Below are 114,305 nucleotides of genomic sequence, written 5' to 3'. Positions count from 1 at the left end.
GGGCCGGTCAGCGGCACGTTGCTGGTGCTCTACCCGCTCTTCGACGTGGCCGCGATCGTGGTCGACAGCCGGACTTCGCACGGCGGAGCTTCTCTCGCGCTCTACGCCAACATCGCGGTCAGCACGCTCGCGGTGGCCGGGCTGGCGTTCGCTGTCACGTCCGGGATTCCGGCGGTGTTGCAGGTGTGGGGTGCTTGGGCCGTGGTGTCCGGGGTGGCTCAGCTGGCCGTGGGGGTGGTGCGGCGGAGCCTTGGTGGGCAGTGGCCGATGATTCTCAGCGGCGGCATTTCGACGCTCGCCGGTACGTCGTTCGTGCTGCAGGCCGGGGCGGAAGGGGCGACGTTGAGCAACCTGGCCGGGTATGCGGCGATCGGCGGCGTCTTCTTTCTGGTGTCGGCGCTGCGGCTGCGTCGCAGTGCCGGATGAGAAAAGCGGACGGGTCGCACACCCGTCCGCTTTTCTCATGTCAGTCCCAGTCGTAGTCCATCGCTTCTGGGACAAATCCTCGGATGGCCCGGAGCGCCTCGCTCAACACTTCACTCAGCCGCTCCGCTCCCCTCCGATCTCGTCGACGTCGTGGCCAGACACGCTGGTGCAGCGTCGCCCCATCTCACCGGCGAATACCTCGCGTGCTGCCAAGCAGTCCCCCGGCTGCGTCATACGAATCAGGGTGAAGCCGGGTCGGTGAATCGCAGCAAGTCAGAACGATGACCGGTCAGTGGCAGATGGGTTACCCCGGTGGTCCTGGTCGTCTGCTCAGGTGACTTAGGTGGGCTGCAAACACGAACGGTCCCTCCGACGGCGCCGGAGGGACCGTTCAGTGAGTGACTCGGATCAGAAGTCGACGGGCGCCGCGTCCTCAAAGCCCTGCTGTTCCCGATGGCGCCGACAGACCTGATCGACCGCGTCCTGGCCGAGCTCTGGCGCCACCCAGTCGTGGACGGCCATCCGCGCGAGGAACTCGGCAGGCAACTCCACGTGGTACTTCGTCACATAGTGCGCCAGTGAGTTGGGCCAGATCCATTCCCCATCGGTTCGGAGTGCGACCTGGGCGATCGGCCCAGCCCACTCGTCGAGGAGGTCGTCCTCCCAACCGGAAGAAGCCAGGAAGATCTGCCCCTGCTCCAGATAACGAACCGCGGATGACGCCCACTCCGGCGCTGCGGACCGGCTCGTGGCCGCCACGTCATCCGCCGTCTCGAAGAATCCGGCTTCCTTCAACGGGCCGCCCCGTGTCACCTGCCACCTCCCGGCTTGAAGCCCCGCCAGCTGCCACCTCTGTCGCCCATCTTGCGGACGGGGGCACCGTCACGTCCGATATTGTGGCCGCCGTCCTGCCACGCGTACAGGTAGCCCTCCGGTGCCAGCACATTCTGACCCAGCTTGTTCGCAAGGTCCTGGGCGAACGACCCCGAGACTGAGCCGGTGTTGCAGGAGCAGAGCCGGACCGGCCCGCCTGGATAGTTCGGCGAGTTCTGGATCATCCGGGAGAGCGTCCGGTGATCGATCAGATCCGTGCCACCCTCGGCCGCGTCGTAGTCCGGGGCGACACCACCTGGCGACCCGTGGATCCAGACATCGTGGTAGTCCTCGAATCCCCTGAGCGACTTCTGTCTGGGGATGCTCTTCTGGACTGGGTCGTCCGCCAGCATGAAGACCGTCGGGCCACACGGGTTGCCGTCAGGCTTCTTACTGCCCTCGTTGTGAACGAGGAGCGGGGCGGCCTCCTGGGAGCTCGCCACGTAGTAGGTGTGCAGGCCGTCGACCGTGAAGTTGTGGACCTTCTCGATCCCGCTCCACGTCCGAATGCCCGTGACCTCGGCCGAGCGGTTGTCGGCGGTGAGGAACCGGTACGTGGGCTTGACGTCGATCGCCTTGACCCAGCGCTTCTCCGACTCGACCCAGAACGGGTGCTCGTCGGTGGCCTTGATCTTGCCGCCCGTGGTGTCGGTCAGCTCGACCATGACCCGCTCGGAGGTCTTGGTGCGGACCTCGGTGACCTCACGCGGACCGGACGTGCCGGTAGTCGGGTCGGTGGCCAGGACGTACTCGCCGGCTCGTAGGTCCTCGATCTTCTTGTAGGAGCCGTCGGCCATCAGGACGAGCGTGCCGGGCACGAAGCTGTTCGACGCCTCCCACGGCACCGGGCAGGAGCCGCCGGAGGCAGCGCTCTGCTTGGCGTCCTTGCCCTTGTCGCCGGTGCGTTTCTTCTTCTTTCCGCCGCCCGCGATGTCGAGGATGTCCTCGGCGTACGGAACACCCAAGGTTGCGAGGGTTTCCGCGACTTGGGCCTGGGCCGCCTCCTGGATGACCTCCTTGCCGACACCCAGGATCGCGGTCTTGATCGTCTCGTAGACCTTGTTGAGGTCCTGGACGTTCGTCACCGCGGTCTGGACGATGCGCGCCGGGGCGTTCGGCACCGCCGAGATGATGTTCTTGGCGTTGGCGATGCGCGGCTTCAGCGCCGCCTTGAGCGTCGGGATCGGGTTGGACTTGACCGCCCGAGCCACCGCGGCCTTCGCGGCTGCTGTTCTGCGGACCGCTGCCGCGTAGGCGGCTGCGGCTGCCGCCGCTCTTCGTGCTGCCGCTTGCGCCGCCAGCTTTCTTGGGTCTGGCAACGACTTGGCGGCGTTCGGAACGTCCGGCTTCTTCGGCATGCCGTCGGGGCCCTTGCCGGCGTTGGGGCCGTCGGGGCGACGGGGGTTTGGTGCGTCCGGGCTGCGCGGGGTCGGCACGTTGTCCGCGCCACGCATCGAGTCGTAGCCGCGGTTGCCCCACTTCGCCGCCGTGGCGCCCCAGCCGCCGAACGGGATCATGCCCGCTGCTGAGAGAGCCGCGTCGGTGTAGTTGCCCTCGGCGAGGTACCAGACGGCGTTGATGCCGTCCGCGATCTCACCCAGGCCGGGAACCAGGCCGGCCACGTCGAGGACGGTGTGGCCGATGGTGGAGATGTTGTCGCCCACCCAGGACACGGCGTCGCTGAACCAGTTGTGGCCGTTGGGGTCGAAGCCGTTGACCGGGGAGCCGGGCTGCCGGTCGCTGTCACGTCCGGGACTCCGTCGGTGTTGCAGGTGTGGGGTGCTTGAGCCGTGGTGTCCGGGGGCTCAGCTCGCAGTCGGGCTGGTGCGGCGGAGTCTTGGCGGGCAGTGGCCGATGATTCTGAGCGGCGGCACTTCCACGCTCGCCGGAACGTCGTTCATCCTTCAGGCTGGGACGGAAGGAGCGACGTTGAGGGACCTCGCCGGGTATGCGGCGATCGGCGGCGTCCAGTCCGCGCATCCCATCTCGAAGTGCTTCCACTCCTCGCCACGCGCCTCATTAACCAGCACCGTCCACTGGCGAGGGGCGCTGTCCGGCCGTGCCAGCCAGCAGAGACACTCGCCGTTGTCGGTCGAACCCACGCGATCGCTCGCACTCCCGACGCGTCGAGCAGTGCAGGCTTGGCCTCTCCCATGTTCCAGAGGTACTCGAGCGCGTCCTCCCGCTCCTCCGCTGTCTCGGCAAGGTCGTAGACGCTGTCAGACGCGGGTTCCAACAGCCACAAGTACTGGTCGAACTGACCGACTCCGTAGCGCTCGATCAGTTGGACGTAGTCGGTGGCAGGGCCGTCCGCAGTGCGCGGGCGCCCTCCCAGTCCACCGCTGTCCCTGCCGGTGCCGGCGGCGGGACGATCTCCGTCAGGCGATCGGCTGCGTTGTCCACGATTTTCTACCGTTTGTACATCGGGATGGTTCACGGGCTCTCCTGGGGCGGTGCTGAACAAGTTCAACATCGTCGAGGTCGTCGCCCGCGACACCACCGGTCAGATCTACTGCGGTGGCCAGACCGCGCCGAACTTCACGACCTGGCGGCTGTGGTCCGACACTGGGGGTCGCCGTACAACGTGACGTTCGCCTCGGATGCGAACACCGAGCAGCGGGTCCTCACCAACGGCGGCGCCATGTCCGCGGACGCGGCGACCTCGATGGAGAAGTCGAGGAGGACGGTCCCCGCCAAGGCGACCAAGCAGAAGCTGCCCGAGTAGCACTGCGCTGAACTGAGAAAGGGGGCTGCCCACCTGGGCAGCTCCCTTTCTTTCGTGCTCTTGAGCCTCAGGCCCTGGGCTCCGCGATGCGGACCAGGATCGCGCCGCACTCCTCGCAGCGCACGACCTCGTCCGCCGCCGCTTCCTTCAGCTTGGACACCGCGCCGCGGTCCAGCTCGATCCGGCACGCTCCACACCGGCGCGACTGGAACGGCGCGGCGCCGATGCCGCGCTGCTCGCGCTGACGGTCGTAGGCCTTCAGCAGGTCGTCCGGGAAGCCCTTGGCCATCGCCAAACGGTCGGCGGTGCGGCGGCTCTCGGTCGCTTCGAGGTCGGCGAGGGCCTGGTCGCGGCGGCCGGCGGCGTCTTTCAGGGTCGCGCGGGCCTTGTCGAGTTCCACGCGTGCGAAGGACGCGTCGGCGTCGACGGCCTCGCGGCGTTCCATCAGCTCCAGCAGGTCGTCCTCGAGGATGCCCTGGCGGCGCTGGATGGTGGCGAGTTCGTGTTCGAGGTCGGTGAGCTGCTTGGCGCCGACCGAACCGGACTGCAACAGCTTGCGGTCGCGCTCACCACGGGCGCGGACCTGGTCGATCTCGGTCTCCTGGCGCTTCACGTCGCGGTCGAGGTCGGTGAGCATCGTCTCTACGGCCACCAGCGCGTCCTGCTTGGCGCGCACCTGCTGCTCGGCCTCGGTGATCTCCGCGATCTCGGGCAGCGTGCGGCGACGGTGGGTGACACGCGCCAGTTCGGCATCGACCGTGGCCAGGTCGAGCAGCCTGCGCTGCACTGCGGGATCGGCTTTCACGCATGTCCTCCTACTGCTGTGCTCGTCGCACCGACGGTCCACGGGTCGGTCCGGCGGGTGGAGACGAGTACGTCGACCCTACCGCCGAAGGCCGCCCGCAGAATCTCCGCCGCCTGCTCGCACCACGGCCACTCGCTGGCCCAGTGCGCGACGTCGACCAACGCGGGCCCGCCGGACTCGATGTGCTCGCTCACCGGGTGGTGCCGCAGGTCTGCCGTGACGTAGGCGTCGACGCCCGCGCGCTTGACCGCGTCCAGGAAGCTGTCGCCCGCGCCGCCGCACACCGCGACCCGTCTGATCAGGTGTTCCGGGTCTCCCGCCGCCCGCACGCCCTGCACGGTGGCGGGCAGCGCGGCGGCCACCCGCTGGGCGAACGCCCTGAGCGGCTCGGGTTCCGCGAGCTCCCCTACGCGGCCGAGGCCCGTGCCCTCGGGCTCGGCCGGTTCGAGCGGACCGGTGACGGTGAGCCCGATGGCCTTCGCGAGCGCGTCCGAGACACCCGGCGACGCGCTGTCCGCGTTGGTGTGCGCGCAGTACAGGGCGGCGCCGTTGCGGATCAGCTTGTGCACCAACGCACCCTTCGGGTCGTCGGCCGGAACACCGTTGACGCCCTTGAGGAGCAGCGGGTGGTGCGCGAGCACGAGCTGCGCGCCCCGTTCGACCGCCTCGTCCACAGTGGACGACGTCGGGTCGACGCAGACCAGGACCCTGGTGACCTCCTCCTGCGGATCACCGCAGACCAGGCCGACCGCGTCCCACGTCTCCGCGGTCTTCGGCGGATACGCGGACTCCAGGACCGCGATCACGTCGGCGAGCTTCACGCCAGTTCCTCCATCACGACGCGCAACGCGTCCACGAACACCGCGAACTCCTCCGGCGGCCGGATCGCCACGCGCAGGTACGTGTCATCGAGCCCTGGGAACGTGTCGCAGCGCCGCACCGCGATCCCCTTGTCCCGCAACGCCCGCCGCGCGCCTCGCGGTGCCCTGATCAGCAGGAACGGCCCTTTCGGCGCAACGACGACGAGGTCTTGGAGCTGCTCCAACGCATGCGCGGCGTACTGCTCGGCCGCCAGCGCGAACCGCGCGGACTGTTCGAGCGCCTCCGGTTCGCAGCACGCCGTGATCGCTTCCAGCGTGAGACTGCCCACGGGCCAGTGCGGGCGGCCGTGCGCGAGCCTCGCGAGAGTCTCCGGGTCGCCGAGGAAGTAGCCGGCGCGCAGCCCCGCGAGGCCCCAGGTCTTGGTCAGGCTGCGCAGCACCAGCACGTCAGGGTCGTGCGCGAGCGACTCGGGCTCGCCGGCGACGGCGTCCATGAACGCCTCGTCGACGACCACCCGGCCGGGCAGTGCCTTGAGCGCGGCGGCCTCGTGCAGCACGGACGTCGGGTTCGTGGGGTTGCCGATGACGGTGAGGTCGGCGTCCGAAGTCACGTCCCGCAGGCGGAAGTCGCCGTCGAGCAGCACGTGGTCGACCGGAATTCCGGCATCGCGAAAGGCCACCTCGGGCTCGGTGAACCCGGGGTGGACGATCGCGGCACGGCGCGGCGAGAGCTTCGGCAGCAGCGCGAAGCCCTCAGCGGCACCGTTGAGCAGCAGAACCTCGTCCGGAGAGCGCCCGTGCCGGCGTGCGACGGCCTCACGAGCACGTTCTTCGGCGAGTTTCGAGGGGTAACGGCCGAGTTCGCCGAGCGCCGCGGCCAGCCGGTCGCGCAGCCAATCGGGCGGGTGCGGCACCCGCACGTTGACGGCGAAGTCGGCGAGGCCTGGTGCGGCGTCGACGTCACCGTGGTGGCGCAGGTCTGGGCTGGTCATCGCCGGAATTCTAGGCGACCGGCTCAGACAGGCACGTCACTGCATGTAGCGGCGGAGCTCGGTGAGGTGGCTGATCAGCTCATCCAGCTGGAACGCGTCGAGCTGCGCGGACTCACCGGGCGGGGTGCGGAAGCAGACGCGACCCTTCTCGTTGAGGTACACCTCGAACGCACGACGGCGCCCGAGGGCGTCGGTGCACCCGATGATCTCCCGTTGCGGGGGCACGTCGGTACCTGTCTGCATGGGCGGCCTCCATGTCGTTTGTCCATACATCTTGCGACAGCGCTTGAGCGTTACCGTGCGGCGGCACCACATAGGCTGCGCGACATGCACGTCTCGTTCGTCTGCACCGGCAACATCTGCCGGTCCCCCGTGGCAGCGCTCGTGTTCCGAGAGTGGCTGTCCCGGGAAGGATTGTCCTCGAAGGTCCAGGTGTCCAGTGCCGGAACCGGTGGATGGCACGTCGGCGACCCGGCCGACCCGCGTTCACTGAAGACGTTGGCGGACAACGGGTATCCCGTCGACCACGTGGCCGCGCAGGTCGGCGCCGAGCACCTGGACGCCGATCTGCTGGTGGCACTCGACTCCGGTCACGCCCGCGCGTTGCGCCGGATGGTCGATCCCGGCCGTGTGCGGCTGCTCCGTTCGTTTGATCCGGACGCCGACGACGTGGACGTGCCGGATCCGTACTACGGCGACGACGCCGGGTTCACCGAGGTGCTGGTGATGGTCGAGGCGGCGATGCCCGGGTTGGTCGGTTGGGTCCGCGAGCGGCTCTGAGGACGGAGCTGTTCTTCAGGAAGCCGTGACCTTGGGCTCTCTGTGATCCGATGCACCAACAGCACGTTGCGTTTGCTTCGAATACTGCGGATACTTCGATCAGGGAGGTGTGTGCAGATGAGTGCAGCACTGCAGCCGGTGCAGCCTGACAGTGGGGACGTCGTCACGGCCGATGCGGCATTGCCCACGGTCAAGGCGTACCTGAGCCTCCACCGGGAGGACGACGACGCGGACCTGGTCCGGGTGCGGACCGAGGATGACGACGAAGTGCTGACGCTGCCGCGAGCAGCCGTCGAGGTCTTCACGCAGGTGCTCGCCTACATGGCCGCAGGACACGGGGTGGTCGTGGTCCCCGTGGACGCGGAGCTGACCACTCAGCAGGCGGCCGACCTGCTCAACGTCTCGCGGCCGTACCTGATCGGTCTGCTCGACGCCGGTGCGATCGAGTACCGGAAAGTAGGCAAGCATCGCCGGATCAAGGCCGCGTCCCTGACGGAATATCTGCGAAACGACGATCAGCGCAGGCGGCAGGCTGCGGACGAGTTGTCGTCGCTCACGCAAGAGATGGGCATGGCCTGAGTGAGCCTCGTCGTCCTCTACGACGCGAACGTCCTCTACCCGAGCACGCTTCGAGACCTGCTCATCCGAATCGCGGCAGCTGGTCTCGTCCAGGCGAAGTGGACAGACCAGATCCTGGACGAGGTCTTCAGGAACGTCCGCAAGAACCGGCCCGGTGCAGCGGACGACCTGCTCGACCGCACGCGAGTCCTGATGGTGAGAGCCGTCCGCGACTGCTTGGTCGACGGGTACGAACCGCTGATCCACACGCTGGACCTACCGGACCCCGACGACCGTCATGTACTCGCTGCCGCGATCCGGGCCCGTGCTCAGGTGATCGTGACCGACAACCTCAAGGACTTCCCGGAAGAGATTCTGCGACAGTGGGACATCGAGCCCGTGTCCGCGGACGACTTCGTCAGCGACCAGATCGGCCTCGACGCCAAGGTCGTGTGGAGCTGCGTCCAGCAGATCGCGAACTCGTGGCGCAATCCTCCGGGCACGCTCGGGGACGTCCTCGCGTCGCTGGAACGCTGCGGGTTGGTGCAGTCAGTGGCCGCGCTCAGGGCCCTCTGACCGGTCATCTACCGTGAAGACGTGCGGTTCAAGTTCCTCCTCAAGCCGGGCTGGCTGGCGCTGACCCTGGCCGTCTGGGTGTTCGCGGGTGCCTGCGTCTACCTCCTGTCGCCGTGGCAGTTCGGACGCAACGACGAACGCCAGGAGCAGAACGCCGCCATCACCAGGTCGCTGAAGAGCGAGCCCGCCCAGTTCGGCGCGAAGCACGACGAGTGGCAGAAGGTCGAGATCCGGGGCCGCTACCTGCCGGAACTGGAAGCGCTCGCGCGGCTGCGCACCGTCCAGGGCGAGGCGGCGTTCGAGGTCATCACGCCGTTCGAGACCACGACGGGTCACAAGATCCTGATCGACCGCGGGTACGTGCGGCCGATCAACGGCATCAAGCCGCCGGGCTTCGACGCACCGCCCAACGGCGAGGTCACGCTCATCGGGCTCGCCAGGCTCAACGAGTCGAACGACCAGCCCGCGTTCGAGCAGGACGGCCGCAAGCAGATCTACTCGATCAACAACAACGCGGTCGGCGAGAACATCGAGCCCGGCTACTACCAGCTGATCGAGGACCAGCCGGGTGCGCTGGACACGTTGCCGCTGCCCCGGATCGAGTCCGGGCCGTTCTTCTCCTACGCGCTGCAGTGGATCGCGTTCGGTGTGATGGCGGTCGGCGGCTGGCTGTACTTCACGATCCGTGAGGCGCGGCCGGGTGGCGTGCTCTACGAGGGCAGGAAAAAGAAGAAGTCGATCGCCGAGCTACTTGCGGAAGAGGGCGATGACGGCGCTGACGAAGCCGGCGCCGAAGCCCACGACCCGGGACAGCTCCACGGCACGCGTCACGTGCCCTGAGTCCGGGCTGCGGCCGTGGCCGAGGACCGGGCGCTCTTCCACGCCGTGCGAGTAGACGGTGCGGCCGCCCAGCCTGACCTCCAGGGCGCCCGCGAAGGCCGCCTCCACCTGGCCCGCGTTGGGCGACGGGTGCGCTGACGCGTCACGGCGCCAGGTCTCCAGTGCCTGCGAGGCCGAGCCGCCGACGACGGGTGCGCCGCCGACCGTCAGCAGGGCCGCGAGACGCGAAGGCACCAGGTTCAGCAGGTCGTCCAGGCGGGCCGAGGCCCAGCCGAACCGCAGGTAGCGCAGGGACCGGTGGCCGACCATCGCGTCCAGGGTGTTGGCCGCGCGGTAGCCCAGCAGGCCGGGCACGCCGGCGACCGCGCCCCAGAACAGCGGCGCCACGACGGCGTCCGAGGTGTTCTCGGCCACGGACTCCACGGTCGCGCGTGCCAGGCCCGTGGTGTCGAGCCGGGTCGCGTCACGGCCGCACAGGCTCGGCAGCCTCGTCCGGGCCGCGTCGAGGTCTCCGTCGGCCAGTTCCCGGCCCATCGACGTGCCCTCGGTGGCCAGCGAGTTGCCGCCGAGCACGGTCCAGGTCGCCAGCGCCGTGGTCGCCGTCTGCAGCAGCCAGTGCTTGCGCGAGGCCCGTTCCACCGCCACTCCGAGAGCCACGGTGCCGCCGACCAGCACGGCGGAATAGACGGCTCCGGCGGCCTGCGAGTCGGCGTACAGCCGCTTCTCGAGGGCCGCGGCGGACGAACCGAATGCCGCTACCGGGTGAAATCGGCGTGGATCACCGAACACCGCGTCCGCGGCCACGCCCAGCAACAACCCCAACGCGCGCCCCGCACCCACGGCATCCTCCCCAGCTCGTCGAAGGCACGGTAGCGCCGCGTCGGACGAGCGCGCGCATTAGGGTGGCCGGTCGTGGAGCACAAGCGGCTGAAGCTGTACGCCTATCTGGACGCGCGCGATCACCAGCGCACGTACCTGGCGATCATGCGGCTGTTCACCTCCACGCTGCTGGCGGACCTGAGCGCGGGGGAGGTCGCGGGCGCGCTGGCCGGGCAGGAGCGCGAGGGCCGCGTCGAGCAGGGCGAGAGCCGCATCGAGAACGTCATCAACCGCCTCAAGCAGCTCGTCGAGTGGGGCAATCTCGTCCAGGGCCGGCGTGAGGTCGTCGCGGCCAGCATCGCCGAGTTCCAGCACGGCAGCGTGCGCTACCAGGTCTCGAAGCTGGCCGTCCGCGTCCAGCGCGACGTCGACGAGCTGCTGCGGGTCCCCGAGGGCGCGCGCGAGGTCTCCCGCGAACTGCTCCCCGCGATCGAACGCGGCCTCAACGAACTGGGCGGATCGCTGTCCGTCGCCCTGCTCAACGAGGGCGACCGGACCAAGGAGCTGCTGGCCGAACGCGTCACGACGCTGTTCCTGCAGCACGCCGAACTCGCCGCGACGGTCCGCGACTTCTACGCCTACCTCGGCCAGGTCGTCACGAGGAACCACCTGGCGCCCGAGGAGATCGCGGGCTTCCGGAACCTGCTGGTCGAGTACATCCAGCGGGTCGTCGAGGACGTCCTGAAGTACACGCCCCCGATCGCGGAGGCGCTGGCCGGCCTCACGAAGGCCCGTACCGAACTCCTGCGGCTCCTCGGCACCGACCTCGGCCACAACGTCGAACGCGCCCGCGGCCGTACGCCGGAGGACTGGCAGGAGCTGACGGACTGGTTCGTCGACCGGCCGGGCCGTCCGAGCCAGGTCACGGCCCTGCGCGAAGCCACGGCCCGCGCCATCGGCAGCCTCCTGGCCAGCGTGAAGCGCGCGACGTCCGGCGGCGGGCTCCTCCCGGGACGCCGTGCCGAACTGCTCAAGCTCGCGAAGTGGTTCGACACCTCGTCAAGAGAACAAGCCCACGAGATCTACGCCTCCGCGTTCGGTCTCTACAGCGCCCGCCACCTCTCCCCCGCGCCCGAGCACGACTCGGACAACGAGCGCACGCCGTGGCGCGACGGCCCGGTCTGCGACGTCACCGTGAGCGTCCGGACCCGAGGCGACCGGGGCGGGCGCGGCAGGCCGTCCAGGATCCTCGACGACCCGATGACCGAGCAGTCGCTGCTGGCGGAGGCACGCGAGGCGGACGAGATCCGCGCGAGGCACGTCGCCGAGCTCACCACGGCCGCCGGAAACCTGGAGAACACGACGCTCACGCACGGTGCGTTGGAGGTCTTCTGCGAGCTGTTGACGCTCGCGATGGCCCAGCGCGACTCCCCGAACGACAGCGGCTCGGCCAGCGACCCCGTGCGCGGCCTCGAACTGGAGATCGCCCGCGGCACGACGACCCGGATCAGGTCGGCCGCCGGGACGCTCACCCTGCACGACGCGACGGTGGCACTGAAGCGATGAACCACTTGGACAACCTCTCCGACATCGACGCCGCCAACGTGGTGCGGTGCGCGCGAACGTTGCTGCGCAGGCCTTTGCTGCGCACCGACGGCCCGGACGGCGAGCTGCTCAGCCTCGTCTACCGGCACCGCGCGACCCTCCAGGACCTGTTCGCGGGGCTGCTGGGCTACCGGCTGGTCGTGGAACGCCGGTTCGCGCGCCTGTACAAGTCCGGTCCCGGCAACGACGACACGCGTGGCGTGCTCAGCATGTCCCCGCGCGGGTACGCCTACCTGGCGCTGACGCTCGCCGTGCTCACCGGCATCGGCCGGCAGACGCTGCTGTCCCGCCTGGTTGCTGACATCCGTTCCGCCGCAGTGGAAGCGGGCATCGACGCACCGGACGACGTCACCGAACGGCGTGCGCTCACCGCGGCCCTGCGCCACCTCGTGTCTCTCGGCGTGCTGCACGAGACCGAGGGTTCGGTCGCGCAGGACGTGCTGCCCCAGGAAGCGTTGATCACGATCGACACCGACCTGCTGGGCCAGCTCGTGACGGGTCCGGTCGGTGAGGCCCAGAGCCCGGCCCACCTGGTCGAACTGTCGGCGCGTCCCGGTCCGCGCGGCATCGAGCACGCCGTGCGGCGCAGGCTGGTCGAGACACCGCTGGTGCTCTACGCGGACCTGCCGGCCGAGCAGGCGGAGTGGCTGCGCCGCAACCAGCGCAAGGAGACCGCGCTGCTCGAGCAGGCTTTCGGCCTGCACACCGAGTGCCGGGTCGAGGGCGTGCTCGCCGCCGACCCCGAGGACTTCCTGACCGACCTGTCGTTCCCGGGCGTCTCGACGGTCGCGCGCATCACGCTGCTGGCTCTGCCCGACCTGCTCGACGGCGAGGAGGAGGACGCGCCCGCACGGCACGTCGTCACCGCCGAACGCCTCCGCGAGGTCTGCGCCGGTCTGGTCGAGGACTACCCCGCGGCGTGGTCGAAGCAGTTCACCGACGACCTCGACCGGCTGGTCGCCGAGGTGACGGAGCTGTTGCGCCGCATGGGTCTGGCCGCCCAGGAAGAGAACGGCGCGTGGTCGATCAGCGCGGCCGCGCACCGCTGGCTGCCGTCCCCCGACGGCGACCCGGAACGAGAACAACAACCGGAACCCGTTGTGGTGCACGAAGTACCGAGCTGGTCCCTGTTCGACGAGGAGAACGCTTCATGAGCAGGTGGCGGCTGCACCGCGGCGGCGTGGTCAACATCTGGCAGTACACCGAGCAGACCTTCGACTTCTCCGGTGGCCGCGCGATCTTCCAGGGCACCAACGGGTCCGGCAAGTCCCGCACGCTGGAGCTGCTGCTCCCGCTGTGTCTGGACGGCGACCTGCGCCAGGTCGGTTCCAAGGGCTTCGACACGGTAAGCCTGCGGCGCCTCATGCTGGACGACTACGACGGCGGCCCGAACCGCATCGGCTACACGTGGGTCGAGCTGATCCGCGAGGCCGCAGACCACTCCGGCAACGAGTACCTGACGTGCGGTCTGGGCGTGAAGGCGTCGAAGACATCGCAGGCGATCACGGACTCGTGGCGCTTCGTCACGCCGATGCGCGTCGGCACGGAACTGCAGCTCGCGGGCGCCGAGCGCGTTCCGCACGGCCCGGCGCAGCTGCGCGATCTCATCGGCGCGGACTGCATGTTCGAGGAGCCGGCGTTCCGCGCGAAGATCGCCGAGACCGTCTACGGCGTGCCGGCGGCGCGGTACGGCGACCTGCTGCACCTGCAGCGGACGCTGCGCAACCCGGACGTCGGCCTGAAGGTGCTGGAGGGTCAGCTCGAACAGATCCTGAGCGACGCCCTGCCGCCGCTGGACCAGGTGATGGTCGAGCAGCTCGCGACGTCGTTCGACGACCTGGAGTCGATCCGCGAGAACATCGTGCGACTGTCCTCCGCGGACAGTGCGCTCGGCACGTTCCTGAAGACCTACAGCGACTACGCGTTCGGCGGGCTGCGGTCCGCGGCCGAACGGCTGGAGGCCGCCGAGAAGTCGGTGGCCAAGCTGCGGCGTGAGCAGTCGAAGCTCACGCAGGAGCTGGACCTCACACGGATGGAGCGGGCGGCGGCCGAGCAGGCGCTGACCGACATGGAGACCGGCGAGCAGCAGGCCGAGGAGACCATCGCGGCGCTGAAGGAGCTGCCGGCGTTCCGCGACCTGCAGGACCTCAAGACGCGCGAGAACCTGGTGGCGGAGAAGCGTTCGTCCGCCGTCGCCGCCCTCGAGACGGCCCACCGCCAGCGCGCCCAGGAGGAGGCGGCCGTCGACAACGTGCTGCGCCTGCTGCGCCGCCTCGCGGAGGACCTCCAGGCCGCCGACGCGCTGAGCGAGCCGTTGCGCGAGAACCTGCGCCTCGCGGGCATGGACCCGGACCTCGCGCCGGAGGTGCCGCAGGTCCCGGCCGCCGAGGCAGGCGTGACCACGGCCTCGGTGCGGGCCAAGCCGGACCCCGAGGCCGGACCGCTGCCGATCGAACGCCGCGTGCCCCCGGCCGCCGCGACCGAGGACGTGCTGGCCGCGCTGACGTCGGTGATCGACCAGACCTCGGGCATCGCTTCCCTTGCGCGCCAGCGGGGTGCTCTCGCCCTGGCCCTGCACGAGCAGGCACTGGCCCTCGACTCGCAGCAACGCGAGGTGGAGTCGTTGCGACAGAAGGCCCGCGACGCCCAGCTCGGTGCGGCCGATGCGACCTCGTTGCGCAACCAGGAGATGCAGGAGCTGGCCGAGGTCGTGCAGGCCTGGCTGGAGCAGGTCGAGGTGTGGACGTCGAGCGGCCCGTTGCTCGACGAACGCCCTGCCGCGGCGTTGAAACTGCCGCAGACCGCCGATCCGGCCGCCGCGAGGACGCTGAGCACGACGGCCCGCGAATGGGCGGCACCGCTCGTGCAGACGGCTCGCGACGCCGCGCACGCGTTCACCCAGCAGCGCGCCGAACTGCGGGCGAGGCTCGACACGCTCGACGAGGAGCTCGTCGGCCTGCGTTCGGGCGACGAGCGCGTGCCGGTGCCCGGCCAGTACACCTCGGCAGACCGCGATTCCGCTGCTGGAGCGCCCTTCTACCGGCTGGTCGACTTCGTGCCGACGCTGACCGATGACGAACGGGCCGGGCTGGAGGCGGCGTTGCAGGCGAGTGGCCTGCTGGACGCCTGGGTGACCCCGGCCGACGCCGACCTGAGCGACGTCCTGGCCGTTCCGAGGCCCGCCGTCGACGGCCGTTCCCTGGCCGACTACCTCGTGCCGGCGGTCGAGGGCTCGCCGGTACCGGAGACCTTCGTCGGCGACCTGCTCACAGCGGTGTCGCTGGACGACATGACCACCACCGGCGACTGGCGCACGGGCGTGCTGACCGGACGCTGGACCAAGCCCGAGGCCGAGTTCATCGGCGCGGGCGCGCGGGAAGCCGCCCGCGGCCGTCGTATCGCCGCCCTGGAAGAGGAACTCGCCGACCTGCGCGGCCGGCTCGGCACCGCCGAGGACGAACTGGCCCGCGCCCACGAGCACGTCGCCACCTGGGAGGCGCACCTCGCGGCGTTCCCCGGCGACGGCGAGCTGATCGCGAAGCACAGCCGCGTCCAGGCCGCCGAGGAGTCGGCCGCACGGGCCCAGCAACGCACGTTCGAGCTGCGGGAAGCCCTGGAGAACGCCAACTCCCGGCTCGAAGCGGCACGCGGTGAGCTGACCCGGCAGGCGGGCGACGCCGACCTGTCGTCCGGCACCGAGGCGCTGCGCCAGGCCCAGGCGGCGGCTGCGGAGGCCCAGCGGACCGCGGACCTGCTCGGTGACGCGGTGAAGAGGCGTTGCCAGGGCACGATCTCCGACCTCACCGACGCCTCGCACCGCTACCACGAGGCCGTCGCCGACCGGCAGACCGCGGAGGCCGACGCCGACAGTCGTTGCGTCGACCACGCGGCCCAGGCCGGGACGCTGGCCGAGCTGACGGACGCGGTCGGCGGTGAGGCCAAGGAGATCAGCGAGCAGCTCACGCAGCTGGAGAGGTCGCGCAAGAAGATGCGCACGGACCTCAAGGGCGTGCGCGAGGGCATCACGACCGCGCGTGAGCAGGCCGCGAAGCTGGAAGCGTTGCTGGAGAACAACTCCACGCAGGTCCTCGACGCCTCCGAGGCACTCGAACGGGCCGCGGGGAACTTCCGGGCGACCGTCCGCGCCCCCGGTCTGCTGGCCGCCGCCTTCCCCGAGGCACCCGAGGAAGCCCTGGTGCGCCAGGCCATCGCCGAGACCCCGGACCGGCGGGGCGGCACCGAGGCGACCGTGATCGCGAAGCTGCAGGCGTTGCAGACGTCACTGGCCGGCAGCCACGACATCGCCGCCGAACAGCACGCCGGTCTGCTGACCGTCACCGTGACCGGCGAGGAGGGCGCGAAGCCCGTCGCCGTCGCCGCCCGCCAGGTCACCACGAAGCTGGCCGAGCAGCGCGGGTTCCTCGACGAGCGGTACCAGGGCATCTTCGCCGACTACCTGATCCGCGACCTGGCCGAGTGGCTGCGCAACCAGATCACCGTCGCCGAGGACCTGACCAGGCGCATGAACGAGGTGCTCGGCCAGGCCCGGTCCAGCCAGGGCGTGCACGTCAAGCTGGCCTGGAAGTCGTCCAGTGCCCTCGACGACGCGACGCGGCAAGCGCTTGCGCTGGTGCGGCTGCCGTTCGGCGAACGCACGCCCGAGCAGGACGCCACGCTGCGTCGCGTCTTCACCGAACGCATCGAGAACGAGCGCGACACGCACACCGGTGGCTACGCCGAGATCCTGTCGCGCGCCCTCGACTACCGCACGTGGCACCAGTTCACCGTGACCGTCGCCGACACCGGCCCGGACGGCAACCCGCGCGAACGGCGCCTGCGGCAGCTCTCGTCCGGCGAGACCCGCCTGATCTCGTACGTGACGCTGTTCGCGGCCGCCGCGAGCTTCTACGACGCGGTCAGCGACGAGTTCGACCCGCTGCGCCTGGTGCTGCTCGACGAGGCCTTCGAACGACTCGACGACCCGACCATCGCGCGCATGCTGGGCCTGCTGGTCGACCTCGACATGGACTGGGTGATCACCTGGCCGAGCGGCTGGGGCGTGTCGGACAGGATCCCGCGCATGCACATCTTCGACGTGCTGCGGCCCAAGAACGGCCGGGGCGTCGCGTGCACGCAGACCACGTGGGACGGCGCGGCCCTGGACCGGGTCGATCCCTAGCAGGGCACCTCGGTGGCCGGCGGGGAGAACCGGCATCGGTGCACGGCGAACTAGGGTGGTGGCGTGAACATGGACCAGCCCGAGCTCGCGGAGTTCTGGCGTCTCGCGCGCGAGACGATGGAGGGCGGCGGCCGGTCGGCGTTCAGCTTCCGCGTCGAGGACGCGAGCACCGCCGCCGTCCTGGGTGAGCTCCTGCGCAAGCCGATCGCCCACCCGGCCCGCCGGCAGATCTCGCTGGCACGCCTGGACGAACACGTCCGCGCGCACGGGAGCTCGCTGCCCGAGGTCCTGGAAGCGGTGCACGGCAGGCCACTCGGCATGTCGGCGGCCGAGGAGTCCTCGACCGCGGCCGCCGTCCTCAAGTTCGCGTTGCGCGAGCACGGTCTGCTGTCGCGTCCGTGGGCCGCCGAGTGGGTCGAGCACGTCCGCAGGTACGGCAAGATCCCGCAGCCGGCGTTGCCGATGATCGCGAACCAGGCCGCGGCGATCCTCGCGAAGCTCAGTCCCGAACCGCGCCAGTGGACCACGCGGTTCGCCTTGGCGGGCAACGACTTGGACGAGGGCCGCCCGTTGACCCGCATCGTCGGCAGGGCCCTGCAGCTGGCCGGTACCGACTGGGAACGTGTGGGCGTCCTGCCCGACGCCTACAGCGGTCCCGTCCTCACCTCACAGGGCTACCTGACGCTCAACGACACCCTTGACGCCCAGGCGGTCACCGTCGTCCGGTCGCCGCGCCTGCTCGAATCCGACGTGCCCGGCCCGTTGGTGGTGCTCCCGGACGGCCTGACGCCGCAGGCGAAGCACCACCTCGACGGCAGGACCGTCCGGTGCCACCACGACTTCACGCCCGACGGCATCCGCACCACGAACGAGATCCTCGCCTGGACCGGCGGAACGGCGTGGCGCATGTCCGCAGCCGACTACCGCGAGGCCGTCGCCACGCTGATCGCGCGCGGCGTCGAACTGCCGACGCTCAGCAGCAGGCCGGAAACCGCGAGCTGGGACCCCGACCTGGCCGGCACGATGGCGACCACGGGCCTGATGGTCACCGAGGAGCACGTGCTGCCGTCACTCCTCTGAAGCGGCGCCCGACCAGCTCTGCAGCATCCGGAACGCGATCGACGCGCCACCGGCGAGGCCGAGTCCGGGAACGCTGCCCGGCTCCTCGATCGCCTTGCGGACGTCGGCCCGCGACACCCACTTGGCCTCGGCGATCTCGCCCTCGGCGAGCCGCAACGGCTCGGCGGGATCGGCCACGGCCTCGAACCCGATCATCAACGACCGCGGGAACGGCCAGGGCTGGGACCCGAGGTACCGGATGTCGCGCACCGAGATGCCGACCTCCTCGGCGATCTCCCGCGCCACGCAGCCTTCCAGCGACTCGCCGGCCTCGACGAACCCTGCCAGCACGGAGAAGCGGCCCTCCGGCCACTCCGGCCCGCGAGCGACGAGGACCTGGTCGGCGCCGTCGTGGACGAGGCAGATCACCGCCGAGTCGGTGCGCGGGTACTCCTCCCGCTCGCAGCCGGAACAGACCGACGTCCAGCCGGACTTCTCCAGCACCGTCCTGGCGCCGCACTTGGCGCAGTACTTGCCGAGCCGGTGCCACTGGAACAACGCGGCGGCCGTGGTGAACAGCCCGGCCGACATGTCGTCGAGGGTCGCGCCGGCCTGCCGCAGGTCGAGCCACTGCGGGTCGTCCGTGAGTTCCGGCAGGCCCCAGGCACGGCTGGGCGGCACGGGCTCGTCGTCCTCGGCGGGCATCAGCACGGCGAACCAGGCCACGCCGTCCTGCTCACCGAGCAGGACGGCGTTCACGGGCGGCTGGTCACCGAACTCCAGGGCCGGCCGGTCGGCCAGCCGCGTGCCGCGATCGGCGACCAGCGTGCGGCCGCGCGTGTCCACCACGATCATCCGGGCCTTGGGCCAGAGCGCGGCGAGCTTCTCCTCGTCGCCGCGCAACGGCTCGCCCCGGTCGACCGCGAACCGCGACAGCGCGGGCAGACCGACTAGTTCGAAACTCACTGGAACGAGACCCCGCCCAACGCGGCCAGCTTCGGCTTGAGCGTCTCGGCGTCACCGACGAGCACGCCGGTGAAGTTGCCGGGAGCGAAGAACTCCAGCGCGGCCGCGGCCACCTGCTCCGGCGTGACGGCCGCGAGGCGCTGCGGGTGCGCCACGAGCCAGTCGAGGCCGAGACCGAGTGCGACGAGGTTCACCAGGAACGACGCCAGGCCGCCCTGCGACGACGTGCTGGTGAGCAGCGTGCCGACGGCGTAGCTGCGCGCGGTGTCCACTTCGGACTCCGACGGCGGCACGAGGCCGAGGCGCGCCAGTTCGTAACGGGTCTCCAGCAGCGCCGCCGCCGTCACGTCCGAGGCCGTGTCGGCGTCGATCAGCAACGTCGCGCCGTGCACGGTGAACTCGGGGTGCGACCGGGCGCTGTAGGTGTAGCCCTTGTCCTCGCGGATGTTCTCGACCAGGCGCGACGAGAAGAACCCGCCGTAGACCAGGTTCGCGAGCTGCAGCGCCGGGTAGCGCTCGTCGGTGCGCGGGATCGCCTGCGCCGCAAGGCGGATCTGCGACTGCACGGCACCGGCGCGGTGCACGAGCACCAGGTCACCACCGGACACCTTCGGCAGCGGCGGCAGCTGGACGGCCTCGCCGTCGCCCTGCCACGCCCCCAGCGCCTCGCCGATCTGGGCCACGGCGTCGGCCGGCTCGACGTCGCCGACGACGACGAGGACCGAGCCGCGCGGCAGCAAGGCCTTGCCGTGCAACGCCACCACGGCGTCGCGGGTGACGGCGGCGACCTCGTCGGCCTCCGGCATCTCCTTCGCGTACGGGTGGTCGCCGTACAGGACCTTCTGCAACGCCTCACGCGCGATGACGCTCGGCTGCGAGCGGGCGATCGTGATGCGCTCGACCAGGCGGGCGCCCTCGCGCTCCAGTTCCTCGGCCGGGTAGGAGGCGCCGGTCAGGACGTCGGCCAGCACCTCCAGCACCGTGCCGAGGCCCGAGGCCAGGGCGTTGCCGGTGAAGCTCAGGCGCTCCGGGTCGACCATGGCGTCGAGCTCGCCGCCGACCAGCGCCAGTTCGGTGTCGATCTGCACGCGCGAACGCTTCTCGGTGCCCGTCAGCACGGTGTTCGCGAGGATCTCGGCCACCGCGGCGTGCTGGGAGCCGACGCTGCTGCCGGCCGGGTCCGCGAACGGGACGCGCAGCCGCACCTCGACCATCGGCACCGTGGCGCGGCGCACGGCGATGACACGCAGGCCGTTCGGCAGCGTGGTGTCCACAGTGGACAGCTCTACGGCCACCTTCTGCGATCCCAGCTCCGGCAGCGGACGGGGACCGGCCTCGGTACGGCCGATCTCGTCTGCCGAGCGATGGGTCTTGGCGGCGGTCACTGAGCTCCTCCGGTGGGCTTGACGAACAGAAGGGCGCGGGAGTCGGGACGCAGCGCCTTGGCCGCGGCCGACACCTCGTCGACGGTCACCGACGCGATCCGCTCGGGCAGTTCGTAGATCAGCTCGGCGCGGCCGAACAGCAGCTCCGCCGAGCCGAGGCCCAGCGTGCGGTTCGTGAGCCGGTCGTGCTCCTTGTGCATGGTCGACGCCCAGCGGGCGGTGACCTTCGCGAGCTCCTCGGCCGACGGCGGCTCCTGGGCGAGCTTCTGCAGTTCCTCGTCGATGGCCGCGACGACCTGGTCGGCGGAGACCTCGGCGGCGTGGATCGCGGTGATGCTGAACGTGTCCGGGTCGCGGGCCTCGAGCGGACCGAACAGGCCGCAGCCGGCGTTCAGGTCGATCACGATGCCCTCCTGGTGCACCAGGCGCTGCTGCAGGCGCGAGCCGTCGCCGTCCGCCAGCACACCGGCGAGGACGAGGTAGGAGAGGTAGCCGTCGATGTCGGTGACCGGGTCGGGGACGCGGTAGCCGATCGCGATCGCGGGCAGCGGGGCCAGCGCGTCGCCGTGCTCATGCCGCACCTCGCCCTGCGGGGCGGGCTCGGCGAACGAGGGACGCTCCGGGCGCGGCCGCGCGGGCACGTCACCGAAGTGCTTCTCCACCAATGCCTTCGTGGTCTCGACGTCGAGGTCGCCCGCCACCGTCAGCACCGCGTTCGCCGGGCTGTAGTAGGTGTCGAAGAACTCCGCGCAGTTGTCGACCGTCGCGCTTTCCAGGTCGACGAAGTCGCCGTAACCGTTGTGCGCGTTGGCGAACGTGTTGAACAGCACCGCGGGCAGGAGGATCCAGGGGAACCCGCCGTACGGGCGGTTCAGCACGTTGAGCCGGATCTCCTCCTTCACCACGTCGATCTGGTTGCGGAGGTTCTCCTCGGTGAGCTTCGGCGCGCGCATGCGGTCCGCCTCGAGGAACAGCGCCCGCTCCAGGGCCGCGGACGGCAGCACCTGGTAGTAGTCGGTGTAGTCGGGGTGCGTGGACCCGTTGAACGTGCCGCCCGACGACTGCACGTGCCGGAAGTGGGCGAGCTTCTCCAGACTCTCGCTGCCCTGGAACATCAGATGCTCGAACAGGTGCGCGAACCCGGTGCGCCCCTCCGGCTCGGAACGGAAGCCGACGTCGTAGTGCACGCTGACGCCGACGACCGGTGCGCTGGCGTCGGGGGCGAGCACCACCCGCAGGCCGTTGGGCAACGTGAACCTGTGCAGTTCGGGTGAGGCCATGGCGCAAGACTACGGGTTCGGCGTCCGGAGCGATCGCAGGTGGCCCGCCTGGGCGAGCACGCCGTCGAGAGCCCCGAGGAACGCCGGGAAGCTGCGCCGGAAGTCCGAGCCGGTTCCCGAGTTGCCGTACCAGTAGAGGTCCTGCTGACCGAACGTGCCGATCCAGCGGTCGGTCTCGCCGAGCACCACCGCGTACGGCAGCGACCGGGAGAACACGAGCTCGCGGTCGGCCTCGGGAACGTCCTCCGGCGTCACCCCGGCGAGGTAGCCGCGCAGGCCGCGGACGTGCTCCAGCAACTCGCTGCCGCGCTTGGTGCGGGCGGGCATCGACCGTGCGCCGAACGCCAGCGCGACACCGCCGGCCGCGACGACGAGCCCGAACAGCGCGTTGCCGATCGTCAGCGCCAGCACGACCGTGGCGGCCACGCCGAGCACCGCGACCACGATGCCGGCCCACCAGAACAGGTTCCGCTCGGCGTCCGGGCGGCGCACGAACCAGCGCTTCTCCACGACGTCGGAGTAGAGGCGGTCACGCACATGCGCGAGGTCGATCTGCCGGCCGCGCAGCGCGGACACGCTCACCGCGTCCGCGCCCTGGGGCAGCAGCGCCTCGCAGACTGCCTTCTCGTAGCCGGACAACGAGTCGTCCACCGGGTTCCGGCGCACGATCTGCCAGTCGTGGCCGTCGGTTTCGGTGATCCACAGGTAGTTGCGCACGGCGAGGTCGATGACCGTGGCGGTCACGTCGACGACGTCCACGTGCTCGTCGACGACGGTGCCGACCTGACCGGGCAGCACGCCGTCCGGAGAGGCGAAGGCGACCCGGTTGTCCTGGTCGCGGACCAGCACGGAGACCGCGCCGACCTCGCTCGCGAGCGCCGCCGCGTCCCGGCCGCGCAGGTACCAGAGCAGCGTGACACCGCCGAGCAGCAACACCAGCAGCCCGCCGAGCGCGGCACCGCTGGCCGGCGTGAGCGCGAACGCGGCCGCGAGACCGGACTGCTCGACCACCACGGCGTTCGGGGGCACGACCCCGGCGGACAGTCCAATCGCGACGTCGACGCGTTCGCCGGCGCCGAGCTTGATCTCCTGCGCCCGCACGCCCTTGCCGTCCGCGAGGTCCGCGCTCGTGCACGGCTGCGACGAGCCGACCGGGCCCGCGAGGCAGTTGACCGACGTCGGCGAGTCGGGTGCGGAGAAGGAGACGGCGACCTTGTCCAGCTCGGTGTCCCAGCCGCCCGCGACCTGCCAGCGGACCTCCAGCGCGTCACCGACGGGGGCGACGGCGCCGACGACCGTGTAGGTCAGCGTGGACTGGCCGCCCTCGAGCGTGACGGAGAAGCTGTCGTCGTCGGTGGAGGTGCTGCCCTTGCCCTCGACCTTGGCGTCGGTGACCCGGTACTGGCGCTCCAGATCGTCACCGGCCGCGAGTCGCAAGGGGACGGTGCGCTTGACGATCTTGCCATCCGGCACCTGGACGGTCTCGGTGACGGAGAGCCGGGCGTCGCGCTCCAGCTTCATCCGCACCTCGGTGCTGACGGTGCCGGGAAGCGGCTGCGCGTGCGCGCCGGCCGCCGTCCCGAGAGACGTGACGGACGTCAGCGCGACGGCGACGAAGATCGCCGCACCCCAGTTCTTCAACACGGCTGCGGACAATAGCGGAGTCCTCATATGCTCCGGCGGACTTTCGAACAGACGCCATCTGGGGGATCTTCGGCGATGACACAACCACCGCCGCCAGGCAATCGGCCGCCGCCACGCCCGGTGGGCCCGCCGCCTGTGCCCGCCGCACCGCCGTACGGTCCGCCGATGCCTCCCCGCCCCGGTCAGGGGCCTCCGCCCGGTGCGCGTCCACCGATGGGACCGCCGCCTCCGATGGGGCCGCCGCACGGTGCGCGTCCGCCGGTGGGACCGCCACCTCCTTACGGCCCACCCATGGGCTCGCCTCCTCCGTACGGCCCGCCGCCCGGCCGCATGCCACTCCCACCACCGCGGCCGATGATGCCGCCGCCGCGTCCGGTGATGCCTCCACCGCAACCGACGTGGGGCCACCCGCACCCCGGCGCGTTCGCACCACCGCCCTACCCGATGGCGCCACCCCGCAGGAGCAACAGCGGCCCGGTCCTGGCGCTCGTCCTCGGCGGCGTCGTGATCCTCGGCCTGGGCGCGATCGGCATCTTCTCGGCGGCGCTGAACAACAAGGTGAAGGACACGGGCTACTCGAACTACACGACCTACAGCCCGACCTACACGTCGGCTACGACGACGACAACGACCACCACGACGGCGTCCACACGCACCTCGTCGACCCGCACGCCGAGCACGCAGCAGACCCCGGTGGGCCCGAAAGCGGTCTACAAGCTCGCCGACCACCCGATCTTCAGCACCAACATCGGCGCGAACGACTTCGACTCGTGCCCGTTGCCGCGGATGGAATACAGCCCCGCGGGCGAGAAGCGGTTCCTCGAAGCCGCGCTGCCGTGCATCGAGAAGGCGTGGCAGCCGGCGCTCAAGGCCGCCAACCTGCCGTACCAGCCGGCCGAGCTGCAGGTGTTCACCGGCACCACGCAGACGCCATGCGGTTCGCGCCAGAACAACGCGACGGCGATGTTCTGCCGCGGCGTCATCTACTGGCCCGGCAACTACTACGCGAACGAGGGCGGCACGACGGTCCGGCACCCCGGCGTCTACCTCGGCCAGCTCAGCCACGAGTACGGCCACCACGTCCAGTGGCTGACCGGCATGCTGCGCGCCGCCGACCAGGCCCAGTACGACGTCGGCGGTTTCGACACCCCGAAGGGCCTGGAGCTCAACCGCAGGCTGGAGCTGCAGGCCACCTGCCTCGGCGGCATGACGCTGGCGCCGTTCTCGCACAAGAACGTCGTGCCGATGGAGGTCGTGAACACCGGGTTGAGCGACGCGGGCAAGCGCGGTGACTACAACCGCAGGCCGGACCACGGCAGCGCGCCGAACAACGACCGCTGGGTGATGCACGGCCACAAGAAGAACAAGATCAACGCGTGCAACACGTGGGCGGCGAGCTCCGCGGACGTCTCGTGAACCGATCCCCCGGCCCGTGCGTCCCAAGGAGGTGGACGGGACGCGTCAGCCCGGCGTGATCCCGGTCCGCCTATGCTCGTACCCGACCCAGGATGACCATTGGGGGGACCTCAGGCGATGACGCAACCACCGCCACCGGGCAACTGGCCGCCGCCGCGCCCGGTAGGCCCGCCACCGATGCCCGCACCGCTCGGGCAGCGTCCGCCACAGGGCCCACCGCCTCCGTACGGCCCGCCGCAGGGTCCGCCGCCCGGCTACTACGGCCCGCCGCCCCCGCACGGCCAGGTCATGCCGCCGCCGCAGCCGTCGTGGGGCCCGCCTCCCGGCTACGGCCCGTACCCGCCGATGCCGCCGCGCCGCAGGAGCAACGGCCCGGTGATCGCCCTGATCCTGGGCGGTGTCGTGGTCCTCGGCCTCGGCGCGGTCGGTGTCTTCGCGGCGACCCTGAACAAGAAGGTGGAGGACGCGGGCTACTCGAACTACACGACGTACAGCCCGACGTTCACCCTCCCGACCACGACGGAGGCCCCAGCGACGACGAGCAGCGCACCGCGCGCGTCGGCGTCGCGCACCCCGTCCGCACCGGCGACCCCGGCGGGCCCGAAGGCCGTCTACGCGCTGGCGGACCACCCGTTCCTCAAGCCGGGCTTCGGCGCGAACACGGTGTCCGGCTGCGCGCTGCCGGCGATGGACTACTCCCCGGCCGGCCAGGACCGCTTCCTGCGCGCCGCGCTGCCGTGCATCGAGAGCATGTGGAAGCCGGCGCTGAACGCCGCGAACCTGCCGTACCAGCCGGTCGAGCTGCACGTCATCACCGAGACCGCGCAGTACCCGTGCGGCACGGTCCGCCCGGACCAGACGGCGCGGTACTGCCAGGGCGGCATCTACTGGACGGCGAACGCCTACGCGGCCGAACGCAACCCGAAGAACCCGAACCACCCCGGCAAGTACCTGGGCCAGCTCGCCCACGAGTACGGCCACCACATCCAGTGGCTGACCGGAATGCTCAAAGCCTCGGACCGCGCGCAGTACGACGCGGGCGGGTGGGATACTCCGAAGGGCCTCGACCTGAACCGCCGGATGGAGCTGCAGGCGACCTGCTTCGGAGGCATGTCGCTGGCCCCGTTGTCGCACGGAGCGATTCCGATCGAGGTGATCCGGGTGGCGCTGACCGACGCGGGCAGCCGGGGCGACTACGACATCTACCCGACGAAGGACCACGGCAGCCCGGAGAACAACGCGACCTGGGTCGACCGTGGTTACAGGTCGAACAAGGCATCCGACTGCAACACCTGGGCAGCCGATCCCGGCGCCGTCTCCTAAGAAGGGGAGCACGTGACCCAACCGGCCAAGAACAACCCGGTCCTGTTCGCGGGAGTGTTCGTGCTGGTGGTCGCGTTCGTCCTCGGAATCGGTCAACTGAGCCGTCCCAGAGTGGTCGCCGGCCACGCCCTGGCCAGTTCGCGCCCGGCGTCGACTCCCCCGACGGAGCCGTCGACGCCGATCCGGCCGCGGGCGGTCTTCCGCCTGGCCGACCACCCGTTGCTGGTGAAGCCGGTCTCGCTGAACCCGGTGACCTGCGCGTTGCCCCAGTTCGGCACCTCGGACAGGCAGCTGGCGGCCTACTACGCGGCCGGCGTCGAGTGCCTGGACACCGCCTGGGGCCCGCTGCTGAAGGCGGCGAACCTGCCGTTCGACAGGCCGGAGCTGGACGCGTCGCCGGTCCTGAAGGACGGCCCGTGCGGCCAGGCCCCGGAGTCCGATCACGCGGTGGCCTACTACTGCGGCCGCAACCGCACGATCTACATGCCGACGTCCCGCCTGCGCGACAACGGCGGCGGCGACGCCCCCGCGACGCACCTGGCCACGCTGTCGCACGAGTACGGCCACCACGTCCAGGCGCTGACGGGCCTGCTGCGGGCGGCGGACCTGAAGATCACCGACGCGGGCGAGAAGACCCCGGCGGGCCTGGAGATGTCGCGGCGGATCGAACTGCAGGCGAACTGCTTCGCGGGCATGTTCCTGAGCTCGGCGGCCGGTCGTGGTTCGCTGACGGCGGGTCTCGCGCGGCAGGCGCAGGAGGACTTCCAGTTCGCGATCGAGGAGAAGCCCGAGAACAACGCGCACGGTTCCGCCAAGAACCAGGCGCACTGGGCGGCCGCGGGCTTCAAGGCGAACTCGACGGACGCCTGCAACACCTTCGCGGCCTCCCCGGCCCAGGTCGGCTAACGCGGATCGGTCTGCTGGTCGACGGGCAGCACCACGCGGAACACCGCGCCCTGCTCGGAGGGTTCGCAGGTCAGGTCCCCACCGTGAGCGCGAATCACGCCACGGGCGATGGCCAGGCCCAGCCCGGAGCCGCCCGAACGCCGGTCGCGCGCGTAGTCGAGCCGCACCAGCCGGTCGAAGATCCGCTCGCGTTCGGCCTCGGGCACGCCCGGCCCGTTGTCGGACACGGTGAACCCGGTCAGGTCGACCCGGATCCGGACGGTCCCCTGTGGACCGGTCGCCTGCCGGGCGTTGTCGACGAGGTTCGCGAGCACCTGCGCGAGCCGTTGCCCGTCCCCGACCACCGCGACCGAGACGCCCTCGGCCGCGATGTCGAAGTCCGGCGCCACGAAGCGGGTCCTGGACACCTCGGCCTCGGCGAGGCCCAGCAGGTCCACCGACTCGCGTTGCATCTCGTACCCGGCGTCGAGCTGGGCGAGGGCGAGCAGGTCGTCCACCAGCCGTCCGGCTCTTCTCGCTTCCCTGACCAGCAGGAACGACATCTGGTCGCGATCGGGCGAGTCGACAGGAGCCTGCACGAGCGCCTCGGCCACGGCCTGCACGCCGGTGATAGGCGTCCTCAGCTCGTGCGCGGCGTCGGCGACGAACCGCCGTGTTCGCTGTTCGGAGCCCTCCAGCGAGTCGAGCATGCCGTCGAACGCGGCCGCGGTCCGTCCCAGCTCGGTGTCGGTCCTGGACGGGTTGAGCCGTCCGCCCCGATGCCCGGCGGCGATGGCCTGGGCCAGCGAGGTCATGGCGTCCAGCGGCGCCAGCGCCCTGCGTACCACCACGACGATCAGCGCGCCGGTGATGCCGATCGCCGCGAGTCCCAGGATCAGCAGCAGTTTCCGCAGCCTGTGCTGGGCCTGCGAGATCGCTTCGGTGTCGGCGTAGAGGGTGACCTTGTTGCGCTGGACGTTGCGGACCTGGCGCTCGAACTGCCCCTCTACGGGCGCGCTGCCGACGGTCGTGCCGTTGGGGAGTTCGATGGTGACGTGGATGTTCCGCTTCGTCAGCACGCCGACGACCTCGGCCGGACGCCTGCCGTTCCTCAGCATCTCCACCGCACGCGCCCCGGCGTTGTTCAGCACGCCGTCGACGTCCCTGGAGGACTGCCCGGCGAACGTCCGGTCGACCGAGATCACCAGCGCCACGAGCACCAGGAACAGCACCAGCAGCACGGACACCGCCACCCGGCGGCGCAACGAGACCGTGCGGAGGTTCATTCCTCGGCCCGCAGCACGTACCCAAGGCCGCGAACGGTGTGCACGAGCCTTGTGCCGTGTTCCTCGATCTTGCGACGCACGGCACTGACGTGGACCTCGACCAGGTTCGGGTCGTAGTCCTCGTAGCCCCACACGGCCGTGAGGATCTGCGTCTTGGACACCACGCGCCCGCGCTGAGCCGCCAGGTACACCAGGAGCCGCAGTTCGGTCGCGGTCAGGTCGATCGGCCGGTCGGCGCGCATGACGACACCGGCGTCAGCGTCCACGACCAGGTCACCGACCTGCACGGTCGACGGCGTGCGGCCGAGGCGGCGCAGCACCGCCGACACCCGTGCCACGAGCTCTGCCAGCACGAACGGCTTGCCCACGTAGTCGTCGGCGCCTCCGGACAGCCCGCGCAGCCGGTCCGGCACGCCGTCGCGGGCGGTCAGCATGACCACGCCGGCGCCGGACGAGCGGCGGATGACCTCGAGCAACTGGAAGCCGTCGCGGCCGGGCAGCATGACGTCGAGCACGACCAGGTCGGGGCGGAAGCGACCGAGGTCGGCCTCCAGCTGGCGCCCGTCCAGGCGGTGCTGCACGTCGTACCCGGACTCACGCAGCGCGGAAGACACCGCGGCACCGATCGCCTCGGCGTCCTCGATCACCAACACCCTGGCGGACACCTCACCATTCTGCTGATCATCGGGACTTCGGGCGACTCGCCTTCAGCTTGCGCTCAGAATGCACGCGCACGCTGATGCGCATGTCGAAGAAATCAGCGTGGGCCGGCGCCATCGTCGCGGCCGTCGGCCTCACCGTCGGCGGCATCGCGGTCGCGACGGCGGCCGAAGGTCCCGACCGCCCACCGAACGCGGCGTTCGCGGAGCGCCACCTCGGCGGCCCCGGCAAGCCCGGCCGTCCGGACAAGGCCAAGCTCAAGGACAGCACGCTCGTCATCGGCCGGGTCAAGTCGGTCGAGACCGGCAAGCTCACGATCACCAAGGACGACGGCAGCGAGGTGTCGTTGACCACTGACAGCTCCACCAAGCTGCGCGGGGGCGACCTCGCCGGGCTCAAGGCTGACCAGCGCGTGACCGTGCGCGTGAAGGACGGCAAGGCGCTGCACGTGGCGCTGGCGAAGGCCCAGGCGCGGGGCACCGTCAAGGACGTCAACGGCGACAACGCGACGTTGATCCAGGTCGACGGACTGCAGACGTCGCTGGACCTGTCCGCGGTGACCGAGAAGCCGAAGAACGGCGATCTCGTGGCCGTGAGCGGTTCGGTGACCGACGGCAAGACCATCAAGGTCGAGCAACTGCGTCAGCTGCCGAAATAAACCTGGGCTCCACGCGGGCCGCCGCGTCTGCGAACATCGCAGTGTGGCGGTTCCGCGAAGCCCGGACAGATGGGTGTTCATCCTGCTGGTCGTCGGACTGGTCGGGATCGGGGTCGCGGTCGCGCTTTTGGTGCCCGCCAGCGTGCTGGGCGCCGAGGAACCCCCTAGACCCGTGCCGGCGACAGTCGTCGAGAGCGGCTCATGCGGCCAGGGCATGGACACCGTCGAGTGGGACGCCGGCGGCGAGAAGAAGCAGGCCAAGCTCGACGGCTGCGGTCACACCAAGGGCGAGACCGTCGAGATCGTCAACACCGGCGGCGACATGGTGTCCTCCGCCGCCTCACAGCCCGTCGGACTTCCGATCGGGCGCCGCCTCACCGCGCTGCTGCTGTGCATGGCAGCGCTGGCGGGCGGCTTCTACGCGTTCCTCTTCCGCTACGCGCCTCTGCGCGCACCGGCCGTGCTGCCTACTCCTCGCCGACCGGGGCCGGCTTCCTGACGATTGCGTCGTTCGGCCTATTCCGCGCTGCGGCATCTCGCCATAACGTCCTCTGTGGACCTGTCCTGGGGGCAGCGAGGTCCGCTGAGGCTGAGGGCATGTCGCAACCAGCCGAGCACCATGCCCCCTCTTCTCAGCCTGGGGGACTCCTTGAAGCGTGCAAGAAGCAGAACCGCGATCATCTTCTTCGGCGTAACACTCGCCCTGACCGGCGTCGCCCAGCCCGCCGGCGCGGCAGCCGGCTACCGGCTGAAGAACGTGAACAGCGGCAAGTGCGCCCTGGTCCAGGGCGGGGACGACAACGCGCCCGCCGTCCAGTACCAGTGCCTGGACTTCGTCGATCAGAAGTGGAACTTCGTCGACAAGGGATCACAGCAGTTCCAGATCCGCAACGAGAACAGCGGCAAGTGCCTGCTGGTCCGCGGCAACGACAACAACTCACCCGCCGTCCAGTTCACCTGTCTGGACTTCGCCGACCAGTACTGGCGGGCGGTGAGCTACCCCTACCACACCTCCGGGCTCTACCTGAAGAACGTCAACAGCGGCAAGTGCCTGCTCAGCCGCGGGGACGCCGACGGCACCCAGATCGTGCAGTTCGAGTGCGGGCCCTATCTGGACCAGGCATGGACCCGGCCGAACTTCTGATGTGCCCGGTGCCCGCCCCGGCGGGCACCGGCTACTCCTCGCCGGGCGGAGTCACCTTCTTGATGTAGAGCAGCCGGTCTCCCGGCTCGATCGCGTCGGCCTCCGGAGCGTCCACCCGGAACAGCGTCCCGCTCCGCACCACGCCGAGCACGATGTCGGGCAGGTGCCGCGGCGATCCGCCGATCTCGCTCTTCTCGACGTCCCGCTCGGCGATCGCCAGCCCCGCGTCGGGCGTGAGCAGGTCCTCCACCATCGCCACGACGGACGGCGTCGCGGTGGCCATGCCGAGCAGGCGACCGGCCGTCTCGGACGACACGACCACCGAGTCGGCACCGGACTGCCTGAGCAGGTGCTCGTTCTCCCGTTCCCGCACCGACGCCACGATCTGCGCCTTGGGCGCGAGTTCGCGGGCCGTCAACGTCACCAGCACCGCCGTGTCGTCCCGGTTCGGCGCGACGACGATCGCGCGCGCACGGGCCGCACCGGCGACCCTCAGCACGTCGTTGCGCGTACCGGACCCATGCACAACGACCAGCCCCTTGGCGGACGCCGCGTCCAGCGACTCCTGCACGGTGTCGACGACGACGATCGAGCCGGGGTCGACACCGTCGCCGAGCAGCGCCGTGACCGCCGAACGCCCCTTAGTGCCGTAGCCGACGACTACGACGTGGTCACGCACGATCCGCCTCCACTTTTGAATGCGCAACGCCTGACGGGAGCGCTCCGTGAGAACTTCGAGTGTCGTGCCGACCAGCACGATCAGGAACAGGACCCGCAACGGCGTGATGACCAGAACGTTGACCAGCCGCGCTGACGACGACGCGGGCGTGATGTCGCCGTAGCCGGTCGTCGAGAGAGAGACCGTCGCGTAGTAGAACGCATCGAGCAGCGAGACGCCGTCCTCGTTCACGTCGCGATAGCCGTCACGGTCCAGGTAGACGATCATCACCGCAAGCAGCAGCGCCGCCATCGCGCCGATGACGCGCTTCAGGATCGCGCGGACAGGGCTCTCGACCTTGTCCGGCATCCTGATCACGCCGACGAGCGAGTGCGACGCTTCATCAGACAGGCTCATCGGGACAACCTCTTCGCGATCTCCGCTTGGGCAAGCATCCGCCACAGGTGAGCAGCCGCCTCCGCGCCTTGAAGGAGCACCGGCACCACCACGCGCTCGTTCGGCGCGTGGACGCGATCATCCGGCAAGGTCGCGCCGAGGTAGACGAGGGGCACCCCGAGTCGCTGCTGGAGCACCGCCGCCGGCCCGGAACCACCGGCCCGCGCGAACCGGACGGGCCGGCCGAACGCGAGCTCCATGGCCTCCTTGACGGCGGCGTTGGCCGGATCGTAGGGGCTGATCGCGTACGGCGGCACGCCTTCACCCCTGAAGCCGACCCGCGCCGTGATGCCCGGCGGGGTGTGCTCGGCGACGAACCGGCTGAGCTGCTGCGCGACCTTCTCCGGGTGCTGGTCGGGCACGAGCCGGAAGCTGATCTTCGCGGTGGCGGTAGCGGGGACGATGGTCTTCAGGCCGGGGCCGGTGTAGCCGCCGCTGATGCCGTTGACCTCGGCGGTGGGCCGGACCCAGATCCGTTCGAGCGTGCTGTAGCCGGTCTCACCGTGGGTCGCCTGGGCGCCGCCACCGTTGCCCTGAAGCCACTTCTGCTCGTCGAACGGCAGCGCGGCGTAGTCCTCACGTTCCTTTGTGGACGGTTCCCGGACGTCGTCGTAGAACCCTTCGAGCCGGATCCTGTTGTCGTCGTCGTGCAGCGCGGCGATCAGTTTCGCGAGAGCCGTCGCGGGGTTCGGAATCGCACCGCCCGCACGCCCGGAATGCACGTCGTCCGTGCCGCCCTCGAACGTGATTTCGGCGCCGAGAACACCCCTTTGCCCAGTGGTGACCGTCGGCGCGTCACGTTCGTGCAATGCCGTGTCGGTGAACACCACAAGATCACAGCCGAGTTCGGCTTCGTGATCTTCGAGCAGCTTTCGCAGATGAGGCGATCCCGATTCCTCCTCGCCTTCGACGAAGAGTTTCAGCGTGACGCTCGGCGCATTCTGCCCGGTGGCCGCAAGATGCGCCTTGACCGCGAGCAGGTGCATCGCGACCTGCCCCTTGTCATCACTCGCGCCACGCCCCCGGATCTCATCGCCGCTGATCACGGGCTCGAACGGCGGGTGGTCCCACCTCTCGGGCGGATCGACCGGCTGCACGTCGTGGTGCCCGTAAACGAGCACGGTCGGCGCGTCCGGATCGTCCGCCGGCCAGCAGGCGAAGACGGCAGGCAGCGCCGGCCCGTCACCCCAGACCTCGACCTCCGGCCAGCCGTCCTCGCGCAGCGCGTTCGCCAGCCACTCGGCGGATCTCCGCACGTCAGGGTGATGGGTCGGGTCGACGCCGATGCTCGGAATTTTGATCCACTCGCAGAGCCCGGCCACGAAGGAGTCGGTCAGCGCGGCGATTGCGGCGCGTTCTGGGCGTTCGGCGCGTTCTGGGCGTGCGGCGCGTTCGGGGCGTTCGGGGCGTTCTGGGCGTTCGGCGCGCTCTAGGCGTTCGGGGAGTTCTGGGTGTTCTGCGCGTTCGGGGCGTTCTGGGAGTTCGGGGCGTTCGGAATGACGAGAATCACCTGCCACGGCAGTGGAGAATAGGCCAGCCCCGTCTCGCCTACGCGGCGTAGGCATGACAGGGTGACGCCATGGAACCAACCCGTTCCCGAGCGCGGTCGGCGCTGGCGCTCGCCGCACTGCTAGGCCTGGCCGGAGCAACCCACTTCACCAGGCCTAAGTACTACGACGCGATCGTCCCCCGCTCGCTGCCCGGCACCCCAAGGCAGTGGACGTACGCGTCAGGTGCCGCCGAACTGGCCGTGGCCGCCGCAGTGGCCACCCCTCGAACCCGCCGTCTGGGCGCCTTCGCGGCTGTCGCACTGTTCGTGGCCGTGTTCCCGGCAAACGTGAAAATGGCTCTGGATTTCCGGGACAAATCCCCCAAGGCCCGCGCCATCGCCTACGGCCGCCTGCCACTGCAGATCCCGCTCGTCGCATGGGCGTGGAAAGTGGCGAAAGCCTCCCCATGACCACCCTGGGTAATCCTTAACCAAGTATCCCGCAAACGCTGTCATTTTCTGCGCGAGGAACCTTAGGATGCGCCCTGTGCAAACGCTCCTCCAGCGCGCCGCGACCTCACTCGGCTGGGACGGAGTCGTCGTCCCCGACGTCGCCGTCCTGGGCCAGCAGGTGTCCGCGGTAGTGCGTTTGCTGCCCGAAGTGCACGAGTGGAGAACCCAGAACGGCTGGCCCCCGAGAGCCGACCCGTCGTGGTTCCGCTCGTGGTTCGAGCCAGAAGCACACGACCGCCTCCCCGTGGCCGCCGTGGAACTGGTCGGCGTCCTGGTGAGCGAGTCCACGACGGACCGCGCCCTCCAGTCCTGCGGCACCCTCCTGACCCTGGCCCCGTGCGCGGTGATGCTCCCCCGCACCGACGAGTCGCAGGCCTGGTCCTTCATCGAACTCGACTACTACGGCATCGGCGTCGTCGTGGGCGACGACAGCGGGGCCGAGTTGATGGTTCCGCCGGAGGACCGGTCGCCCGAGTTCGGGCCGTCGCTGTTCGGGCGGTGGCTGCTCGAGGTGCTGTATGAGCGGGTGTTGAAGGCGTCGCACGCGCCTGCGGGCAGTTCGCAGGGTTGAGCCGGCAGTAGGGCGAGTCCAGCGCTGGGCCGAGCCGACCCGCAGAACCGAGCCATGTCGCTCAACCAACGTCGCCAGCCCGCGAACCCGAGACACCGCACCCACGCCGACAGCCGCCGCAGCAGCCCGCGAACCCGAGACACGCACCCAGGCCGACAGCCGCCGCAGCCCACGCGCGCGATCGAGACACTCGCGATCGAGACACCGCAGCCCTCGCACATCGTCCTGATGACGACCGGGCCGGACGGAGGCTGGTCTGCTGCTGCCCCCGCGCGCTTCCTTGTCACGCAACGAGTGAAACGCGACTTAGGTTCCCGGCTATCCACAGGCTACCCACCAGAAGATAACCGCAGGTCAAAAAGCCGCAACCTGTGGACAACTCGCGATCATGACTCGCGATCATGACCCGCCGAGCGGATCAGGTCCTCTCCACCGATCTCCACCGAGCGGATCACAACCCCGCCGAGCGGATCACAACCCCACTGAGCGGATCACGACCCAACCGAGCGGATCACGACCCAACCGAGCGGATCAAGTCCTTCAGGCCCTGCTCGTCCAGCAGGTCCGCCGGCCGCACCGTGTGGTCGTGCCGCACGTAGTGAAAAGCGGCTCGCACCTGCTCCAGCGGCGCGCCGATCAGGGCCGCCCACGCCAGCCGGTACGCGGCGAGCTGTACGGACAGGGCTGGCAGGGCCTCGGCGTCCGGGACTGCGCCCGTCTTCCAGTCCACGACGGTCCAGCCGTCGGGGTCTCGGTATACGGCGTCCATGCGGCCGCGGACTGAGATGCCGTCGAACTCCGCCTCGAATGGCACTTCCACGTCGTGCGGTGTTCGGTCTGCCCAGGCGCTGGCCAGGAACGACTCCTTCAGGCGTTCCAGGTCCGCGTCCGGTGCCGCGTCGGCGTCGCCTGCGCCTGGGAGGTCGTCGATGTCTAGTAGGCGGGTGGCGCCGAAGCGGTTTTCCAGCCACGTGTGGAAGGCCGTGCCTCGGCGGGCCAGGGGGTTCGGTGGGAACGGGAGTGGGCGGCGTAGGCGGCGGGCCAGTAGGTCTGGGTCTTTGGCCAGTTCCACCAGCTGTGAGACCGAGAGGTGGTCTGGTAGGGCCACCTGTTCTCTGCGGTTCTGGGAGGCGGCTCGTTCGGCCAGGAGGACGTCTACGTCTCTGGCCCAGCCGTCTGGGTCCTCGTCGAGGGGCATTTCCGGGTCGTCTGGGACGACGTCGTCCGGGAGTGGTTCGGGCTCTGGCGGGAGGTCGTCGTCCGGGGGCTCGTCGGTGGGGGGTGGGTAGTCCTCGTCGAGGATCTCGGCTGGGGGGTCTTCGAAGATCAGCGGCAGTGGTGCCGGTGGGGCGTTGCGCAGGGCGTCTAGGGCGGCCAGGACTAGCTGGGCGCCTTCGACTACGGCGTCGCGGCGTTTGCCTAGGGGGTCTGCCGGCCAGATGGACGACTTCACGTCCTCGGCCAGTGGGTTCGGGGTGTCCGGGTCCGGTTCGGGTGCCCAGCTGGACACGTCGCCGGGCGGGTTGTCGCGCTGCAGGACCTCGTGCATTTCCTGCAGGAAGATCGATGGGCCCTTGGGCTTGCCGCCTGCCTCGGCCCACCAGTGGCCCGACATCAGCAGGCTATGCTCGGCTCGGGTTACGCCCACGTAGAAGAGGCGGCGTTCCTCGACGAGGCGGCGTTCCTCGAACTCCTCGGCGTGGATGGTGAGCGCCTCGTCGACCTCTTTGCGGTTGTAGCCGGCGGACAGTTTCAGCTTGGGCAGGTCGGCCGAGTCGCCGCGCAGGGGGGCCGGCAGTTCGGTCACGGACTTGAGCCAGCACGAGGACTTCTTGCGGCCCGGGAACACGTCGCGGACCAGGTGCGGCAGCGCGACGATGTGCCACTCCAGGCCCTTCGCCGAGTGGACGGTGAGGATCTGCACGCGGTCTTCGGAGACCTCTACCTCGCCGGGTTCGAGGCCGTCTTCGGCGTGTTCGGCCGTGTAGAGGTAGTCGAGCAGCGACGGGAGTGTGGCGGACGGGGACGCGGCGGCGAAGTCCGTCACGACGTCGGAGAAGGCGTCGAGGTGGGCGCGGCCGACCATGCCGGGGCGTGACATCGACTCGATGTCCAGCAGCAGGGTGCGTTCCACGTCGGCCACGAGTTCGGGCAGTGGCTGGTCGAGTCTGCGCCGCAACGCCGCGAGCTCGCCGCCGAGCCGCCGGATGCGCCGGTAGCCGTCGGTGGAGTAAGCGTCCGGGTCACCTGGGTCGTCCAGGGCGTCGGCCAGGCCTGCCTGTTCGGCGTGTTCGCCGGGCAACGCGTCCGCCAGCACCATCAGCGGATCGTCCACAACGGACTGTCGCGGTGCGACGCCCGCCAGGTCGCGGGCCCGCGACCACAGCGCGGCCAGGTCGACGGCGGCCAGGCGCCAGCGCGAGCCGGTCAGGAGGCGGGCGGCGGCGGTGCCCGCCAGGGGATCGACGAGCACCCTCAGGGCCGACACCAGGTCGCGCACCTCGGGTTCGTCCAGCAAGCCGCCGAGGCCGACCACCTCGACCGGCAGGCCTCGTTCGCGCAGGGCCGCGGCGATGGCGGCCATGTCCGAACGGCGGCGCACCAGCACGGCCGCGGTCGGCGGCACGCCCTCGGTGTCGAGGTGCGCTTCCCATTGCGCCGCAACGTTGTCCGCCATCCAGTCGAGCTCCTGGCGGATGTCGGCGTGCAACGCGAGCCGGACGTCACCCGGTCCGGCGCCAGGCCTCGCGCGCAGCTCGTCGACGTCCAGGCCGGCTTCCCGCAACGGCAACGAGACGGCGTTGGCGAGTTCGAGCACCTCCGGCGGGTTGCGGAAACTGGTCAGCAGCCCGAACTTCTTCGTCGGCGGGAAGTCGTCGGCGAAGCGCGGCAGGTTCGCGGCCGACGCCCCGCGCCAGCCGTAGATGGCCTGCGCCGGGTCGCCCACGGACGTCACCGGCATCGGCTCGCCGTCGCCGAACAACGACCGCAGCAACACGCGTTGCGCGTGCCCGGTGTCCTGGTACTCGTCCAGCAGGACGGCGCCGTACCGCTCGCGTTCCCCGGTGGACACCTCGTCGAACCCGGCGAGCTGCGCGGCCAGCGACATCTGGTCCGCGAAGTCCAGCGCGGCTTCCTTGCGCTTACGCTGCTGGTACGCGTCCAGCAACGGCAGCATCGCGATCCGCAACCGTTGCGCCGCAACGATCTCGCGTAGCTTCTCCGGCAACGCGTCCCGCTGGCGGGGCGCGCGGGGCGCGTTCTCGACCAGCGCGCAGAACTCGAGGGCGTGCGCTTCCAACGCCTCGGGCGTCACCAGGTGCTCGCCCAGCTCTCCGGCCAGCGACAGCAGGTACCCGGTGATCGTCGCCGGCACCTTGTCCGTGTCGAGGTCGCGAGCCCACGTCGACACCACCCGGTGCGCGAGCTGCCATGACGCCGTCTGCGTCAGCAGCCGCACGCCGGGCTCCACCGGCAACCGGAGCCCGTGCTCGGTCACCAGGCGGCCCGCGTAGGCGTGGTACGTCAGCACCACAGGCTCGCCGGTCAGCACGGCCATCTTGCGCTCGCCGCTGGGGTCGAGATCGTCCAGCAGGGACGATCCGGCCAGCCTGCGCAGCCGCGCACGCACGCGGTCCGCGAGCTGGCGCGCGGCCTTGCGCGTGAACGTCAGGCCGAGCACGCGGTCGGGCAGCACGAGCCCGTTCGCGACCAGCCACACCACGCGTGCGGCCATGGTCTCGGTCTTGCCTGCTCCGGCGCCCGCGATGACCAGCGCGGGTTGCGCGGGCGCGGCGATCACCTCGGCCTGCTCGGGTGTCGGCTTGTTCAGCCCGAGCGCCTCAGCGATCTCAAACGGGCTGACGGTCACCAGTACATCTTCCTACCCGGGCCGGACGCGTCCGCACCACCCGGGACGGTGTGTTCGCCGACAGTTCGAACGCCTGAAACACGCAGGTCGACAGTACTTACTCGCTGACCTGCCGGCCGGACGGGTGGACCGGGCACGTCGTGCGGGCCGGGCAACGGTCGCAGTCCGCGTTCTCCCGCGCCGTGTAGTCCGGCCCGAGCACGGACTCCGCGGCACCCTGCACGACCTCCAGCCACGCCTGCACGCCCTGCTCGTCCAGCGGCGCCTGGGTGCGTTCGACGGCTCCTGTCTTCTTGTCCTCCTTCGCCACGTAGAGCAGGCGGGCACCGCCTGGCTCGGTTCCGAGTCCGATGTGGGTGAAGCCGCCCAGCGATGACGCGAGCTGGTAGACGGCCAGCTGCGGGTGGTCCTGGGACGCCTCGCGCGACACCGGGCTCTTGCCGGTCTTGAGGTCGATCACCACGGGGCGGCCGTCCTCGTCCTGTTCGAGACGGTCGACCCGGCCCCTGACCTGCAGCCACGGCCCGCCGTCGCGCTTCGGGACGTCGACGACCATCTCCTCCTCGACCGCGACCTGCGTGAGCTGGCTGCGGCTCATGGCCAGCCACGCGAGGAACGTGTCGAGCATCTTCTCCACCCGCAGGCGTTCGCGGCGGGAGAACCACGGGGCGCCGGCGTCCACCGCGGCCCACGCCTCGTCGAGCTTCACCCTGAGCTGCTCCGCGTCCGCACCGGACGACGCCGCCTGCGCCAGTGCGTGGACCAGCGTGCCCGTCACCGAGGCGAGCTCCGCCGGGTCCTGCCCGCCGTGCCGCTCGACGACCCAGCGCAACGGGCACTTCGTGATCACCTCGATGGTCGACGGCGTCACGCTGACCTTCTGCTCCTCGGTCCACAGTGGAGCATCGATGGACACTTCCGCCAGGCCGTACCAGGACTCCGGGTGCGCACCGGGCACACCCGCCTCGGCCAGCCGGGCCAGCTGCTCGGCGGCACGCGAGCGCCGATCAGGGGCCTCGGAGTCCGAGCACACGACGCGGCGCAGCTCGCCGACCAGTTCGCCCAGCACCAGACCGCGCTGCGGCCGGTGCAGCTTCCGTTCGTCCTCAGCGGACGACTCGATCTCGGCGAGGAACCGCGACGGCTGCTCGTCCTCCCCGCGCACGGCACTGATCAGCAGCTTCGACCGCGCACGAGAAGCGGCGACGAGCAGCAGCCGGCGTTCCTCGGCCAGGATCGGTGCCACCGCCGAGACCGAGGGCTCCATCCCGGCCAGCACGTCCACCATGCGTTCGACGCCCAGCACGGTGCCGCGCAGCCGCAGGTCCGGCCAGCTGCCCTCCTGGACGCCGGGCACCGCGACGACCTCCCACTCGCGCCCGGCGGCCGAGTGTGCCGTCAGCACGGACACCGCCTCACCGGTCGGGGCGGAGGCGGCCAGCGTGTCGCCGACGATCCGTTGCGACTCCAGGTAGTCCGCGAACCCGGCGACCCCCGAACCCGGCAACCGGTCGACGTACTTCGCGGCCGCCTCGAACAACGCCACGATCGCGTCGAGGTCGCGGTCCGCCTGCATGCCGAGCAGCCCGCGCCGGGCCGACTGCGCCACCCAGCGCTCCTGCAGACCCGTCGCCGTCCACAGGTCCCACAACACGACCTCGACGGACTTCCCCGCCTCGATCGCCTTGCGCGCCAACGCCAGCAGGTGCCCGATCCGCCGCGCCGGCAACGACTCCGCGTCCTCCAAAGCGGCCAGCCTGTCCCCGCTCTCCACGACCTCGACCAGCAGGTCGCCACTCGGCCTGTCCCCGCCCGCGGCCATCTCCAGGCGCCGCAGACCACGCCGCAACCGCCGCAGCGCCAACGGATCCGCGCCGCCGTACGAGGACGACAGCAGCATCGCCGCCGTGTCCTCGTCCAACGAACCCGGCGAGGCGGCGGCACGGACGAGAGCGAGCAACGGACGCACGGAAGGCTGCTGCGCCAACGGCAGCTCGTCCGACGCAACGGACACCGGCACACCGGCGGCGAGCAGGGCCCGTTGCAGCACCGGCAGGGACAACGTGGCCGACCGCACCACCACGGCCATCTGCGACCACGGCACCTCGTCGGCCAGGTGCGAACGCCGCAGCTGGTCCGCCACCCACGTCGCCTCCTGCGCGGACGACGCGAGCAACCGCACCTGCACGGAGCCCTCGCCGTCGACCGGATCGACCGAGCGGGCGGGAGAAGCACCGGGCAGGCGGGCCGCCAGCCGGGCCACCGCGTCCCGGACCTCGGGCATCATCCGGTGCGACTGCCGCAGCACGACCGTCTCGCCGCCGGCGTCCCGCAGGATCTCCGGATCGGCACCGCGGAACGTGAAGATCGCCTGGTCCGGATCACCGGCCAGCACGAACCGCGCGGCTCCCGATCCGAGCGAGCGGATCAGCGAGTACTGCATCGGATCGAGGTGCTGCGCGTCGTCGACCAGCAGGTACCGCACGCGCCGCCGTTCGGCGAACAGCAGGTCCTCGTCGTTCACGAACGCCGCGTAGGCCGACGACACCAGCTCGGCCGCGTCGTAGGCGGGGGCGTACGCCGTCGCGGAGTCCAGCCCGGACAGCAGGTTCACCGCCTCGTACTGCGCCCCGAACCGCCCGGCCGCCACCCACTCGTCACGCCCGTGCTGCTCGCCGAGCTCGATCAGGTCTTCCGGCCCGAGCCCGCGCTCCGCCGCGCGCAGCAGCAGATCCCGCAGCTCGTGCGCGAACCCCGGCAGCTCCAGCGCCGCCCGCAACCGTTCCGGCCACTTCAACGCGCCCAGCTCCACGTCGCCGGAGAGCAGTTCGCGCACCATCGCGTCCTGGTCCGGGCCGGACAGCAACCGCGGTGGCGGCTCGCCCAGCAGCACCGCCTGGTTGCGCAGCACGGCGAACGCATAGGAGTGCACGGTCCGCACCAACGGTTCGCGGATCGCCGACAGCCGCCCCGTCAGCAACTGCGTGATCTGCGCGCGCAACGCCACCGACGCGCGTCTGTTCGCCGTCAGCACGAGCACGTTCTCGGGATCGGCCCCGTGTTCCAGCACGACGTGCGCGGCCAGTTCGGCGAGCAGCGTCGTCTTGCCGGTGCCGGGGCCGCCGAGCACCCGGACGAAGCCCTCGCGCTCGAAGACCCGCTGGGCAGCGGCGTCCCACCGGGGACGCGGGCGCGTCTCCGGCCTTCGGCGGACCAGCTGGGGTGGAAGTGCCACGGGTCGATTGCACCACGCGGCACCGACAAGATCGTCAAAGGCCGCCCGACCAGGGCCGAAACGGCGCGGAACGATCCCGAGCCGATTTCGTCTACCTTCTTGACAGAGAGAGGTGGTCTAGTCCATTTTTGAAGACGTTGTGAGCCACAAGAACTCCTCCGGTGGCCGGACGTGACCCCGACCCCGTCCGGTCACCGGAGCTCCAACTGCTCCAGGAACTCGCCCGGCTCCCGCGCCACCCCGAAGTGGTCGCCGGTCGCGAAGTCGGCTCCGGCGGCACGCCACCACTCGGCCTGCTCGGCGCTGCCGATCCCCTCCACGGCGACCGTCACACCCCGCTCCCGCAACAACGGCAGCAGCGCCGCCACATACGGGGACCGGCTCACCACCAGGCCGGGCGCCACCCGCACCGCCTGCACCGGCAACTCGGACGCGAGCAGCCCGAAGTCGAGCGGCGCCATCCCGAAGTCGTCGATCGCCGTCAGCACGCCCATGCGGGACAGCACCACGAGGTTGTCCGCCGCGTCGGCCACGGACAGCACGCCGCCCGGCATGCTGATCATCAGCTTCCCGGCGGGCACCCCGATCTGGTCGAGCACCTCCACGACCCGCGAGACCAGGTCCGCGTCGGACGACTGGTGCGCGGTGAGCCGCACGGCCAGCGTCCTGTCCAGCTGCCCGCGCTGCCGCCACCACGCCGACTGACCGCCAGCGACCTTCAGCAGCCATCCGCCGAGCGGCAGGATCAAGCCGGTCTGCTCGGCCAGGTCCGCGCACCGGGCGTGGCCCAGCACGCCGGATTCCGGGCTGTCCCAGTGCAACTCCGCCTCGACACCGCTGACCGCGCCGTCCGCGAGCCGCACGACCGGCCGGTACCGCACGGTGATCTCGCCGTTCTCCCACGCGGCCGGCATCTGCACGGCCAGCGCGTCGTTCGAGAGTTCCTCGGCGTCCTGGCCGGCGTGGAACAGGTCCCACTGGCCGCGCCTGCCCTTCTTGGCACGGCGCAAGGACCGTTCCGCCGAGCGCAGCACGTCGAGCGGTTCCTCGTCGGTGCCCGGCCGGTGCACGACGCCCGCGCTCATCGACGCCGACAGCCCATGACCGTCCACAAAGGTCGGTTCGTGCATGAGGTCGTCGTTGATGCTCTTCATGATCGCGTCGATACCGGGCGTCGTGGCCGTGTTCTCCAGCAGGACGCCGAACTCGTCGCCGCCGAACCGGGCGATCATGACCTTCTCGCCCGCCAGCAACGTCTTCAGCCGGCCGCTCACGTGCTGCAGGTACCGCTCGACGACCCGGCCGCCGAAGCTGTCGCGCAGCATGCCGAACGCGTCGAGGTCGAGGTGCAGGACGGTGATGCCGTGCTCGGGATCGGCCTTGCGCAGCGCGATCTCCAGCTGGGTGGTGAAGAACTGGCGGTTCGGCAGCCCGGTCAGCACGTCGTGCAGCGACTGCCGCTTGAGCTCGCTCTGCAGCAGCGCCAGTTCGGTGCCGTCCTCGACCACGACGACGAAGTGCATCGGCTGGTCGTCGGCACCGCGCAGCAGTGACGCGGTCAGCGTCACCGGCGCGGACTCGCCGTCCTCGCGCAGCAGCCGTTGCGACTGCCGGAAACGCTCGATGGTGCCGGCGGCGAGGTCGGTCATCGCCTCGCGCAGCATCTCGGTGAAGTCGGGTTCGATCAGGTCGAGCAGCGGCATGCCGGTGAGCTCGTCGGAGGTGCGCCCGAGGATCTGGCCGGTGGCCGCGTTCACCTGGAGCAGCCGGCCCTCCAGGTCGACGATCAGCACGCCGTTCGTGGACGACGTGACGACCTCGTTGAAGCGGGCCTGGCTCTCCTTGAGGTTCCAGTTCGCGTCGCGGACCGCCTTGAGCAACGACCGCTGCATGCTCTCCTGCTGCGCGAGCACGGACTCCGAGTTCGCCGCGGTGAAGCCGGCGCCGAGCGCGCCCATCGCGAGCGCGATCCGTTCCGCGTACCGCTCGACCGGCTGGAACTCCGGCAGCGCGAGCAGGCCCTTGCCGAGGACCTCGGTGGTGCACCGCAGCCCGAGTCGGCCCAGGTGGCCCAGCGCCGCCAGGTCGGCGCCCGCCGCCTCGACCGGGATGGTCGTGAACGGCTCTTCGTGCAGCATCGAACACAACGCGTCCAGCCGGACGCTCAGTTCCTCGTCGAGATCTTCCCCGCTCAGGGGAATCGCGACTGCTCCGAGCAGGCGATACGACCATTTGCGGGCGAGCGTCGTCCGCGCCCTCGCATTGTCCTGAGGCGAGGGCGTCACGTCCGGTATTCGACTCGGCTTCGACATTCGGTGGGCCGCCTCGCATGGCTCTGAGGTCCGGCAGTTTACCCACGCAGAGTCGGTCCCGCCTCAACCGGTCGCGTGAATCGACCTCACACCATCGATAATAGCTATGGCTTCCGGCCGACGCCGGCGAACGCGATCCTGTTCACGGCTGGATCATCCGAGATGTCACCGGGACCGGAGGGTCGCCATTCGGCGAATTTGACGAGTCCGGGCTCGACCAGTTCGAAATCCCCGAAGAACGACTCGACCTCGGCGCGGTCGCGATAGGCGACGTCACCACCGCCCGCCTTGGCCATCCTGTCGGTGACCGACCGGGCGTCGTCGTTGACGTGGTCGCCGGCCATGTGCGAGATCGCGAGGTAGCTCCCGCTGGGCAGCGCCTCGCGGTAGCGCTTGAGCAGGCTCTGCGGGTCCGCCTCGTCCGGCACCCAATGGACCATGAACAGCATCAGCAGGCCGATCGGCTGGTCGAAGTCGAGCAGCCGGTTCACCTCGCCGCTGTTGAGGATGCTGTCCGGGTCGCGCATGTCGGCCTGCAGCACTCCGACGCGCTCGTTGCCCGCGATGATCAGCTCACCGTGCGCGACCGCGACGGGATCGCGGTCCACGTACATGACACGGCACGACGGGTGCGCCTCCTGCGCGACCTCGTGCACGTTGGCCACGGTCGGGATGCCCGAGCCGATGTCCAGGAACTGGCGCACGCCCTGCTCGGTCATGAAGCGCACCGCGCGGCGCAGGAAGGCCCGGTTGAGCCTGGCCGCGCTGCGGGAGTTCGGCATCATCTGCTCGGCCTTGTCGCCCATCAGGCGGTCGACCGCGAAGTTGTGCGCGCCCCCCAGCAGGTAGTCGTAGACGCGCGCCGCGCTCGGCACGGAGACGTCGACGCTCTGCGGAACCCAGTTCTGCACGTCGGACACGACTACCCACCCTCTTCAGGTTGCGGATGCACTAGCTTAGTCAAGCGCAAAGCGCGAGCGACTACGCCGCAAGTGTGAACGCACTCCACCCGATCGGGCACTGTCACCCTCGACCCAACGACTCATAGGGTGGCTCGATCTCTTTCCCCCTCGCGAGGAGCGATGATGTCCGTCCCGGTGGCACCCGGCAGGCTGCCATTTCTCGGGCATTCGCTGCCTATGCTCAGAAAAAGATTCGAGTTCACCGGGAATTTACGGGATCAAGGTGATCTCGTCGAAGTACACCTCGGGCCGATGCGCACCTATTTCGTCGCCAGCCCGCGGTTGACCCATCAGGTGCTGGTCACCGACGCGCCGAAGTTCCACAAAGGCCGGATGTACGACAAGTTCCGGCCGTTCGTCGGCAACGGGCTCGCCGTGTCGAACGGCGCCTTCCACCTGCGCCAGCGCCGCATGATGCAGCCGGCGTTCCACCGCGACCGGATCGCCGGTTACGCGAACACCATGCTCCGCGCGACGCTCGACCTGCTGGACGGCTGGCGTCCTGGCGACGTCAGGCAGCTCGAGGCCGACATGCAGGGCCTGGCCGTCACGATCGTCGGTGAGGCCCTCTTCTCCACCGAGATCGGCAAGAAGGCGATCGCCGAGGCCCGCCGGTCCGTGTTCGTGATCATCCGCAACGGCATCATGCGCGCCCTCTCGCCGGGGTTCGTCGAGAAACTGCCCATCCCGGCCAACCGCGAGTTCGACGAGGCCATCGCCCGGATGCGCGCGATCGTGCACGAGGTCATCGAGAGCCGTCGCGGCGACGACACCGACCACGGCGACCTGCTGTCGACGTTGCTGATGGCACGGGATGCCGAGACCGGCGAACCGATGACCGACGAGCAGGTCTTCGACGAGGTCATCACGCTGCTGACGGCGGGAATCGAGACCACCGCGCTGGCACTGGCCTGGATCTTCCACGAGATCGCCGCCGACCCCGAGGTGGAACGGCGGGTCGTGGCGGAGGTCGACGAGGTGCTGGCCGGGCGTCCGGTGACGATCGACGACGTGCCGAAGCTGACGTACGTCGGCCAGGTGGCGACCGAGGTCCTGCGGAAGTACCCGCTCTGGCTCGTCATGCGCCGCACGGCCGTGGAGGTCGAGCTCGGCGGCGCCGTCCTGCCTCCGGGCACCGAGGTGATCCTCAGCCCGCACACGATGCACTACGACCCCGCGAACTTCCCGGACCCGGAGCGCTTCGACCCGGACCGCTGGACGCCCGAACGTGCCGGGCAACTGCCGAAGGGCGCGTTCGTGCCGTTCGGCGGCGGCATCCACCAGTGCATCGGAAACCACTTCGCGCTGACCGAGATCGCCATCGTGGTGGCGACGGTCTGCGCGCGCTACCGGCTGGTCCCCGACCGGCCCGTGCGCACCAAGTTCACGAACGCGGCCTACCCCAGCGACCTGATGATGAAGGTCGTCCCCCGCTAGCTGGAGGTTGTTCCCCCATGCGTTTCCGTCGGCTCTGTGCCGCCGTGCTGCTCGCTGCCCTGCTACCGGTTCCCGCGCCGGCCAGTGCTGCCGCGACGACCTGCGAGGACGTGTACACGCCCGTTCAGTTCGGGCTCATCAGGCAGACGATGTACGGCAGGTTGTGCGTTCCGCAGGGAGCCAAGACCGTCCAGGTGCTCATCCCCGGTGGCACCTACACCAGCGGCTACTGGGACATCCCGGTGGACGGCGAGACCCGTTCGGTCACGCGCGCGATGAACAAGGCGGGCATCGCCACCATGGCCGTCGACCGGATCGGTTCCGGCCGGAGCACGAAGCCGCTGAGCATCCTCGTCGACGTGCCCAACCAGGCCGAGGCGGTGCACCAGGTCATCGGGAACCTGCGCCCCCGGTTCGCCAAGGTGCTCGTCGGCGGGCACTCGATCGGCTCGGCCATCGCGATGGCCGAGGCGGGCAGGTACCGCGACGTCGACGGCGTCCTGGTCACCGGCATGACGCACCAGTGGGACTACGTCAGGGCCGTGCCCGCGCTGACGAACCTGATCCCCGCGCTGATCGACCCGAAGCTGAGCCTGCGCGGCCTCGACGTCGGCTACCTGACGACGGCACCGGGCTCGCGCTACACCATGTTCCACGCGCCTGGCCCGAGCATCGCCGCCGTGAACACCCTCGACGAGGCCACGAAGGATGTCGTCTCGGCGGGCGAGTTCGTCACCACGGCCCTGATGTCGAACCTCGTGCTACCGGTGAGCGCCCTGATCAACGTGCCGGTGATGACCGTCCAGACCTCGGCCGACTACTTCTGCGGCACCCCGCCGCTCGGCGCCGACTGCTCCTCGGCCCAGGCGCTGGTCAGGTCCGAGAAGCCGTTCTACCCCAAGGCACCGCGGCTCGACGGCTTCGTCGTCAACGGGTACGGGCACGTCTTCAACTTCGACACGAAGACCGCCGGCGGCTACCACGCGGCTGTCATCGCGTGGCAGCGCGGCCTTGGCTGAACTTCCGCAGGAACTCGCCCGCGTCACGCGGGGAGCCGTAGTGGGCGCCGATCGCGAGGTCGGCGCCCGCTTCCTGCCACCACTTCTCCTGCTCGGCGGTCTCGATCCCGTCGACGCAGATGTTCACTCCCAGGTCGTGCACGGCCGGGATCAACGCGGCGGAGCGGGGATCCTGCCTGTGCACCAGGTCCTTCGGCACCAGCACGGACACCACCGGCAGCGCCGAGAGCCAGGCCAGATCGCGCGGCCCGAGCCCGAAGTCGTCGAGGGCGATCCGGACGCCCATGTCCGCCAGCGTGCCCAGGTTGTCCGCCGCGTCGGCCACGCCCAGCACGCCGACCGGCATGGTCAACGTCAGCCTGGCGGCCGGCATTCCGGTCTCCTCCAGGACTTTCGACACCCGTGACACCAGGTCCGCGTCGGTCGACTGGTGGTGCGTGAGCCGCACGCCGAACTGCTGGTCGAGCTCGCCGCGCTGGCGCCACCACTGCGCCTGGCCGGTGGCAATCCTGATCAGCCACTCGCCCATCGGCAGGATCAGCCCGCTCTGGTCGGCGAGTGCGGCGCAGCGGTCGGAGAGGTCCCAGTGCAGCAGGGCCTCGACGCCCGCCAGGTCGCCGGTCGCCAGCTCGCGGACGGGCCGGTAGACGACGCCGATGTCGCCCTGCTCCCACGCTCCCGGCATCACCACGGCCAGTGCCGCGTCGCGCCGTCCGGCGGCGTCCTCGTTGGTGTGGAACAACTCCCACTGACCGCGGCGGTCGCGTTTGGCCTGCCGCAGCGCCAGGTCGGCCGTGCGCAGCAGCTCGACCGGGTCGACGCCGGGCGACGGCCTGTGCACCACGCCCGCGCTCACCGACACGGCGAGACCGTGACCGTCCACATAGGTCGGTTCGCCCAGGTCGGCGTTGATGGTCGCCATGGTGGTCGCGACGTCCGGCGTGAGCGACGTGTTCTCCACGACGATGCCGAACTCGTCGCCGTCGAACCGCGCGACCATGGCCTTCTCGTGCGACATCAGGGCCCGCAGCCTGCGTGCGACGTGCTGGAGCAGGTGTTCGCCGACCCGTGCGCCGAGGCTGTTGCACACCAGGCCGAACGCGTCGAGGTCGAGGTGGAAGATCGTCACGCCGAACTCGGGATCCGCCCTGCGCAGCACGGTTTCGAGGTGCGTGGTGAAGAACTGCCTGTTCGGCAGCCCGGTCAGCACGTCGTGCAGCGACTGCCGGCGCAGTTCTCCCTGCAACAACGCAAGTTCTGTGTCGTCGTCCGCCATCACGAGGACATGACTGGGCTTGCCATCGTCGTCGCGCAGCAGTGACGCCGTGAGCGTCACCTTGGCGAAATCGCCGTCACCGCACACGAGCTGCATCGGTTCGCGCTCGAACTCACCGCGCTCGGACAGAACCCGTTCCATCATCTCGCGGAACACCACGATCGAGTTCGGCGCGATGAGTTCGGCGAGACGGGTGCCCGGCTCCGGCGCACGTCCGATGATCACGCCGATCGACTCGTTGCCCCAGGCGAGGCGGCCGTCGAGGCCGACGATCAGGATGCCGTTGGTCGACGAGGACGCGATGCCCTCGAACTTCGCCTCGCTCTGGCGCTGATCCCGTTGCGCGTCATGGGCGGCCTTGAGCAGCGAGCGCTGCATGCTCTCCTGCTGGTCCAGGATCGCGCGTGCCCGTGCCGCGGTGAAGCCGCACGTCAGCGCGCCGATCCCGCCGACGACGCGCACGGTGTGCCGGTCGCTCGAACGGAACTCCTCCAGCGTCAGCAAGCCCTTGCCGAGCACGTCGACGGTGCGCTTCAGCCCGGGCTCGTTGACGTAGCCGAGAGCGACGAGCCGTTCGCCCACCTCCTCGAACGGGGCAGGGTCGAACGGTTCGCTGTGCAGTGCCGCGCACAATGCGTCGAGCTGGGCGCCCAGTTCGGCGTCCAGCTCATCTCGGCTCAGCGCGACTACGACGACGCTGCTGAGCAGGTAGCTCCACTTGCGCGACAAGGCTTCTCGCGCACGGACGGCGGCAGCGCCCTCGGGTGGAACGGCATCGGGTCTTCGGCTCGGTTTCGTCATTCCCGTTGCCCTGTATAGGTTGGAGAGTGTTCGGGAGTTTACCTACAGGCAGTCGACGCCCGCTGCGCCAACCGTGTGATCCTCCGACACTACAGCGTGGTTTCAGTCCTTACGACCGACCCCAGCGTACAAGAACATGTTCATGGACGCCTCGTCAGCGACGTCCCCCGGTCCGTCCGGGCGCCACTCCCCGCACCCGACGAGGCCGGGCTCCACCAGCGAAAACCCGTCGAACAAGGCGCTGACCTGCGAGTGGTCGCGCATGTGCATCTGGTCGGCGCTCCTGCTGCGGTTCACGACCGCTGCCGCCTGGTCGACGGTGTCGTCGATCTGGTCCTTGGCCACGTGCGTCATCACCATGAAGCTGCCGGCGGGCAGCGCGTCGCGGTAGTGGGCGACGAGCTTGTCCGGGCCGTCCTCGTCGGGCACCCAGTGCATCATGAGCAGCATCAACAGCCCGACCGGTTCGTCGAGGCGCAACAGCCTCGTCACCTCGGGACTCGACAGCACCGTCTCCGGGTCGCGCATGTCGGCCTGCACGATCGCGGCGTTTTTGTTGTCGGACAACATCAGTTGACTGTGCGCGACGGCGACCGGGTCCTTGTCGACGTAGACGACGCGCGCGGCCGGGTCGCGTTCCTGGGCGACCTCGTGCACGTTCGCGACGGTCGGGATGCCGGAACCGATGTCGAGGAACTGGCGAATCCCCTGGTCCATCAGGAAGTTCACCGCACGGCCGAGGAACCGGCGGTTGAGTCTGGCGACGCTGGGCAGGCCCGGCACCAGCTTCTCGATCTGCGATCCGACCTGGCGGTCGGCGGCGAAGTTGTGAGCACCGCCGAGGATGTAGTCGTAGACGCGGGCCATGCTCGGCACGTTCGTGTCGATGCCGAGCGGAACCCAGTTCTGGGTCTCTGCCACGGGGAACACCCTCTTCGGTTTCGTGGCGGTTCGGGGAAGACGCACGAGCTTAGTCACCCGGGCACCGGTCGCACTGCACCATCAGAGTGACGCCGAACCACCCGTTCAGGCACTGTCGTCTTCCCCCAAACGGCTCCTAGGGTGGTCCATTCCCATTCGGCCGAACTCCTCAGGAGCCCGAATGCCCGTCCCGGTGGCTCCCCACCGCTGGCCGTTGCTGGGGCACACCCCGTCAATGCTCAGGCAACGCGCCAAGTTCACCGACGCGCTGCACGAACACGGCGACGTCGTGCGTCTCGACCTCGGCCCGCTGCACGCGCACTTCGTCACGAGTCCTTCGCTGACCCACGAAGTGCTTGTGTCGCAGGGATCGAAGTTCCGCAAGGGCGCCATGTTCGACAAGTTCCAGCCGTACCTGGGCACGGGGCTGCTGCTGTCGAACGGCGAGTACCACCTGCGCCAGCGCCGGATGATGCAACCGGCTTTCCATCGGGAACGGATCGAAGCCTATGCCTCGACGATGGCTCGTGCGGCTGCTGCGCTGGCTGCGCGGTGGCGCCCCGGCGAGGTCCGTGTCATCGAGGACGACATGCAGGAGCTCGCGGTCACCATCGTCGGCGAGACGCTCTTCTCGACGGAGATCGGCAAACGCGCGGTCGAGGAGGTCCGCCGGTCCATCTTCACGGTCATCCAGCAGGGCATGATCCGCGCGCTGTCCCCGTCGTTCGTGGAGAAGCTCCCGCTGCCGGGCAACCGGGAGTTCGACGCGGCCATCGCACGCATGAAAGCCGTTGTGCTGCAGGTGATCGAGAGCTGGCGCGCGGACGGCACCGACAACGGCGACGTCCTGTCGATGCTGCTGCTAGCGCAGGAGGACGGCGTCGGCATGACGAACCAGCAGACCTACGACGAGGTCCTGACCCTGCTCACCGCGGGCATCGAGACCACAGCGATCGCGCTGGCCTGGGCGCTCTACGAGGCAGGCAACGACCCGGAGATCGAACGCCGGCTGCACGCCGAGGTCGACTCGGTCGTGGGCGACCGCCCGGTGACGTTCGCCGACGTGGCGTCGCTGACCTACACGGCCCAGATCGTGCAGGAAACGCTGCGGAAGTACCCGATCTGGTTCGTGATGCGCCGGACGCTCACCGAGGTCCAGCTGGGCGACGTCGCACTGCCCGCCGGCGCCGAGGTGATCGTCAGCCCCCACGCACTGCACCACGACGAGCGCTACTTCCCGTCACCGGAACGTTTCTGGCCCGGCCGCTGGACGCCCGAGTTCACCGCCGGCCTGCCGCGCGGCGCGTTCATCCCGTTCGGCGGCGGCAACCGCCAGTGCCTCGGCAACACCTTCGCCCAGACCGAGATCGTCGTCACGCTCGCGACCATCGCGGCGAAGTGGCGCCTCGTCCCCACCCGTCCGGCGCGCGTGAGATTCACGTCCGCGCCGTACCCGAACGGCCTGCTCATGAAGGCCGTCCCCCGCAACTAGTTGGAGGTAGTTCCCCCATGCGTTTCCGCCGGCTGTGCGCCATCGCGCTGCTCGCCACCGGAACCCTGTTAGCCCCGCCGCCGGCCTCCGCCGCCACGTCCTGCCAGGACGTCGCCTACCCGGTGCGCATCGGCCTGACCCCGCTGGTCACCACACAGGAGACCATGGCAGGCAGGCTGTGCGTCCCCACGGGCGCGAAGACGGTGCAGGTCCTGATCCCGGGCGGCACCTACGACCGGACGTACTGGGACGTCGGCTTCGAACCGTCGACCCACTCGTTCACCCAGGCCCAGAACAAGGCGGGCTTCGCCACCCTCGCACTGGACCGCCTGGGCACCGGCAGGAGCTCCAAGCCGCTGAGCGTCCTGATCACGGCCTCGACCCAGGCCAGCGCGGTCCACCAGGTCATCACGACCCTGAAACCCCGCTTCACCAAGGTGATCGTCGCGGGCCACTCCATCGGCTCCGCGATGGCGATGATCGAGGCAGGCACCCACCGAGACGTTGACGGCGTCCTGGTCACCGGCTTCACGCACAAGATGAACTACGTGACCGTCGTCCCCGTCCTCGCCAACATGATCCCGGCGAGCCTGGACCTCGGCTACCTCACCACGATGCCGGACACCCGCTACAACTCGTTCCACAAACCGGGCCCACTGATCCCAGGCGCGATCTCGTTCGACGAGGCCACCAAGGACGTCTTCGCCGTGACCGAGGCCGTGGACACCATCCTCCTCAACACGGTCGTCATCCCGATCTCACGCAGGATCAACGTCCCGGTCCTCATCGTCGTCGGCAACGACACCCACTTCTGCAGCTCCGGCATCCCGCTGATGGGCAGCGACTGCTCCTCCCCCGCCGCCCTCAAGGCAGACGAGGCCCCGTTCTACCCAGCGGCCCCACGCCTCGACACCTACGTCCTCAACGGCTACGGCCACTCCATCAACTACGCCCCGAACGCCCCCGACTACCACGCCGCCGTGGCCCAGTGGTCCAAGGGCATCTAGCTAGACTCGACGCATGGACGAAGAGATCCACGAGCGAGTCCGCGACTTCATCAAGGCCATCCCACGCGGACGAGTCGCCACCTACGGCGACATCGCAGATCTCGCCAAGGCCCCGTCGCCCCGGCTGGTCGGCCGCATCCTCAACGAGGACGGCAACGACCTGCCGTGGCAGCGGGTCCTCAAGGCCGACGGCACCTGCGCGCCGCACCTCCGCGACACCCAACTCCAGATGCTGCACGAGGAGGGCGTGCCGAACCTCGACGGCAAGGTGAACCTGCGGGAGTACCGCTGGGAGGACGCCCGCAAGGAGGCCGACGAGGTACCGGGCCTCTGGTAACGGCCACCAACCGCGACCGCCACCCGGCACGCGCCAGCTGACCGCCCGCAAGGACGCGCCCGCCCTCGCAAGGCAACCGCCCGCACGCAACGCGCCCACCCCCGCAAGGCAACCGCCCGCACGCCAGGCGACCCCTCCGCTGGAACCGGCGCCAGCCACCGCAACCCGACCCGCGCGGTGCCACCAGACACCCGCGAACGCAAGGCAACCACGTACGAGTCCTGGCGTGGCGATGCGAAGCGAGCCGTGTGTACCTCGCGGGCTGGGTGGCGGTGCACCCCGCTCATGGCGATTGGGGCTTTACCTTGAGTGGGCGGGATGCTCCCCTCACGGGCACGGCCGGGCGCTTTTCAGCCCGGCCTTTTCCGGCCGTCTAAGCATCCCGCCAGAGGCTCAAGGTCAAGCCCCAATCGCAACCCCGCACTTCGTCACGACCTGATGGACCACCCTCGCAAGGTGACTGAACGTCTGGAACGCGACCAACTCCGCTGGAACAGGAACCACCCGCCCGCAACCCGACCCACGTCACGCAGATCTCAACAACACAGCCCGAGCCTCAAAATACTTCCGCAACACCACATCCACCACCAACGGATGAGCCCCAACAGGCTCAGCCACGACATCCGCCCCACAATCCGCAAGCGACCCATGAAACACCCCAGGCGCCAACAACCAGGAAGCAACAGCCACCCGACGCCCAACCCCACGCAACCCAGCCACCACCTCACCCACACGAGGCGAAGCGGTAGCCACATACCCAACCCCAGCCGCCCCAAGCAACGCCGCAGCCTGCCGAACAGTGGCCAACGCCCGAGCATCAGAAGAACCCGCCGCGGCGAGCACAACTGCGTCGCCGCGGCGGAAACCTGCCTCCCGCAACCGATCCCGCACCGCCGGCACCGCGTCCAACCCCACCGGCGACGTCAGGACCACATCAGCCCGAGGCCCGATCTGCGCGGGAATGTCCACCCGAACGTGATACCCGGCAGCCAGGAACACCGGCACCACAACACAAGGACCATCCACAACAGACCGAACGTCCGGCTGCCGGACATCGGCATACGCGACCGAGACGGGCAGATCCACCGACTCCTGAACAGCAGCGGCGATCTCCGAACACACCGCAGCCCCACGCGGATCACGCGTCCCGTGGAACGCCAACACCAGTTTCATGCAGGCTCCATCGCTAGCCGATACCCACGCTTCACGACCGTGCACACCATCTGCGGCGACCCCAGAGCGGTCCGCAACCGCCCGATCGCCGTCTCGACGGCATGCTCTTCCCCGCCAGAAGGCAAGGCAGCCAACAGGTCCTGACGCGACACCACCCGGCCACGAGCGGCCACCAGGGTCCGCAACACCGCCATCGGAGCAGGCGCGACAGGCCGCAGCTCACCGTCGATCACCACGGCCTGCGCACGCATCTCCATGTCACGAGAGGCGATCCGCAACCGCAACGCCCGCGAAGGCAACTCCAGCGCCAACTCGCGCACCATCGACCCGATCCGCGACCGGGCAGGCTGCACGACGGGAATCCCGGCGGCCACCAACGGCCCCGCGGTGATCGCGCCAACGCCAACAACAAGAACATCCCGCCGCAAGCAAGAGACCAAAGCCCCAAAATCCGGAGCAGTGCGCAGAACAGACGAAGCCGCCGGCGCCGAGGTGAACGTCAAAGCGTCCACCTGCCCGGCCAGGACAGCGTCGATCAACCGCTGCAACGGCGCCAGATCAGCCGGCGGCTCCCACCGGTAGACCGGAATCTCGACGACGAGAGCCCCGGCGGCCTCCAGCGTGTTCACGAAGTCCGGCAACGGCTCGCCGTGCAGCTGAACGGCGATTCGCTTGCCCGACACGCCCATCCGCAGCAGGTACTGCAGCAGCTCGGCGTTCGACTCGGACGAAGGCGACCAGGCCTCGACCAGGCCGGCCGCGCGGACCGCGCCCTTGGCCTTCGGGCCGCGTGGCAGGACCACGGCGCCTTCCAGTGCCCGGTGCAGACGCCCGGCGAGTCCCCATCCCTCGGCGGCCTCGAACCACCCGCGAAAGCCGATCGCGGTGGTCGCGACGACGACGTCCACGGGCGACGACACCAGCTCCAGCGTCGCGGCGTGCAGGGTCGCGTCGTCGGGCAGCGGCACGATCCGCAACGCCGGACCGTGCAGCACCGAGGCGCCCTTGCGTTCCAGCATCGCGATGAGCTCGTCGGCCCGGCGGGCCGCGGTGACACCGATCGTGAAGCCCGCCAGCGGACCCGTCATGTCAGCTCCACAACTCCGTCACGCACGCGCACCTGATGCACCGCAACGGAGACGGAAGGTTCGTCCAGGCACTTGCCGGTCGCCAGCTCGAACGCCTGCTTGTAGACCGGGGACACCACGACGGGAACGCCGCCTCGGTCGCCCACGATGCCGCGCGACAGCACCGCGGCGCCGCTGAACGGGTCGATGTTGTCGAGCGCGTGCACCGAGCCTTCCGCGGTCAGGAACACCGCCACCTGCGAGCCGTCGGGCCGCAGCGCGGCGACGCCCTGTTCCGGCCGCAACACGTCAAAGTCACAGACGATCATCTGACGACCTCCGGGATGCCCAGGGAGACGGGGACGCGCTGACCGCGTTCAGCGCGGAACGAGATCGTGGGATCGGGGACGCCCGGCGCGTTCACGAACGACGTGAACCGCGCCAGCTTCTCCGGGTCCTCCAGCACTCCACGCCATTCGTCGGCGTAGTCGGAGACGTGCGACTCCATCGCGGTCTCCAGTTCGGCGCAGATGCCGAGCTTGTCGTCGACGACGACCTCGCGCAGGTGGTCGAGCCCGCCGTCGAGCGCCTCCAGCCACGCCGAGGTGCGCTGCAGACGATCGGCCGTGCGGATGTAGAACATCAGGAACCTGTCGATCACCCGGATCAGTTCCTCAGTGTCCACATCGGACACCAGCAGGTCGGCGTGACGGGGCGTGAAGCCGCCGTTGCCGCCGACGTAGAGGTTCCAGCCGTTCTCCGTCGCGATCACGCCGAAGTCCTTGCCGCGCGCCTCGGCGCACTCACGGGCACAGCCGGAGACGGCCGACTTGAGCTTGTGCGGCGACCGCAGGCCCCGGTAGCGCAGCTCCAGCTCGATGGCGAGGCCGACGGAGTCCTGCACGCCGTAACGGCACCAGGTCGTGCCGACGCAGGACTTCACCGTGCGCAACGACTTGCCGTACGCGTGCCCTGACTCGAAGCCCGCGTCGACCAACCGGCGCCAGATCTCCGGCAGCTGGTCGACGGTCGCGCCGAACAGGTCGATGCGCTGGCCGCCGGTGATCTTCGTGTACAGGCCGTAGTCGCGGGCCACCTCACCGATGACGATCAGCTTCTCCGGCGTGATCTCACCGCCGGGGATGCGTGGCACGACCGAGTAGGTGCCGTTGCGCTGCAGGTTCGCCAGGAACCTGTCGTTGGTGTCCTGCAACGAGACCTGCGTCTCGCCCAGGATGTGCCCGTTGCCCAGCGACGCCAGGATCGAGGCCACCGCGGGCTTGCAGATGTCGCAACCACGTCCGGTGCCGTGCTTCTCGATCAACGCGGAGAACGTCGCCACGCGCGTCGCGCGGATGATCTCGAACAGCTCCGCGCGGGAGTACGTGAAGTGTTCGCACAACGCCTTGGACTGCTCGACACCGCATTCGGTCAGCAGCTTCTTCAGCATCGGCACGCACGAGCCGCAGCCCGTACCGGCCTTGGTGCACGCCTTCAGCTCCGCCACGTCGCACGCCACGCCGGACTGGATCGCGTCGGTGATCGTCTGCTTCGTGACCGCGAGACAGGAGCAGACCTGCGCGTCGGCAGGCATCTCCACGTCCACGGCGCCGCCCGGCTGCAGCAACGCGGCCGGAACCTCCTTGCCCACCAACGGCCGCAGCGACAGGTACGACGAGGCGTCACCGACGAGCACGCCACCCAGCAGGATGCGGGCGTCGTCCGACACCACGAGCTTGCTGTAGGTGCCCGCGACGGCGTTGTTGACTACGACTTCGAGCGCGCCCTCGGTCTGGGCGTGCGCGTCGCCGAACGACGCCACGTCCACCCCGAGCAGCTTCAGCTTCGTGGACACGTCGGCGCCGGGGAACACCCGCGCACCACCGGAAAGCTGGTCGGCGACCACCTCGGCCATCGAGTAACCGGGAGCCACCAGCCCGTACGTGACCCCCTCGACGGCGGCACACTCGCCGATCGCGAACACGTGCGGGTCGGCGGTCCGGCAGGCCGCGTCGACCAGATAACCACCGCGCGGCCCCAGCTCCAGCCCCAGGTCGAGGTCGGTGCGCGGCCGGATGCCGGCGCTGAACACCACGACGTCCAGGTCGAGCTCGAGTCCGCTGGCCAGCTTCGCGATCAACCGCGAACCGTCGCGTTCGATGGAGGAGGCGGACGTGCCGGTGTGCACGGTCAGGTCGAGCTTCTCGACCAGGCGCTTCAACAGCCCGGCACCACCGTCGTCCACCTGGATCGGCATCAGCCGCGGCGCCAGCTCCACGACGTGCGGCGAGACTCCCATGCCGCGCAACGCGTTGGCGGCCTCCAGGCCGAGCAGACCACCGCCGAGCACCATGCCGGAACGCCGCCCTGGGCGCGAAGCCTCCTCCACCGTCGCCCGGATCTCGTCCAGGTCGTCGACCGTGCGGTAGACGTGGCAACCGGGCAGGTCACGACCGGGCACCGGCGGCACGAACGGCACCGAGCCGGTGGCCAGCACCAGGGCGTCGTAGGAGACCTCGACACCCGAGGCGCCCACGACGACCTTGCGGGCGCGGTCCACGGACACGGCCTTCTCGCCGAGCCGGAGCTCGCAGCCGCCCAGTGTGGGCAGCTCCAGGTCCGCGAAGTTCCAGTTGTCCACATAGGACGACAGCGCGACGCGGTCGTAGGCGGGACGGGACTCCTCACCGAACACCACGATCCGCCAGGACGAGTCACGAAGGATCTCGACGAGCCGGTGGCCGACCATGCCGTTGCCAACTACGACCAAAGTCTGGGTCATCGGGCATTCCTCCTTCCGCCCGGTATGCTCACCGGACGGCGTGTCATCCCAAGGTCCGCGGTATTTCGCGGGTGTTAAAGGAAACTCTCTCCGCAGATCAGCGAGGTGTGCGTCACACGCCCGCGTAGGCGAGCGACGGACGCGCCGCGAACACGTTGCGCCGCAGGTAGAACCACCACGTGGTGCCGACGCAGAGCCCGTAGAAGACCAGGAACGCGGTCAGCGCGGGCGTCAGGGTCTTCGAGCCCTCCAGCGAGAACTTGAAGACGAGGTTCACCAGCACACCACCGGCGGCGCCGATCGCACCCGCGATGCCGACGACGGCGGCGGCCTGGCGCTTCGCGGACTTGTCGTCGTCCGACTGGGTGCGGAAGATCGCCGGGATCATCCGGTAGGTCGAGCCGTTGCCCACGCCCGCCAGCACGAACAGCGCGATGAACGAGCCGAAGAACAGCGCGAAGTTCCGCGAGTCGACACTGACGATCACGCCGACGGAGCCGATGGCGAGCCCGACGAACGTTCCCAGCGTCACCTTCGCGCCCCCGATCCGGTCCGCGAGCCAGCCACCGAACGGGCGGGCCACCGAGCCGATCAGCGCTCCGAGGAACGCGAGCGCCACCCAGCCCCTGTAGTCCACGAAACTGATCTTGATGAGCGACGGGAACGCGAACGAGAACCCGATGAACGACCCGAAGGTGCCGATGTAGAGGAACGACATCACCCAGGTGTGCCGGTTCTGCATCGCGAGCCGGTACGACTGCCCGTCCGGCTTCGCCTGGGTGAGGCTGTCCATGAAGAACCACGCGCAGGCCGTGGCGAGAACGATGAACGGCATCCAGATCAGCGCCGCGTAGGCGAGGTGGATCCCGGTGCCGACGGTGATCACGATCGGCACGAGGAGCTGCGTGATCGCGACACCGAGGTTGCCGCCGGCCGCGTTCAGGCCGAGCGCCAGGCCCTTCTTGCCCTCGGGGTAGAAGAACGAGATGTTCGCCATCGACGACGAGAAGTTGCCGCCACCGAGGCCCATCGCGGCCGAGGTCAGCAGGAAGAACCAGTAGGGCGTGCCCGGCGTCGACACCGCGTAGGCGAGCATCGTGCACGGGATGAGCAGCAACCCGGCGCTGATCGTCGTCCACACCCGGCCACCGAAGCGCGGCACCGCGAACGTGTACGGCACCCGCAGCGCGGCGCCCACCAGGTTCGGCACGATCAGCAGCCAGAACTGCTGGCCGACGCTGAAGTCGAAGCCGACGGAGCCGAGGCTCACGACGACGATGCTCATCAGCACCCAGACGCTGAACCCGAGGTTCTCCGCGAGGATGGAGAACACGAGGTTCTTGCGGGCGATCCGCTTGCCCTTGTTCTCCCAGAACTCGGGCTTCTCCGGCTCCCAGTGGTCGATCCAGCTCATCTTGAAGTCCTCCGCGGGGTCGGCGTTGCCCGGAAAACTACGAACCGCGCATTACCGAGGCGTTCTGGGCGGTGACGACGGAGGCAACTCCGCCGCACATCAGGCAGGAGCGGGCTGTGAGGCTCCGAGCCAGTCGAGCAACCCGCACACCGCGTCCTTGCAGCCACCACAGCCCGTGGTCGCGCGGGTCGCCTCCGCGAGCTGCGGCAACGACTCCGCGCCCGCACGCCAGGCCGACACGATCTGTCCCTTGGAGACGGTGTTGCACCGGCAGATCACCGCGCTGGACGGTAAATCGGCTGGCGACGCGGCCTCGGCGGGCAGCGCACGTCCCAGCAGCAAGGCCAGGCGGTCGGTCGGCGCGGGGATGCCGCGGTCGTAGAGCTGGGTGATCGTGGCCGCCGCATCCGGCGCGCCGAGCACGATCGCGCCCGTCACCCGGTCGTCGCGCAGCACGAGCTTGGCGTACCGGCCGCGCGAAGGTTCCTGGAAACACAGGACTTCCGAGTCCGGACAGTCCACATCGGTGTGCACCTCACCCAGCGCCGCGAGGTCGACGTCGCGCGCTTTCAGCCGCGTGACAACGGAAGTGCCCCGGTAGCGAGCGGACGGGTCCGTGCCGGTCAGGCGGTCCGCGAGCACGGCGGCCTGGTCCCACGCGGGCTGCACCAGGCCCGACACCGTGCCGGGGTGCTGGGCGCAGTCACCGATCGCGTGGATGCGCGGGTCGCTGGTGCGCAACGCGTCGTCCACGACGATGCCGCGGTCGACGGTCAGGCCTGCCCGCACCGCCAGCGACGTCTCGGCGCGCACACCGGCGGAGACCACGACGAGCTCGGCGGGGACGTGCGTGCCGTCGTCGAGGATCAGGCCGTCGCCGGGCAGGTACTTGGTGGCCATGGAGTTCAGGCGGAACTCGATGCCGAGCTTGCCGAGCGTGCGCGCGAGCACGCCACCGGCACCGGGGTCGAGCTGACGTTCCATGAGGTGGCCGACGGGGTGCACGACCGTGACCAGGCAGCCGCGTCCGGCCAGGCCGCGGGCGGCCTCGATGCCGAGCAGTCCACCGCCGAGGACGGCGACGGGCATGCCCTTGCCGGCCTTGGCCTCGATCTGGGCGCAGTCGTCGAGGGTGCGGAAGGCGACGACGCCGGGGGCGAACCTGCCGTCCTCGGTGAGGCCTTCGGCCGGTGGCACCCAGGGGACGCTGCCGGTGGCGAGGACGAGGGCGTCGTAGGGAATGGCCGGCGCCGGATCACCACCGGCCCTGCCGACCACCACGGTGCGCGCGGTGCGGTCGACCTCCAGGACTTCCCAGCCCAGCCGCAGATCGACGCGGTGCTCCTCCGCCCACTTCTCGTCGTGCAGCCGCGTCGACTCCGGCGTCATCGTGCCCGCCACCACCGTCGACAAGAGCACGCGGTTGTACGCGGCGTGCGGTTCCGCACCCACGACGGTGATGGAGATGTCCTGATCGCGCCGCCGGAGTTCGTCCGCCAGCCGCGCCCCCGCCATGCCGTACCCGACGATCACGACTCGTCTCATGCCCGCTCCAATCGAACCGCGCATACCTTGAACTCGGGCATCCGGCTCGTGGGATCGAGCGCGGGGTTGGTGAGCAGGTTCGCCCGCCCGTCACCGGGGAAGTGGAACGGCAGGAACACCGCGTCGGCGCGCATGCTCGGCACGCACCGCACGACCGCCGTCACCGTTCCCCGTCTGGACACGACGTGTGCGGACTCGCCGGAAGCGAGGCCGGCCCGCGCAGCCGTGTCCGGGTGGACTTCGACGTACATCTCGGGGACGGCCTTCATCAGCTCGCCGATCCGCCGCGTCTGCGCTCCTGACTGGTAGTGCTGCAGGACGCGCCCGGTGGTGGCCTGCAACGGGAACTCCTCGTCCGGCGGCTCGGCGGGGCCGCGGTGGTCGACCGGGATGAACCGCGCCAGGCCGTCGGGATGCGCGAACCGGTCGAGGAAGAGCCTTGGTGTGCCGGGATGATCCACCGACGGCACCGGCCAGTGCAGCTGCTCGGACTCCAGCCGCTCGTAGGTGATGCCGGAGTAGTCCGACAGACCGCCGGCGGACGCCCGTCGCAACTCCTCGAAGACCTCGACCGGCGCCACCGGGAACTTCTCGCCGACACCGAGCCGCGAGGCGAGGCCCTGCAACAACTCCAGGTCGCTGCGCACCCCGGCGGGTGGGTCGAGTGCCTTGCGGCGCCTGATGATCCGGCCTTCGAGGTTGGTCATCGTGCCGTCTTCCTCGGCCCACTGCGTCACCGGGAACACGACGTCGGCCATCGCGGCGGTCTCCGACATCACGAAGTCCGCCACCACCAACAGGTCCAGCGCTTTGAACCGGTCGACGACACCGGACGCCCGCGGCGCCGACACCACCGGATTGCTGCCGAACACCAGCATCGCCCTGATGTCGTCGGCGACCAGCAGCTCGTACGCGCTGCGCCCCGGACCGGGCAGCCAGTCGACGCCCCAGACGTCCATGATGTGCTGCCGCGCAACGGGATCGTCGATCTTGCGGTACCCCGGCAGCTGGTCGGCCTTCTGCCCGTGCTCGCGGCCGCCCTGGCCGTTGCCCTGCCCGGTCAGGCAGCCGTACCCCGAACCGGCGCGACCGGGCAGACCCAGCGCCAGCGCCAGGTTGATCCACGCCGAGACGTTGTCCGTGCCGGACGCGTGCTGCTCGGTGCCGCGCCCGGTCAGCACGTACGACCGCCCGGCCAGCATGTGCACGGCAGCGCGCTGGTCGGCGGCGGACACACCCGTGACGCGTTCGGCCCGCTCGGGCCACCACCCCGCCGCCACCCGCCACGCGTCGTCGAAACCAGAGGTCCGCGAGGAGATGTACTCCTTGTCGATCACGCCCTCGATGACGGCCGTGTGCAGCAACCCCAGCGCCAGCGCCAGGTCCGTGCCCGGCGCGGGCTGCAGGTGCAACGTCGCGCGCTCGGCGGTCGGCGTGCGCCGCGGGTCGATGACGATCAGCCGCGCGCCTTCGAGGTGCCGCAGGAACGGCGGCATCGTCTCGGCCGGGTTCGAGCCCGCCAGCAGCACGGTGTCGGCGCCGCGCAGGTCCGCCATGGGGAACGGCAACCCGCGGTCCAGCCCGAACGCCCTGTTGCCCGCGGCGGCGGCCGACGACATGCAGAACCGGCCGTTGTAGTCGATCTGCGAGGTCCTCAACGCGACGCGCGCGAACTTGCCGAGCGCGTAGGCCTTCTCGTTCGTCAACCCGCCGCCGCCGAACACGGCGACCTCGTCGGGTTCGTAGGAGGTGATCCGCGCGGCCACGAAGTCCAGTGCCTCGTCCCACGACACCGGCCGGCCGTGCAGGAGAGGCGTGGTGAGCCGGCCGGGATGGCGCAGCAGCTCCCCTGCCGTCCAGCCCTTCTGGCACAGCCCACCGGGACCAGGTGTCACCTGGCCGTCGATGACGCTCATGGAGCACTGCAGCGCGCAGTAGGGGCAATGGGTCACGCCGCTGACGCTAAGAAGCCCCCGTTAACGCCGCGCGCCGAAATGTTTCCGACGTGGAAAATGACCCGCTCAGAGCAGTGCGGTGACCTGGTGAGCAGCACGTTCCAAGCCCGCAAAGGACTGTGACGTTGACAACGGGTGCAGCGCGTGCACAGCCAGCCGGAACAACGTCGCGCGCACCAGCGCCTGCTCCCACTCGGCCTGGTGACTCCACCGGTGGAACAGCCCGGAGTCCGCGCCGCCCCACGCGACGGCGTCCACCGCGACCACGGCGGCGGCCCACTCGGCGGGGCGCCAGTAGGCGGTGAAGTCGATGACGGCCGGCGGCGCGTTGCCCGCGAACAGCACGTTGCCGAACAGGTCACCGTGCACGACCTGCGGCTTCAGGTTGATCGGCTTCTGCGCTTCCTTGAGCAGGTCGAACAGCCTGCCGCCGAGGCCGGCCTCGAGCGGCACGTCCTCCTCGCCCCACGCCTTGCGGTCGGCGACGGCGAACACGTCCGTGCGCGCGTCCAGGAACCGCGGCTTGGGCAGTTCGGCGGTGGCCTGGTGCAGGCGCTGCGCGACGGCGATGACCTCGTCGTGCCGCGCCTCGGCCCGGCCTGCCAGGAACTTGGTGGCCGACCAGCCGCCGACGACGTACCGGCCGTCGGTGGACCGCAGCGGCCGGCCGATGCGCAGGTGGTGGACGTCGAGGCCGTCGAGGGTCTTGGCGATCCAGGTGGCCTCGGCGGGCCGGGGAGACGGTCTGATCGTGGCGTCACCGCAACGCCAGGCGGGACCGCCGTCGATCAGCTCCGGCTCGGCGTCGCGTGCCCCGAACGCCGCACGCACGTGCGCTGGGGGCGGTTCGGGGGAGCGGGTCACGGTCGGGCACGCTACCGTGTTTTTTGGTCGCTGCTCCGCAGACTCCGGGCGTGTTCGCCGGGAAGCCGCGAACACGCAAAACCCTCGCTCGCTCGGGCCTGGGCCGAACAGCCCAGAGCCTGAGCGTCTGCAAGTACTACCGACTGGGCCGTTGGCAGTACTTGCAGACGCCGTCAAGCCATCAGTAGGTCGGCAGGCTCGGGTCGACCTCGCGGGCCCACGCCAGCACACCGCCGCCGACGTGCACGGCGTCGGAGAAGCCCGCCTTGTGCAGCGCCGCGAGCGCCTCCGCGGAACGGGCGCCGGACTTGCAGTGCAGCACCAGCGGCTTGTCCTGCGGCAGCTCCGCGAACGCCTCCCCGGACAGGATCCTGTCCTTGGGGATCAGCACCGAGCCCGGGATCTTCACGATCTCGTACTCGTGCGGCTCGCGCACGTCCACCAGCAGGAAGTCCTCACCGGACTCCTGCTTGTGCTTGAGCTCGAGCGGCGTGATCGTGTTGCCCGCGGCCGCCTGCTGCGCGTCCGTGGACACGACACCGCAGAACGCCTCGTAGTCGATCAGCTCGGTGATCTTCGGCGACTCCGGGTCCTTGCGGATCTTGATCGTCCGGTAGGACATCTCCAGCGCGTCGTAGACCATCAGGCGGCCCAGCAGCGGGTCGCCGATGCCCGTGAGCAGCTTGATCGCCTCGGTCACCATGATCGAGCCGATCGACGCGCACAGCACGCCCAGCACGCCGCCCTCGGCGCACGACGGGACCATGCCGGGAGGCGGCGGCTCCGGGTAGAGGTCGCGGTAGTTGAGGCCCTGGCCGTCCGGTGCGTCCTCCCAGAAGACGCTGACCTGGCCCTCGAACCGGAAGATCGAACCCCACACGTACGGCTTGCCCAGCAGCACCGCGGCGTCGTTCACCAGGTACCTGGTGGCGAAGTTGTCGGTGCCGTCGAGGATCAGGTCGTAGTCGCGGAAGATCTCCAGCGCGTTCTCTGAGTTCAGGTGCGTCTGGTGCAGGATCACCTTGACGAACGGGTTGATCTCGGCGACCGAGTCGCGCGCCGACTCCGCCTTCGGGCGGCCGACGTCGGACTGGCCGTGAATCACCTGACGCTGCAGGTTCGACTCGTCCACGACGTCGAAGTCGACGACGCCGAGCGTGCCGACCCCGGCCGCGGCCAGGTACAGCAGTGCCGGGCTACCAAGGCCGCCCGCGCCGACGACGAGCACCTTCGCGTTCTTCAGCCGCTTCTGCCCGTCCACCCCGACGTCCGGGATGATCAAGTGGCGGCTGTAGCGCGCGACTTCTTCCTTGGTCAGCTCCGCGGCTGGCTCAACGAGCGGCGGAAGCGCCATGCTGGTCCTCCTCGACGAATGTCTCCGTGTCCGAGACAACGTCTACCCTGCCTCGACTCTTCCCCGTTGGAAAGCTGTCTCAGCCTGCGGGAAACGCGTTCGGCGTGCACACCTTGCCGTCGGCGGGAACGACGTCCTGGCCCGCGTTGAGCTGAGAGACGAAGTCGTTCGAGACGCCGAACGTCTGCTGCATCATCACGGGGGCGGGCGCGCCGTTCTCGGCGCAGGCCGCGTGGCCGCTGCCCAGGGCGTGACCGACCTCGTGGTTGATCACGTACGTGCGGTATCCGGCCAGGTCAGGGCCGTAGACCATGGCGCCGCGCACCCAGCGGGCGACGTTGATGATCACGCGCTTGGTACTGGGGTTCCAGCAGGAGGTCTCGAACGGGATCTCCTTGCCGCACAGCGTGTGGGTCGTCTTCGTCGTGGTCAGCGCCACGACGAAGTCCGGGTTCTGGTTCGCCTCGACGCGCTGCAACGCGACCTGCTTGGTGCCGATCCAGCTGCGCGGGTCGGCCAGGAACCCGTCGACCGTGCGCGCGAACGCGGCCGGGTCGTCGTTGTAGTCGGCCGGTTTCACGCCGTCCTCGATGGCGATCGCGTACTTGCGGAACTTCGGCGCGTTGGCCTCTCCGACGCGCGGGCCGCTGCCGGCGATCACCTTGAACGTGCCTACGCCGTCCTGCGAGAAGTCCGGACCCGCGGGCAGTTCGGCGGTCGGGATCTTCAGGTCGGGCTTCTTGGCGGGCAGCTCGGACGGGGGCACCTCCGGCGTGGTCACGGGCGTCTCGGCGGCGTTCGTGCTGCCGCCGGCGCCGGTCGCGGGCGCCTTCGGCTGCACCGTGTCGAGCACCACCAGAGCCGTCAGCACGAGCAGGACCGGGATCGCATAGATCCGCCAGCCGTAGTTGGCGACCAGCTTCCTGACGCCACGACGTTTGCGCGGCCTGCGCAGGGCCTGGGTGCCGTCCGGCTCCCAGGCGGCCGCGAGCGGTTCCGCGCTGGTCCGGCGCTCGCCGCGACGGTAGCGGTCAGCGGGCGGAGCAGTACGTCCTCGCTCGGGGGCGCGATTCACGTGCTCCAGGGTCCCACACCCCCCGTCCGGCCGTCGTTCGTCACCATGAGTGTCGATCGACCGCCTCCCACATGCCCAGCACGGCCCTCGCCACGGTGGCGGGCCGCTCCATCTGGGCGACGTGGCCGGTCCTGGGAAGCACCAGCAGTCGTCCCTTGGGCAGCGACCGTGCCGTCCGCGGGCCCTTCCGCACGCTGACGAGCCGGTCGTTCTCGCCCCAGAGCACCAGCGTCGGCGCCTTGACCAGCGGGAGCAGCCGCCACAGCGACTTCGGACCGGGTATGAGCCAGCTCTGCATCAGGCCGAACGTGCTGCGGTTGAGCGCCTGCCCCGCCCACTGCTGCCGGGCGCGCTCCTCGTTCTCCTTGATCGACTCCTCGATGCGGTGGTCGGGCACCACGCTCGGGTCGGCGAAGCACAGCTCCAGCATCTGCTTCGTGCGCTGGTGCGCGGACAGCTTCGCGAGCTCACGACGCACCCTGGCCCCGACGATCGGCAGGACGGCGAGCGCCATCCGCGGATCGGACATGCGGTCGAGACGCGGCCTGAGGTCGGGCACGGCCGGCGAGACCAGCGTCAGCGTCCTCACGAGATCCGGCCTGCTCGCGGCCACCATGACGGAGATCGCGCCACCCATGGAGTTACCGAGCAGGTGCACGGGCTGTGAGAGCGTTTCCAGGTACTTGATCACCGTGCGGGCGTGCGTGGCGAGACTGAAGTCGTAGCCGGGAATCGGCTCCGACCGGCCGAACCCCGGCAGGTCGATCGAGTAGCCGCTGACATGGTCTTTCAGCTGCGCCGCGAGATCTGTCCAGTTCGTCGCGGACCCGCCAAGCCCGTGCACGTACACGGCCGGCGGCCCGTCGCCCGGGGTGACCCTCACGTGCACCTCGTGGTCGTCTACCTGGTGAAACTCGCCGGGCCACGGCGTCTGGGACTTGTCCAACGGCGGCAGCTCGACGGTGGACAACGGGGCAGGATTGATGGTGCTCACCGGACCAGGATGCGGGAAAGAACGCTCAGATGGTTCCCGGAAGTCGGCTACCAGCGAGTAAGGTTGCGCTCAGCCTCGGTCTGGCAACCCCTGTCCGACGGCGGATCACTCGTGCTGGAGGCACCATGACGGAGACGGCGCAGAGCGCACCCGCAGGCAGGGGCGTTCGACTGCCGCGCACCGCCCGCCGCGCGCAACTGCTGGCAGCGGCGCAGGACGTGTTCGTCGCCAACGGCTACCACGCCGCGGCGATGGACGAGATCGCCGAGCGTGCGGGCGTGTCCAAGCCGGTGCTGTACCAACACTTCCCGGGCAAGCTGGAGCTCTACATGGCGCTCCTTGAGTCCCATGTGGACGAGCTGGTCGGCCGCGTGCGCACCGCCATCGGTTCCACCACGGACAACAAGCTCCGCGTCCGCGCCGCCGTGGCCGCCTTCTACGACTTCGTGGACGGCGAGGGCCAGGCGTTCCGCATGGTGTTCGAGTCGGACCTGCGTTCCGAACCGGCCGTGCAGTCGGCCGTGGAACGCGCGACCACCGACTCCGTGGACGCGATCACCGACACGATCACCGCGGACGCGGGCCTGGACGAGGAGCGGGCTCGCCTGCTGGCCGTCGGCCTCGTCGGGCTGTCCCAGGTCACCGCACGGTCGTGGCTCGCGGACAACCGCCGTGTGCCCAAGGAGGACGCCGTGGCGCTGATCTCCAACCTGGCCTGGCGCGGCATCGGCGGCGGTTTCCCGCTCCAGCACTGATCTCGACGAGAAAAGGGCCCGCGAGTGCGGGCCCTTTGTCTCACATCAGCGCGGCTATTCGTCTCGCCACGTCCTCCGACCGTTCCAGCGGCAACATGTGCCCGGTCTTGGGATAGATCACGAACTGCGCGCCCGGCAACGCCTCGGCGAGCACCCGTGAGTGCCGCATCGGCGTGAGCACGTCCCACGACCCGGCCATCACGACCGTGGGGATGTCCGCGAGCACCGCGAGCGCTTCCCGGCGCTGGTGCAACGTCAGCTCCTCGCGGATCCCGACGAACGCCTCACCGGTCGTGTTGCCCGCCATCGCCGCGGCCGCGCGCACGTCGGCCCACCGCGGCCGCCGCCCGAACGTCATCCGCAGCCCTGGGGTGAGCACGCGGCCGAACCCGACCTTCGGCCGCCGGACCAGCCATCGCCCGGCGAGCCGCTCCGCCCAGAGCTGCTGGGGCAGGTTCCCGCACGACGTGGCGATCAACGCCACCCCGGACACCCGCGCGAACAGCTCGGGCCGCTGCTCGGCCAGCGCCATGATCGTCATGCCGCCCAGCGAGTGGCCGGCCAGCACGATCCGCCCGGACGGAGCGCATTCCTCCAGCACGGCGGCCAGGTCGTCGGCCAGCTCCGAGATCGTGCCCGCACCCGAAGACCCGCCGTGACCGCGCACGTCGTACCGCACCACCCGGCCAGGCAGTGCGGCGGCGACGCGGTCCCAGGTGGTCAGGTCCATGGTCCACCCGTGCAGCAGAACCGCGGTCACGCCGGAGGACGAAGGCCCCGACGTGACGACGTTCAGCCGATCAAGAACGAGCGACGCCATGAGCGCATCCCCGGCCTTCCCACCAGTCCGGCCTCGTCCAGGAACGTCATGATCCGCTCGCCGGACCAGCGGATCATCTCCTGGAACCGCTCGTTGCCCAGCGCCTGGCGGTGGGCCTCGCGCACGTCGAGCCCGACGGCGGCGTACGCGGCGGGGTTGATGATCGCGCGCGTGATCATCATCGACACGTACCCGACCAGCCACTTCTGGTACGGCATCTCGTAGCCCTTCAGCTCCGACATGCCGCGCAGCAGCTCCTCGCGCGCGAACCGCACGTGCCGGGCCTCTTCCAGCACGTGGATCCGGTTCACCATCCGCACGAGCGGCTGGATGGTGTCGTCGGTCATCGCCTCGCGCTGCAGCCGGTCGAGGATCTCCTCCGCGACCAGGATCGAGCCGTACATCGCGGGCCCGTAGCCGATGATCGGCAGCAGCTTGCCCATGCGGTGCGTGTGGCGGGTGGGCCCGTAGGCCGGGCAGCCGATCCGTTCGACCAGGCGCGCGAACATCGTCGAGTGACGGCACTCGTCGGCGACCTCGGTCAGCGCGTACTGGGCGTGCCGCGTGGTCGGGTCGGTGTTGTAGACGACCTTCACCAGCATCTGCATGAGCAGCAGCTCGAACCACAGGCCGACGGACGCGATCGACGCCAGCTCGTGCTTCGACAGCTCGACGCGCTGCTCCTGCGACAGCGAGTCGTAGAGAGGCGTGCCGTAGAGCGAAATGCGCTTTTCAGGGATGTAGAAGAGACCGTCGACCAGAGGTGCGGACCAGTCGATGTCCACCTCGGGGTCGTAGAACTTCTCGGCGGACGACTTGAGGAGCCGTTCCGCTGTCTTCTCCCGATCGGCGACCCTCATCGGTTGCCCTCCCCGGTAAGTGTTACTTGAGGTAACGGTTACTTCTGGTAGCGTGCGTCACATGGCACGTACCGTCAAGGGGCCGGACGCGCGACGTGAGCGGTGGAAGGGTCACCGCGAGCAGCGCAGGGCGGAGTTCGTGGAGGCCACGATCGCCGCCGTGGCCAAGAAGGGCCCGGACGTCGGCATGGACGACGTGGCCGCGGAGGCCGGCGTCAGCAAGCCCGTGCTGTACCGGCACTTCACCGACAAGTCCGACCTGTACCTGGCAGTCGGTCAGAAGGCCACCGAACTGCTGATGGACCGGATGGGTCCCGCGCTCGCCGCGGACGGGCCGATCCGCGACCGCATCGAACGGATCGTGGACGCCTACCTGTCCGTGATCGAGGACAACCCGAACCTCTACCGGTTCGTGGTGAAGGGGTCCTTTGTGGACCGCCCGGTCGAGAAGGACGTGGTGCAGGAGGACAAGGACCTCATCGCGACCACACTCGCCCGGATCCTCGGCGAGTACATGCGCGCGTACGAGATGGACTCCGGCGGCGCCGAGCCGTGGGCGCACGCGCTCGTCGGCATGGTGCAGAACGCGGGTGACTGGTGGCTCGACCGCCAGACCATGTCCCGCGCGAACCTGAGCAGCTACCTCGCGACGATCATCTGGCACGCCATCGACGGGCTACTGCGCTCGGCCGGCGTCCAGGCAGACCCGGCAATGCCACTCACGACCCCTCTGCGATTGGTGGACTGATGAGCGAGCACGACGAAGAGGGCTACAGCGGCGCCGCCACCCTCGTTTTCGGTTCCGACGAGGTCGCGGTCGAGGTCGATCTGCGGGGCTACTTCCAGCCGATCGACGGCCGCTACCACTGGTACGGCCGGATCAAGAAGCACGACGACGTCACGAGCCGGGTCGAGGGAGGCGCGCGGACCGCGCTGCTGCGCACCCCCACCGGGCAGGCGGAGGGGACGCTCACCGACCCCGACCCGTGGGGCCGTTACCGGGTCGGTGGCATCTCCACTCCGCCGTACAAGATCGAAGAGCCGGTCGAGCACTAGTTCACCCACGAGAAAGGCCCCGGTCACGATGACCGGGGCCTTTCTCAGTTCTGACGACTCAGGCGCCGAACCCGACCTTGCGCGAGTCCTGCGGGCCGATCTCCACGTACGCGACGCGGCCAGCGGGCACGACGAACCGCGCACCCTTCGCGTCCACCAGCGTCAGCACGCTGGACTTGCCGGACACCGCGTCCGCAACCAGAGTCTCGACCTCGGACGGGTTGAGTTCACTGGTCACGACGAGTTCGCGCCCGCTGTCCGCGACGCCGATCCTGACCTCCACGCTGACCTCCGTGCTCAAGAGAAAAATCTGATCCCGAGCCTACCTAGCCCAGCCCCAGCTGCGTCATGCGCCGCGCGTGACTCTGCTGGAGGCGGCGGAACAGCTGACCGATCCCGGCGAGGTCTCCCGAGCCCCGGATGATGAGCTCGGAGAGGCCGTCGCGCTCCGCCACCACGTACTGGGCCTGCGTCAACGCCTCTCCGAGCAGCCGCCGGCCCCACAGCGCCAGCCGGTCGCGCACCCGCGGATCGGACTCGACGGCGGCCAGGACTTCGCGTTCAGCGAACGCCGAGTGACCCGTGTCGGCGAGCACGTGCAGCACCAGCTCCTTGGTCGGCGCGTCCAGCCACTCCGCGATCTCGCGGTAGAAGTCGGCCGCGAGCCCGTCGCCGACGTACGCCTTCACGAGCGACTCGAGCCACGACTTGGGGCTCGTCGACTCGTGGAACGCGTCGAAACCCTTCACGAACGGCGCCATCGCGTCCTCGACGGTGATGCCCTCGGCGGCCAGGTGCTTCTGCAGCAGCGTGAAGTGGCCGATCTCGGCCGCGGCCATCTGCGCGAGAGCCGCGCGCCCCGCCAGTGTCGGCGCCGAGCGCGAGTCCTCCGTCATCCGGTCGAAAGCCGAGAGCTCGCCATATGCGAGCGCTCCCAGAAGATCGACAACACCCTCCGCAACACCCATGAGACCGAACTCTAGTGCGGCGAGGCCGCGACTCACCGGCCGATCGACGCGTTCAGTCAGGCGGACGAATCGCGGTGCCGTGAGGCGTCCTCCTGAACGCCGCGAGCGGCTGGCGAGGCACGGAATCGCCGCGCTAGGTGGTCAATTGTGTCCTAGCAGGTAGAATGAGGGAGGACGCCCGGCGTGACGAGTGTGACGACCACGCTGCGCGGCGCAGAAATGGTGCGCGTACACCTTTCCCGCAGCTGCTCATCGAGCGCGGTCGAGAGGCCCGGCCAGGGCTCGTACGCGCTTGGTACGAGAGAGGCTGATCACCCTGACCGCTGAAGTAGAAGCACATCTGGACCCGATTCTCCTGGAACACAGCGAGACCGGCGTTCCCGAAGAAGACACGTCGCACCCGTTGCTGGCAGACGCCCCGGTGCAGTCCGAATCCCCCACGTTCGCCGAGCTGGGCGTGCGTCACGAGATCGTCAAGGCGCTCGGCGAAGCCGGTATCGAGCGCACCTTCGCCATCCAGGAGCTGACGCTCCCCATCGCTCTCGCCGGTGACGACCTCATCGGCCAGGCACGCACCGGCATGGGCAAGACCCTCGGGTTCGGCGTGCCGCTGCTGCACCGCGTCGACCTGCCCGGCGACGGCACTCCGCAGGCCCTGGTGGTCGTGCCCACCCGTGAGCTGTGTCTCCAGGTCTCGCACGACCTCACCGACGCGTCGAGGCACCTCGGCGTGAAGGTCGCGGCCATCTACGGCGGCATCCCCTACGAGCGGCAGATCGCGCAGCTCCGCAAGGGTGCCGATGTCATCATCGGCACGCCGGGCCGCCTGCTCGACCTGGCCGAACAGCGCCACCTGGTGCTCGGCAAGGTCCGCATGCTGGTGCTGGACGAGGCCGACGAGATGCTCGACCTGGGCTTCCTGCCCGACATCGAGCGCATCCTGAACATGGTTCCCGACGAGCGGCAGACGATGCTGTTCTCGGCGACGATGCCGGGCCCGATCATCACGCTGGCCCGCACGTTCCTGAACCAGCCGACGCACATCCGTGCCGAGGAGAACGACGCAGGTCAGACGCACGAGAACACGTCGCAGTTCGTCTACCGGGCGCACTCGATGGACAAGCCGGAGATGCTGGCCCGCGCGCTGCAGGCCCGCGGCCGAGGCCTGACGATGGTCTTCGCGCGCACCAAGCGGACCGCGCAGAAGGTCGCCGACGACCTGACCGAGCGCGGGTTCGCCGCGGCCGCCGTCCACGGTGACCTGGGCCAGGGCGCGCGTGAGAAGGCGCTGCGGGCGTTCCGCGCCGGCAAGGTCGACGTGCTGGTCGCCACCGACGTCGCCGCGCGCGGCATCGACATCGACGACGTGACGCACGTCATCAACTACCAGTGCCCCGAAGACGAGAAGACGTACGTGCACCGCATCGGCCGCACGGGCCGTGCCGGACGCACGGGTGTCGCCGTCACGTTCGTCGACTGGGACGAGACGCACCGCTGGACGTCTCTCAACGACATCCTGGGCCTCGGCCAGCCGTTGCCGGTCGAGACGTACTCCACGTCCGACCACCTGTTCGCCGACCTGGGCATCCCGTCCGGTTCCACGGGCCGGTTGCCGCTGAGCCACCGCACCCGCGCGGGCCTCGACGCCGAAGAGGAGGAGAAGCTCGACACGGGCAAGCGCAAGCGCCGCAGCAGCAGTAGCGCTGGTAGCAGCAGCCGTCGTACGGGTTCCTCCCCCGCCGGTGCCGAGCAGGCGCCGGAGGCGAGCGAGGAGACGAGGCCGAAGCGGTCCCGCTCGCGCACGCGCAGCCGCGCCGGCGTGACGCACGAGGGTGAGCAGACGCAGGCGGCTCCCGAAGCCGCCGAGAAGTCCGCCTCGGACAAGCCGCGCAGGCGTCGGCGTCGCCGAAGCTCTGCCGAACAGGCCGCTCCTTCGGCAGACTGATCACATGTCGTCCCCCGGTTCCGACGTCACCGTCGTCGAGGACGTCCTCGACGAGCCCGCGCACGAGGCCGCACCCGTCGCAGAACGTCCTCCCGCCCGGTCCTGGCGCACCCGCGCCGACTTCATCGCGATCGCCCTGATCGCGGTGGCGTCGGTCACGGCGTCCGTGCTGACCTGGGCTTTCAGCGATGCTCGTGCCACGACGTCGGTCACCGGGCCGTCGTCGTGGGAGCAGCTGCCCGAAGTGACCGCGCTGCCTCCGTCGCTCGCCGAGGTGTGGCGGGCGAAGAGCAGCGCCTCGCTGTCACCCGTGGTCGTGCAGACCGCGGTGAAGGACACGGGCGAGGAGAAGCCGTCGACGGTCGTGACCGGCGACGGCGGCGAGGTCAACGGGCGCGACCCGCTGACAGGTGACGTGCGGTGGACGTACCAGCGCGACCTGCCGTTGTGTGTGGTGAGCACGGCCTGGGGCCGGGCGATGGCCCTGTACTCCAAGGGCACGAACTGCTCCGAGCTCACCTCGCTCGACGGCGTCACCGGCGAGCGGCGGGCACAGCGCAACGGCGACGCGGAACCGGGCACGGCACTGCTCAACGAGGGTTCGCACCTGATCACCACCGGCTCGAAGTTCGTCGAGGTCTACCGGCGCGACGACCTGGTGCGCTCGCTCGAGTACGGCGGCCTGCGCGCGATCGTGAACCCGAACAAGCAGCCTCGCGCCGGCTGCACGTACGGCTCGGTCGCCGTCACCTCCGGCAGGTTCGCGATGATCGAGCGCTGCCCCGACGACGCGTCGGACCGGCTGACGATCCTCAAGCCGAACCCGGACAAGTCCGACGAGCCGAAGGTGTTCGGCAGCCCTCTCACCGGCGCGAAGAACGTGCAGGTCGTGGCTGTCACCGAGAAGCTCGTCGCGGTGGCGGCGCCGGGCCCCAGCCGGTTGCTGATCTTCGACGCGGAGACCGGCAACCAGGTCGGCGAGGCACCGCTAGACGTCCCCGAAGCCGACTTCACCGACCCGCCGAACCACGTGGCACGCGTCTTCACGACGAAGACGAACGCCTTCTGGTTCACCGGTTCCCGCACGGTCGCGCTGTCGCTGGAGACTCTCACTCCACTGTGGACCGCCGAGGGCACGCTGGGCGCCGGTACGACGCTCGCGGGCCGCGCGGTCATCCCGGTGCAGGAGGGCCTGCGGGTGTACGAGCAGGCCACCGGCGCGGTCGTGGGCACGATCCGGCTGAACCGCGAGGGCCACACAGGCCCTGTGCAACTCGCCACAGCCGGTCCCGTCGTGCTCGAGCAGCGTGGCGAAACCCTGGTCGCGCTGCGATAGTTCAGCTCGTGTACTCGCAGATCAGCCCTAACCGGGCGCAACGCGTCGACCTCCCGGGCCGCTACGGCACGATCGCGGCGTTGCGCGCGCCCGCGCTGGGCGACGACGCGATGCGCACGACCGTGCTGCTCGTGCCGGGCTACACGGGTTCCAAAGAGGACTTCGCGCCGATGATCGACCCGATCGCGGACGCGGGTTTCGAGGTCGTCGCGATCGACCTGCCGGGCCAGCAGGACTCGCAGGGCCCGGACGACGAGGCGCTGTACCGGCCCGGCCCGCTGGGCTCGGTGCTCGCCGAGCTGATCGGGAAGATCGCCGCCGACGGCCGCAAGGTGTTGCTGCTCGGCCATTCCTACGGTGGTCTGGTGGCACGGGCGGCGGTGTTCGCGGGGGCACCGATCGCGGGACTCACGCTGCTGTCGTCGGGCCCGTCCGAACTGCCCGCGGGAGATCGCCGCACGGTGCTGGAGGTCGGCGAGCACGTGCTGGCCGAGCAGGGCGTCGAGGGCACCCAGCGGCTGAACGAGCTGCGGTCGCAGCAGAACCCGGCGTACGTCGTGCTCCCGCAGGAGCTGAAGGACTTCTACCGCAACAGGTTCCTCAAGTCGCAGGCCGCGGCGCTGCTCGGCATGGGCAACGGCCTGCGCTACGAACCGGACCAGGTCGCGAAGCTGGCGCGCGCGTTGCGTTCGTCCGGCACGCCCTGCCTGGTGGTGTGCGGCGACGCGGACGACGCGTGGACGCCCGCCGCCCAGCGCGACATGGCGGAGCGGCTGGACGCGGACTTCGCCGTGCTGCCCGGCGTGATGCACTCGCCGAACACCGAGGCGCCGCTGGACCTCATCGCCACGCTGCTGCCGACGTGGCGGGCCTGGCTGACTTCCTGACGTCAGGACGACAGCACCGCGGTGCTTCGGCGACGTGAAGCTGTCCGGTGTGGACGTGCACTGCGTGCTGAAACCGCAGACCTAGGCCCACCAAAAGGTCCACAGCGTCGCGGCGCTCACCACGAACACCGCCAGCGACGCGACCGGCGCCTTCCAGTCCGCGTACCGGTCGGCCACGATCTGCCCGCCGACCACGAGCAACGCCGCCACCACGTGCCCGACGACGGACAACGTCCCGGGTCCGGGCAGATCACGGGAGTTCGCGTAGAACTGGACGCCGATGTTCCCCAAAGCGAGCAGCACCATGCCCACCGCGAGCACTCCGCTCACGGCGCGCAGGAATCCGTAGGTCCGCGACGGTCGCTTTGCTGCTTCCACGTCCACTCCCGCCACCCTACGGGTCCACGGATGCGCTGGCAGTCACGGCCCGGAAGCCCTGATGACGGCTTACGGCAAAAGCCGCACTCCAGGCACCCTTATGGAGCCAGCAACGCCCAAGGGTCCAGCGAGGGCGCCGCCGCCTGCCCCTCGGCACAACTCCGCCGGAAGTCGCACCACTGGCACTGCCGCCCGGTCACCGCCGGGAACAGGACCTCCTGGTCCCCACCGGCCTTCAGGGTCTCCGTGGCCAGGTCGATCTCGTCCGCGGCCTCCTCCGCCCGCCGGACGTGCCGTGCCAGCGACTCCTCCGTGTGCTCCCAGACCGCGATCGACCCCGACGGCAGGTGGTGCAGCTCGACCTTGCGGCACGGCTTGCGCAACGTGCGCCGGGCCGCGAGCGCGTACAGGGCCAGCGCCTGCGAGCCACGGGCGTCGTCGGACGTCAGGACGTGACGGCCGGTCTTGTAGTCGACGATGACCAGTTCGCCGTCGCGGTAGTCGATGCGGTCGACCCGGCCCTCGGCCACGATGCGGTCAGTCGGCGACGACACCCAGCGCTCGACGCCCAGCGGTTCGAAGTCGACGTCCAGCGACGAGACGTACTCGTGCACCCAACTCTGGGCTCGCCCGCGGTACTCGGCGGCCTGGTCGACGTCGCGGAAGCCCTCGGACTTCCACTGCCGGTTCAGCAGAGCTACGGCCTGGTCCGGCGTGCGGCGCTCGGGAGGCAGGTCGAAGAGGGCCTTCAACGCGTTGTGCACGACGGCGCCCAGCGTGTTGTGTGCCCACGCGCCGCCTCGCGGCGGTGAGGGACGGTCGAGGTACGTCATCCGGAAGCGGCGCGGGCAGCTCGTCCACGTCGACAGCTTCGCGGGCGTGACGCGCACCAGCCGACGTGGTGCGGCAGTGCCGAAGTCGAAGCCGAGTTGTTCCACCCGAACCAAGTTACTCAAGCACCCTGACAGAAAATGAAGGGCATGGAGATCTGGCACAACCCGCGCTGCTCCAAGAGCCGCGCCGCCAAGCAACGCCTCGACGACGCCAACATCGACTACACCGAACGCCGCTACCTCGACGACGCGCCGTCAGCCGAAGAGCTCGACCACGTCCTGAAGCTCCTCGGCAAAGAGCCGTGGGAGATCGCGCGCACCAAGGAAGCCGCCTACCCGAAGCTGCTCGAACACGACCGCGCGCAGTGGATCGCGCACATGGTCGCCAACCCGAGCCTGATCGAGCGCCCGATCATCATCGACGGCGACAAGGCCCACATCGAGCGCTAGACCCCGGACGAGATGAAGCCCTGCACGGACGACGCGACGAGCTGCACGGCGATCGCGGCCAGCAGCAGACCGGCGATCTTGGCCATCAGCAGGATCCCGCTCTCCTTGAACACCTTGATCAGCAGCCCGGCGGACCGCAGCGTCCCCAGCAGCACGAGGTGCACGGCCACGATCGCCGCGGCCAGGGCGAGGTAGGAGCCCCAGTCGCCGTTCGCCTGGCGCACGAACACGATGGTCGCGGCGATGGCGCCAGGACCGGCGAGCAACGGCGTGCCCAGCGGTACCAGGGCGATGTTCACGTCCTCGACCTCGGGGTGGTTGGTCGCGCCCTTGCCCGTGAGCAGGTCCAGCGCGATCAGCAACAGCAGCAACCCGCCCGCGCCCTGCAGGGCGGGGATGCCGATGTGCATGTACGCCAGGATCGAGTTGCCGGCCACCGCGAACAGTGTGATCACCAGGAACGACACCAGAACGCCCTGCCGCGCCGCCTGCTTGCGGGCCTCGCGCGACTTGCGGCCGACCAGTCCGAGGAAGACCGGCACGGTCCCGGGAGGGTCCATGATCACCAGCAGCGTGATCGAGGCCTCGATGAAGAGCCGCAGGTTGAACACGAGAACACCGCCCTATCCCACCAGGATCTTGCAGCCTGTCGCCCTCTCGGCCAGAGCATCCAGCATCTCCGGCGCCGTCGTCTCCGCGCCGAGCCGCACCGTCTTGTTGGTGCCGTGGTAGTCACTCGACCCGGTGACGATCAGGCCCAGCGAGTCCGCCAGCGTTCGCAGCGACCGCCGAGTCTCCTGATCGTGGTCCGGGTGGTCCACCTCGACGCCGAAGAGGCCGGCGGCGGCCAGCGAACGCACGACGGAGGGTGCCACGACGGGGCCGCGGGAGCGGGCGAAGGGGTGGGCCAGCACGGTGACGCCGCCGGCCTCGGTGATCATCTCGATCGCACGCTCGACGGGGGTGTCGGTGCGGCCGACGTAGTACTGGCCGCCGGTCAGGAACGTCGCGAACGCCTCGTCGACCGACGTCACGACCCCGGCGCGGATCAGCGCCTGGGCTAGGTGCGGGCGTCCGGCCGGCGCGTCGAACGGCAGGCGGGACATCAGGTCGACCGGGTCGATCGGGAACCCGTCGGCCTGCATCATCTCGGCCATCTTCTGCAGCCGCGTACGCCGTTCCTCACGCAGGCGCGACTGCTCCTTCATCAGCATGGCGTGCGTCGGGTCGTACAAATACGCCAGCAGATGAACGGTGATGGTGCGGCCGTAGCCGTCGGCCGAGGAGCACGACAGCTCGGCGCCGCGCACCAGCCTCAACCCGGACGGCAGCGCCGCCTCGGCCTCGGCCCATCCGGCCGCCGTGTCGTGGTCGGTGATCGCCACCGCGTCGAGTCCGGCGAGGGACGCCGCCCTCACCAGGTCGGCGGGGCTGTCGGTGCCGTCGGACTCGGACGAATGGGTGTGCAGATCGATGACCACGTCGTCCAGTGTGGACGACGTGGCGAACGCCCCGTGTTACGGGACCATCTTCTTCCCGCGCGCGGCACGCTGGGCCTTGATCATCGAGAACCGCTCGGCCTGCGCCTTCTTGTCGCCGAAGGTCAGCTCCGAGATGGCGTCGTAGACCTCTTCGGGGTTCGGCAGGAACTCCAGGCGGTTCAGCGCCTGGATCTGCCCCGCCGACTCCACGATGAGCGTGCCGTAGCCGAACATGCGGCCGCCCACGGTGCGCTCGTAGGTGAGGTCGGTGACCTTGGTGACGGGCATCATCGCGACCTTGGTCTCGAAGACGCCCGACGTCAGCATGAAGCGCTTGTCGGTGACGACGATGCGCTCCACCCACCACTCGATGATGAAGTACGCCACGCGCAGCAACACCAGCAGCGCCCCGTACCAGAGCACGTTCTGGAACACGCCCGCGTCCGCCGGGAGCAGGTAGGAGATCATCATGAAGCCGGCGAGCAGCGCCGCCGCCTCCAGGACGTCCCAGATCAGGTAGGACCAGTGCCTGCGCACACGGATGACCCGACGCTCGCTCGGGAGCAGGTAGTCGTCCGGATCACGTGGTGCGAACATGCGCTACCAGCCTTTCCTGGTACCAGGCAGTGCCCTGTCTGACCTGCTCCCGCCACCCGGCAGGTGGCTGGTACCAGACTAGAAGACGGAGCGCACGAACGTGATCAGCGCCTCGGCCGCGGTCCGCAGCGAGTTGAGGATGTTCTGCACGAGTTGAGCCGCCTGCTGAGGCTCCGCGATCAGGAAGAACAACAGCAAGGCGATTCCAGCGAAAGTGAGAATCTTCTTCAAGTTCACGGTGTCCACCCCGTCCGCGTCGCACCCGTTTGGCGCCGTTCGTGACCGTTCTACAGGACGATTCGGCACCTTGGGAGATTTGTACCGCAGCCGGGGTAGCGGACAGCACCGCCGATCCGGTGTGACTACGCTTCGTGATCGTGACGCCCAGCAGCAAGCGCACGATCCGTTGCGTCGGAGCCGTCGTCCATGACTCGAACGGGCGACTACTGGTCGTGCGACGCGCCAATCCGCCAGGTGAGGGCCTGTGGTCGATACCAGGCGGGCGCGTGGAGCCGGATGAGACGGATGAGGCAGCCGTGACTAGGGAACTAGCCGAGGAGACGGGACTCTCCGTCACCGTCGGGCGCCTCGTCGGCCACGTGGAGCGACCGGCCCCGAACGGGGTTTTCTTGATCTTCGACTACGAATGCCAGGTCACGTCAGGTGTGCTCCGAGCGGGCGACGACGCATCGGATGTCGCTTGGGTCGACCGTGCGACCTTGGACACACTTCCGACCACCTATGGGCTCGTGGAAGCGCTCTCTGGCTGGAACTGCCTGCCCAGGGCCTGATCAGGGTTCACGCGTTCGGGGCGGCCGGTCAACGCCAAACGAGACGTTGCCCGTGGGCCTCGGTGGTCGCCAGAGTGGTCGTCTCCACGCCCGACTCACCGACCCGGATGAGGCGCAGCTCACCGGCCTCGTGCGCGGCCCACCAGACAGGTCTGCCCAAAGCCGACAATGCGGGCACGAGATCGAGGCCGGACCCGCTCGTGATGACGACGAGCGGCGCGTCGATCGGCTCGACCGCCTTGGCGAGGTCCGCGACCGGGTCCCCGGTCACCAGGCGTGGCGGGTTCTTGCGCAGCACCCCGCACGCCACCCCGAACAGGCGCAGCCGCTCCGGCTGGTCGGCCCACACGCACGCTTCCAGCCACGCGTAGGCGTCCTCGTCGGCCAGATCGGCGGGCGCCACCCCGATGCCGGCCTTCGCGGCCACCTTGATCGTCTTGGGCAGCTTCGGCAGCGCGGCGCCGGGTGCCAGCTCCAACGAGCAGTGCAGCCCCAGCGCGGCCTTGGCCGGTCCGGCGACGAGCTGGCCGGCCTCCGCGGTCTGGTAGCGGTACGAGTACTGGTCGAGCCCGAGCAGCAGACCGGCCGTCGTCGCGGCCTCCACGAGCCCGACCGGCCCGCCCGCCTGCTTCGCCGCGGCCGCGACGGCCGGGTAGAGCAGCGCCGCGCGCCGCACCTCGTTGGTCTGGATCACCTGCGAGCCCACCAGGGCCCGCACTCGGTCGCCGCGTTCCAGCAGGAAGTCCCGGAACAACGGCCAGGTGCTCTCGTCCGCGCCGTACGTCCCGCCGAGCGACGGGTAGTAGTTCGAGAGCCGGTGGAACGGCTCGGCCTGCACCAGCCGGTGCGCCGCCGCCAGCAGGAGCTCGCCCGTGGCGTTGTCCTCGCTGGCGGCGGTCAGCAGGTCGGCGACCTCCGGATCGGCGGCGGCACGCGACGCGAGGTGCTCGTAGAGCGGCGAGACCGCCGCGGCCTCCTCGGCGAACGCGCGCAGACGTTGCTGTGCCAGATCCAGAGACGTCACGTCACTTCCCCAAATTAGTTGGATACCGGTTCAGGGCGTCCTGGCTGCTCGCCACCGCGGGCGTCACCGTAGGACTGCTTCGGCACCATGACCTTGCGCCTGAAGATGCACACGACCGTGCCGTCCTGCTTGTAGCCGCGAGTCTCCACGTAGACCACGCCCCTGTCGTCCTTCGACTTGGACGGCGTCTTGTCGAGCACCTCGGTCTCACCGTAGATCGTGTCACCGTGGAACGTCGGCTTCACGTGCCGCAGCGACTCGATCTCCAGGTTGGCGATCGCCTTGCCGGAGACGTCGGGCACGGACATGCCCAGCAGCAACGAGTAGATGTAGTTGCCGACGACGACGTTCTTGCCGAAGTCCGTCGTGTTCTCCGCGTAGTTCACGTCCATGTGGAGCGGGTGGTGATTCATCGTGAGCAGGCAGAACAGGTGGTCGTCGTACTCCGTCACCGTCTTGCCAGGCCAGTGCTTGTAGACCGCTCCGACCTCGAACTCCTCGTAGTACCGACCGAACTGCACCGCGCCTCCAACTACGTGTGATCGAGATCTGTCTCAGGTGGGGAGACAGTCTTTACGCGGAGGGGGTACCCTCGGCAACCGGTGTGTGAGGATTTCCACCACCAGTGACTTCGCCCCGAGGAGGTGAGGACCCCTAAATGAGCAAGGACCCCCACCCTGCCAGTACCAAGCGCGTCCTCACCGAGGTGGCCTGCTAGATCGTTCTAGTTCGCCGAGTCTCCACCGGTAGGACGCCCGTCGTGCTTCTCGTGCACTTCGACGACGTGTGGCCCTGGAGGAACTCACCATGCCCAGCCTGCCCTCGATCCGCGGACGTGGCGCCCAGCAGCGCCCGGCGCCGCGCATCGCCGTGCCTGTGTCGCACTACGTGGTCGACTGCGCGGTCTACGTCGATGGCAAGCGCTTGCCTGGCCGGTGGACGCACACCGAGGCCGTCAAAGAGGTGCGCAAGCGCAAGGACGGGTTCGTCTGGATCGGCCTGCACGAGCCGGATGCCGAGCAGATCGAGGGCATCGCGGAGACGTTCGGGCTGCACGAGCTCGCGGTCGAGGACGCGGTGCACGCGCACCAGCGCCCGAAGCTGGAGCGGTACGACAACTCGCTCTTCATGGTCTTCAAGACCGTTCGCTACGTGACCAACGAGTCCCCCGACACCGCCAACGAGATCGTCGAGTCCGGCGAGATCATGGTGTTCCTGGGCAAGGACTTCGTCATCACCGTGCGGCACGGCAACCACTCCGGTCTCTCCAAGCTGCGGCACGTGCTGGAGGAGGACCCGGAGCGGCTGGAGATCGGCCCGTCCGCGGTGGTGCACGCGATCGCCGACCAGGTGGTCGACAACTACCTCGAGGTGACCGACCACATCGAGGACGACATCGACCGCATGGAGGAACGGGTCTTCGCGCCGCGCTCCGAGGTGAGCGCCGAGCAGATCTACCTGTTCAAGCGCGAGGTCGTGGAGCTGCGCCGCGCGGTCATGCCGCTCGCGAACCCGTTGCGGCGCTTGGCCGAGGGCTACACGCCGCTCATCCCCGAGCAGGTGCGGGCGTTCTTCCGCGACGTCGACGACCACCTCACCGAGGTCTCCGAGCGCGTCACGGCGTTCGACGAACTGCTGACGACGCTGGTCGACGCGACGCTCGCGAAGATCACGCTGCAGCAGAACACCGACATGCGCAAGATCACCTCGTGGGTCGCGATCATCGCCGTGCCCACCATGGTCGTCGGTGTGTACGGCATGAACTTCGACTACATGCCCGAGCTGAAGTGGAAGTTCGGCTACCCCCTGGTGATGAGCCTGGTCCTCATCGCCTGCCTCACGCTCTACCGAATACTGCGCCGAAATCGCTGGCTCTAGTCCCGGTTTCGCCCGCTTTGTTCGTCCTGGAAGGCCCTGTCATGACCAGAATCCTCACCAACATCCGCTTCTGGATCCTCGCGTTCCTGCTCTGCTGGATCACCACCGTGTTCGTGCTGATCAGCGGAACCCCCTGACGTGTACGCGCGGCTGACGAACCTCAGGTTCTGGCTGCTGGTGTTCCCGATCGGCTGGCTCGCGATGGTGTTCGTGTTCATCGCGGTCTGGCCGGATCCAGGCGCCGCGTCACCGGACGAGCTCGCCTCCGAGGTGACGAACGCGTTGCGCGCACACGACTTCCACCAGCTGGAGCCGCTGCTGGCGGTCGGCGGCGAGGACGTCGCACAGTCGACCGTCGACCAGTTCGAGACAGCACGGGTGGACCGCGGCGTCTACCGCGACGGCGCCGTCGTCGTCGAGTACACGGTCGACGGCGTCCGCGCGGAGTTCCGGCTACCCGTGGAGATTCGGGACGGCCGGTACGTGGTGAACCCGGTCGTCACTCCCAGGGGGTGACGTCCCAGGTGAACGGCGTGCCGTGGCCCTCGCCGACGCCGAGGCACAGCGAGATCCCAGCCGGCCAGAGCTTGAGCATCAGCGCGAACTTGAAGTCGATCTCCCGGCGGGGCTCGAAGACCAGCAGCGCCAAGGGTGTCGTGGGGGTCGCCTTCGCGGCCGCGTCGGCCAGCACGGCCCTGCCCATCGCCCGGTCCGCGGGCGAGACGTACTGCCACACCACGGAATGCCACACGACGGTGAGCACGTCGCGTTCGACGCGGGCGAGCTGGTGCGCCAGCCACTCCGGGCCCGCCGACCGGTCGACCCGGACGGGGTCGGTGGCGGCGAGGTCCAGCGCGTCGCGCAGGCGGTTCCACCTCTCCAGCTGATCCGCCCAGACGAACGAGCTCAGGTGCAGCCGTCCGTCCTCTGTGGACACGTCGACCGGGGTGAGGTCGCAGCCCGCCCTGCCGACGACGCGCAGCCGGTGGCTCAGATCGGCGGGCGGCCTGCCGGTCCACTGCGGGTCGAGGACCAGGAGGCTGTCCGGATCACCGAGAACCGTGTCCTCCAGTCGGTAGCCGACGTGGTGCGGGCGCAGGTTGAGCCCGCCGCTCGCGCCGACCTCCAGCAGCCGCACGCAGAACGGCACGTGCCGGCCGGCGGCCTTCGCGGCCTCCTGCGCGGCGACCATCAGGCCGCCGTAGAGGGGCGCGCTGCGGCCGGGTTCGTTGGTCTGCACGACAGTGGCCAGGACACGCTGCCTCAGGACATCGGCGTGCGCGTTGAGGGCGGGCAGCGCGTCCTCCCACAGCGTCGGCAGGTGGGGCTGGCCGCCGACGGACGGGTAATGCTTCGCGAGGCCGGGTGCGCGCCCTTCGAGCACGAGCCGGTGGACGGCGCCCGCGAACCGCAGCCCGGGCACGGTGCCCTCCCGGTCGCATTCGGAGCCGGCCATGATCCTGGCCGTGACACCGCCCTGCCGGAGGTCGTCGGCAGCGTCGGTGAGGAGTCGCTGGGTCAGCGGACTGCGGTCGCGGCATCCGTCGGCGGCCGCGGCGAACAGCTCGGCAAGCACGGTGAACACGCTAATGGCAGCGCTGTCCCGCGTCATGTGGGGAAAGTGCTCACTAGGCTGCTGGGATGGCTCGGATTCTGGCTGTCGCGGACGAGGTGGTCGAGCAGCTGTGGACCGATCAGGTGCACCAGCACTCGGACGTCGACCTGATCGTCGCGGCGGGCGACCTGCCGTTCGACTACCTGGAACACCTGGCCAACGCCCTGGACAAGCCGCTGGTGTTCGTCCCCGGCAACCACGACACCGACCTGTCGGGCTACTCGAACGTGCGTGGCCTGTGGACCAAGGCGGGCGTGCCGGTGCGCTGGCCAGGTCCAGCCGGTGCGGTGAACGCGGACGAACGCGTGGTCGACGTCGCCGGCCTGCGGATCGCCGGTCTCGGTGGTTCGATCCGCTACAACAAGGGCCCGAACCAGTGGACGGAACGGCAGCAGGCCCGCCGCGCCCGCCGGGTGTCCCGGCTGGCCGGGTGGCGCAGGCTGCGGGACGGACGTGGCGTGGACGTGCTGCTGACCCACTCACCGCCGTTGGACTGCGGCGACGAACCCGACGCGCCGCACCGCGGTTTCGACTGTTTACGTGGACTTGTCTCGCGGTTGCAGCCCTCGTTCATGCTGCACGGCCACATTCATCCGCACGGCGTGCCGCGCCCAGACCGTTCGCTGGGTGGCACACGCGTGATCAACGTCGTTCCGCAGAAGGTGCTTGAGATCTCGGGAGGTCGAGATGAGACGTGACACCGGTTTCCCCGTGGCCGACGCCGAGAGCGACTTCCTGCGCGCTCGCCGCCGTCAGGTGATGTCGCGTCTCGCGGCCTGGCTGCGCCGCGAGCCCGACGACGTGAACATCATGCTGCCGTTCCACGAGGTCGTGGGCGCCCTGGGCATGGCGTCGGAGAAGCGCCTGGGCCTGCAGTCGATCCGGCTGGACTCGATCGTGGGCAGCGTCGACCGCACCCGTGACTTCGACCGCCGCTTCCGCCCGACCTCGGGCCGTGTCCGGGAACGCTGGCAACGGCTGGCCCTGGCCGCCCGCCGCGGCGAGAGCGTGCCGCCGATCGAGGTGTACCGGGTCGGCGAGCTGCACTTCATCATCGACGGCCACCACCGGGTGTCGGTGGCGCACGCCATGGGCCTGGAGGTGATCGACGCGTACGTGACGCAGGTGATCACCCGGATCAACTCGTCCGGCATCCGCTACCGCGGCGACCTGATCGTGAAGGACTACCGGCGCCTCTTCCTGGACCGCGTCCCCCTGGGCGGCGAGGCCCGCGCCGCCGTGGTGCTGTCCGACCCGTGGCACTACGCCCAGCTCGGCGAGCACGTCGAGGCGTGGGGGTTCCGGCTGATGCAGGACAGCGGCCAGTTCCTGGACCGCCCGGAGGTGGCGCGCCGCTGGTACGCCGACGAGTACACGCCGGTCGTCGCGATGCTGCGGCAGGCCGACATGATCGGCGACCGCACCGAGACCGAGGCGTACATGTGGGTCGCGGCCGAGCGGTACCGGCTGATCCGCACGCACCGATGGGACGCCGACGTCATCAACGCCGTGCGTGAGGAAAGCCAGTCGCACGGCCGAGGCCCGCGCGTCTGAGCAGACGCCTCCGTACCGATCAGCGCGGCGCCACCCGCGGCCCGTCCGCGTCCGGCAACGGCCGCGCCTGGTCCAGCACCTCGTCGGTGTACTTGTCGAGCAGCCGCGTGCCGATCTGCTGCGCGTACCCGAAGATGACCGCCCACAGCAGCATTGCCGCCGCCGACGGGATGCCGATCAGCCCGCTGGTGACGCCTGCTCCCAGCGCCAGGATGCCGACCACCGCCAGTGCCGCGCCGAGCATGATCTTGATCAGCGCCTGGTACCCGATCATCACGTACGGCGAGAGCGATGGCCGGCGGCGTAAGAGCAGCACCACGGCGGCCAGCACCGCGCCGAACGACCCGAGCACCTGCACCAGCCACACGTCCACACCGGACGCCTTCGCCGTGCCGCCGGGGCAGACGGTGGGCAGCGCGTTCTCCTTCGGGTCGACGCACAGCGGGATCAAGCCGGGCTTCACGATGCCGACGACACCGAGCACCGTGTTGATCACAAACAGCACCAGCGACGCGGCGATCAGCTTGTTGCGCAGCGCACGCGACCCGGCGTGCGCGAAGTCCGAGTTGTCATACGCCGCCCGCAACGCGTCCACCACGATCGCGCGCTCGACCGCGGGCGTGAACTCCCCCGGCCGCAACGCTTCCAGGGCCCGGCGGCGCGGATCGTCGTCGTCCAGGTACTGCGCCACCCGCGCGCGAAGACCAGGCAACCGCCCCAGGAACCCGCGTTCGGCCGAGATCGTCGCCACCTCGGCCTCGTGCAGGGCGCGCCACGCACGTTCGATGTGCCAGCCCGACCACCACGACGGCAGCATGCGCCACCACGGCTCGCGGGCGTTGAGCATCGCCTCCACCACGGCGGCCTGCGTCTCGGCCGTGCGACGCCACACGTCGCCCTCGGGATCCACCGGATCGGACGGGCCGAGGGCAGCCAGATCCGCGCGGACCCGGTCCAACCGGGACTGCACGACGAGTCGCCAGTCGGTGACTCTGGGTTTGCGCTCGGCCATGCCCCGATGGTGACAGGAGGGTCCGACAATTTCCGCAGCCATCCGTGTGACGTGCGGAAACGTCACCCGAACACCTCAGCGCGTGATCGAATGCCAGACCCACTTCCGGGCTTCGGGATCCGATGCCTCACAGAGGTCCGCGGCCGCGAGCGGGTCGACGAACTCGATCACAGCGGCCACTACGTCCCCGAAGCTGTCGGGCAGATGGGCGCCATCCGGTCCAAGCCGCCGCTTGAACGCCGAGTAGGTCTGTTGGCGCAACTCCGCTAGATCGCCGATCACGGAGACCGGCGCGCTCCCCGGCCGCTGCGACGGCAGATCAAGCAGCTGAGGTGCCGCGGTCACCGGGTCGCCGAAGTTGATGTCCAGCCTGAGCTTCACGCTTGCGGTGGAGATGCGGCAGGCCATGCTGATTCGAACACCCGTGTAGAGGTCGAACGCCGCTCACGGCGCGCCCGGTTCTGCAGGTCCAGGTAGGCACAGCCACCGGGCGTGGCTTTGGTCGGTCGGCTCACTCGGCGATCACCGCGTCCACGGCCGCACGCACCGCCGCGAAGACGCTGAGCTCCCGAGCGAACGCGAGCACCTGCCAGGGCCGTGCGCCACGCCGGAGCAGGTACCGGCGGAGCGCCGAAAGAGCCAGCGGCTCACCGAGCCTGCCTCGCAACCTCATGAGATCGACAACTGTCCTTTCCGGGTTGTAGACACGAACGTTCTCCCCTGGCGCCGCCTCCACCTCGGCGAGTCCGAGGTCGAACGTTGCAGCGCTGAAGCGAAAGGCCTCGGTAGGCGGGTACTCGATGCGAGGTGGCCGCTGGCCACGCGGAACCGCGATCTGGACCTCTCGGGGAATCTCGTCGGTGAGGTCGTGGACCTCGGCTGCCGACACGCAGCACACGACCGCGAGCGGGGCGCGCACTGATACCGCCAGCAGATCGGGCCGTGTCGGAGCCGGCGCTTCCGCCTTGCGGAAGACGCCCCTCGAAAGGTCCAGCAGGTCACCCTCGTCACGAAGGCGGTACAGGTCGCGAAAGTGCAGGCCAGCCTTGGTCGCCGAGCTCGTGGTGAACGTGTTCGGCAACGTCTCCAGGCTTCCCATGGATAGAAGTGTTACCAGGTTGGACCGGTCTGGCAACACTTCTATCCACCGAGCTAAGCCGTCTGCGAAGGCTCCACCAGCGCACGGAGCCGGGGAGGCATCCGCTTCTCCAACCCGTACGGTTCGAGGTGCGCCTGCAGCACGCCCGTGAACGCCCGCTCCACCGAAGCGGTGTCCCAGTTGTCGCTCTCCAGGATCGGCTGCTTGAAGTACGGCTGACCCACGATGTGCAGCTGCCTGCCGTTGCACCGGATGACCTGCCCGGTGATGCCCTCGGCGCGGTCCGAGAGCAGGAACAGCACCAGCGGCGCCACCTTGCCGGGCGTGCGGTCGGCCGGGATGGCGCGCAGGGAGCGTTCCGACTTCCACACCATCCGTGTGTGCGCGACGGGGCACACGGCGTTCACGCGGATGCCTTCGGCTTCCAGGTCGAGGGCCCACGAGTAGCTCAGTGAGGCCACCGCGCCCTTGGTCGCCGAATAGGTGGCGAGTTTGCGCTGGCCGAATGACGCGCCGGAGGAAATGTTGATGATCGAACCGCCGCCGGTGGCCCGCATCGCGCGCATCGCCGCGATTCCGGTGTAGATGACGCCGAGGACGTTCACCTCGACCACGTGCCTGATCGTCTCGGGATCGTCTTCCCACGGCGCTGTCTCGTAGTTCAGGCCCGCGTTGTTCACCAGGCCGTCGACGCGGCCGAATTCGTCGACGCACAGGTCGACGATCTTGGCCGCCTCGCTCGGGTCGGCGACCGTGTGGTTCGAGGCCACGGCTCGGCCGCCGAACTCGCGGATGTGCTCCGCCACCCGTTCTGCCAGGTCACCGTCGTTGTCGTTGACCACGACCGACGCACCCGCGAGGGCAGCGTGCATCGCGTACGCCTCGCCCAGTCCTCGGCCCGCCCCCGTGATGACTACCGCTTTTCCGTCCAGGATCCCCATTGCACGCTCTCTTTCACTCGGCGGCGGTTCCCCGGAACCCCCCTGTGGTCCTGTACCCGCCTTCGACAAGCGTGCGGACTGTCCGAAGAAGCGAAGACCACGTTTCGATGAGATGTCGCTGCCGAGCGCCCAATGGCGAACCGAGTTCGGCAGGGCAGATAGGGTCGGACTAATCAGTCCCGACTGCACGAGGGCTTTCGACCTCACTCGGTCGAGTGACAAAAACGGGCCGCCTTCCCGAGAGGGGAAGGCGGCCCGGAAAACGAGAATTCACCGTTCCGTGTAAGTCAGGTTCCGGCCGCTGGACGGGTCGAAGAGCTGCACCTTGTCCGCGTCGAACCAGATGTCCGCCGAGGCGCCCTCCACCGCGCCGGACGCCGAGGACAGTCGCGTCACGAGCGAGATGCCGGCACCCGGCACGTCGTCCGCTCCCGCGTCCGCCGCGAGTTCCTGGAGCTCCGCCGAGGCCGCCTGCTCGCCCGTGAGGTTGAAGTAGGCGTACTTGTCCGAGCCCATCGACTCCAGCACGTCCACCTGCGAGGTGAACTTGCCGCCCGACGACAGTGCCTCCGCGTCGACCAGTGCCGCGTCCTCGAAGTGTTCCGGGCGGATGCCCATGATCACCTCGCGGGGCGCGTCGGCACTCTCGAGCAGCTGCCGCACCCGGTCCGTCAGCGTCACGTCGCCGAGCACCGACCGCAGCGAGCCGTTCTCCAGCGACGCCGGCACGAAGTTCATCGACGGGGAGCCGATGAAGCCCGCGACGAACAGGTTCGCCGGCTGCTCGTAGAGGAACTGCGGTGCGCCGATCTGCTGCACGACACCGCCGCGCATGACGACGACCCGGTCGCCGAGGGTCATCGCCTCGGTCTGGTCGTGCGTCACGTACACCGTGGTCGTGCCGAGCTGCTTCTGCAGGCGCGACACCGAGGTGCGCATCTGCACGCGCAGCTTGGCGTCCAGGTTGGACAGTGGTTCGTCCATGAGGAACGCCTTGGGGCTGCGCACGATCGCGCGACCCATCGCCACACGCTGCCGCTGGCCACCGGACAGGTTGGACGGTTTGCGGTCGAGGTGCTGCGTCAGATCCAGGATCTCCGCCGCGTCGTTGACCTTCCGCTCGACCGTCGCGTTGTCGACCTTGGCCAGCCGCAACGGGAAGGCCATGTTCTCCTTCACCGTCATGTGCGGGTAGAGCGCGTAGGACTGGAACACCATCGCGATGTCGCGGTCCTTGGGCGCCTTCTCGTTGACGCGCTGCCCGCCGATGCGCAGCTCGCCGTCGGTGATGTCCTCCAGGCCCGCGATCATGTTGAGGGTGGTGGACTTCCCGCAGCCGGACGGTCCGACCAGGATGATGAACTCGCCGTCGGCGATCTCCAGGTTGACCTCCTGCACGGCCAAAGCGCCGTCGGGATACCGCTTGGTCACCTTGTCCAGAACGATCTCTGCCATTGGTCAACTCACCCCTTGACGGCGCCGGAGGTCAGGCCGGCGACGATCCGGCGCTGGAAGAACAACACGAAGAGGATGATCGGGATCGTGATGACCACGGCCGCCGCCGCGATCGACCCGGCCGGGTCCTCGAACTGGGAACTACCGGTGAAGAACGACAGCGCCACCGGCACGGTCCGCGACTGCTCGGTCGAGGTGAGCGAGATCGCGAACAGGAAGTCGTTCCAGCAGAAGATGAACACCAGGATCGCCGTCGTGAACACACCCGGCGCGGCCAGCGGCGCGATGACGCGACGGAACGCCTGCCCCGGCGTCGCACCGTCCATCTTCGCCGCCTTCTCGAGCTCCCAGGGGATCTCGCGGAAGAACGCCGACAGGGTGTAGATGGCGAGCGGCAGCGCGAACGTGATGTACGGCAGGATCAGGCCGGGCCACGTGTCGAACAGACCCAGCGAGCGCTCGATCTCGAACAACGGCGACACCAGCGAGACCTGCGGGAACATCGCGATCAGCAGCGAGACGCCCACCAGCAGGTTCTTGCCGGGGAAGTCGAGCCGCGCGATGGCGTAGGCGGCCATCGTGCCGAACACCACGGCGATCGCGGTCGCGATGACCGCGATGCCGATGGAGTTGATCAGTGCCCGCGTGAACTCGGACGTCGAGAAGATGTTCTGGTAGTTCTCCAGACTCCACTCGCGAGGGATGAAGTTGCCGTCCGCCAACGTCTTCGACGACTTGAACGACAGCGACACGATCCACAGCACCGGAACCAGCGCGTAGATCACGACCACCGTGTTGAGCACACCCCAGCCCCACTTCTTGGCCGGGGTCTCCGCTCCTCCGATACCCGCCATCAGCGCTTCCCTCCGTCGTCACTGCCGGGGGCAGCGGTGCCGAAGAGCTTGATGAACACGAACGCGATGATCGCGACCATGATGAAGATCAGCACGGACATCGTGGATCCGATACCGAGGTTCAAGCCCTTGATGAGGTTGTTGTAGGTCAGCATCGACACCGACGACGTGCCCTGCGAACCCGCGGTGAGCACGAAGAGGTTGTCGAAGATGCGGAACGCGTCGAGCGTGCGGAACAGCAACGCCACCAGGATCGCCGGCTTCATGATCGGCACGGTGATCCTGATGAACCGCTGCCACCCGCTCGCGCCGTCCATCGCGGCGGCCTTGAGCAGGTCGTCCGGCACCAGCGCCAGACCCGCCATCAGCAGCAGGGCCATGAACGGCGTGGTCTTCCAGATCTCCGCGAGACCGACGACCATCAGCGCCGGGATCTTCTCCGTGAGCACGGGATCGCCGCCGAGCGCCTCGGCGAGGTAGCCGGTGCCGGGCGTCCAGGCGAAGCGCCAGGAGAACGCGGCCACGACCGTCACGATGCCGTACGGGATCAGCGTCGTCGTGCGGACGATGCCGCGGCCGACGAGCGCGCGGTGCATGATCAGCGCGAGCGACATGCCCAGCACCAGCTCGACCGCGACCGTGACGACGGTGAGCAACACCGTCACCCACACCGCGTTCCACCAGTACGGGCTGCTGAGCACGGTGATGTAGTTGTCGAACCAGATCCACTCGGTGCGGTCCGGGAACTTCAGGTCGAACCTCTGCATCGACAGCAGCACCGAGTAGAGGATCGGCCAGCCGGTCACCGCGATCATGGTGAGCGCTGCGGGCGCGCAGAGCAGCCAGCCGAGCCTGCGTTCGGCTCGCTTGCCCTCGCTCAGCGCCGCCTTCTTCCTGGGCGCAACGGGTTCTGCCGTCTCTGCCTGCACAGCGTCTTCTGTGGCCGCATGACTCACGGCAGCACCCCCTTGGAGTCGAGAGCGTCCTGCAGTTCCTGGCGCAGCCGGTCCGCCGTCGCCTGCGGCTCGATGCTCCCGGGCGGCGACAGGATCGTGGAGATGACCGTCGAGACGTTCTGGTAGGCGGGCGTGCGCGGCCGCACACTCGCGTTCTCCAGGGTCGCGAGAATGTCGTCCTTCATCGGGTACGCCTCGGCCATCTCGGGCTCGTCGTAGACGGCCCTGATGGTCGGCGGCACACCGTCCTTGAGGGCGGCGAGCTTCTGGCTTTCCGCGCCACGCAAGCACAACACGGCGTCGAACGACTCGTCCGGGTGCGCGGTGTAGTTGCTGACGGCGTAGTTGATCCCGCCGACGGTGACCTTGGCCTGGTCACCGCTCACCGTGGGGTACGGCGCCCACTTGAAGTTCTTGGCGAACTCCGGCTTCTTCTGCGCCGCCGCGTAGACGTACGGCCAGTTGAGCTGGAACGCCGCGTTGCCGTTCTCCATGGCGAGGCGCGCGTTGTCCTCCGCGGCGTTGGAGAACGACGGGTCGATCGCCGACGACGTGGCGAGCTTCTTCAACGCCTCCAACGCTTCCACGGCCTTGTCGTCGACGATGGCCTTGGTGCCGTTCTCGTCGAGGATGGTGCCGCCGTTGGACTTGACCAGGGTGTTGAACAGCACGACGAGCCCCTCGTACTGCTTGCCCTGTCCCACGATCTGGCCGGGCTTCCCTTCCGCCACCAGCGCCTCGGCCATGGAGATCATCTCGTCCCACGTCTTCGGCGGCGTGGGCACGAGGTCGGAGCGGTACCAGAGGAGCTGGACGTTGGTGTTGTCCGGGGCGCCGTACAGCTTGCCCTCGTACGTAGCCGTCTCGAGCGGCGTCTTCAGCGTGCCGTTCTCCACCTGCGACTTGACCGAACCGGTGAACTCCCTGATCCAGCCCGCCTTCGCGAGTTCGGCGGTCCACGTGACGTCGAGCCCGAGGACGTCCATGCTGTCGTCCTCCGCCGCGAGTCTGCGCACCATCTGCTCGCGCTGACCGTCCGCCTCCCGCGGCAGCTTGTTGTAGACGATGTTGTATCGCCCGCCGGCCTTCGCGTTGCAGCTGTCGACGATGGCCTGGAAGTTCTCCTGGGGATACTTGTAAACGTTGACGGTGATGCCTTGGTCGCCAGACCCGCAAGCCGTGAGGGTTCCTGCCGCGAGTACCGCGGCTCCCACTCCGGCGGCGAGTCGATAGCGCCTCGTCGCACCCATCGGCCCTGCCTCCTTCCCGACTACACGGAGGAGCCAGACCGCAGCGCCCGGCACCTCGTCGTGCCACCGGCCGCACCGGGCGGACCGGTCAAATGAACCTAGGCCTGGTGATCACGAGCCGCAACCAAGGGAAGCAACGATTCAGAACCAATGGTCTTATGTGAAGCTTAAGAACTCGGGTTCGCGGGACGCATCGCGAGCCTCGCGAGCAGGTCACGGCCCTGCTCGGCGGACTTCGGGTGGCAGAGCACGTCATACCGGTTCGCGACCAACTGGCTCGCGGACTGGAAGTCCCGCTTGCCGCGCGCGGACCCGTACCCGACCGCCGCGAACACCAGACCGAAGAAGACACCGGTGATCAGACCGGTGAGCACGGGGCCGACCGTGACACCGGGCTCCGGGCTGAAGAGGGTCAGCAGCAGACCGACGAACAGACCGAACCACGCACCACTCGCCGCGCCGGTCATCAGCACCCGGCTCCAGGTGAGCCTGCCGGTGATGCGTTCCACCAGCATCAGGTCCACGCCGACGATCATGACGTCCTGCACGGTGAAGTTCTCGGTGGCGAGGAAGTCGACCGCGCGCTGCGCCTCCTCGTACGTGGCGTACGAACCGATCGGCCACCCCGTCGGCGGAGTGGGCAGGCGGGGAGGGACGCCGGGCCGGTTCGGGTTGGCGAACGGACTCGTCACGGGGACCACCTCTGTCGGACGCGCTGATCGTCCCATCCTGCCAGTGCCCGCTGCGGCGTGCCGATACGCCTACGGGTGTTTTGCCGGTTTCACCGCATCGGCCGCACCGCGAGTGTTCGACCGCAGCGATTCCTCGGTCGAACACGGGAATTAACGAGCGGTTGGGGATTCGTGTTCGGGCGTGTGTTCGACTCTTGATCGCTGGCCCGAACGGACCTCCCGCCGTAGGTTGATCCACGAGCGACGGGGAGCTGCTCCGGAAACCGTATGCGATTTCCACGCTCATTTCACAACGCAGTCGACATTGGGGGTGACCAAGATGACGATGACCGATCTGAAGGCCAAGATCGAGACCGAGCTGTTCGAGACGCTCGAGCAGTACGCGCAGGACTGCTGCGCCGAGCCGAAGCAGGACTGACGCGCGAACCGGGGTGGGCAGCTGTCATCTGCCCACCCCGGTCCTCTCACTGGAGCCGAAATGACTCTCACTGAAAAGTACATCGACCCGCGCATGCGGGGCTTGCTCTCGGTCAAGCTGACGGACCGGTCGGACGCCGACATCGACGTTCAGCTCGAGGAGTGCCTGAAGTTCCTGGAAATCGTCTCCGCAGGTGAGGGTAGTTCGTTCATCCCGCTCTCGAAAGAGGTCGACGAGATCTGGCACGAGCTGATCGTGGAGACCGGTTCGTACCGGAGGCTCTGCGACGCCCTTCCGGGACGCCGCTTCATCAACCACGAGTCCATCGGTCTGGAAGACTACGCGGGCCGCAGCACCAAAGCGGTTGTGAGCGCGCAGTTCCTCGAGTGGATCCCGAAGTACATCTCCCGGTACGGCAGATTCACCGAGGAGGTCGCCAACCACTGGACGATCTGCCAGTTCCTCCGCACAGAGCTGGGCATGTCGCTGGACGAGATCAACGAAATGGGCTTGAGGGAACTCGGCAAACCCACGCTGACCGCATCATGAGCTCCGCGCAATTCACCGGGTCGAAGGTAGCACTCGGCCGCAAATTCGCGGTGTCGGGATCGAAACTGGCCCTGGCCATTTTCATCACCGGCATGAAGGGTCTCATCTTCTTCCACACTCTGTCGGCGTACGAACCCACGGTGGTAGCCGCGTACGCCACCGCACTCAACCTGATCATGGTGTTCGTCATCGCGGCGGGCGGGTTCCAGATGCTGGTGGTATCCCGGTTCCGGCCGGCCGATTTCCGGCCGGACACGTGGCGGCCGGAGACCGCCGACCGGCTCAGCGCGCTGGCGGCGACCGCCGTCGCGGTGCTGGTCGGCCTGGCCGCCTTGCTGGCACTAGCCGGTGGCGCGCTGGCGCTCATGACGAGCGGCAGCGCCTTGGTGGAGACCGCGTACTGGGCGCGCGTGCCTTCGGTCTGGCTGGTGCCGATCACGAGCATGCTGAGCGGAATCCTGGTCCTGATGGGCAAAGAGGGTGTCGCGCTGCGCGTGGCGGTCGAGAACCTCGTTCTCACGATCGCGGTTGCGTTCGTCCTCACGTTCTTCGACTTGAGCGGACCAGCGATCCTCGTCTGCATCGGCCTGTTCGGCACTGCGGTCGACCTTTCGCTGGTCCTGCGCCAGTGGATCGGGCTCGGCCCGATGCGAGGCGCTGCCGGAGCCGCGCTGCGCCGAGGCGTCCGGTTGATCTCGGCGCCGGGCAGGTGGCAGTACGTCAAGGCGGTTCCGCGAGCGGTGTCGGGCGCCGTGGACGCTTTGCTGCTCGCGGCCACGTTCACCGTGGTCACCGCGCTTGCCACTACCGTCAGCCCCGTCGCCGGTGCGATCACCGGCAGCCTGGTCGCCCTGATCCGGACCGTCGTGGTGCCGTTGAAGGCGTACGGCATGGTCGCGGGCAGGATGACCAAGCAGAGCGAAAACGCGGCGACGATGAACACGTTCGTCACGACCGTCGGCCTGTTCTTCATCCCCGCGGGCCTTTTCCTGCTTGTCAGCCCGGCGACGTTCGTGAACCTCGTCGGCGAGTACCCGGCGGACTCGCCGGGGATCCTGCTCGCGGTCCGGCTCGTGGGCGCGCAGCTCGTGCTCGAACCGTTCACCGGGTTCGTGTCTTCCGCTTTGAAGGTGCTCGTCGCACCATCTGCAACCCTCCGCAGCCTGGCGATCTCACTGTTCGGCTGCGCCCTTCCGGCGATCTCCGTCCTGAGCTGGACCGGCTCGCTGTCGCTCGGTGGCGTGTGGATCGTGTTGCTCTTGACCAGGGTGCTCTTCTGCGTGCAGACGACGTACACCTACTCGCGCTGGCGGTCGCGCGCCTTGGAGGCAGCAGGATGACCGCAGCGCCGGACCTTCGCATCGTGGTCGAATCCCCGCCGTTCGGCGTCGACCTGACCGAGTCCCACGCCGTCCTGCCCGACGAGTTCAAGAACGCGGTCCTACATAGGGTCGGACGACTCGACTGGGCGCGATATCCCGCCCGGCAGCAGCAAGCCGTCCTGGAACGGATCGCCGCGCACTACCTCGTATCACCGCAGGAACTGATCCTCACCCGAGGCGCAAGCGAAGGACTGCGAACCTCCTTCCAGCTCCTCAAGAACCACTCACGTAGTGTGCTGCTGCCCGTGCCAGGGTTCTTCGGCTTCCGCGACATCGCCACCTCGCTGCAGCTGTCCACACAGGACTTCGACGCTTCGAACGGGTTCGCGGGACTGGCGAAGCACCTCGAACGAGGAACCCGAGACCACGTCCCGGTGTTGTGCTCGCCCAACAACCCCACTGGTCACGTGATCGACCTCGGGACACTGGCACGCGTCTGCGAGCTCGGTCCCGCGCCCATCAGCGCAGTCGTCGACCTCACCTACGACGCCTTCACCGACCACCCGTTGCAGCACCACCTGCGGAGGCTGGTCGACCGGGGCGCCGTAAGCTGCCTGACCGCGTCGAAGACGTTCGCACTCGCGGGTGCCAGAGCGGGTCTCCTGATCGGACCCGCAGCCACAATCAGGTCGCTGACCCGCATCCAGGACCGCTTCCCGCTCGACTACTTCCAGCTCGCGGTGATCGACACGTTGTTCGCCCCTGAGTGGTCGAACCTGCGTGCCGAGATCGTCGACAGCACCAAGACCTTGAGAGACAGCGTGGTGCGGCTGTTGCACAGGGTCTTTCCCAAGGACCACGTGTTGCCCGCAAACGCGAATTTCGTTTGCGTCAGGTATGACGCCGGCCTACCGGAGAACTTCGTGCGCGAGGTCGTCGGGTCCGCTGCCTGCAAGTGGTTCGCCGACGAGCGATTGCTGCGCTTCACGGTGAATCCGCGCACTGCAACCGGATTGAGCGACATCACCGCACGGCTCGCACTCTGAGCTACCGGGGACCGCCGCCAGACGCCGCGGTCCCCGCCAGCCATCAGTCTCCGATCGCGTGCTTGCGCTGCAAAGCGTCGGCGAACCGGATCAACACGTGTGCCTGTTCTCGCACCAGGTCGACGACGACTTCGGCGCAGTGCGCGGGAACGGCAGCGGCTACCGCCTCCCTCCCGTCAAGTGCCATCGCCTGCACCTCCAGCCAGCGCAGCAGGCCTCGACCCTTCTCGCTGAGCCGCAACGACGGGTCGTTGCGCAGCGCACTCATCGCGGCGAGCCGGTCCACCTTCTCCGGCTTGTGGGCGTTCCCGGTCCCACGACGACCGAAGGACCGAGAGCCACGTCGTGGCCCAGCCAACCTCGTGCCGTCGGGGACAGGATCAGCTCCCTCGAGAAGCCGCTTGCGGACGTCGTGCGCCGTGGCCACCGAGATCCCGGCTCGCACCGCCACTTCCCTCAGCGGTGTGCGAGGAGCCCCACCGATGATCTCCGCGGCCCGTAGTCTGCCCGCCGCGGGGCCTACCGGCCGGCTCCGGCCGTCGCGTCCGACACGCACGAGCGGCTGAGCGTCTCCCGACGACATCCGCTTCCGCTGCGCCGCAACGGTTTTCGCGGACACGCCAACGATACCGGCGATCGCCCGGTCGGAGAAGTACGGGTGCGAGCCGATGATGCGATCGACCGCGAGCTCACGCTCTTCCTTACTCAGCGGCAGACCGTGCCGCACGTTGGCACGTACGGCGTGCACGAACGCTTCTTCCGGCGAGCCGTCGAAGAACTCGGCATCGATCTCGGCGTCGCCGCGACGAAGCGCCGCCGCGACCCGGTGATGACCGTCGATCACCCTCAGGGAATGCCTGCACACGAGCACCGGGGGCAACGCGTCCCCGGTCAGGCCGGCCAGCACCTCCACGTGTGCCTGTCGCAGTTCGCCCAGACGCGGCGACGCGCCGTTCACCAGTTCGCTGAGACCGAGGCGGATCCGGCTCGCCGTCGTGACAACTGTGATCCGGTCGAGACCAGACGGCTCGACGTTGTGGTTCAACAACAAAATCCCCCAGGACATTTGATGCGGTACAGCGGGAAACCACGCACGCGCCCCCGGCGCATGCGCTCAACAGGCTCCCATCTCAATCCTGACTAACAGGACGATGTCCCGCATGGACTGAATGGGTGATCCAAGGGCTAGCGTGATCGGAGTGTGGGTTCGGACATTCAAGACATAAGGCTCACCCTCGATGGAACCTAGCCGAACATGGGTTCGAACCGGTGCACGAGAGCGCGGTGCGACCGCGCATATACGTCCCGGCTGTCCTCCAGCCGCTCCGTCTCCTTCTTCAGCGCCTCACGGGCCGCACCGGGGTTCCCGCCGAGCACGTGGATGACCGCGAGCTTGCGCGCCCGCTCGAAGTCGAGCAACGACTCCGGCTTCGCGACGAGTTCGCGGGCCAGCGTGTCCCACTTCGCGTACTTGTCGATGTACGGCTTGCCGTGCTTGAGGAACGCGGCCACCAGCGACGCCGCCACGGGAGCGTGGTCACCGCCGGGCTCGAAGGTCCACTTCCAGACGGGCTTGTCGGGCATCAGGTGGCCGAGCGGCATCGACACCACCGGCGTGGTCGGGATTCCGACACCAAGGGTGCGGCAGACCGCGTCGTAGCGGCGGAAGCAGACGCCGACCAGCGGGGTCAGGTCGAGCGCGCCCGCGACGCCGAAGCCGAGCCAGCCGGAGACGCCGTCACCGCGTTCCTGAAGCCAGACGTGGCCGCGGCGGACGAAGCCCGTCGGGCGCAGCGCGGTGTCCACGGCGACGAGCACGTCGGTTTTCGGTGAAGGCCTCACGGATCACAGGGTCCCAAACGAGCGCGGATCTCGCCGGTCGAGTTCAGTGCAGCACCGGTCCGAGGAACTCGGCCAGCTTCCGCACCACGTCCGGCGGCACCTCGTCGAGGTGTTCCGTCAGCTGCAGAAGGATGCGGCCGCCGCCGAGGTGCTCGACGGAAAAACACGGCGCCGTCGCGCAGACCTCCTGCACACCACCCAAAGCGGCGACCTGACGCGGACCCAGCAACGTCGCCCAGTGCGGGCCGCGCGTCATTTCCGCTGCCATGAAAAGGGATTCGTCCAGGCCGACGCCGACAGCGACCTCGTGGGCGGTCCGCACGCCGACGTGGTCCAGCGTGATCCAGCCGCCGCTGGCCCGCACCACCGAGGCACCCGACCGGAGGACGGACAGCCACTCCTGTTGCACCGCATGGGAAATCCAGCCGCCGAACAACGACCGCGAGGCCGTGACAACGACCTGGTGCGGGAACTCCGGGTCGTCCTTCAGCAGGATCTCCGCGCTCCAGCCGTGATCGACCAGGGGCACGCCCTGGGAGTCGAGCTGGACCAGTTGCACGCGCAGGAACGACGGCAGGTCGGCGAGGGCGGCCGACCACGACGGAAGAGTGAAGTCACCCGAAGAGAGCAGCAGCCGGGCATATCCCGGCGGTCCCCAGGGCGTTGTGTCGGAGGGGTGGTAGTCGCGCGCCACCGACACGAGCTCCTCGACCGATGCCGGGCACAGAGGTGCGAGCAGGTCGGTGAACAGGGCGCCGAACCACCTGGCCAGCGCGGGACGGTCGACGCCGGAGAACGTGTCCAGCTCCAGACGGACCACGTGTGGCGGCGACACAGGTCCGGGAAGTGTCAGATCTGTGCTCAAAGTGAGCGAACCTTATGGCCCGCAGGCAAAAACCGTCAGGGGCCAGTCTCGTGAAAGAATGACCCCTAACGGGCGAACGTCTAGCCGCGCGACTGGTAGTCGCGGAGCAGGCCGCGCGAGATGATCGTCTTCTGGATCTCCGACGTGCCCTCGCCGATCAGCAGGAACGGGGCCTCGCGCATCAGGCGCTCGATCTCGTACTCCTTGGAATAGCCGTAGCCGCCGTGGATGCGGAACGACTCCTGCGTCACCTCGGCGCAGTACTCGGAGGCGATGAGCTTCGCCATGCCGGCCTCGACGTCGTTGCGCTGACCCGAGTCCTTGAGGCGCGCGGCGTTGACCATCATCAGGTGCGCGGCCTCGACCTTGGTGGCCATCTCGGCGAGCTTGAACGCGATGGCCTGGTGCTCCACGATGGCCTTGCCGAACGTCCTGCGCTGCTGGGAGTACTCGATCGCGAGCTCGAAGGCGCGGATCGAGATGCCGCACGCGCGGGCAGCCACGTTCACGCGGCCCACCTCGACGCCGTCCATCATGTGGCGGAAGCCCTGGCCGGTGACGCCGCCCAGCACCTGGTCCGCGGCGATCTCGAAGCCGTCGAACACCATCTCGGTGGTGTCGACGCCCTTGTAGCCCATCTTGTCGATCTTGCCGGGGATCGTGAGGCCCGGCAGGACCTCGCCGTAGCCCTCGGGCTTCTCGACCAGGAACGCCGTGAGGTTCTGGTGCGGCTTCTCGGCGCCCTCGTCGGTCTTCACCAGCACGGCGGTGAGGTTCGACGTGCCGCCGTTCGTCAGCCACATCTTCTGGCCGTTGATGGTGTAACCCGACTCGCCCTTCACCGCGCGGGTGCGGATCGCGGCGACGTCGGAGCCGAGTTCGGGCTCGGACATGGAGAACGACCCGCGCACCTCGCCCGCGGCCATCCGCGGCAGGTACTTCTGCTTCTGCTCGGGCGTCCCGTGCTGCTTGAGCATGTGCGCCACGATGAAGTGGGTGTTGATGACACCGGAGACGCTCATCCAGCCGCGCGCGATCTGCTCGACCACCAGCGCGTAGGTCAGCAGGGACTCGCCCAGGCCGCCGTACTCCTCGGGGATCGTCAGGCCGAAGAGGCCCATCTCCTTCATGCCCTCGACGATGTCGGCGGGGTACGTGTCGCCGTGCTCCAGCGTCTGGGCGTGCGGGATGATCTCCTTGTCCACGAACGTGCGGACGGTCGCGAGGATTTCTTCCTGGATGTCCGTGAGACCCGCGGTCTGGGCGAGGCGCGCCATCGCACTTCCCTTCCAAGGCTTGGTTACCGGCGAGTATGGACCGGTTAACGCCCGTTTGCGACCGGGGTGTGCTCTCCGCAACAACCCGAGCGCCCGCTGTACCGAAACAGCATCCCTGGCAGGTGTATTCGCGCACCCGCACGCGACGAACTGAGGGGCAGGACCATAAGATCCCGCCTCACCACTTCTAGGGGGACCCACGATGACCTACGACCCGTACAACCCGAAGCAGCCGGGAGATCCGTACGGCCAGCAGCAGCCGCCTTACGGCCAGCCCGGTCAGCCCGGCCCGTACGGCCAGCAGCCGCCCTACGGCTACGGCTACCCGCCGCCCATGCCGAAGCCGCAGCAGAACGCGATTCTCTCGCTGGTCCTGTCCTGCGTGGGTTTCGTGACGTGCGGCGTCACGGCGATCGTCGGCGTCATCTTCGGCCACATCGCGATGGGGAAGATCAAGCGCGGCGAGGAGGAAGGGCACGGCATGGCCATGGCCGGCCTGATCGTCGGCTACTTCGTCATCGGTGGATGGCTGCTCTACTTCGCGTTCATCATCATCGCGATCATCGCGGCCGCGAACAGCAACACCTACTAGCGGAGAGCTCAGCCCGCGAGGGCGATCTCCAGGGCGCCACCGCAGTGGCGGCAGACGTCGGCGAACACGTGGACGTCGGTAGCGCAGCCCGGGCAGCTGCGGAAGCTGCGCTCGAGCAGGTCGTCCTCGCGACGTTTGAAGAGCCGCAACCGTCTGCTCGTCTTGCCGTTACTCGAACGTGACATGCCCCAGAGCATGCCCCCACGCCGGGGGCAGATCGCAAACTCCGGTGACGGATTGTGCGCCACTTCACCCATTTCGAACGCAACCTGTGACGGTCGAACACGTCCAGTGACATTCAGGGTGAAGTAGCGCACAATCCGTAACGGAATCAGGCCTCCGGCGGCGTCCACACGTTCGCGCGGGACATGCCCGCCGCACGGCCCTTGCCGGAGATCACCAGCGCCATCTTGCGCGACGCCTCGTCGATCATCTCGTCGCCGAGCATCACCGCGCCCCGCCTGCCGCCCGCCTCGGACGTGTAGAACTCGTACGCGTCGAGGATGTTCTCGGCGTGGTCGTAGTCGTCCTGCTTCGGGCTGAAGACCTCGTTGGCCGCGTCGATCTGGCCGGGGTGCAGCACCCACTTGCCGTCGAAGCCCAGCGCCGCCGAGCGACCGGCGACGCGCTTGTACCCGTCGACGTCGCGAATCTGCAGGTAGGGGCCGTCGATGGCCTGCTTGTCGTGGGCCCGCGCGGCCATCAGGATCCGCATCAGGATGTAGTGGTAGGCGTCACCGACGTCGTAGCCGGGCGGCTGCTCGCCGACGACCAGCGACTTCATGTTGATCGACGCCATGAAGTCCGCCGGGCCGAAGATGATCGTCTCGACGCGCGGGGACGCGGTGGCGATCGCGTTGACGTTGTTCAGACCCAGGGCGTTCTCGATCTGCGCCTCGATGCCGATCTTGCCGACCTCGTAGCCCATGGTCTTCTCGATCTGGGTGATCAGGAAGTCGAGCGCCACGACCTGCTCCGGCGTCTGGACCTTCGGCAGCATGATGCAGTCGAGGTTCGCGCCGGCGCCCTCGACGACCTCGGTGACGTCGCGGTAGGTCCACTCCGTCGTCCAGTCGTTGACGCGGACGACGCGGGCCTTGTCGCCCCAGCCGCCCTCGTTGAGCGACGCGACGATGGTCTTGCGGGCATCGGGCTTGGCCAGCGGCGCGCAGGCGTCTTCCAGGTCCAGGAACACCTGGTCCGCCGGCAGCGTGCGCGCCTTGTCGATCATCTTCTGGCTCGAGCCGGGGACCGCCAGACACGAGCGACGGGGACGCTGCTGGTCGACCACTGGAGTACCTCCTTGTACCGGCCGGTAACTATGAGCGCCACAGTGGCACGCATCATCTCCGGGCGCATATTCGCTGAGTCCCGTTTCACAAAGCGAGTTCGCGTCGGTCGTCCGGTCAACCGCTCACGGCGGATTCGGCGAAGCCCAATCCGCCGTGAGCGATTCGGCCGGACGACCGACTTCCCGGCGAACTCGCCGCCGTCTGCGGAGCAGCGGCCATCCAACACTGGCAGGCTGAACCGGTGGAGATCACTCGAGTACTTGACGCCGCGCTGCGGAAGGCCGCCGCCGTCTGGATCACCTCGCCCGGCCACGAACCGCGCCTCGTGCACGCGCATTGGCGCGCCGACTCGCTGTGGGTCATCTCCGGCGGTACCGAACCGACGGTGCCGGGACTGGCTGACGGAGCGCAGGTCACCGTCACCGTCCGGTCCCCCACCACGCATTCGCACCTGGTCGACGCCCAGGCCGTCGCGCACCTGACCGAGCCCGACGACGAGACGACGCAGGCCCTGCGCACCGCCCGGCTCAACACCAAGCCGTCGTGGGACGCCGTGTACCGGCTGGAGTTCAGCTCATGATCACCGTGCCTGAAGGTTTCGGCGAGGGTCTCGGCGACGGCGCACCGGAATGGGTCGCGAACCTGCCGAAGCTCGCCACCAAGGCGTGCGCGCGCTGGCGGCTCACCCCGGACGGCGCGCTGATGAACGGGTTCTGCGCGGTCGTGCTGCCGGTGCGCCAGGCCGACGGGCACCCCGCGGTGCTGAAACTGAGCTGGACGGACGACGAGACCCAGCACGAACCGCTGGCGCTCAGGCTCTACGACGGCAACGGCGCGGTGCGGCTGCTCGACCACGACGCAGAGCTCGGCGCGTTGCTGCTGGAACGCCTGGACCGGCACTCGCTCGACGACGAACCGGTCGACCTGGCCATCGGCGTGATCGGCGGCCTGCTGCGCCGCCATCGTGGAATCCAGGCACCGGGCGAGATCCGCCGGTTCTCCAGCGAGTTGGAGGATCACCCGGCGATCCCGCGCGACCTGCTCGGCGCGGCTCGCGAGGCCGGCACCAGGCCGATGGGCACGACGCTCGTCAACGAGGACCTGCACTACGAGAACGTGCTGCGCGGCGACCGCGAGCCGTGGCTGGTGATCGACCCGAAGCCGTTGTCGGGTGATCCCGAGTACTGCGTTATTCCGTTGCTGTGGAACAGGTTCGACGAGCTGGACGGGCCCAGGGGCCTCACCGACCGGTTCCTGGCGGTGTGCGACGCGGGTGAGCTGGACGTGGCGAAGGCACGCGACTGGACGCTGCACCGGGCCGTCACCAACTGGATCTGGTGTCTGGAAGAGGACATGGCGGACATGGCGGTGATCTGCGCCGACATCGCGCGGTGGGCGGCCCGGACCTGATCTAGCCTGGTGTTGTGGTGGCTGTGAATCGGATCTACATCGCTCAGCTGGCCGGACTTCCCGTCTTCGGCCCCGACGGCGAACCCGTCGGCAAGGCCCGTGACGTCGTGATCAGCCTCCGCATCGACCGGCAGCCGCCGCGCGTGCTCGGCATGGTCGTGGAGCTGGTGACGCGCCGGCGGATCTTCGTGCCGATGCTGCGCGTCACCTCGATCGAGCCGAACGCCGTGACGCTCGCGACCGGGTCGGTGAACCTGCGGCCGTTCCACCAGCGCGTCAACGAGGTGCTGGTGATCGGGGAGCTGCTCGACGCCAGGATCACGGTCGACGACGGTGCCACGGCGGTCGTCGTGGACGCCGCGATGGAGCTGACCCGCACCCGCGACTGGCGCATGGTCCGTGTCGCCGGCCGGGAGCGCACCGGCCGGTTCAGCCTCAAGGGTCCCGTGCAGGTGTGGCGGTGGGAGGACGTCACCGGCCTGAGCGTGAACGAGATCGCGGGCCAGCCGCAGGGCGCGCAGCAACTCGTCGCGGTCTTCGAGGGCATGCGCGCGGCCGACGTGGCTCACGCGCTGCACGAACTACCGTCGAAGCGCCGCCACGAGGTCGCGGACGCGCTCGACGACGAACGCCTCGCGGACGTCATCGAGGAACTGTCCGAAGAGGACCAGAAGGGCATCCTGTCGCACCTGGACGAGGAACGCGCCGCGGACATCCTGGAGGCGATGAACCCGGACGACGCGGCGGACCTGCTGAGCGAGCTGTCCGAGGGCACCAAGGACCGCCTGCTGGAACTGATGGAACCCGAGGAGTCCGAACCGGTCCGGCGGCTGCTGGAGTACTCGTTCGACACGGCCGGTGGCCTGATGACACCGGAGCCGATCATCCTCACGCCGGACGCGACGATCGCGGAAGCGTTGGCACGAGTGCGAAATCCCGACCTCACGCCCGCGCTGGCGTCGATGGTCTTCGTCTGCCGCTCGCCCTCCGCGACACCGACCGGCCGCTACCTCGGCTGTGTGCACATCCAGCGGCTGCTGCGCGAACCACCGTTCGACCTCGTCGCCGGCGTGCTCGACACGGACCTGACCTACCTGTCGCCGAACGCCTCGCTCAGCGACGTGACGCGCTACTTCGCGACCTACAACCTGGTGTGCGCCCCGGTGCTGGACGAGGCCGAGCACCTGCTCGGCGCCGTCACCGTGGACGACGTGCTGGACCACCTGCTGCCGGACAACTGGCGCGAGACGGGACTGAGCCATGCCTGAACTGCTGCCCCGGCGCAGACTCGACCAGCCGCGCGGGCCGCGCGGCTTCCGGTTCTCGATCGACCCGGACACCTTCGGCCAGTTCTCCGAACGGCTCGCGCGTTTCCTCGGCACCGGCAAGTTCCTGTTCTGGCAGACGCTCCTCGTGATCGCGTGGATCACGCTCAACCTCGTCGCCGTGTCCCTGCGGTGGGACCCGTACCCGTTCATCCTGCTGAACCTGGCGTTCTCGACGCAGGCCGCCTACGCCGCGCCGCTGATCCTGCTCGCGCAGAACCGGCAGGACGACCGGGACCGGGTGTCGCTGGAGGAGGACCGGACGCGGGCCGCGCAGACGAAGGCGGACACCGAGTACCTGGCGCGCGAACTGGCGGCGGTGCGGCTGGCGCTCGGCGAGGTGGCGACGCGTGACTTCATCCGCGGTGAGCTGGAGAAGCTGGTGAAGGAGCAGAACAACCTGAAGAAGGTCCGGCAGTGACCCAGGTCACCCGCTGATCTGTCCACTCGCGGCCAGGTCCGCCAGGACCTCGTGGATCGCGGGAGCGGTTTCGGCGTGCTCGCGGTACTCGTCGCGGGTCACGTAGGTGAGTTCGGCGATCTCGCTCGTCGGCCGCGGCGTGCCTGTCAGGTTGGCCGTGAAGCAGGTCATGTCGACCATCGCGCCTTCGCCCTCGCCGTAGGCCGGGGCGATGTACCGCTTGAGCACCTCGGGCTGCGAGACCTCGATCCCGAGCTCCTCCGCGACCTCCCGCCGCAGGGCGTCCTGCGGGGTCTCACCAGGCTCGATCTTGCCGCCGGGCAGGTAGAAGGCCTTCTTGTTGCGTGAGCGCACAACGAGGAGGCGACCAGCCTCGACGTGCACGAGTCCCACCACCGTGATCATGCGATCACGGGAACACGTCGTCCGCGGCGAGGCGGTCGCACGTGCGGCCGAACGCATCGAGCTCACCGGGGCCGAAGCTCTCCCCGAAGTGCTCGGCGACGCCGGCCAGGTGGGTGGTGGAGGCGCTGCGGAGGCGTTCGGCGCCCAGCGGTGTGAGCACGGCCACGATGCCGCGTCCGTCACCGTCGGCGCGTTCCCGCCCGACGAGCCCAGCACGTTCCAAACGGTCCACCAGTCGGGTCACGCCAGACCGGGACAGCAGGACGGCATCGGCCAGTTCAGTCATGCGCATGCGCATGGAAGGCGTCTCGGCCAGTTGAACCAGCACGTCGTACGCCGCGAGCGATAGGCGCTGCTCAGCAATCAGTTCGGCCTCGAGGACCCTCGTGATCCGTGCATGCGCGCGGAGGAACGATCGCCACACCCCGAGCTCGACACGGGTGGGCAACCGGGAACTACCCGATTCCGGCACGGGCGTCGATGTTACGGACAGCGCCCTCTCCACTACGACCTGACCCTGTACTGGAAAGTGACCGGCCGGTAGGACGGGCTCGAACCGGACGTAGCATGGATCGGTGACCACCACACAGCCCCTCCCCACCATCGAGGACGTCCGCAAGGCGCTCGCCGGTGTGCAGGACCCCGAGATCCGCCGCCCGATCACGGAGATCGGCATGGTCAAGGACGTCGAGGTCGGCGCGGACGGCGTCGTCGTGGTCGGCATCTTCCTGACGGTCGCGGGCTGCCCGATGCGCGACAAGATCACCAAGGACGTCACCGCGGCCGTCACGGCACTGGACGGTGTCTCGTCCGTGCGCGTCGACCTGGACGTGATGAGCGACGCCCAGCGCACCGAGCTCCGCAAGACGCTGCGCGGCGGCGCCGAAGAGCCGGTCATCCCGTTCGCCCAGCCGGGCTCGCTGACGCGCGTGTACTGCGTCGCGTCCGGCAAGGGCGGCGTCGGCAAGTCGTCCGTGACCGTGAACCTCGCCGTGTCGATGGCCGCGCGCGGCCTGTCGGTCGGCATCGTCGACGCGGACATCTACGGCCACTCGATCCCGCGCATGCTCGGCGTGGAAGGCCGCCCCACCCAGGTCGAGAAGATGATCATGCCGCCGCAGTCGCACGGCGTGAAGGTCATCTCGATCGGCATGTTCACGCCGGGCAACACCCCGGTCGTGTGGCGCGGCCCGATGCTGCACCGCGCGTTGCAGCAGTTCCTGGCGGACGTGTTCTGGGGCGACCTGGACGTGCTCCTGATCGACCTGCCGCCCGGCACCGGTGACATCGCGATCTCCGTGGCGCAGCTCGTGCCGAACGCCGAGATCCTCGTCGTGACCACGCCGCAGCAGGCCGCCGCCGAGGTGGCCGAGCGCGCCGGGTCGATCGCGCTGCAGACCCGTCAGCGGGTGGCCGGGGTCATCGAGAACATGTCGTGGCTGGAGATGCCCGACGGTTCGCGCATGGAGGTCTTCGGGACCGGTGGCGGCGCGGCCGTCGCCGAGTCGCTGACCAAGGCCATCGGGTCCGACGTGCCGCTGCTCGGACAGGTGCCGTTGGATCCGCGGTTGCGGGAGAACGGTGACTCCGGGACGCCGATCGTGCATGCGGTGCCGGACTCGGCGGCCGCTCAGGTGCTGGCTGAGGTGGCGACGAAGCTCTCGGTGCGGTCGCGTGGGCTGGCTGGGCGGTTGTTGAACGTTTCGCCTGCTGGTCGGTGACGGCTGGCGCTTGACGGCGTGCGGGTCGGCTTGCGTTGGCTTGTCGCGTTCCAGCGGGGTGGTCGGCTGCCGTGCGGGCGGTCGGCTTGCGTGGGCGGGTGGGTTGGCACCGCGCGCGGGTCGGCTTGCGTGGGCTTGTCGCGTTCCAGCGGGGTGGTCACCTGCCGTGCGGGCGGTCGCCCTGCGTGGGCGGGCGGGTTGGGGCCGTGCGGGTCGGCTTGCGTGGGCGTGTCGCGTTCCAGCGGGGTGGTCGCCTGCCGTGCGGGCGGTCGCCTTGCGTGGGTGGCTGGGCGGGCAGTACCGGGTCGGTGCCGGTCATCGCCGCTGCGCGTCGATAGCGATTGGGGCTTGACCTTGAGCCTCTGGCGGGATGCTTGACGGCCGGAAAAGGCCGGGCTGAAAAGCGCCCGGCCGTGCCCATGAGGGGAGCATCCCGCCCACTCAAGGTCAAGCCCCAATCGCCGGGGTTGGTTGCGCCATCACCGCTTCACCAGAGCGAAGAGGTTCACACGCCTCGGCTTCGCCATCGCCGTGGGCGGCAGGGCGGCTTGGCTTCGCCGTTGCCCTTCGCGTGCGGAGGGACGCCTCGGCTCCGCCGTTGCATTGCGCAGCAGGACCGTGGCTTGGCACCTCGCCGCTGCTGGCTGCTGGCTGCTGGCTTATGCCATCACCCGCGCGGCCTTCGTCTTCGCTCTTCGCGCGGGATGGGTCGTGGCTTGCCGCTGCGCTCAGGTGGCGTCCGGGTCGTACGGCGGGCGCTCGCCCGGTGCGAGCGGGCGCTGTTCGGCTGCGGGCGGGGTCGACGGCGTCGGGTAGCCGTTCGACTTCGTGGTGGGCTCGGGGTCCTCGAAGAAGTGCTTCGTGACCGCGCGCTTCGGGTCGAAGTTGCGTAGTTCGCGCAGGTCTTCGAGGGGCTTGCGGAGTGACTCGAACTCCGGGCCCATCTCCTGCTTGAGCTGTTCTCGTGCGCCGGTCGCGTACTCGCGGACCTGCCTCACCGTCTTGCCCAGCCAGGCCGCGGCCGATGGCAGGCGTTCGGGGCCCAGGATGAAGAGACCCGCGATGACGATGATGAGGATCTCTAGCCATCCGATGCTGTCGAACACGGGTCCCAGCCTACTTGTCAGTCGGACTTGAGTGTCACGTCTAGTTTGAGCTCACGGCCCTGGCGTGCCAGGACCACCTGCACGGTTTCGCCGATTTCGTGCTCGCGGACCGCTACGACCAGTTCGGCCGCGTTGCGGACCATGCGGTTGCCGACCTTGGTGATGACGTCGCCCTCCTGGATTCCGGCGGCTGCCGCGGCACCTCCTGCGGGGACGTTCTGCACCTGGGCGCCTTCGGAGGTCTCGGCGGACACGGACTTCACGTTGATGTTCATGTCCGCGTGCTTGACCTGGCCGCTGCGGATCAGCTCCTGGCTGATCTTGCGGGCCCGGTTGCCGGAGATCGCGAAGCCGAGGCCTACGGAGCCGCCGGTCTCGGTGCGGATCGACGAGTTGATGCCGATCAGGGCGCCGCGGGAGTCGACCAGCGCGCCGCCCGAGTTGCCCGGGTTGATGGCGGCGTCGGTCTGGATCGCGTCGTAGGTGACCTGGGGGCCGCCGTTCTCGCCCGCCGCCGTGACCGGGCGGTGCAGTGCGGAGACGATGCCCTCGGTGACGGTGTTGGACAGCTGCAGCGGCGAGCCGATGGCGATGACGCTGTCGCCCACCTGGAGTTCGTCGGAGTTGCCGAACTGCAGGACGGTGGGGTTGGTGACCTCGACCTTGATGACGGCGAGGTCGGTCTTCGGGTCGCGGCCGACCACGCGGGCCTGGGCGCGGGTGCCGTCGGTGAAGACGGCGCTGAGCTTGGCCGAGGAGTCCTGGGCGGCCGGGGCGACGACGTGGTCGTTGGTCAGGATGTAGCCGCCGGCGTCGATGACGACGCCGGAACCGACACCCGCGACGTTCGCGCCCTTGAACTCGATCGAGACGACGCTGGGCGTCACGCGCTTGGCGATGTCCGAGATCGAGCCGGCCGGGCGTTCCTTGCCCTGCGACACCTCGGCCAGCGTGACCGTCGAGTCGGTCAGGGGGTTGCCCGCCCGGCCGATCAGCCAGCCGACGAGGCCACCGACGGCACCGAGGACGAGCGCGACCGTCAAGAGCATCGCCAGGGCCGTCGGCTTCACCCGGCGGCCGAAGAGAAGTTCGGGAACGCTCAGCTGGGGGCCGGGCCCCGGCTTGCGCTCGGGTTCGCCCGGCGGTTCCTCACCGACGGCGGGCGGGCCGATCACGGCACCGGAGGCCGGGTCGCGCCACGGGTCACCGGCGGGCTTGTCGCCCCAGAACACCGGGTCGATGTCCGGATCCGGATCGGACGTGGGCTGCGGCGGCCGTTGCAACAGCTCCTGCGAACCCTGACGGCCGAACGCCGTCACGAGGGACTCGGGAGGTGGTGGCGCGGACTGGAGCTGGGACACGGGCACGTCGCGCGAGGCGAACGCCCCGGGAACACCGTCCGGGCGGCCGAAGGCGGTGGCGTACGCGGGGTCGACCGGCGGCTGCACCAGGGGCCGTGGCCGGAGCCTGCGATGCGCTCCGTCGTCCACTCCGGAAACGGGTGTGGACGTCTGGCCGTTGGGCGACTGCTGGCTCATCTCTCCCCGAGTTTTCCGCTAGGAGTGCTGAACTACAGCGTGCCTGACGAACAGTGAAATGACTGTCAGGGGGTGGTCGCGAAGACCGCGCCGGCGTTCTCCGGCACCGCGGGAGCGGGCGCGTCGCTCTCCGGCGTGGTGAACGCGAGCGCGCTCAGCAACATGCCGCTGACGACGACCCCGGCACCCTGGCGGGCACGACGGCCGCTGAACCAGCCGTTGCTGCCCAGCGGTCTGGACGAACCCAGCACGGGCCCCGTACCGAACGCGGGCCTGTCCGTGCGCTGCACAGCGACGAACTGACCGTCCTCGGTGATCGCGAGCCCGTCCGGAGCAGACGGCAGTTCGACCTCCTGAGGGATCGCACCGAGCCTGTCCAGCAGCGACGCCGACGCCGTGGGCGCCGAAGCGGTGCGCACGGCTGCGCGCGCCTGCTGCTGCGTGAAGGTCTCGAATGCGCAGAAGCCACAACGCTGAACATGCGCGGACGCGCGCTCGTGCGCGGTCGAGGACAGTTCCCCGTCCACGAACGCGACCACGGCATCCGGCAAGAGATGCTGCTCAGGCAGGCCCCAACCTCGGAGGTCGGTCATGCAGAGTCCTCCAGCAACGATTCTTGACGACGGCGTTCGAGCGCGACCCGCAGAGCCTGGCGGCCCCGGTGGATCCTGCTCCTCACCGTACCCATCTTCACCCCGAGAGTGGCGCCGATCTCCTCGTAGGAGAGGCCCTCCACGTCACAGAGCACGACAGCGGCACGGAACTCCGGCGGAAGCTCGTCCAGCGCGGCCTGCAGGTCGGGGTCGAGGTGGTTCTCGTCGTAGATTTCCTCAGGGGACAGGTCGTCACCCTCGAGGCGGTCGTTGTCCTCGGGCAGCGCCTCCATGCGCACGCGACTACGTCGGCGAGCCATGTCGAGGAAGAGGTTGGTGGTGATGCGGTGCAGCCACCCCTCGAAGGTGCCCGGCTTGTACGACGCGAGGGAGCGGAAGACGCGGATGAACGTCTCCTGCGTCAGGTCCTCGGCGTCGTGCTGGTTGCCGGTCAGGCGGTACGCGAGCCGGTAGACCCTGTCCGCGTGCTCACGGACGATTGCGTCCCACGAGGGCGGCGTCCAGTCGGCCGTCTCGATGGGCGCGACGGCCTCCGGCGAACTCGACTGCGTGCGCATCAGGTGTTTCGGCACCTCCATGTGGGCCGCCCGGCGACCCTTATGCGGCTCAACGGGCGACGGGTCCGGCTTGTTCCCGACTAGAGCCTGGCTTCCTGCCTCTGTACCTTCTCCTGCTCCCTTTAAACGATCGTGAGAGTGGGCTGAGAGCACCCTGAGAATTTCGGTTCGGGCCACGTTCACCCGTTTTGGGCACGCATGGCACTAACCTGCTAGACCGTGACCACGGAATCGGCGCTGCGGGAGTACGTCGAGCAGTACCTCCCCGAGGACGACGTGCACCTGGCAGCACGAGCACGCGGCCAGGAACTGGGCTGCGTGCCCATCGGCGCGGGCGGAGGCGCCGCCCTGCGGTTCCTCGCAACCGCACTCCAGGCCCGCGCGGTAGTAGAAATCGGCACCGGAGCGGGCACCAGCGGCCTCTACCTCCTGGCGGGCATGCCCCAATCCGGCATCCTGACCTCGATAGACGTGGCCTCAGAACACCAACGAGCAGCCCGCGAGGCCTACGCGTCAGCAGGCATCTCCCCGTCCAGAACCCGCCTGATCATGGGCAAGGCCCTCGAAGTCCTCCCCCGCCTGACCGACGCGGCATACGACCTCGTCTTCGTGGACGCCTACAAGCCCGAGTACCCGCAGTACCTGCAACACGGCGTGCGCATGCTGCGCCCAGGCGGCGTGATCGCGTTCGACAACGTCCTCTGGCACGGCGCAGTCGTGGACCACACGAAGCAGGACGAGTCGACCCAAGCAATGCGAGACATCGCACGCCTGGTGAAGGAGGACGACCGCCTAGTACCGGTCATCCTCCCGCTGGGCGACGGCCTACTGGTAGCAGCCCGCAGACCCTGAGCAAGCAGGAGCCCTAGATCGAGGGCCGCAGGCCCGAGCCGTCCTTACCAAGCGGGCCAGGCGGTGGGGTCCCATCACGAGTCGCGCCATAGCTCTTGCTGCATGCAGGTAGGGGTGTCAACTCGACACGCTTTTCGTCGAGTTGACACCCCTACCTGCATGTGGCCCGCTCTTGGCTCGGCTCGTGATGGGACCCCACCGCCAACGCAACAGAGATGATGTGGTGGCGGGATCGCCTGGGCCGGTCTGACCCTCAACGCAACTGACCGCGGTGTCCTTTGATGGATCTGTCGTCCGGCCTGGGCGGTCTCGCGTGCACGTCACCAGGCGGGCGGAAGTGACCTGATAGGAGCCTGTCGCCACAGGACCCATCTCTGTTCT

Annotated in this window: 112 protein-coding genes (1 of these 112 running past the window's edge); 46 read left to right on the top strand and 66 right to left on the bottom strand. The window is 69.2% G+C overall.

Annotation, left to right across the window (positions count from 1 at the left end; translation table 11 throughout):
• Window positions 1–426: the 3' portion of a hypothetical protein gene (locus BLR21_RS29970; protein WP_256335022.1), read on the top strand. The gene continues 120 nt to the left of window position 1, outside the view; only the last 426 of its 546 coding nucleotides appear in the window; its start codon lies off the left edge, out of view; its stop codon occupies window positions 424–426.
• A 408-nt stretch (window positions 427–834) separates the two neighbouring features.
• On the opposite strand, the gene BLR21_RS29965 is transcribed toward BLR21_RS29970, so the two are convergent.
• Together BLR21_RS29965 and BLR21_RS29960 are read right to left on the bottom strand one after the other, a co-directional pair.
• Complete coding sequence (locus BLR21_RS29965) at window positions 835–1,239, bottom strand: hypothetical protein (RefSeq protein WP_090011187.1); 405 nt, start codon at window positions 1,237–1,239, stop codon at window positions 835–837.
• Window positions 1,236–2,972 carry a polymorphic toxin-type HINT domain-containing protein gene (locus BLR21_RS29960; RefSeq protein WP_090011186.1) on the bottom strand — a complete coding sequence of 579 codons (1,737 nt, stop codon included), beginning with the start codon at window positions 2,970–2,972 and terminating at the stop codon, window positions 1,236–1,238. Before BLR21_RS29960 ends, BLR21_RS29965 begins: the two co-directional genes overlap by 4 nt.
• A gap of 780 nt (window positions 2,973–3,752) precedes the next feature.
• Between BLR21_RS29960 and BLR21_RS44060 the strand changes: the two genes are divergently transcribed.
• Together BLR21_RS44060 and BLR21_RS42805 are read left to right on the top strand one after the other, a co-directional pair.
• Complete coding sequence (locus BLR21_RS44060) at window positions 3,753–3,887, top strand: hypothetical protein (RefSeq protein ID WP_256335021.1); 135 nt, start codon at window positions 3,753–3,755, stop codon at window positions 3,885–3,887.
• On the top strand, window positions 3,884–4,024 hold the full coding sequence (locus BLR21_RS42805) for a hypothetical protein (protein WP_176929855.1): 141 nt from the start codon (window positions 3,884–3,886) through the stop codon (window positions 4,022–4,024). Before BLR21_RS44060 ends, BLR21_RS42805 begins: the two co-directional genes overlap by 4 nt.
• 67 nt (window positions 4,025–4,091) lie before the next feature.
• On the opposite strand, the gene BLR21_RS29950 is transcribed toward BLR21_RS42805, so the two are convergent.
• The 4 genes from BLR21_RS29950 to BLR21_RS29935 are packed head-to-tail and all read right to left on the bottom strand — an operon-like array spanning window position 4,092 to window position 6,885.
• Window positions 4,092–4,829, bottom strand: coding sequence for a zinc ribbon domain-containing protein (locus BLR21_RS29950; RefSeq protein ID WP_090011184.1), 738 nt, complete (start codon window positions 4,827–4,829; stop codon window positions 4,092–4,094).
• Complete coding sequence (locus tag BLR21_RS29945) at window positions 4,826–5,650, bottom strand: Nif3-like dinuclear metal center hexameric protein (RefSeq protein WP_256335020.1); 825 nt, start codon at window positions 5,648–5,650, stop codon at window positions 4,826–4,828. The genes BLR21_RS29950 and BLR21_RS29945 overlap by 4 nt, the downstream gene beginning before the upstream one ends.
• The gene (cobC, locus tag BLR21_RS29940) at window positions 5,647–6,642 is read right to left on the bottom strand and encodes an Rv2231c family histidinol phosphate aminotransferase CobC (RefSeq protein ID WP_090011182.1); all 996 of its coding nucleotides are present in this window, start codon (window positions 6,640–6,642) and stop codon (window positions 5,647–5,649) included. Before cobC ends, BLR21_RS29945 begins: the two co-directional genes overlap by 4 nt.
• A gap of 36 nt (window positions 6,643–6,678) precedes the next feature.
• Complete coding sequence (locus BLR21_RS29935; RefSeq protein ID WP_030472678.1) at window positions 6,679–6,885, bottom strand: hypothetical protein; 207 nt, start codon at window positions 6,883–6,885, stop codon at window positions 6,679–6,681.
• Window positions 6,886–6,969: 84 nt separating this feature from the next.
• Here BLR21_RS29935 and BLR21_RS29930 point away from each other — a divergent pair, with 84 nt between their 5' ends.
• The 4 genes from BLR21_RS29930 (at window position 6,970) to BLR21_RS29915 (ending at window position 9,396) form a co-directional block, all read left to right on the top strand.
• Complete coding sequence (locus BLR21_RS29930; protein WP_090011180.1) at window positions 6,970–7,422, top strand: low molecular weight protein-tyrosine-phosphatase; 453 nt, start codon at window positions 6,970–6,972, stop codon at window positions 7,420–7,422.
• A gap of 117 nt (window positions 7,423–7,539) precedes the next feature.
• Window positions 7,540–8,001 carry a helix-turn-helix domain-containing protein gene (locus BLR21_RS29925; protein ID WP_030480970.1) on the top strand — a complete coding sequence of 154 codons (462 nt, stop codon included), beginning with the start codon at window positions 7,540–7,542 and terminating at the stop codon, window positions 7,999–8,001.
• Complete coding sequence (locus BLR21_RS29920; protein ID WP_090011178.1) at window positions 8,002–8,556, top strand: PIN domain-containing protein; 555 nt, start codon at window positions 8,002–8,004, stop codon at window positions 8,554–8,556.
• Between the two features lie 21 nt (window positions 8,557–8,577).
• Window positions 8,578–9,396, top strand: coding sequence for an SURF1 family cytochrome oxidase biogenesis protein (locus BLR21_RS29915; protein WP_090011176.1), 819 nt, complete (start codon window positions 8,578–8,580; stop codon window positions 9,394–9,396).
• Here BLR21_RS29915 and BLR21_RS29910 read toward each other — a convergent pair.
• Complete coding sequence (locus BLR21_RS29910; protein ID WP_090011174.1) at window positions 9,304–10,236, bottom strand: cobalamin biosynthesis protein; 933 nt, start codon at window positions 10,234–10,236, stop codon at window positions 9,304–9,306. The two genes, BLR21_RS29915 and BLR21_RS29910, sit on opposite strands and share 93 nt — an antisense overlap.
• Before the next feature lie 72 nt (window positions 10,237–10,308).
• Between BLR21_RS29910 and BLR21_RS29905 the strand changes: the two genes are divergently transcribed.
• The 4 genes from BLR21_RS29905 to BLR21_RS29890 all read left to right on the top strand — a co-directional run bounded on the left by BLR21_RS29905 (window position 10,309) and on the right by BLR21_RS29890 (window position 18,079).
• Window positions 10,309–11,781 (top strand): DUF2397 domain-containing protein, encoded by a 1,473-nt coding sequence (locus BLR21_RS29905; protein WP_090011172.1) that lies wholly within the window; start codon window positions 10,309–10,311, stop codon window positions 11,779–11,781.
• Window positions 11,778–12,974, top strand: a complete 1,197-nt coding sequence (locus BLR21_RS29900) for a TIGR02678 family protein (protein ID WP_090011170.1) — start codon at window positions 11,778–11,780, stop codon at window positions 12,972–12,974. The genes BLR21_RS29905 and BLR21_RS29900 overlap by 4 nt, the downstream gene beginning before the upstream one ends.
• The gene (locus BLR21_RS29895; RefSeq protein ID WP_090011168.1) at window positions 12,971–16,999 is read left to right on the top strand and encodes a TIGR02680 family protein; all 4,029 of its coding nucleotides are present in this window, start codon (window positions 12,971–12,973) and stop codon (window positions 16,997–16,999) included. Before BLR21_RS29900 ends, BLR21_RS29895 begins: the two co-directional genes overlap by 4 nt.
• 69 nt (window positions 17,000–17,068) lie before the next feature.
• A complete protein-coding gene (locus BLR21_RS29890) occupies window positions 17,069–18,079 on the top strand; it encodes a DUF2399 domain-containing protein (RefSeq protein WP_256335027.1) in 1,011 nt (336 codons plus the stop codon).
• Here the strand turns inward: BLR21_RS29890 and nudC are convergent.
• From nudC to BLR21_RS29870, 4 genes are read right to left on the bottom strand one after another with little or no spacing between them, the layout of a single operon-like run.
• Window positions 18,068–19,024, bottom strand: coding sequence for an NAD(+) diphosphatase (gene nudC, locus BLR21_RS29885; RefSeq protein WP_090011164.1), 957 nt, complete (start codon window positions 19,022–19,024; stop codon window positions 18,068–18,070). The genes BLR21_RS29890 and nudC overlap by 12 nt on opposite strands.
• Window positions 19,021–20,409, bottom strand: coding sequence for a M16 family metallopeptidase (locus tag BLR21_RS29880; RefSeq protein WP_090011162.1), 1,389 nt, complete (start codon window positions 20,407–20,409; stop codon window positions 19,021–19,023). The genes nudC and BLR21_RS29880 overlap by 4 nt, the downstream gene beginning before the upstream one ends.
• Window positions 20,406–21,689: a M16 family metallopeptidase gene (locus BLR21_RS29875; RefSeq protein WP_090011160.1), complete on the bottom strand. Its 1,284-nt coding sequence runs from the start codon at window positions 21,687–21,689 to the stop codon at window positions 20,406–20,408. The genes BLR21_RS29880 and BLR21_RS29875 overlap by 4 nt, the downstream gene beginning before the upstream one ends.
• 9 nt (window positions 21,690–21,698) lie before the next feature.
• Entirely contained in the window at window positions 21,699–23,333 is a 1,635-nt protein-coding gene (locus BLR21_RS29870) for a DUF2207 domain-containing protein (RefSeq protein WP_090011278.1), read from the bottom strand.
• A gap of 378 nt (window positions 23,334–23,711) precedes the next feature.
• On the opposite strand from BLR21_RS29870, the gene BLR21_RS29860 reads away from it, so the two are divergent.
• The 3 genes from BLR21_RS29860 to BLR21_RS29845 all read left to right on the top strand — a co-directional run bounded on the left by BLR21_RS29860 (window position 23,712) and on the right by BLR21_RS29845 (window position 26,978).
• Window positions 23,712–24,749, top strand: a complete 1,038-nt coding sequence (locus BLR21_RS29860; RefSeq protein WP_256335019.1) for a neutral zinc metallopeptidase — start codon at window positions 23,712–23,714, stop codon at window positions 24,747–24,749.
• A gap of 117 nt (window positions 24,750–24,866) precedes the next feature.
• Window positions 24,867–26,072: a neutral zinc metallopeptidase gene (locus BLR21_RS29850; protein WP_276526502.1), complete on the top strand. Its 1,206-nt coding sequence runs from the start codon at window positions 24,867–24,869 to the stop codon at window positions 26,070–26,072.
• 12 nt (window positions 26,073–26,084) lie between these two features.
• Window positions 26,085–26,978: a neutral zinc metallopeptidase gene (locus BLR21_RS29845; RefSeq protein ID WP_090011156.1), complete on the top strand. Its 894-nt coding sequence runs from the start codon at window positions 26,085–26,087 to the stop codon at window positions 26,976–26,978.
• Here the strand turns inward: BLR21_RS29845 and BLR21_RS29840 are convergent.
• Window positions 26,975–28,243, bottom strand: a complete 1,269-nt coding sequence (locus tag BLR21_RS29840) for a sensor histidine kinase (RefSeq protein ID WP_090011155.1) — start codon at window positions 28,241–28,243, stop codon at window positions 26,975–26,977. The genes BLR21_RS29845 and BLR21_RS29840 overlap by 4 nt on opposite strands.
• Window positions 28,240–28,908: a response regulator transcription factor gene (locus tag BLR21_RS29835; RefSeq protein WP_090011153.1), complete on the bottom strand. Its 669-nt coding sequence runs from the start codon at window positions 28,906–28,908 to the stop codon at window positions 28,240–28,242. Before BLR21_RS29835 ends, BLR21_RS29840 begins: the two co-directional genes overlap by 4 nt.
• A gap of 80 nt (window positions 28,909–28,988) precedes the next feature.
• Here BLR21_RS29835 and BLR21_RS29830 point away from each other — a divergent pair, with 80 nt between their 5' ends.
• The 3 genes from BLR21_RS29830 to BLR21_RS29820 all read left to right on the top strand — a co-directional run bounded on the left by BLR21_RS29830 (window position 28,989) and on the right by BLR21_RS29820 (window position 30,705).
• A complete protein-coding gene (locus BLR21_RS29830) occupies window positions 28,989–29,561 on the top strand; it encodes a single stranded DNA-binding domain-containing protein (RefSeq protein WP_090011151.1) in 573 nt (190 codons plus the stop codon).
• A gap of 43 nt (window positions 29,562–29,604) precedes the next feature.
• Window positions 29,605–30,060, top strand: coding sequence for a hypothetical protein (locus BLR21_RS29825; RefSeq protein WP_143027916.1), 456 nt, complete (start codon window positions 29,605–29,607; stop codon window positions 30,058–30,060).
• A gap of 150 nt (window positions 30,061–30,210) precedes the next feature.
• Window positions 30,211–30,705, top strand: a complete 495-nt coding sequence (locus BLR21_RS29820; protein ID WP_176929854.1) for an RICIN domain-containing protein — start codon at window positions 30,211–30,213, stop codon at window positions 30,703–30,705.
• Between the two features lie 31 nt (window positions 30,706–30,736).
• Here the strand turns inward: BLR21_RS29820 and BLR21_RS29815 are convergent, their stop codons facing one another.
• Both BLR21_RS29815 and BLR21_RS29810 read right to left on the bottom strand, forming a co-directional pair.
• Entirely contained in the window at window positions 30,737–31,780 is a 1,044-nt protein-coding gene (locus BLR21_RS29815; protein WP_090011143.1) for a potassium channel family protein, read from the bottom strand.
• Window positions 31,777–33,336 carry a M20/M25/M40 family metallo-hydrolase gene (locus tag BLR21_RS29810; protein WP_276526501.1) on the bottom strand — a complete coding sequence of 520 codons (1,560 nt, stop codon included), beginning with the start codon at window positions 33,334–33,336 and terminating at the stop codon, window positions 31,777–31,779. The genes BLR21_RS29815 and BLR21_RS29810 overlap by 4 nt, the downstream gene beginning before the upstream one ends.
• A 62-nt stretch (window positions 33,337–33,398) precedes the next feature.
• On the opposite strand from BLR21_RS29810, the gene BLR21_RS29805 reads away from it, so the two are divergent.
• Together BLR21_RS29805 and BLR21_RS29800 are read left to right on the top strand one after the other, a co-directional pair.
• Complete coding sequence (locus tag BLR21_RS29805; RefSeq protein WP_090011139.1) at window positions 33,399–33,779, top strand: DoxX family protein; 381 nt, start codon at window positions 33,399–33,401, stop codon at window positions 33,777–33,779.
• Between the two features lie 76 nt (window positions 33,780–33,855).
• Window positions 33,856–34,392 (top strand): hypothetical protein, encoded by a 537-nt coding sequence (locus BLR21_RS29800; protein WP_176929853.1) that lies wholly within the window; start codon window positions 33,856–33,858, stop codon window positions 34,390–34,392.
• Window positions 34,393–34,903: 511 nt separating this feature from the next.
• Here BLR21_RS29800 and BLR21_RS29795 read toward each other — a convergent pair.
• The 4 genes from BLR21_RS29795 to BLR21_RS29780 form a co-directional block, all read right to left on the bottom strand.
• Complete coding sequence (locus BLR21_RS29795; RefSeq protein ID WP_090011135.1) at window positions 34,904–38,263, bottom strand: ATP-dependent helicase; 3,360 nt, start codon at window positions 38,261–38,263, stop codon at window positions 34,904–34,906.
• 97 nt (window positions 38,264–38,360) lie between these two features.
• Entirely contained in the window at window positions 38,361–41,498 is a 3,138-nt protein-coding gene (locus tag BLR21_RS29790) for an ATP-dependent helicase (RefSeq protein ID WP_090011133.1), read from the bottom strand.
• A 191-nt stretch (window positions 41,499–41,689) separates the two neighbouring features.
• Window positions 41,690–43,783, bottom strand: a complete 2,094-nt coding sequence (locus BLR21_RS29785; protein ID WP_256335018.1) for a putative bifunctional diguanylate cyclase/phosphodiesterase — start codon at window positions 43,781–43,783, stop codon at window positions 41,690–41,692.
• A 131-nt stretch (window positions 43,784–43,914) separates the two neighbouring features.
• Window positions 43,915–44,730 (bottom strand): SAM-dependent methyltransferase, encoded by an 816-nt coding sequence (locus tag BLR21_RS29780; protein WP_030480943.1) that lies wholly within the window; start codon window positions 44,728–44,730, stop codon window positions 43,915–43,917.
• A 165-nt stretch (window positions 44,731–44,895) separates the two neighbouring features.
• Here BLR21_RS29780 and BLR21_RS29775 point away from each other — a divergent pair, with 165 nt between their 5' ends.
• Window positions 44,896–46,209, top strand: a complete 1,314-nt coding sequence (locus BLR21_RS29775) for a cytochrome P450 (RefSeq protein ID WP_090011274.1) — start codon at window positions 44,896–44,898, stop codon at window positions 46,207–46,209.
• Between the two features lie 17 nt (window positions 46,210–46,226).
• The gene (locus BLR21_RS29770; RefSeq protein ID WP_090011129.1) at window positions 46,227–47,228 is read left to right on the top strand and encodes an alpha/beta hydrolase; all 1,002 of its coding nucleotides are present in this window, start codon (window positions 46,227–46,229) and stop codon (window positions 47,226–47,228) included.
• Here BLR21_RS29770 and BLR21_RS29765 read toward each other — a convergent pair.
• Together BLR21_RS29765 and BLR21_RS29760 are read right to left on the bottom strand one after the other, a co-directional pair.
• Window positions 47,200–49,233: a putative bifunctional diguanylate cyclase/phosphodiesterase gene (locus BLR21_RS29765; protein WP_256335017.1), complete on the bottom strand. Its 2,034-nt coding sequence runs from the start codon at window positions 49,231–49,233 to the stop codon at window positions 47,200–47,202. The two genes, BLR21_RS29770 and BLR21_RS29765, sit on opposite strands and share 29 nt — an antisense overlap.
• Window positions 49,234–49,407: 174 nt before the next feature.
• Window positions 49,408–50,226 carry an SAM-dependent methyltransferase gene (locus tag BLR21_RS29760; RefSeq protein WP_090011125.1) on the bottom strand — a complete coding sequence of 273 codons (819 nt, stop codon included), beginning with the start codon at window positions 50,224–50,226 and terminating at the stop codon, window positions 49,408–49,410.
• A gap of 181 nt (window positions 50,227–50,407) precedes the next feature.
• Here BLR21_RS29760 and BLR21_RS29755 point away from each other — a divergent pair, with 181 nt between their 5' ends.
• The 3 genes from BLR21_RS29755 to BLR21_RS29745 are packed head-to-tail and all read left to right on the top strand — an operon-like array spanning window position 50,408 to window position 53,062.
• Window positions 50,408–51,718, top strand: a complete 1,311-nt coding sequence (locus tag BLR21_RS29755; RefSeq protein WP_090011123.1) for a cytochrome P450 — start codon at window positions 50,408–50,410, stop codon at window positions 51,716–51,718.
• A 17-nt stretch (window positions 51,719–51,735) separates the two neighbouring features.
• The gene (locus tag BLR21_RS29750) at window positions 51,736–52,725 is read left to right on the top strand and encodes an alpha/beta hydrolase (RefSeq protein ID WP_090011121.1); all 990 of its coding nucleotides are present in this window, start codon (window positions 51,736–51,738) and stop codon (window positions 52,723–52,725) included.
• Window positions 52,726–52,738: 13 nt separating this feature from the next.
• Entirely contained in the window at window positions 52,739–53,062 is a 324-nt protein-coding gene (locus BLR21_RS29745) for an MGMT family protein (RefSeq protein ID WP_090011119.1), read from the top strand.
• Window positions 53,063–53,587: 525 nt separating this feature from the next.
• Here the strand turns inward: BLR21_RS29745 and BLR21_RS29740 are convergent.
• The 11 genes from BLR21_RS29740 to BLR21_RS29690 form a co-directional block, all read right to left on the bottom strand.
• Window positions 53,588–54,235 carry a sirohydrochlorin chelatase gene (locus tag BLR21_RS29740; protein ID WP_090011117.1) on the bottom strand — a complete coding sequence of 216 codons (648 nt, stop codon included), beginning with the start codon at window positions 54,233–54,235 and terminating at the stop codon, window positions 53,588–53,590.
• Complete coding sequence (locus BLR21_RS29735; protein WP_090011115.1) at window positions 54,232–55,323, bottom strand: uroporphyrinogen-III synthase; 1,092 nt, start codon at window positions 55,321–55,323, stop codon at window positions 54,232–54,234. Before BLR21_RS29735 ends, BLR21_RS29740 begins: the two co-directional genes overlap by 4 nt.
• Complete coding sequence (gene nirD, locus BLR21_RS29730) at window positions 55,320–55,631, bottom strand: nitrite reductase small subunit NirD (protein ID WP_090011113.1); 312 nt, start codon at window positions 55,629–55,631, stop codon at window positions 55,320–55,322. Before nirD ends, BLR21_RS29735 begins: the two co-directional genes overlap by 4 nt.
• A complete protein-coding gene (gene nirB, locus BLR21_RS29725; RefSeq protein WP_090011111.1) occupies window positions 55,628–58,084 on the bottom strand; it encodes a nitrite reductase large subunit NirB in 2,457 nt (818 codons plus the stop codon). The genes nirD and nirB overlap by 4 nt, the downstream gene beginning before the upstream one ends.
• Window positions 58,085–58,196: 112 nt before the next feature.
• A complete protein-coding gene (locus BLR21_RS29720; RefSeq protein ID WP_090011109.1) occupies window positions 58,197–59,498 on the bottom strand; it encodes an MFS transporter in 1,302 nt (433 codons plus the stop codon).
• A gap of 99 nt (window positions 59,499–59,597) precedes the next feature.
• A complete protein-coding gene (locus BLR21_RS29715) occupies window positions 59,598–61,043 on the bottom strand; it encodes an FAD-dependent oxidoreductase (RefSeq protein ID WP_090011107.1) in 1,446 nt (481 codons plus the stop codon).
• Window positions 61,040–62,959: a molybdopterin oxidoreductase family protein gene (locus tag BLR21_RS29710; protein WP_090011106.1), complete on the bottom strand. Its 1,920-nt coding sequence runs from the start codon at window positions 62,957–62,959 to the stop codon at window positions 61,040–61,042. The genes BLR21_RS29715 and BLR21_RS29710 overlap by 4 nt, the downstream gene beginning before the upstream one ends.
• A 105-nt stretch (window positions 62,960–63,064) precedes the next feature.
• Window positions 63,065–63,862, bottom strand: coding sequence for a TIGR02569 family protein (locus tag BLR21_RS29705; protein ID WP_090011104.1), 798 nt, complete (start codon window positions 63,860–63,862; stop codon window positions 63,065–63,067).
• A gap of 181 nt (window positions 63,863–64,043) precedes the next feature.
• The gene (gene moeZ / locus BLR21_RS29700) at window positions 64,044–65,216 is read right to left on the bottom strand and encodes an adenylyltransferase/sulfurtransferase MoeZ (protein ID WP_030480928.1); all 1,173 of its coding nucleotides are present in this window, start codon (window positions 65,214–65,216) and stop codon (window positions 64,044–64,046) included.
• A gap of 79 nt (window positions 65,217–65,295) precedes the next feature.
• The gene (locus BLR21_RS29695; protein ID WP_256335016.1) at window positions 65,296–66,291 is read right to left on the bottom strand and encodes a DUF3152 domain-containing protein; all 996 of its coding nucleotides are present in this window, start codon (window positions 66,289–66,291) and stop codon (window positions 65,296–65,298) included.
• Between the two features lie 40 nt (window positions 66,292–66,331).
• Window positions 66,332–67,285, bottom strand: coding sequence for an alpha/beta fold hydrolase (locus BLR21_RS29690; RefSeq protein ID WP_218130998.1), 954 nt, complete (start codon window positions 67,283–67,285; stop codon window positions 66,332–66,334).
• Between the two features lie 125 nt (window positions 67,286–67,410).
• Between BLR21_RS29690 and BLR21_RS29685 the strand changes: the two genes are divergently transcribed.
• Entirely contained in the window at window positions 67,411–68,040 is a 630-nt protein-coding gene (locus tag BLR21_RS29685; RefSeq protein WP_030480925.1) for a TetR/AcrR family transcriptional regulator, read from the top strand.
• Between the two features lie 40 nt (window positions 68,041–68,080).
• Here BLR21_RS29685 and BLR21_RS29680 read toward each other — a convergent pair whose 3' ends face one another.
• Both BLR21_RS29680 and BLR21_RS29675 read right to left on the bottom strand, forming a co-directional pair.
• Window positions 68,081–68,860, bottom strand: a complete 780-nt coding sequence (locus BLR21_RS29680; protein ID WP_090011100.1) for an alpha/beta fold hydrolase — start codon at window positions 68,858–68,860, stop codon at window positions 68,081–68,083.
• Window positions 68,833–69,720: an AurF N-oxygenase family protein gene (locus BLR21_RS29675; protein WP_090011099.1), complete on the bottom strand. Its 888-nt coding sequence runs from the start codon at window positions 69,718–69,720 to the stop codon at window positions 68,833–68,835. Before BLR21_RS29675 ends, BLR21_RS29680 begins: the two co-directional genes overlap by 28 nt.
• 61 nt (window positions 69,721–69,781) lie before the next feature.
• Between BLR21_RS29675 and BLR21_RS29670 the strand changes: the two genes are divergently transcribed.
• Together BLR21_RS29670 and BLR21_RS29665 are read left to right on the top strand one after the other, a co-directional pair.
• Complete coding sequence (locus BLR21_RS29670) at window positions 69,782–70,468, top strand: TetR/AcrR family transcriptional regulator (RefSeq protein ID WP_090011097.1); 687 nt, start codon at window positions 69,782–69,784, stop codon at window positions 70,466–70,468.
• A complete protein-coding gene (locus tag BLR21_RS29665; RefSeq protein WP_090011095.1) occupies window positions 70,468–70,776 on the top strand; it encodes a DUF4873 domain-containing protein in 309 nt (102 codons plus the stop codon). The genes BLR21_RS29670 and BLR21_RS29665 overlap by 1 nt, the downstream gene beginning before the upstream one ends.
• Window positions 70,777–70,834: 58 nt before the next feature.
• Here the strand turns inward: BLR21_RS29665 and BLR21_RS29660 are convergent, their stop codons facing one another.
• Window positions 70,835–71,059: a DUF3107 domain-containing protein gene (locus tag BLR21_RS29660; protein ID WP_030480920.1), complete on the bottom strand. Its 225-nt coding sequence runs from the start codon at window positions 71,057–71,059 to the stop codon at window positions 70,835–70,837.
• A 43-nt stretch (window positions 71,060–71,102) separates the two neighbouring features.
• Window positions 71,103–71,744: a ferritin-like fold-containing protein gene (locus tag BLR21_RS29655; RefSeq protein ID WP_030480919.1), complete on the bottom strand. Its 642-nt coding sequence runs from the start codon at window positions 71,742–71,744 to the stop codon at window positions 71,103–71,105.
• A 349-nt stretch (window positions 71,745–72,093) separates the two neighbouring features.
• Here BLR21_RS29655 and BLR21_RS29650 point away from each other — a divergent pair, with 349 nt between their 5' ends.
• The 3 genes from BLR21_RS29650 to BLR21_RS29640 are packed head-to-tail and all read left to right on the top strand — an operon-like array spanning window position 72,094 to window position 75,912.
• Window positions 72,094–73,689 carry a DEAD/DEAH box helicase gene (locus BLR21_RS29650; protein ID WP_176929857.1) on the top strand — a complete coding sequence of 532 codons (1,596 nt, stop codon included), beginning with the start codon at window positions 72,094–72,096 and terminating at the stop codon, window positions 73,687–73,689.
• A 4-nt stretch (window positions 73,690–73,693) separates the two neighbouring features.
• On the top strand, window positions 73,694–75,025 hold the full coding sequence (locus BLR21_RS29645; protein ID WP_090011091.1) for an Rv3212 family protein: 1,332 nt from the start codon (window positions 73,694–73,696) through the stop codon (window positions 75,023–75,025).
• Window positions 75,026–75,033: 8 nt separating this feature from the next.
• Window positions 75,034–75,912, top strand: coding sequence for an alpha/beta fold hydrolase (locus BLR21_RS29640; protein ID WP_090011089.1), 879 nt, complete (start codon window positions 75,034–75,036; stop codon window positions 75,910–75,912).
• Window positions 75,913–75,993: 81 nt separating this feature from the next.
• On the opposite strand, the gene BLR21_RS29635 is transcribed toward BLR21_RS29640, so the two are convergent.
• Both BLR21_RS29635 and BLR21_RS29630 read right to left on the bottom strand, forming a co-directional pair.
• Window positions 75,994–76,290, bottom strand: a complete 297-nt coding sequence (locus tag BLR21_RS29635) for a hypothetical protein (RefSeq protein ID WP_143027915.1) — start codon at window positions 76,288–76,290, stop codon at window positions 75,994–75,996.
• Between the two features lie 98 nt (window positions 76,291–76,388).
• Window positions 76,389–77,228 carry a RecB family exonuclease gene (locus BLR21_RS29630; protein WP_090011085.1) on the bottom strand — a complete coding sequence of 280 codons (840 nt, stop codon included), beginning with the start codon at window positions 77,226–77,228 and terminating at the stop codon, window positions 76,389–76,391.
• Between the two features lie 33 nt (window positions 77,229–77,261).
• On the opposite strand from BLR21_RS29630, the gene BLR21_RS29625 reads away from it, so the two are divergent.
• Complete coding sequence (locus BLR21_RS29625; protein ID WP_256335015.1) at window positions 77,262–77,573, top strand: ArsC/Spx/MgsR family protein; 312 nt, start codon at window positions 77,262–77,264, stop codon at window positions 77,571–77,573.
• Here BLR21_RS29625 and BLR21_RS29620 read toward each other — a convergent pair.
• From BLR21_RS29620 to BLR21_RS42800, 4 genes are all read right to left on the bottom strand, one after another.
• Window positions 77,570–78,184 carry a MarC family protein gene (locus BLR21_RS29620; protein WP_030480912.1) on the bottom strand — a complete coding sequence of 205 codons (615 nt, stop codon included), beginning with the start codon at window positions 78,182–78,184 and terminating at the stop codon, window positions 77,570–77,572. The genes BLR21_RS29625 and BLR21_RS29620 overlap by 4 nt on opposite strands.
• Before the next feature lie 12 nt (window positions 78,185–78,196).
• Window positions 78,197–79,054, bottom strand: a complete 858-nt coding sequence (locus tag BLR21_RS29615; RefSeq protein WP_420843923.1) for a PHP domain-containing protein — start codon at window positions 79,052–79,054, stop codon at window positions 78,197–78,199.
• 36 nt (window positions 79,055–79,090) lie between these two features.
• Entirely contained in the window at window positions 79,091–79,651 is a 561-nt protein-coding gene (locus BLR21_RS29610; RefSeq protein ID WP_090011080.1) for a PH domain-containing protein, read from the bottom strand.
• Between the two features lie 78 nt (window positions 79,652–79,729).
• Window positions 79,730–79,888, bottom strand: a complete 159-nt coding sequence (locus BLR21_RS42800) for a hypothetical protein (RefSeq protein WP_169746024.1) — start codon at window positions 79,886–79,888, stop codon at window positions 79,730–79,732.
• A 134-nt stretch (window positions 79,889–80,022) separates the two neighbouring features.
• On the opposite strand from BLR21_RS42800, the gene BLR21_RS29605 reads away from it, so the two are divergent.
• Window positions 80,023–80,442 carry an NUDIX hydrolase gene (locus BLR21_RS29605; protein WP_420843922.1) on the top strand — a complete coding sequence of 140 codons (420 nt, stop codon included), beginning with the start codon at window positions 80,023–80,025 and terminating at the stop codon, window positions 80,440–80,442.
• Between the two features lie 28 nt (window positions 80,443–80,470).
• Here BLR21_RS29605 and BLR21_RS29600 read toward each other — a convergent pair whose 3' ends face one another.
• Both BLR21_RS29600 and BLR21_RS29595 read right to left on the bottom strand, forming a co-directional pair.
• A complete protein-coding gene (locus BLR21_RS29600) occupies window positions 80,471–81,466 on the bottom strand; it encodes a DUF2332 domain-containing protein (RefSeq protein ID WP_090011078.1) in 996 nt (331 codons plus the stop codon).
• Window positions 81,467–81,480: 14 nt separating this feature from the next.
• Window positions 81,481–81,987: a MaoC family dehydratase gene (locus tag BLR21_RS29595; RefSeq protein ID WP_030480907.1), complete on the bottom strand. Its 507-nt coding sequence runs from the start codon at window positions 81,985–81,987 to the stop codon at window positions 81,481–81,483.
• Between the two features lie 286 nt (window positions 81,988–82,273).
• Between BLR21_RS29595 and corA the strand changes: the two genes are divergently transcribed.
• Together corA and BLR21_RS29585 are read left to right on the top strand one after the other, a co-directional pair.
• Window positions 82,274–83,344: a magnesium/cobalt transporter CorA gene (corA, locus tag BLR21_RS29590; RefSeq protein WP_090011267.1), complete on the top strand. Its 1,071-nt coding sequence runs from the start codon at window positions 82,274–82,276 to the stop codon at window positions 83,342–83,344.
• Window positions 83,345–83,482: 138 nt separating this feature from the next.
• On the top strand, window positions 83,483–83,860 hold the full coding sequence (locus tag BLR21_RS29585) for a hypothetical protein (protein WP_090011076.1): 378 nt from the start codon (window positions 83,483–83,485) through the stop codon (window positions 83,858–83,860).
• On the opposite strand, the gene BLR21_RS29580 is transcribed toward BLR21_RS29585, so the two are convergent.
• Window positions 83,844–84,920, bottom strand: a complete 1,077-nt coding sequence (locus tag BLR21_RS29580; RefSeq protein WP_090011265.1) for a DUF2332 domain-containing protein — start codon at window positions 84,918–84,920, stop codon at window positions 83,844–83,846. The two genes, BLR21_RS29585 and BLR21_RS29580, sit on opposite strands and share 17 nt — an antisense overlap.
• Window positions 84,921–84,985: 65 nt before the next feature.
• On the opposite strand from BLR21_RS29580, the gene BLR21_RS29575 reads away from it, so the two are divergent.
• Entirely contained in the window at window positions 84,986–85,657 is a 672-nt protein-coding gene (locus BLR21_RS29575; RefSeq protein ID WP_090011075.1) for a metallophosphoesterase family protein, read from the top strand.
• Complete coding sequence (locus BLR21_RS29570; protein WP_030480902.1) at window positions 85,647–86,513, top strand: ParB N-terminal domain-containing protein; 867 nt, start codon at window positions 85,647–85,649, stop codon at window positions 86,511–86,513. Before BLR21_RS29575 ends, BLR21_RS29570 begins: the two co-directional genes overlap by 11 nt.
• Window positions 86,514–86,532: 19 nt before the next feature.
• On the opposite strand, the gene BLR21_RS29565 is transcribed toward BLR21_RS29570, so the two are convergent.
• From BLR21_RS29565 to BLR21_RS29525, 9 genes are all read right to left on the bottom strand, one after another.
• A complete protein-coding gene (locus BLR21_RS29565) occupies window positions 86,533–87,525 on the bottom strand; it encodes a hypothetical protein (RefSeq protein WP_090011073.1) in 993 nt (330 codons plus the stop codon).
• Window positions 87,526–87,600: 75 nt separating this feature from the next.
• On the bottom strand, window positions 87,601–87,933 hold the full coding sequence (locus tag BLR21_RS29560) for a hypothetical protein (protein ID WP_090011071.1): 333 nt from the start codon (window positions 87,931–87,933) through the stop codon (window positions 87,601–87,603).
• Window positions 87,934–88,036: 103 nt separating this feature from the next.
• Window positions 88,037–88,624 carry a type IV toxin-antitoxin system AbiEi family antitoxin domain-containing protein gene (locus BLR21_RS29555; protein WP_090011070.1) on the bottom strand — a complete coding sequence of 196 codons (588 nt, stop codon included), beginning with the start codon at window positions 88,622–88,624 and terminating at the stop codon, window positions 88,037–88,039.
• A 53-nt stretch (window positions 88,625–88,677) separates the two neighbouring features.
• Complete coding sequence (locus BLR21_RS29550) at window positions 88,678–89,565, bottom strand: SDR family NAD(P)-dependent oxidoreductase (RefSeq protein ID WP_030480898.1); 888 nt, start codon at window positions 89,563–89,565, stop codon at window positions 88,678–88,680.
• 270 nt (window positions 89,566–89,835) lie between these two features.
• Complete coding sequence (locus tag BLR21_RS29545) at window positions 89,836–91,020, bottom strand: ABC transporter ATP-binding protein (RefSeq protein WP_090011068.1); 1,185 nt, start codon at window positions 91,018–91,020, stop codon at window positions 89,836–89,838.
• Between the two features lie 8 nt (window positions 91,021–91,028).
• The gene (locus BLR21_RS29540) at window positions 91,029–91,874 is read right to left on the bottom strand and encodes a carbohydrate ABC transporter permease (RefSeq protein WP_030480896.1); all 846 of its coding nucleotides are present in this window, start codon (window positions 91,872–91,874) and stop codon (window positions 91,029–91,031) included.
• On the bottom strand, window positions 91,874–92,803 hold the full coding sequence (locus BLR21_RS29535) for a carbohydrate ABC transporter permease (RefSeq protein ID WP_090011066.1): 930 nt from the start codon (window positions 92,801–92,803) through the stop codon (window positions 91,874–91,876). The genes BLR21_RS29540 and BLR21_RS29535 overlap by 1 nt, the downstream gene beginning before the upstream one ends.
• 23 nt (window positions 92,804–92,826) lie before the next feature.
• Window positions 92,827–94,080, bottom strand: coding sequence for an ABC transporter substrate-binding protein (locus BLR21_RS29530; RefSeq protein WP_090011064.1), 1,254 nt, complete (start codon window positions 94,078–94,080; stop codon window positions 92,827–92,829).
• Between the two features lie 167 nt (window positions 94,081–94,247).
• Window positions 94,248–94,808 (bottom strand): YflT domain-containing protein, encoded by a 561-nt coding sequence (locus BLR21_RS29525; protein WP_090011062.1) that lies wholly within the window; start codon window positions 94,806–94,808, stop codon window positions 94,248–94,250.
• Between the two features lie 442 nt (window positions 94,809–95,250).
• On the opposite strand from BLR21_RS29525, the gene BLR21_RS29520 reads away from it, so the two are divergent.
• The 3 genes from BLR21_RS29520 to BLR21_RS29510 are packed head-to-tail and all read left to right on the top strand — an operon-like array spanning window position 95,251 to window position 98,107.
• Window positions 95,251–95,739: a hypothetical protein gene (locus tag BLR21_RS29520; protein WP_143027914.1), complete on the top strand. Its 489-nt coding sequence runs from the start codon at window positions 95,251–95,253 to the stop codon at window positions 95,737–95,739.
• Window positions 95,736–97,079 carry a hypothetical protein gene (locus tag BLR21_RS29515; protein ID WP_090011058.1) on the top strand — a complete coding sequence of 448 codons (1,344 nt, stop codon included), beginning with the start codon at window positions 95,736–95,738 and terminating at the stop codon, window positions 97,077–97,079. The genes BLR21_RS29520 and BLR21_RS29515 overlap by 4 nt, the downstream gene beginning before the upstream one ends.
• Complete coding sequence (locus BLR21_RS29510) at window positions 97,076–98,107, top strand: aminotransferase class I/II-fold pyridoxal phosphate-dependent enzyme (protein WP_090011056.1); 1,032 nt, start codon at window positions 97,076–97,078, stop codon at window positions 98,105–98,107. Before BLR21_RS29515 ends, BLR21_RS29510 begins: the two co-directional genes overlap by 4 nt.
• Window positions 98,108–98,150: 43 nt before the next feature.
• Here the strand turns inward: BLR21_RS29510 and BLR21_RS29505 are convergent, their stop codons facing one another.
• The 4 genes from BLR21_RS29505 to BLR21_RS29490 form a co-directional block, all read right to left on the bottom strand.
• Window positions 98,151–99,152 carry a ParB/RepB/Spo0J family partition protein gene (locus BLR21_RS29505; protein ID WP_176929852.1) on the bottom strand — a complete coding sequence of 334 codons (1,002 nt, stop codon included), beginning with the start codon at window positions 99,150–99,152 and terminating at the stop codon, window positions 98,151–98,153.
• Window positions 99,153–99,352: 200 nt separating this feature from the next.
• On the bottom strand, window positions 99,353–99,949 hold the full coding sequence (locus BLR21_RS29500; protein ID WP_143027912.1) for a hypothetical protein: 597 nt from the start codon (window positions 99,947–99,949) through the stop codon (window positions 99,353–99,355).
• 43 nt (window positions 99,950–99,992) lie between these two features.
• A complete protein-coding gene (locus BLR21_RS29495) occupies window positions 99,993–100,814 on the bottom strand; it encodes a DUF3396 domain-containing protein (RefSeq protein WP_143027911.1) in 822 nt (273 codons plus the stop codon).
• 80 nt (window positions 100,815–100,894) lie between these two features.
• Window positions 100,895–102,091 carry an acyl-CoA dehydrogenase family protein gene (locus tag BLR21_RS29490; RefSeq protein WP_090011049.1) on the bottom strand — a complete coding sequence of 399 codons (1,197 nt, stop codon included), beginning with the start codon at window positions 102,089–102,091 and terminating at the stop codon, window positions 100,895–100,897.
• 202 nt (window positions 102,092–102,293) lie between these two features.
• Between BLR21_RS29490 and BLR21_RS29485 the strand changes: the two genes are divergently transcribed.
• Entirely contained in the window at window positions 102,294–102,683 is a 390-nt protein-coding gene (locus tag BLR21_RS29485; protein ID WP_090011047.1) for a DUF4190 domain-containing protein, read from the top strand.
• Window positions 102,684–102,691: 8 nt separating this feature from the next.
• On the opposite strand, the gene BLR21_RS42795 is transcribed toward BLR21_RS29485, so the two are convergent.
• Both BLR21_RS42795 and BLR21_RS29480 read right to left on the bottom strand, forming a co-directional pair.
• Window positions 102,692–102,868: a hypothetical protein gene (locus tag BLR21_RS42795; RefSeq protein ID WP_176929851.1), complete on the bottom strand. Its 177-nt coding sequence runs from the start codon at window positions 102,866–102,868 to the stop codon at window positions 102,692–102,694.
• Between the two features lie 146 nt (window positions 102,869–103,014).
• A complete protein-coding gene (locus BLR21_RS29480) occupies window positions 103,015–103,974 on the bottom strand; it encodes an HpcH/HpaI aldolase/citrate lyase family protein (protein WP_030480887.1) in 960 nt (319 codons plus the stop codon).
• Between the two features lie 242 nt (window positions 103,975–104,216).
• On the opposite strand from BLR21_RS29480, the gene BLR21_RS29475 reads away from it, so the two are divergent.
• Genes BLR21_RS29475 through BLR21_RS29460 form a run of 4 tightly spaced genes read left to right on the top strand, consistent with a single transcriptional unit; the run spans window position 104,217 to window position 107,131 of the window.
• Complete coding sequence (locus BLR21_RS29475) at window positions 104,217–104,555, top strand: hypothetical protein (protein WP_256335014.1); 339 nt, start codon at window positions 104,217–104,219, stop codon at window positions 104,553–104,555.
• Window positions 104,552–105,385 (top strand): aminoglycoside phosphotransferase family protein, encoded by an 834-nt coding sequence (locus BLR21_RS29470; protein WP_090011045.1) that lies wholly within the window; start codon window positions 104,552–104,554, stop codon window positions 105,383–105,385. Before BLR21_RS29475 ends, BLR21_RS29470 begins: the two co-directional genes overlap by 4 nt.
• Window positions 105,386–105,399: 14 nt before the next feature.
• The gene (locus BLR21_RS29465) at window positions 105,400–106,653 is read left to right on the top strand and encodes a magnesium transporter MgtE N-terminal domain-containing protein (protein WP_090011043.1); all 1,254 of its coding nucleotides are present in this window, start codon (window positions 105,400–105,402) and stop codon (window positions 106,651–106,653) included.
• Window positions 106,646–107,131 (top strand): DUF1003 domain-containing protein, encoded by a 486-nt coding sequence (locus BLR21_RS29460; protein WP_090011041.1) that lies wholly within the window; start codon window positions 106,646–106,648, stop codon window positions 107,129–107,131. Before BLR21_RS29465 ends, BLR21_RS29460 begins: the two co-directional genes overlap by 8 nt.
• Before the next feature lie 6 nt (window positions 107,132–107,137).
• Here the strand turns inward: BLR21_RS29460 and BLR21_RS29455 are convergent, their stop codons facing one another.
• Both BLR21_RS29455 and BLR21_RS29450 read right to left on the bottom strand, forming a co-directional pair.
• The gene (locus BLR21_RS29455) at window positions 107,138–107,536 is read right to left on the bottom strand and encodes an NUDIX hydrolase (protein WP_090011039.1); all 399 of its coding nucleotides are present in this window, start codon (window positions 107,534–107,536) and stop codon (window positions 107,138–107,140) included.
• 4 nt (window positions 107,537–107,540) lie between these two features.
• Window positions 107,541–108,008 carry a MarR family winged helix-turn-helix transcriptional regulator gene (locus BLR21_RS29450; RefSeq protein WP_030480881.1) on the bottom strand — a complete coding sequence of 156 codons (468 nt, stop codon included), beginning with the start codon at window positions 108,006–108,008 and terminating at the stop codon, window positions 107,541–107,543.
• Window positions 108,009–108,111: 103 nt separating this feature from the next.
• Here BLR21_RS29450 and BLR21_RS29445 point away from each other — a divergent pair, with 103 nt between their 5' ends.
• On the top strand, window positions 108,112–109,257 hold the full coding sequence (locus tag BLR21_RS29445) for an Mrp/NBP35 family ATP-binding protein (protein WP_090011035.1): 1,146 nt from the start codon (window positions 108,112–108,114) through the stop codon (window positions 109,255–109,257).
• 728 nt (window positions 109,258–109,985) lie between these two features.
• Here the strand turns inward: BLR21_RS29445 and tatB are convergent.
• From tatB to sigE, 4 genes are all read right to left on the bottom strand, one after another.
• Window positions 109,986–110,363 (bottom strand): Sec-independent protein translocase protein TatB, encoded by a 378-nt coding sequence (gene tatB / locus BLR21_RS29440; protein ID WP_030480878.1) that lies wholly within the window; start codon window positions 110,361–110,363, stop codon window positions 109,986–109,988.
• A gap of 17 nt (window positions 110,364–110,380) precedes the next feature.
• Complete coding sequence (locus tag BLR21_RS29435; RefSeq protein ID WP_090011033.1) at window positions 110,381–111,901, bottom strand: trypsin-like peptidase domain-containing protein; 1,521 nt, start codon at window positions 111,899–111,901, stop codon at window positions 110,381–110,383.
• Between the two features lie 65 nt (window positions 111,902–111,966).
• The gene (locus BLR21_RS29430) at window positions 111,967–112,494 is read right to left on the bottom strand and encodes an anti-sigma factor (RefSeq protein ID WP_256335013.1); all 528 of its coding nucleotides are present in this window, start codon (window positions 112,492–112,494) and stop codon (window positions 111,967–111,969) included.
• Window positions 112,491–113,072, bottom strand: coding sequence for an RNA polymerase sigma factor SigE (sigE, locus tag BLR21_RS29425; RefSeq protein ID WP_169746025.1), 582 nt, complete (start codon window positions 113,070–113,072; stop codon window positions 112,491–112,493). The genes BLR21_RS29430 and sigE overlap by 4 nt, the downstream gene beginning before the upstream one ends.
• A gap of 219 nt (window positions 113,073–113,291) precedes the next feature.
• Between sigE and BLR21_RS29420 the strand changes: the two genes are divergently transcribed.
• Complete coding sequence (locus BLR21_RS29420; RefSeq protein ID WP_090011031.1) at window positions 113,292–113,924, top strand: O-methyltransferase; 633 nt, start codon at window positions 113,292–113,294, stop codon at window positions 113,922–113,924.
• The last annotated feature ends 381 nt before the right edge of the window (window positions 113,925–114,305 follow it).

Source organism: Lentzea albidocapillata subsp. violacea, assembly GCF_900100275.1.
GTDB lineage: Bacteria > Actinomycetota > Actinomycetes > Mycobacteriales > Pseudonocardiaceae > Lentzea > Lentzea violacea.
Note: the sequence above shows the minus strand (reverse complement) of the source record. Positions and strands in the feature narration are given on the sequence as shown.

Coding starts and splice junctions, on each gene's coding strand:
- cobC (WP_090011182.1), bottom strand. CDS start 6,642: ATGACCAGCCCAGACCTGCGCCACCACGGTGACGTCGACGCCGCACCA.
- BLR21_RS29935 (WP_030472678.1), bottom strand. CDS start 6,885: ATGCAGACAGGTACCGACGTGCCCCCGCAACGGGAGATCATCGGGTGC.
- BLR21_RS29930 (WP_090011180.1), top strand. CDS start 6,970: ATGCACGTCTCGTTCGTCTGCACCGGCAACATCTGCCGGTCCCCCGTG.
- BLR21_RS29925 (WP_030480970.1), top strand. CDS start 7,540: ATGAGTGCAGCACTGCAGCCGGTGCAGCCTGACAGTGGGGACGTCGTC.
- BLR21_RS29900 (WP_090011170.1), top strand. CDS start 11,778: ATGAACCACTTGGACAACCTCTCCGACATCGACGCCGCCAACGTGGTG.
- BLR21_RS29895 (WP_090011168.1), top strand. CDS start 12,971: ATGAGCAGGTGGCGGCTGCACCGCGGCGGCGTGGTCAACATCTGGCAG.
- BLR21_RS29890 (WP_256335027.1), top strand. CDS start 17,069: ATGGACCAGCCCGAGCTCGCGGAGTTCTGGCGTCTCGCGCGCGAGACG.
- BLR21_RS29875 (WP_090011160.1), bottom strand. CDS start 21,689: ATGGCCTCACCCGAACTGCACAGGTTCACGTTGCCCAACGGCCTGCGG.
- BLR21_RS29860 (WP_256335019.1), top strand. CDS start 23,712: ATGCCTCCACCGCAACCGACGTGGGGCCACCCGCACCCCGGCGCGTTC.
- BLR21_RS29850 (WP_276526502.1), top strand. CDS start 24,867: ATGACGCAACCACCGCCACCGGGCAACTGGCCGCCGCCGCGCCCGGTA.
- BLR21_RS29840 (WP_090011155.1), bottom strand. CDS start 28,243: ATGAACCTCCGCACGGTCTCGTTGCGCCGCCGGGTGGCGGTGTCCGTG.
- BLR21_RS29830 (WP_090011151.1), top strand. CDS start 28,989: ATGTCGAAGAAATCAGCGTGGGCCGGCGCCATCGTCGCGGCCGTCGGC.
- BLR21_RS29815 (WP_090011143.1), bottom strand. CDS start 31,780: ATGAGCCTGTCTGATGAAGCGTCGCACTCGCTCGTCGGCGTGATCAGG.
- BLR21_RS29805 (WP_090011139.1), top strand. CDS start 33,399: ATGGAACCAACCCGTTCCCGAGCGCGGTCGGCGCTGGCGCTCGCCGCA.
- BLR21_RS29775 (WP_090011274.1), top strand. CDS start 44,896: ATGTCCGTCCCGGTGGCACCCGGCAGGCTGCCATTTCTCGGGCATTCG.
- BLR21_RS29770 (WP_090011129.1), top strand. CDS start 46,227: ATGCGTTTCCGTCGGCTCTGTGCCGCCGTGCTGCTCGCTGCCCTGCTA.
- BLR21_RS29755 (WP_090011123.1), top strand. CDS start 50,408: ATGCCCGTCCCGGTGGCTCCCCACCGCTGGCCGTTGCTGGGGCACACC.
- BLR21_RS29750 (WP_090011121.1), top strand. CDS start 51,736: ATGCGTTTCCGCCGGCTGTGCGCCATCGCGCTGCTCGCCACCGGAACC.
- BLR21_RS29745 (WP_090011119.1), top strand. CDS start 52,739: ATGGACGAAGAGATCCACGAGCGAGTCCGCGACTTCATCAAGGCCATC.
- BLR21_RS29740 (WP_090011117.1), bottom strand. CDS start 54,235: ATGAAACTGGTGTTGGCGTTCCACGGGACGCGTGATCCGCGTGGGGCT.
- BLR21_RS29735 (WP_090011115.1), bottom strand. CDS start 55,323: ATGACGGGTCCGCTGGCGGGCTTCACGATCGGTGTCACCGCGGCCCGC.
- nirD (WP_090011113.1), bottom strand. CDS start 55,631: ATGATCGTCTGTGACTTTGACGTGTTGCGGCCGGAACAGGGCGTCGCC.
- nirB (WP_090011111.1), bottom strand. CDS start 58,084: ATGACCCAGACTTTGGTCGTAGTTGGCAACGGCATGGTCGGCCACCGG.
- BLR21_RS29720 (WP_090011109.1), bottom strand. CDS start 59,498: ATGAGCTGGATCGACCACTGGGAGCCGGAGAAGCCCGAGTTCTGGGAG.
- BLR21_RS29715 (WP_090011107.1), bottom strand. CDS start 61,043: ATGAGACGAGTCGTGATCGTCGGGTACGGCATGGCGGGGGCGCGGCTG.
- BLR21_RS29710 (WP_090011106.1), bottom strand. CDS start 62,959: ATGAGCGTCATCGACGGCCAGGTGACACCTGGTCCCGGTGGGCTGTGC.
- moeZ (WP_030480928.1), bottom strand. CDS start 65,216: ATGGCGCTTCCGCCGCTCGTTGAGCCAGCCGCGGAGCTGACCAAGGAA.
- BLR21_RS29685 (WP_030480925.1), top strand. CDS start 67,411: ATGACGGAGACGGCGCAGAGCGCACCCGCAGGCAGGGGCGTTCGACTG.
- BLR21_RS29680 (WP_090011100.1), bottom strand. CDS start 68,860: ATGGCGTCGCTCGTTCTTGATCGGCTGAACGTCGTCACGTCGGGGCCT.
- BLR21_RS29675 (WP_090011099.1), bottom strand. CDS start 69,720: ATGAGGGTCGCCGATCGGGAGAAGACAGCGGAACGGCTCCTCAAGTCG.
- BLR21_RS29670 (WP_090011097.1), top strand. CDS start 69,782: ATGGCACGTACCGTCAAGGGGCCGGACGCGCGACGTGAGCGGTGGAAG.
- BLR21_RS29665 (WP_090011095.1), top strand. CDS start 70,468: ATGAGCGAGCACGACGAAGAGGGCTACAGCGGCGCCGCCACCCTCGTT.
- BLR21_RS29655 (WP_030480919.1), bottom strand. CDS start 71,744: ATGGGTGTTGCGGAGGGTGTTGTCGATCTTCTGGGAGCGCTCGCATAT.
- BLR21_RS29645 (WP_090011091.1), top strand. CDS start 73,694: ATGTCGTCCCCCGGTTCCGACGTCACCGTCGTCGAGGACGTCCTCGAC.
- BLR21_RS29625 (WP_256335015.1), top strand. CDS start 77,262: ATGAAGGGCATGGAGATCTGGCACAACCCGCGCTGCTCCAAGAGCCGC.
- BLR21_RS29610 (WP_090011080.1), bottom strand. CDS start 79,651: ATGTTCGCACCACGTGATCCGGACGACTACCTGCTCCCGAGCGAGCGT.
- corA (WP_090011267.1), top strand. CDS start 82,274: ATGCCCAGCCTGCCCTCGATCCGCGGACGTGGCGCCCAGCAGCGCCCG.
- BLR21_RS29575 (WP_090011075.1), top strand. CDS start 84,986: ATGGCTCGGATTCTGGCTGTCGCGGACGAGGTGGTCGAGCAGCTGTGG.
- BLR21_RS29570 (WP_030480902.1), top strand. CDS start 85,647: ATGAGACGTGACACCGGTTTCCCCGTGGCCGACGCCGAGAGCGACTTC.
- BLR21_RS29565 (WP_090011073.1), bottom strand. CDS start 87,525: ATGGCCGAGCGCAAACCCAGAGTCACCGACTGGCGACTCGTCGTGCAG.
- BLR21_RS29560 (WP_090011071.1), bottom strand. CDS start 87,933: ATGGCCTGCCGCATCTCCACCGCAAGCGTGAAGCTCAGGCTGGACATC.
- BLR21_RS29555 (WP_090011070.1), bottom strand. CDS start 88,624: ATGGGAAGCCTGGAGACGTTGCCGAACACGTTCACCACGAGCTCGGCG.
- BLR21_RS29550 (WP_030480898.1), bottom strand. CDS start 89,565: ATGGGGATCCTGGACGGAAAAGCGGTAGTCATCACGGGGGCGGGCCGA.
- BLR21_RS29545 (WP_090011068.1), bottom strand. CDS start 91,020: ATGGCAGAGATCGTTCTGGACAAGGTGACCAAGCGGTATCCCGACGGC.
- BLR21_RS29540 (WP_030480896.1), bottom strand. CDS start 91,874: ATGGCGGGTATCGGAGGAGCGGAGACCCCGGCCAAGAAGTGGGGCTGG.
- BLR21_RS29530 (WP_090011064.1), bottom strand. CDS start 94,080: ATGGGTGCGACGAGGCGCTATCGACTCGCCGCCGGAGTGGGAGCCGCG.
- BLR21_RS29525 (WP_090011062.1), bottom strand. CDS start 94,808: ATGGGACGATCAGCGCGTCCGACAGAGGTGGTCCCCGTGACGAGTCCG.
- BLR21_RS29520 (WP_143027914.1), top strand. CDS start 95,251: ATGACTCTCACTGAAAAGTACATCGACCCGCGCATGCGGGGCTTGCTC.
- BLR21_RS29515 (WP_090011058.1), top strand. CDS start 95,736: ATGAGCTCCGCGCAATTCACCGGGTCGAAGGTAGCACTCGGCCGCAAA.
- BLR21_RS29510 (WP_090011056.1), top strand. CDS start 97,076: ATGACCGCAGCGCCGGACCTTCGCATCGTGGTCGAATCCCCGCCGTTC.
- BLR21_RS29490 (WP_090011049.1), bottom strand. CDS start 102,091: ATGGCGCGCCTCGCCCAGACCGCGGGTCTCACGGACATCCAGGAAGAA.
- BLR21_RS29485 (WP_090011047.1), top strand. CDS start 102,294: ATGACCTACGACCCGTACAACCCGAAGCAGCCGGGAGATCCGTACGGC.
- BLR21_RS42795 (WP_176929851.1), bottom strand. CDS start 102,868: ATGTCACGTTCGAGTAACGGCAAGACGAGCAGACGGTTGCGGCTCTTC.
- BLR21_RS29470 (WP_090011045.1), top strand. CDS start 104,552: ATGATCACCGTGCCTGAAGGTTTCGGCGAGGGTCTCGGCGACGGCGCA.
- BLR21_RS29460 (WP_090011041.1), top strand. CDS start 106,646: ATGCCTGAACTGCTGCCCCGGCGCAGACTCGACCAGCCGCGCGGGCCG.
- BLR21_RS29455 (WP_090011039.1), bottom strand. CDS start 107,536: ATGATCACGGTGGTGGGACTCGTGCACGTCGAGGCTGGTCGCCTCCTC.
- BLR21_RS29435 (WP_090011033.1), bottom strand. CDS start 111,901: ATGAGCCAGCAGTCGCCCAACGGCCAGACGTCCACACCCGTTTCCGGA.
- BLR21_RS29430 (WP_256335013.1), bottom strand. CDS start 112,494: ATGACCGACCTCCGAGGTTGGGGCCTGCCTGAGCAGCATCTCTTGCCG.
- sigE (WP_169746025.1), bottom strand. CDS start 113,072: ATGCGCACGCAGTCGAGTTCGCCGGAGGCCGTCGCGCCCATCGAGACG.